Origin of the sequence: Streptomyces sp. XY006 (assembly GCF_002237655.1) — a bacterium.
Lineage (GTDB): Bacteria > Actinomycetota > Actinomycetes > Streptomycetales > Streptomycetaceae > Streptomyces > Streptomyces levis.
This window is the reverse complement of sequence record NZ_NOKT01000017.1, coordinates 1-115,343: the sequence shown is the minus strand read 5'-3', so window position 1 is coordinate 115,343 and position 115,343 is coordinate 1. Positions and strand designations below refer to the sequence as shown.

90 protein-coding genes and 1 tRNA gene (1 of these 91 running past the window's edge) are annotated in these 115,343 nt (G+C 73.2%); 44 read left to right on the top strand and 47 right to left on the bottom strand.

The window, feature by feature from the left end; translation table 11 throughout:
• The 3 genes in view from CHR28_RS20915 to CHR28_RS20910 are tightly spaced (at most 4 nt apart) and all read left to right on the top strand, a layout consistent with a single transcriptional unit that may run on beyond the window.
• Nucleotides 1–1,291 carry the 3' portion of a glycosyltransferase gene (locus CHR28_RS20915; protein ID WP_094055195.1) on the top strand. 539 nt of this gene lie to the left of the window's left edge, so the window shows 1,291 of its 1,830 coding nt (coding positions 540–1,830); its start codon lies beyond the left edge, outside the window; the stop codon is at nt 1,289–1,291.
• The gene (locus CHR28_RS37825) at nt 1,288–1,983 is read left to right on the top strand and encodes a hypothetical protein (protein ID WP_179272505.1); all 696 of its coding nucleotides are present in this window, start codon (nt 1,288–1,290) and stop codon (nt 1,981–1,983) included. Before CHR28_RS20915 ends, CHR28_RS37825 begins: the two co-directional genes overlap by 4 nt.
• 4 nt (nt 1,984–1,987) lie before the next feature.
• Nucleotides 1,988–2,812: a glycoside hydrolase family 16 protein gene (locus CHR28_RS20910; RefSeq protein ID WP_179272504.1), complete on the top strand. Its 825-nt coding sequence runs from the start codon at nt 1,988–1,990 to the stop codon at nt 2,810–2,812.
• 27 nt (nt 2,813–2,839) lie between these two features.
• Here the strand turns inward: CHR28_RS20910 and CHR28_RS20905 are convergent, their stop codons facing one another.
• The 5 genes from CHR28_RS20905 to CHR28_RS20885 are packed head-to-tail and all read right to left on the bottom strand — an operon-like array spanning nt 2,840 to nt 8,128.
• Nucleotides 2,840–3,661 carry a polysaccharide deacetylase family protein gene (locus tag CHR28_RS20905; protein WP_094055193.1) on the bottom strand — a complete coding sequence of 274 codons (822 nt, stop codon included), beginning with the start codon at nt 3,659–3,661 and terminating at the stop codon, nt 2,840–2,842.
• Nucleotides 3,658–4,647 (bottom strand): glycosyltransferase family 2 protein, encoded by a 990-nt coding sequence (locus tag CHR28_RS20900; RefSeq protein ID WP_094055192.1) that lies wholly within the window; start codon nt 4,645–4,647, stop codon nt 3,658–3,660. The genes CHR28_RS20905 and CHR28_RS20900 overlap by 4 nt, the downstream gene beginning before the upstream one ends.
• Nucleotides 4,644–6,014: a lipopolysaccharide biosynthesis protein gene (locus CHR28_RS20895; protein WP_094055191.1), complete on the bottom strand. Its 1,371-nt coding sequence runs from the start codon at nt 6,012–6,014 to the stop codon at nt 4,644–4,646. Before CHR28_RS20895 ends, CHR28_RS20900 begins: the two co-directional genes overlap by 4 nt.
• Nucleotides 6,015–6,023: 9 nt before the next feature.
• Nucleotides 6,024–7,304 (bottom strand): glycosyltransferase, encoded by a 1,281-nt coding sequence (locus CHR28_RS20890; RefSeq protein ID WP_094055190.1) that lies wholly within the window; start codon nt 7,302–7,304, stop codon nt 6,024–6,026.
• Nucleotides 7,301–8,128, bottom strand: a complete 828-nt coding sequence (locus CHR28_RS20885; RefSeq protein WP_256984321.1) for a glycosyltransferase family 2 protein — start codon at nt 8,126–8,128, stop codon at nt 7,301–7,303. Before CHR28_RS20885 ends, CHR28_RS20890 begins: the two co-directional genes overlap by 4 nt.
• 200 nt (nt 8,129–8,328) lie before the next feature.
• Between CHR28_RS20885 and CHR28_RS20880 the strand changes: the two genes are divergently transcribed.
• Nucleotides 8,329–10,137 (top strand): glycoside hydrolase family 15 protein, encoded by a 1,809-nt coding sequence (locus CHR28_RS20880; RefSeq protein WP_094055189.1) that lies wholly within the window; start codon nt 8,329–8,331, stop codon nt 10,135–10,137.
• A gap of 36 nt (nt 10,138–10,173) precedes the next feature.
• Here the strand turns inward: CHR28_RS20880 and CHR28_RS20875 are convergent, their stop codons facing one another.
• The 8 genes from CHR28_RS20875 to iolC all read right to left on the bottom strand — a co-directional run bounded on the left by CHR28_RS20875 (nt 10,174) and on the right by iolC (nt 21,769).
• Nucleotides 10,174–13,290 (bottom strand): EAL domain-containing protein, encoded by a 3,117-nt coding sequence (locus CHR28_RS20875; RefSeq protein WP_094055188.1) that lies wholly within the window; start codon nt 13,288–13,290, stop codon nt 10,174–10,176.
• A gap of 175 nt (nt 13,291–13,465) precedes the next feature.
• The gene (gene galE, locus CHR28_RS20870) at nt 13,466–14,566 is read right to left on the bottom strand and encodes a UDP-glucose 4-epimerase GalE (RefSeq protein WP_094055187.1); all 1,101 of its coding nucleotides are present in this window, start codon (nt 14,564–14,566) and stop codon (nt 13,466–13,468) included.
• Nucleotides 14,567–14,649: 83 nt separating this feature from the next.
• Nucleotides 14,650–15,441 carry a GntR family transcriptional regulator gene (locus CHR28_RS20865; protein WP_094055186.1) on the bottom strand — a complete coding sequence of 264 codons (792 nt, stop codon included), beginning with the start codon at nt 15,439–15,441 and terminating at the stop codon, nt 14,650–14,652.
• A gap of 22 nt (nt 15,442–15,463) precedes the next feature.
• Nucleotides 15,464–16,957, bottom strand: a complete 1,494-nt coding sequence (locus tag CHR28_RS20860) for a CoA-acylating methylmalonate-semialdehyde dehydrogenase (protein ID WP_094055185.1) — start codon at nt 16,955–16,957, stop codon at nt 15,464–15,466.
• 69 nt (nt 16,958–17,026) lie between these two features.
• Complete coding sequence (gene iolD, locus CHR28_RS20855; RefSeq protein WP_094055184.1) at nt 17,027–18,898, bottom strand: 3D-(3,5/4)-trihydroxycyclohexane-1,2-dione acylhydrolase (decyclizing); 1,872 nt, start codon at nt 18,896–18,898, stop codon at nt 17,027–17,029.
• Nucleotides 18,895–19,788, bottom strand: coding sequence for a 5-deoxy-glucuronate isomerase (gene iolB, locus CHR28_RS20850; RefSeq protein WP_094055183.1), 894 nt, complete (start codon nt 19,786–19,788; stop codon nt 18,895–18,897). Before iolB ends, iolD begins: the two co-directional genes overlap by 4 nt.
• Nucleotides 19,789–19,802: 14 nt before the next feature.
• Entirely contained in the window at nt 19,803–20,681 is an 879-nt protein-coding gene (locus tag CHR28_RS20845) for a Cgl0159 family (beta/alpha)8-fold protein (protein WP_094055182.1), read from the bottom strand.
• 110 nt (nt 20,682–20,791) lie between these two features.
• Nucleotides 20,792–21,769 carry a 5-dehydro-2-deoxygluconokinase gene (gene iolC, locus CHR28_RS20840; RefSeq protein ID WP_094055181.1) on the bottom strand — a complete coding sequence of 326 codons (978 nt, stop codon included), beginning with the start codon at nt 21,767–21,769 and terminating at the stop codon, nt 20,792–20,794.
• A gap of 322 nt (nt 21,770–22,091) precedes the next feature.
• Here iolC and CHR28_RS20835 point away from each other — a divergent pair, with 322 nt between their 5' ends.
• Genes CHR28_RS20835 through CHR28_RS20815 form a run of 5 tightly spaced genes read left to right on the top strand, consistent with a single transcriptional unit; the run spans nt 22,092 to nt 27,046 of the window.
• Nucleotides 22,092–23,111, top strand: a complete 1,020-nt coding sequence (locus tag CHR28_RS20835) for a sugar ABC transporter substrate-binding protein (RefSeq protein ID WP_094055180.1) — start codon at nt 22,092–22,094, stop codon at nt 23,109–23,111.
• Complete coding sequence (locus tag CHR28_RS20830; protein ID WP_094055179.1) at nt 23,111–24,187, top strand: ABC transporter permease; 1,077 nt, start codon at nt 23,111–23,113, stop codon at nt 24,185–24,187. The genes CHR28_RS20835 and CHR28_RS20830 overlap by 1 nt, the downstream gene beginning before the upstream one ends.
• A gap of 5 nt (nt 24,188–24,192) precedes the next feature.
• Complete coding sequence (locus CHR28_RS20825) at nt 24,193–25,104, top strand: ATP-binding cassette domain-containing protein (RefSeq protein ID WP_094055178.1); 912 nt, start codon at nt 24,193–24,195, stop codon at nt 25,102–25,104.
• A gap of 1 nt (nt 25,105) precedes the next feature.
• Nucleotides 25,106–26,008, top strand: a complete 903-nt coding sequence (locus tag CHR28_RS20820) for a sugar phosphate isomerase/epimerase family protein (protein ID WP_094055177.1) — start codon at nt 25,106–25,108, stop codon at nt 26,006–26,008.
• Between the two features lie 18 nt (nt 26,009–26,026).
• Nucleotides 26,027–27,046: a Gfo/Idh/MocA family protein gene (locus tag CHR28_RS20815; RefSeq protein ID WP_094055176.1), complete on the top strand. Its 1,020-nt coding sequence runs from the start codon at nt 26,027–26,029 to the stop codon at nt 27,044–27,046.
• A gap of 47 nt (nt 27,047–27,093) precedes the next feature.
• Here the strand turns inward: CHR28_RS20815 and CHR28_RS20810 are convergent, their stop codons facing one another.
• Genes CHR28_RS20810 through CHR28_RS20795 form a run of 4 tightly spaced genes read right to left on the bottom strand, consistent with a single transcriptional unit; the run spans nt 27,094 to nt 31,100 of the window.
• Nucleotides 27,094–28,110 carry a Gfo/Idh/MocA family protein gene (locus tag CHR28_RS20810; RefSeq protein WP_094055175.1) on the bottom strand — a complete coding sequence of 339 codons (1,017 nt, stop codon included), beginning with the start codon at nt 28,108–28,110 and terminating at the stop codon, nt 27,094–27,096.
• A complete protein-coding gene (locus CHR28_RS20805; RefSeq protein ID WP_094055174.1) occupies nt 28,107–29,111 on the bottom strand; it encodes a Gfo/Idh/MocA family protein in 1,005 nt (334 codons plus the stop codon). Before CHR28_RS20805 ends, CHR28_RS20810 begins: the two co-directional genes overlap by 4 nt.
• 46 nt (nt 29,112–29,157) lie before the next feature.
• On the bottom strand, nt 29,158–29,934 hold the full coding sequence (locus CHR28_RS20800) for an SDR family oxidoreductase (RefSeq protein ID WP_094055173.1): 777 nt from the start codon (nt 29,932–29,934) through the stop codon (nt 29,158–29,160).
• Between the two features lie 8 nt (nt 29,935–29,942).
• Nucleotides 29,943–31,100 carry a phytanoyl-CoA dioxygenase family protein gene (locus CHR28_RS20795; RefSeq protein ID WP_094055172.1) on the bottom strand — a complete coding sequence of 386 codons (1,158 nt, stop codon included), beginning with the start codon at nt 31,098–31,100 and terminating at the stop codon, nt 29,943–29,945.
• A 109-nt stretch (nt 31,101–31,209) separates the two neighbouring features.
• On the opposite strand from CHR28_RS20795, the gene CHR28_RS20790 reads away from it, so the two are divergent.
• Together CHR28_RS20790 and CHR28_RS20785 are read left to right on the top strand one after the other, a co-directional pair.
• On the top strand, nt 31,210–32,241 hold the full coding sequence (locus CHR28_RS20790) for a LacI family DNA-binding transcriptional regulator (protein ID WP_094055171.1): 1,032 nt from the start codon (nt 31,210–31,212) through the stop codon (nt 32,239–32,241).
• Between the two features lie 63 nt (nt 32,242–32,304).
• Nucleotides 32,305–32,916 carry a TMEM175 family protein gene (locus CHR28_RS20785; protein WP_094055170.1) on the top strand — a complete coding sequence of 204 codons (612 nt, stop codon included), beginning with the start codon at nt 32,305–32,307 and terminating at the stop codon, nt 32,914–32,916.
• A 9-nt stretch (nt 32,917–32,925) separates the two neighbouring features.
• On the opposite strand, the gene CHR28_RS20780 is transcribed toward CHR28_RS20785, so the two are convergent.
• Nucleotides 32,926–34,089 (bottom strand): Gfo/Idh/MocA family protein, encoded by a 1,164-nt coding sequence (locus tag CHR28_RS20780; protein ID WP_094055169.1) that lies wholly within the window; start codon nt 34,087–34,089, stop codon nt 32,926–32,928.
• Between the two features lie 111 nt (nt 34,090–34,200).
• Between CHR28_RS20780 and CHR28_RS20775 the strand changes: the two genes are divergently transcribed.
• From CHR28_RS20775 to CHR28_RS20755, 5 genes are all read left to right on the top strand, one after another.
• A complete protein-coding gene (locus CHR28_RS20775; protein ID WP_094055168.1) occupies nt 34,201–35,217 on the top strand; it encodes a LacI family DNA-binding transcriptional regulator in 1,017 nt (338 codons plus the stop codon).
• Between the two features lie 260 nt (nt 35,218–35,477).
• Nucleotides 35,478–38,102 carry a hypothetical protein gene (locus CHR28_RS20770; RefSeq protein WP_179272503.1) on the top strand — a complete coding sequence of 875 codons (2,625 nt, stop codon included), beginning with the start codon at nt 35,478–35,480 and terminating at the stop codon, nt 38,100–38,102.
• A gap of 11 nt (nt 38,103–38,113) precedes the next feature.
• Nucleotides 38,114–39,061, top strand: coding sequence for a M28 family metallopeptidase (locus tag CHR28_RS20765; RefSeq protein WP_094055167.1), 948 nt, complete (start codon nt 38,114–38,116; stop codon nt 39,059–39,061).
• 388 nt (nt 39,062–39,449) lie between these two features.
• Nucleotides 39,450–39,770, top strand: coding sequence for a hypothetical protein (locus tag CHR28_RS20760; RefSeq protein WP_094055166.1), 321 nt, complete (start codon nt 39,450–39,452; stop codon nt 39,768–39,770).
• Between the two features lie 44 nt (nt 39,771–39,814).
• Nucleotides 39,815–39,888, top strand: a tRNA-Pro gene (locus CHR28_RS20755).
• 283 nt (nt 39,889–40,171) lie between these two features.
• Here CHR28_RS20755 and CHR28_RS20745 read toward each other — a convergent pair.
• Nucleotides 40,172–40,879 (bottom strand): DsbA family oxidoreductase, encoded by a 708-nt coding sequence (locus CHR28_RS20745; RefSeq protein WP_094055164.1) that lies wholly within the window; start codon nt 40,877–40,879, stop codon nt 40,172–40,174.
• Between the two features lie 355 nt (nt 40,880–41,234).
• On the opposite strand from CHR28_RS20745, the gene CHR28_RS20740 reads away from it, so the two are divergent.
• Nucleotides 41,235–42,449, top strand: coding sequence for an IS701 family transposase (locus tag CHR28_RS20740; protein WP_441351039.1), 1,215 nt, complete (start codon nt 41,235–41,237; stop codon nt 42,447–42,449).
• Here the strand turns inward: CHR28_RS20740 and CHR28_RS20735 are convergent.
• The 3 genes from CHR28_RS20735 to CHR28_RS20725 all read right to left on the bottom strand — a co-directional run bounded on the left by CHR28_RS20735 (nt 42,437) and on the right by CHR28_RS20725 (nt 47,235).
• Entirely contained in the window at nt 42,437–44,404 is a 1,968-nt protein-coding gene (locus tag CHR28_RS20735; protein WP_094055162.1) for a helix-turn-helix domain-containing protein, read from the bottom strand. The two genes, CHR28_RS20740 and CHR28_RS20735, sit on opposite strands and share 13 nt — an antisense overlap.
• A gap of 334 nt (nt 44,405–44,738) precedes the next feature.
• Nucleotides 44,739–45,989, bottom strand: coding sequence for an MFS transporter (locus tag CHR28_RS20730; protein WP_094055161.1), 1,251 nt, complete (start codon nt 45,987–45,989; stop codon nt 44,739–44,741).
• Nucleotides 45,990–46,161: 172 nt separating this feature from the next.
• Nucleotides 46,162–47,235: an alkene reductase gene (locus CHR28_RS20725; protein WP_441351038.1), complete on the bottom strand. Its 1,074-nt coding sequence runs from the start codon at nt 47,233–47,235 to the stop codon at nt 46,162–46,164.
• A gap of 146 nt (nt 47,236–47,381) precedes the next feature.
• On the opposite strand from CHR28_RS20725, the gene CHR28_RS20720 reads away from it, so the two are divergent.
• From CHR28_RS20720 to CHR28_RS20670, 11 genes are all read left to right on the top strand, one after another.
• On the top strand, nt 47,382–50,015 hold the full coding sequence (locus CHR28_RS20720) for an ATP-binding protein (RefSeq protein WP_094055159.1): 2,634 nt from the start codon (nt 47,382–47,384) through the stop codon (nt 50,013–50,015).
• Nucleotides 50,016–50,120: 105 nt separating this feature from the next.
• Nucleotides 50,121–51,104, top strand: coding sequence for an NADPH:quinone reductase (locus CHR28_RS20715; RefSeq protein WP_094055274.1), 984 nt, complete (start codon nt 50,121–50,123; stop codon nt 51,102–51,104).
• A 104-nt stretch (nt 51,105–51,208) separates the two neighbouring features.
• Nucleotides 51,209–51,751, top strand: coding sequence for an SRPBCC family protein (locus CHR28_RS20710; RefSeq protein ID WP_094055158.1), 543 nt, complete (start codon nt 51,209–51,211; stop codon nt 51,749–51,751).
• A gap of 89 nt (nt 51,752–51,840) precedes the next feature.
• The gene (locus tag CHR28_RS20705; RefSeq protein ID WP_094055157.1) at nt 51,841–53,409 is read left to right on the top strand and encodes a class I adenylate-forming enzyme family protein; all 1,569 of its coding nucleotides are present in this window, start codon (nt 51,841–51,843) and stop codon (nt 53,407–53,409) included.
• A gap of 137 nt (nt 53,410–53,546) precedes the next feature.
• Complete coding sequence (locus tag CHR28_RS20700) at nt 53,547–54,950, top strand: MFS transporter (RefSeq protein WP_094055156.1); 1,404 nt, start codon at nt 53,547–53,549, stop codon at nt 54,948–54,950.
• A complete protein-coding gene (locus CHR28_RS20695) occupies nt 54,943–57,036 on the top strand; it encodes a molybdopterin oxidoreductase family protein (protein WP_094055155.1) in 2,094 nt (697 codons plus the stop codon). Before CHR28_RS20700 ends, CHR28_RS20695 begins: the two co-directional genes overlap by 8 nt.
• An 8-nt stretch (nt 57,037–57,044) precedes the next feature.
• Entirely contained in the window at nt 57,045–58,436 is a 1,392-nt protein-coding gene (locus CHR28_RS20690; protein WP_094055154.1) for an FAD-dependent oxidoreductase, read from the top strand.
• A complete protein-coding gene (locus tag CHR28_RS20685; protein ID WP_094055153.1) occupies nt 58,433–59,695 on the top strand; it encodes an FAD-dependent oxidoreductase in 1,263 nt (420 codons plus the stop codon). Before CHR28_RS20690 ends, CHR28_RS20685 begins: the two co-directional genes overlap by 4 nt.
• A gap of 121 nt (nt 59,696–59,816) precedes the next feature.
• Nucleotides 59,817–61,382, top strand: coding sequence for a carboxylesterase/lipase family protein (locus CHR28_RS20680; RefSeq protein WP_094055152.1), 1,566 nt, complete (start codon nt 59,817–59,819; stop codon nt 61,380–61,382).
• Nucleotides 61,383–61,430: 48 nt separating this feature from the next.
• Nucleotides 61,431–63,284: an asparagine synthase (glutamine-hydrolyzing) gene (asnB, locus tag CHR28_RS20675; RefSeq protein WP_094055151.1), complete on the top strand. Its 1,854-nt coding sequence runs from the start codon at nt 61,431–61,433 to the stop codon at nt 63,282–63,284.
• A gap of 101 nt (nt 63,285–63,385) precedes the next feature.
• A complete protein-coding gene (locus CHR28_RS20670) occupies nt 63,386–64,288 on the top strand; it encodes an arylamine N-acetyltransferase family protein (RefSeq protein ID WP_256984320.1) in 903 nt (300 codons plus the stop codon).
• 61 nt (nt 64,289–64,349) lie between these two features.
• Here the strand turns inward: CHR28_RS20670 and CHR28_RS20665 are convergent, their stop codons facing one another.
• The 6 genes from CHR28_RS20665 to CHR28_RS20640 form a co-directional block, all read right to left on the bottom strand.
• Nucleotides 64,350–64,871, bottom strand: coding sequence for a shikimate kinase (locus CHR28_RS20665; protein WP_094055150.1), 522 nt, complete (start codon nt 64,869–64,871; stop codon nt 64,350–64,352).
• Entirely contained in the window at nt 64,868–66,052 is a 1,185-nt protein-coding gene (gene aroC, locus CHR28_RS20660) for a chorismate synthase (protein ID WP_094055149.1), read from the bottom strand. Before aroC ends, CHR28_RS20665 begins: the two co-directional genes overlap by 4 nt.
• On the bottom strand, nt 66,021–67,991 hold the full coding sequence (locus CHR28_RS20655; RefSeq protein WP_094055148.1) for an anthranilate synthase family protein: 1,971 nt from the start codon (nt 67,989–67,991) through the stop codon (nt 66,021–66,023). The genes aroC and CHR28_RS20655 overlap by 32 nt, the downstream gene beginning before the upstream one ends.
• On the bottom strand, nt 67,988–68,611 hold the full coding sequence (locus CHR28_RS20650; RefSeq protein WP_094055147.1) for an isochorismatase family protein: 624 nt from the start codon (nt 68,609–68,611) through the stop codon (nt 67,988–67,990). Before CHR28_RS20650 ends, CHR28_RS20655 begins: the two co-directional genes overlap by 4 nt.
• A gap of 43 nt (nt 68,612–68,654) precedes the next feature.
• Complete coding sequence (locus tag CHR28_RS20645) at nt 68,655–69,425, bottom strand: 2,3-dihydro-2,3-dihydroxybenzoate dehydrogenase (protein ID WP_094055146.1); 771 nt, start codon at nt 69,423–69,425, stop codon at nt 68,655–68,657.
• 77 nt (nt 69,426–69,502) lie between these two features.
• Nucleotides 69,503–70,675, bottom strand: a complete 1,173-nt coding sequence (locus tag CHR28_RS20640) for a 3-deoxy-7-phosphoheptulonate synthase (RefSeq protein WP_094055145.1) — start codon at nt 70,673–70,675, stop codon at nt 69,503–69,505.
• Between the two features lie 888 nt (nt 70,676–71,563).
• Here CHR28_RS20640 and tal point away from each other — a divergent pair.
• The gene (gene tal / locus CHR28_RS20635; protein ID WP_094055144.1) at nt 71,564–72,733 is read left to right on the top strand and encodes a transaldolase; all 1,170 of its coding nucleotides are present in this window, start codon (nt 71,564–71,566) and stop codon (nt 72,731–72,733) included.
• Between the two features lie 123 nt (nt 72,734–72,856).
• Here tal and absR1 read toward each other — a convergent pair whose 3' ends face one another.
• Nucleotides 72,857–73,939, bottom strand: a complete 1,083-nt coding sequence (gene absR1, locus CHR28_RS20630; RefSeq protein WP_094055143.1) for a beta-glucuronidase AbsR1 — start codon at nt 73,937–73,939, stop codon at nt 72,857–72,859.
• A gap of 96 nt (nt 73,940–74,035) precedes the next feature.
• Between absR1 and CHR28_RS20625 the strand changes: the two genes are divergently transcribed.
• Nucleotides 74,036–75,760, top strand: coding sequence for a LuxR family transcriptional regulator AbsR2 (locus CHR28_RS20625; protein ID WP_094055142.1), 1,725 nt, complete (start codon nt 74,036–74,038; stop codon nt 75,758–75,760).
• A gap of 366 nt (nt 75,761–76,126) precedes the next feature.
• Here the strand turns inward: CHR28_RS20625 and CHR28_RS20620 are convergent, their stop codons facing one another.
• On the bottom strand, nt 76,127–78,694 hold the full coding sequence (locus CHR28_RS20620; protein WP_094055272.1) for a CHAT domain-containing protein: 2,568 nt from the start codon (nt 78,692–78,694) through the stop codon (nt 76,127–76,129).
• A 178-nt stretch (nt 78,695–78,872) separates the two neighbouring features.
• Here CHR28_RS20620 and CHR28_RS20615 point away from each other — a divergent pair, with 178 nt between their 5' ends.
• The 3 genes from CHR28_RS20615 (at nt 78,873) to CHR28_RS20605 (ending at nt 81,453) form a co-directional block, all read left to right on the top strand.
• Nucleotides 78,873–80,303: a S8/S53 family peptidase gene (locus tag CHR28_RS20615; protein WP_094055141.1), complete on the top strand. Its 1,431-nt coding sequence runs from the start codon at nt 78,873–78,875 to the stop codon at nt 80,301–80,303.
• 62 nt (nt 80,304–80,365) lie between these two features.
• Complete coding sequence (locus tag CHR28_RS20610; RefSeq protein WP_094055140.1) at nt 80,366–80,941, top strand: RNA polymerase sigma factor; 576 nt, start codon at nt 80,366–80,368, stop codon at nt 80,939–80,941.
• 23 nt (nt 80,942–80,964) lie between these two features.
• Nucleotides 80,965–81,453 carry a hypothetical protein gene (locus tag CHR28_RS20605; protein ID WP_094055271.1) on the top strand — a complete coding sequence of 163 codons (489 nt, stop codon included), beginning with the start codon at nt 80,965–80,967 and terminating at the stop codon, nt 81,451–81,453.
• Between the two features lie 21 nt (nt 81,454–81,474).
• Here the strand turns inward: CHR28_RS20605 and CHR28_RS20600 are convergent, their stop codons facing one another.
• Entirely contained in the window at nt 81,475–82,698 is a 1,224-nt protein-coding gene (locus CHR28_RS20600) for a cytochrome P450 (RefSeq protein ID WP_094055139.1), read from the bottom strand.
• Between the two features lie 67 nt (nt 82,699–82,765).
• Nucleotides 82,766–83,554, bottom strand: a complete 789-nt coding sequence (locus CHR28_RS20595; RefSeq protein WP_094055138.1) for an N-formylglutamate amidohydrolase — start codon at nt 83,552–83,554, stop codon at nt 82,766–82,768.
• Between the two features lie 47 nt (nt 83,555–83,601).
• On the opposite strand from CHR28_RS20595, the gene CHR28_RS20590 reads away from it, so the two are divergent.
• Nucleotides 83,602–83,943, top strand: a complete 342-nt coding sequence (locus CHR28_RS20590; RefSeq protein ID WP_094055137.1) for a DUF5713 family protein — start codon at nt 83,602–83,604, stop codon at nt 83,941–83,943.
• A gap of 72 nt (nt 83,944–84,015) precedes the next feature.
• Here the strand turns inward: CHR28_RS20590 and CHR28_RS20585 are convergent, their stop codons facing one another.
• The 4 genes from CHR28_RS20585 to CHR28_RS20570 all read right to left on the bottom strand — a co-directional run bounded on the left by CHR28_RS20585 (nt 84,016) and on the right by CHR28_RS20570 (nt 89,565).
• Nucleotides 84,016–86,235, bottom strand: a complete 2,220-nt coding sequence (locus CHR28_RS20585; RefSeq protein WP_094055136.1) for an NADP-dependent isocitrate dehydrogenase — start codon at nt 86,233–86,235, stop codon at nt 84,016–84,018.
• 200 nt (nt 86,236–86,435) lie between these two features.
• Nucleotides 86,436–87,533: a mechanosensitive ion channel family protein gene (locus CHR28_RS20580; RefSeq protein WP_094055135.1), complete on the bottom strand. Its 1,098-nt coding sequence runs from the start codon at nt 87,531–87,533 to the stop codon at nt 86,436–86,438.
• Between the two features lie 237 nt (nt 87,534–87,770).
• A complete protein-coding gene (locus tag CHR28_RS20575; RefSeq protein ID WP_094055134.1) occupies nt 87,771–88,535 on the bottom strand; it encodes a crotonase/enoyl-CoA hydratase family protein in 765 nt (254 codons plus the stop codon).
• 46 nt (nt 88,536–88,581) lie between these two features.
• Nucleotides 88,582–89,565: a lysylphosphatidylglycerol synthase transmembrane domain-containing protein gene (locus CHR28_RS20570; RefSeq protein WP_373453371.1), complete on the bottom strand. Its 984-nt coding sequence runs from the start codon at nt 89,563–89,565 to the stop codon at nt 88,582–88,584.
• A 216-nt stretch (nt 89,566–89,781) separates the two neighbouring features.
• On the opposite strand from CHR28_RS20570, the gene CHR28_RS20565 reads away from it, so the two are divergent.
• From CHR28_RS20565 to CHR28_RS20550, 4 genes are all read left to right on the top strand, one after another.
• A complete protein-coding gene (locus CHR28_RS20565) occupies nt 89,782–91,662 on the top strand; it encodes an ABC transporter ATP-binding protein (RefSeq protein WP_094055133.1) in 1,881 nt (626 codons plus the stop codon).
• A 110-nt stretch (nt 91,663–91,772) separates the two neighbouring features.
• The gene (locus CHR28_RS20560; protein WP_094055132.1) at nt 91,773–92,264 is read left to right on the top strand and encodes a hypothetical protein; all 492 of its coding nucleotides are present in this window, start codon (nt 91,773–91,775) and stop codon (nt 92,262–92,264) included.
• Nucleotides 92,265–92,374: 110 nt separating this feature from the next.
• The gene (locus CHR28_RS20555) at nt 92,375–94,003 is read left to right on the top strand and encodes a sensor histidine kinase (protein ID WP_094055269.1); all 1,629 of its coding nucleotides are present in this window, start codon (nt 92,375–92,377) and stop codon (nt 94,001–94,003) included.
• Entirely contained in the window at nt 94,000–94,773 is a 774-nt protein-coding gene (locus CHR28_RS20550; protein WP_094055131.1) for a response regulator, read from the top strand. The genes CHR28_RS20555 and CHR28_RS20550 overlap by 4 nt, the downstream gene beginning before the upstream one ends.
• A gap of 131 nt (nt 94,774–94,904) precedes the next feature.
• Here the strand turns inward: CHR28_RS20550 and CHR28_RS20545 are convergent, their stop codons facing one another.
• The 11 genes from CHR28_RS20545 to CHR28_RS20495 all read right to left on the bottom strand — a co-directional run bounded on the left by CHR28_RS20545 (nt 94,905) and on the right by CHR28_RS20495 (nt 104,402).
• Nucleotides 94,905–95,696, bottom strand: coding sequence for an ABC transporter permease (locus CHR28_RS20545; protein WP_094055130.1), 792 nt, complete (start codon nt 95,694–95,696; stop codon nt 94,905–94,907).
• Nucleotides 95,693–96,685 carry an ATP-binding cassette domain-containing protein gene (locus CHR28_RS20540; protein ID WP_094055129.1) on the bottom strand — a complete coding sequence of 331 codons (993 nt, stop codon included), beginning with the start codon at nt 96,683–96,685 and terminating at the stop codon, nt 95,693–95,695. The genes CHR28_RS20545 and CHR28_RS20540 overlap by 4 nt, the downstream gene beginning before the upstream one ends.
• A gap of 56 nt (nt 96,686–96,741) precedes the next feature.
• The gene (locus CHR28_RS20535; RefSeq protein ID WP_094055128.1) at nt 96,742–97,584 is read right to left on the bottom strand and encodes a DUF4097 family beta strand repeat-containing protein; all 843 of its coding nucleotides are present in this window, start codon (nt 97,582–97,584) and stop codon (nt 96,742–96,744) included.
• Nucleotides 97,585–97,667: 83 nt separating this feature from the next.
• Nucleotides 97,668–98,183 carry a toxin-antitoxin system HicB family antitoxin gene (locus CHR28_RS20530; RefSeq protein ID WP_094055127.1) on the bottom strand — a complete coding sequence of 172 codons (516 nt, stop codon included), beginning with the start codon at nt 98,181–98,183 and terminating at the stop codon, nt 97,668–97,670.
• Nucleotides 98,184–98,629: 446 nt separating this feature from the next.
• Nucleotides 98,630–99,790 carry an acyl-CoA dehydrogenase family protein gene (locus CHR28_RS20525; RefSeq protein ID WP_094055126.1) on the bottom strand — a complete coding sequence of 387 codons (1,161 nt, stop codon included), beginning with the start codon at nt 99,788–99,790 and terminating at the stop codon, nt 98,630–98,632.
• Between the two features lie 23 nt (nt 99,791–99,813).
• Entirely contained in the window at nt 99,814–100,944 is a 1,131-nt protein-coding gene (locus CHR28_RS20520; RefSeq protein ID WP_094055125.1) for a zinc-binding dehydrogenase, read from the bottom strand.
• Nucleotides 100,945–101,025: 81 nt separating this feature from the next.
• Nucleotides 101,026–101,964 carry a ketoacyl-ACP synthase III gene (locus CHR28_RS20515; protein ID WP_094055124.1) on the bottom strand — a complete coding sequence of 313 codons (939 nt, stop codon included), beginning with the start codon at nt 101,962–101,964 and terminating at the stop codon, nt 101,026–101,028.
• A complete protein-coding gene (locus tag CHR28_RS20510; RefSeq protein WP_094055123.1) occupies nt 101,961–102,209 on the bottom strand; it encodes a phosphopantetheine-binding protein in 249 nt (82 codons plus the stop codon). The genes CHR28_RS20515 and CHR28_RS20510 overlap by 4 nt, the downstream gene beginning before the upstream one ends.
• A 50-nt stretch (nt 102,210–102,259) precedes the next feature.
• Nucleotides 102,260–102,523, bottom strand: coding sequence for a lipoyl domain-containing protein (locus tag CHR28_RS20505; RefSeq protein ID WP_256984319.1), 264 nt, complete (start codon nt 102,521–102,523; stop codon nt 102,260–102,262).
• Nucleotides 102,520–103,497 (bottom strand): alpha-ketoacid dehydrogenase subunit beta, encoded by a 978-nt coding sequence (locus CHR28_RS20500; RefSeq protein WP_094055122.1) that lies wholly within the window; start codon nt 103,495–103,497, stop codon nt 102,520–102,522. The genes CHR28_RS20505 and CHR28_RS20500 overlap by 4 nt, the downstream gene beginning before the upstream one ends.
• Entirely contained in the window at nt 103,497–104,402 is a 906-nt protein-coding gene (locus CHR28_RS20495) for a thiamine pyrophosphate-dependent dehydrogenase E1 component subunit alpha (RefSeq protein ID WP_256984318.1), read from the bottom strand. Before CHR28_RS20495 ends, CHR28_RS20500 begins: the two co-directional genes overlap by 1 nt.
• Nucleotides 104,403–104,954: 552 nt before the next feature.
• Here CHR28_RS20495 and CHR28_RS20490 point away from each other — a divergent pair.
• The 6 genes from CHR28_RS20490 to CHR28_RS20465 form a co-directional block, all read left to right on the top strand.
• The gene (locus CHR28_RS20490; protein ID WP_094055121.1) at nt 104,955–105,170 is read left to right on the top strand and encodes an MbtH family protein; all 216 of its coding nucleotides are present in this window, start codon (nt 104,955–104,957) and stop codon (nt 105,168–105,170) included.
• A gap of 51 nt (nt 105,171–105,221) precedes the next feature.
• A complete protein-coding gene (locus tag CHR28_RS20485) occupies nt 105,222–106,040 on the top strand; it encodes an LmbU family transcriptional regulator (RefSeq protein WP_306437574.1) in 819 nt (272 codons plus the stop codon).
• Between the two features lie 49 nt (nt 106,041–106,089).
• Entirely contained in the window at nt 106,090–107,676 is a 1,587-nt protein-coding gene (locus CHR28_RS20480) for an amino acid adenylation domain-containing protein (protein ID WP_094055120.1), read from the top strand.
• A 34-nt stretch (nt 107,677–107,710) separates the two neighbouring features.
• Nucleotides 107,711–107,953, top strand: coding sequence for an acyl carrier protein (locus CHR28_RS20475; protein WP_094055119.1), 243 nt, complete (start codon nt 107,711–107,713; stop codon nt 107,951–107,953).
• 60 nt (nt 107,954–108,013) lie between these two features.
• Nucleotides 108,014–109,201 (top strand): NAD(P)/FAD-dependent oxidoreductase, encoded by a 1,188-nt coding sequence (locus CHR28_RS20470; protein ID WP_094055118.1) that lies wholly within the window; start codon nt 108,014–108,016, stop codon nt 109,199–109,201.
• Nucleotides 109,202–109,245: 44 nt separating this feature from the next.
• A partial coding sequence (locus CHR28_RS20465; protein ID WP_107473135.1) for a non-ribosomal peptide synthetase occupies nt 109,246–115,343 on the top strand: 6,098 nt, incomplete at its 3' end.

Here is a 115,343-nt window from a genome sequence, read left to right as displayed (position 1 = left end):
CGGCTACGCCGTGTGGGCCCCGCCCGTCAACAACGTCCTGCTGCTCGCGCCGCTCCTGCTGATCTACCGGGCCGTGACCACCGACCGCAGACTCGTCTGGGGAGCGGTCTGGATCTTCTACTCCTGCTCGTGGGTGGGGCAGGACTACTTCGCCCCCCAGGCGTTCGCGTTCCTGCTCTTCGTCACGCTGATCGCGCTGGTGACGGGGCAGTTGCGGGCCGCGGCGGAGCAGCCGCCGGGCTCGCGGGCCAGGGCGTGGCCCGTCGGCCGGTACCTGGCCGTCGTGCTGATCATGGCGGTGATCGTCTGCTCGCACCCGCTGACCCCGCTGATGATGGTCAGCGCCCTGGTCGCGCTGTCGCTGCCGCGCCGCAACCGGCGGGTGCTGCTGCCGGTCCTGGGCGCCGGGGCGCTGCTCACCCTGGTCTGGGACGCCACGGTGGCCCGTCCGTTCGTCTCCGCCAACCTGAGCGAGTTCGTGGGCGCGCTGCTGAAGCCGGACTCCAACGTGGTCTCGGGGCTGGCGGCACTGGGCACCGCGGCCCCCGGGCAGGTGGTGGTGTCCTGGGTCGACCGGGGTCTGTCCGCCGCGGTGTTCCTGCTGGCGGCCCTGGCGTTCGTCATGCGGCGCTGGACCCGCCGCACCGGCATGGCGTTGCTCGTCCTCGCCCCGATGCCGGTCCTGATCGCGAACTCCTACGGCGGCGAGATGATCTTCCGCGCGTATCTGTTCGCACTGCCCGCCGCCGCCTTCCTCATCTCCGCACTGTTGTTCGAGTTCCGTCGGCGTCCACGGCTGCGGGTGCTCCTGGTCGCCCCCCTGCTGCTGGTGATGCTCGGCGGGCTGCTGTTCGGCTACTACGGCAAGGAGTCGGCCAACCAGTTCACCAAGGACGAGGTGGCCGCGACCCATTTCGTCACGGCCACCACGCCCCCCGGGTCCCTGATCGTCTCCCTCACCTCGGACGTGCCCGGCCTGGAGATGAACTACGACAGACATCCGCGGATCCAGCTCAACGAACAGGAATTCGCGGTACGGCAGCGGCTGGTGAACGACCCGATCGAGGGGATGGAGCCGTTCATCGACGGTGCCACCGTCCGTGAACCCGCCTACATCGTGCTCAGCCGCGCGCAGGCCGCCGAGTGCTACCTCAACGGCACCCTTCCCGCCGACACCATGCGGCGGATGGACACCGCGATGGCGAACACCCCGGGGTTCGTGAAGGTGTTCGGCAACCAGGACGCCGTGGTCTACCGCTACCAGAACCCCGACGCGAAGGAGGCACCATGAGCACGCCTCCCATGGGCGTCCCGGCGCGCTGGAGATGGCCGCTGCGCCTCGCGCTCGCCCTGTCCGGCTGGCTCGCGCTCGCCGCGACCCTGGCCCTGCCGGACGCGGGCGTACCGCGTCTGCTGATCGTGTGCGTGTTCCTGCTGCTGTGCCCGGGGGCCGCCGCCACGCGATGGACCAGGCCGACACCCTGGCACGACCGGGGCTGGCCGTCCGTCGTGGAGACCGTGTTCCTTGCCGTGCTGCTCAGTCTGTGCCTGGCGGTCCTGGCGGTGGAGCCGTACTACCTCAGCGGTTCCTTCACCACCACACGCGTGCTGGTCACGCTGGCGGCCATGACGTCGGTGCTGGCCCTGCTGCCCGCACCGGGCCGCCGCCGGCCCCCGGCAGAACGTGCCGGACCGGACGGCAGGCCGCCGGAACCTCTCGCCCGGCCCGGTCCCACGACGGACACCGGTCACGCTCCGGACGTCACGGCCCGTTCGGCATCGGGCGGACGACCCGGCGCTGCGCACAAGCCGGACCGGCCCGGGGGCCCGCTGTTCTCCGGGTTCGAGTCCTCGACGGCCGGCCTGTGCTTCCCCGCTCTCGCCACGGCCCCCGGACTCGGGCCGCTGTGGCGCTCGCTCTCCGGCATCACTTCCGCCGTCCGCCGCCTCACCGCCGCCCTCGCGGCCGGGAAACGGCGGTAGCCCCGTGCCGGCGCGACGGCTGGCAGCCGCCCTGACCGCTCTGGCGACGACGCTGGTGCTGGCCGCGGGGTGCGGCGCCACCGACGCGGAGCCGCCCCCCAGGCCGCGGCCCGTGCCGCAGGACTGGAACCTCACGTTCAGCGACGAGTTCGACGGCTCCGAACTCGACACGGACCGCTGGGCGACCTGTTACGACTGGAACGACGACGGCTGCACCAACAGCGGCAACGACGAGAAGCAGTGGTACCTGCCCGGTCAGGTCTCCGTCGGCGACGGGCGGCTGCGCCTGAGCGCCGAGCGGCGCTCCACCCGCGGCAGCGACGACCGGACCTACCCGTGGCGGTCCGGCATGATCTCGACGGGCCGGGACGACTGGTACGGCGAACCCCGGCACGTGTTCACGTACGGATACTTCGAGGCGTCCGTCCGCATCCCCGCCCAGGAGGGGATGTTCCCCGCGTTCTGGATGATGCCGGCGTCCAGGTTCACACCGCCCGAGCTGGACATCATGGAGTTCCTCGAGCGCACCGACCGGGTCATGATGTACGTGCACTGGCGCAGTCCGGAGGGCGACCAGCGGGCGCGGGGCATGTTCGGGCCCGTCCCGTTCCCGGAGCGACATCACGTCTTCGCCATGCTTTGGACCTCCGACGAGGTGAGCTGGTACGTCGACGGTGTCCGCAGGTTCCGCGTGACCGAGCCCGAGCGGATCCCGCACGTGCCCATGGAAATTCTGATCAACCTGGCCGTGGGAGTGCCCGGGTCCCCGCCCGCGTCGGTCGACTCCGCCGTGATGACGGTGGACTGGGTGCGCGTCTGGCAGCAGTAGGGCCGGCCCCTGCCGAGGCCGGGCCGGTCAACGGGAGGGCGTCAGCGCCGCATAGGGGTGGTCGAGGCCGGCCCGCAGTCGCCGGTAGCCGCGCCAGGCCCTGGTCCGGGCCCCTTCGGGGAAGGGCGCCACCGGTGCGCCCGTCCCCTGCGCCCAGGCCAGGAAGCGGCCCCGCGAGGTGTCGGCGCGCACCATCAGCCGGGCGATGCGCAGCACTTCGTCCGCGACGGAGCTGAAGCCGTACCGGACGGCGGTCGCCGAGGTCCAGCCCGCTTCCTCCACCAGGTGACGGACCACGCGGTCGCTGTAGCCGTGGGGATAGGCGAAGGCGTCCACGGGGTGCCCGAGGGCGTCCTCCAGCCGGGCCTTGCAGCCCTCGATCTCCTCCCGGGCGGCCCGCCGGGGCAGGGCGTCCAGCTGCGGATGGGTCCGGGTGTGACCGCCGATCTCGACGCACGCGTCCAGCTCCCGCACCTGACGCCAGGTCAGCATCGGGGCGGGCGGGAGGAGACTGCCGTGCTCCGGTGACCGGGACGCTCCGCCCAGCGCGCCCGTGGTGACATACAGGGTCGCGGGCAGGCCCCGGGCGGCGAGCAGCGGCGCCACGGTGGCGTGGAAGTCGGCGAACCCGTCGTCGAAGGTGAGCACGGCCGACCGGGCCGGCAGCGGCGGACCGCCGCGCAGCGCGTCGACCAGGCGCCGCAACGGGACGACGATGAGACCGCGGTCCTCGATGAGGCCGAGCTGCTCGGCGAAGACCCGCGGGCTCACCGTGAACGGGGCGATCCACGAGGGCGGGTCCGCCGACACGGAGTGGTACACGAAGACGGGGACGGGCTGATACGTCATGCCGGGCTCCCCTGCACGGGCCCGAGGGAGGGCGGTTCGGCCGGACGGCGGGGAGAGCGGACGGCGGAGCGCCGGGCGCGCACCGAACCCACGGCGTACCCCAGGAAGGTGGCACCCACGCCGAGAGCCAGGGCGAGGGCGGTACGGGCCGGGGCGGGCCGGCCCGGGTGCAGAGCCTCCCGGAAGGCGCGCGGGAGGGTCGAGGTGAGGTAGACCCGCTCGCTGGACAGGGCGGCGGAGCCGTCGCCGTAGCGGGCCACCAGGGCCTTGGAGAGCCCCTCGGCGTAGCAGCGCGCCCGGAAGTAGGACCAGGTGGCGCGTGCGGCGGGGACCCGGTGCCGGACGGCGGCCGAGGGGTCGTGGAGCAGGACGGCGCCCGGGCGGCGGGAGGTGATGCGCAGGCACAGTTCCGTCTCCTCGCAGCCCAGGGGCCGCGCCCCCACCCGTCCCAGGTCCGTCCGGAAGCCACCGGCCGCGCGGAGCGCGTCCTTGCGGAACGACATGTTCGCCCCGATGAAGTTCCTTACCGGCGCGGGCTCTTCGGGCAGCCCGCGGTACGAGCAGCCGACCACCCAGTCGAACTCCGGGGGGAACCAGGCGGGTCGCTCCGTCTCCCACCACGGGACGACGAGCCCGCCCACCCCGACGACATCGGGGTCGCGGTAGTCGTTCAGCAGGCGTTCCGTCCAGGACGGGTGAGCGGCCGCGTCGTCGTCGAGGAAGGCCACCACGTCCCCGGAGGCCGCCTCGACGCCGGTGTTCCGGGCGCCGGACAGGCCTTTGCGCCGCTGGTTGGGCAGCACCCGGACACCGTGCAGCATGCGGTCGGCCAGCCGCTGCAGTTCGGGGCAGTGGTCGACGACCAGCACGATGTCCTCGGGTGGACGGCGCTGGGACTGGACGGAGACCAGGGCGGCCTGCAGATCCTCCCAGCGGTCGACCGTGTAGGCGCACACGACGACCGAGAGGCTCGGTGCGGAGTTCATGACGTTCTCCCGGAGGTCATGCCCGTGCTCCCGGGGGCGGCGACCAGCCAGCGGGACCGCCGGACGAGCAGGGGCGTGGCGATCAGGCACTCCGCCGCCAGCCAGGCGACACCGGCGCCCGTCACCCCGAGCACCGGCAGCAGCAGCTGGACCAGCCCGAGGACCAGCACGCACAGGGCGATCTGGAGCCCGACCACCAGGCGCATGCGGCGCTGGGCCCGCAGCACGTCCACGGCCACGCTGAACACCAGGTTGGGCAGGGCGGCGAGGGCCAGCAGCCGCAGCGGGGTCGTGCCGTGCTCGGCGTAGCCGGGCCCGAACAGCTCCAGGATCCACGGAGCGCCCGCGACGATCACGGCGACACCGGCGGCCAGCATCATCCCGGAGTGGCGCAGCACCCGCAGCCCGTGCTCCGCCAGCCGTTCGGGGCGGCGCACCACCTCGACCACCAGCGAGCTGCCCATGTTGCGCACCACCAGGAACAGCACGTAGCCGATGATCCAGGCGAGTGAGAAGTAGGCGCTCTGCTCCGCTCCGAGGGCGTTCAGCACCATCAGGGGCACGAGCGTGTACGCGGCCATGCGGAACAGGCTGCCCGTGTAGTCGGCCGCCGCGTAGCTCAGCAGCCGCGGCGGACGCACGGCGTCGGGGTTCTCCCGCTCGTGGCGCGGCACCGCCCGCCGCAGCAGGAGGTAGTTGGCGACGAGGAGGGAGACGAGCAGGGCTCCCGCCCAGGAGAGCAGGATCCCGGTCCGCAGGGCGAGGAAGGCACCGCCCGCCAGGAGCAGGATCTTGACGAAGGCGAAGACCATGTTCTCGGCCACGACCCAGCCGGGCCGGCGCATCGCCGTCAACGCCCCGTCCTGCAGGACGAAGATGGTGTACGCGGCGGTCGCCGCCACGAACCAGACGGCGACCAGGGGGTCCCGCAGGAACGCCAGTTCCGGTGAGATGGCGGGCACGAGGAGCACGAAGACGAGGCAGACCAGGGCGCTCCACGAGGCGGTCACCGCGTAGCAGGTGAGCAGCAGCTTCCGGGTCTGCCGGCCGGAGCAGGGCAGGAACCGGATCAGGAAGTCGTTCAGGTTGAGCTGGCCGATGTTGGCCAGGAGCAGGGACGCGGACAGGGCGGAGTAGCTCACGCCCACGACCTCGTCGTCGTACCAGTGGGTGGCGAACAGCCAGAAGACCGCGCCGACTCCCGCGTTGACCAGCGAACTGATCGCCAGCAGATGGCCGTTGCGCACCAGGGGCTCGCTGGGCAGGACGCGGGCGACGCCGGTGCGCACCACCGTGGTCAGCGACCGTCCCCGAGCGGGCGTACCCGTGTCCTCGGTCCGGTCGACCGGCTCCTGGGCCGTGTACACGCTCACTCCTCAGTGCCGGCTGCCGCGGTTTCGGCGGCGGCTGCGCAGATAGCCGACCGGCCCGTACAGCAGCCCGCGCAGCTCCAGCAGGGCGAGCCGGCGGGACCGCGCGGTGTCCGTCTCCGCCTCGGCCTTGCGGCGCGCCTGGGCCAGGGCGTACCGGATGCCCAGCGGCAGCCTGCGCAGCAGGGCCGGAATCATCCGGGGTTCGTTCACCAGGGCGCCGGTGAGGTACGCGCCGAGCCCGGCTCCGTAGCCGAACGCCTGCGCGCGCAGGGCGTCCTGGGTGCGGCGGTGGCGGTGCCAGACGAGCGCGTCCGGCTGGTAGGCCAGTGCCTGACCCGCGGTCAGCACCCGGAAGAAGGCGAGCAGGTCGTCCCCGCCGCGGGCCGGGGTCCCGGTGCCCGTGGCCGGATCGAAGCCGCCCAGTGCCCGCAGGGTGGCGACCCGGAAGGCCATGTTGGTACCCGAGCCGCAGCGTCCCGTGGTGAAGGGGAACAGCGGGTCCCGCGGCGGGTGGCGCAGCGACCAGACGCGGGGCGTGTACCCCTTGGCGAAGCCGCCGTGCTGTTCCAGGGCCGCCTGGGCCGCCGTCTCCAGTTCGGCCGGGACGATGAGGCCGGTCACGCAGCCGATGCCGGGGTCCCGGGCGAAGCCTTCCGCCAGCGCTGCGAGCCAGCCCGGGTCGACCAGGGTGTCGTCGTCCGTGAAAGCGGCGATCCCGCCGCGGGCGGCGGCCAGTCCCCGGTTGTGCGCGTGCGCCAGGCCCGCCACCGGCTCCCGTACGTAGCGGACCCGTCCGCCGTAGGCGTCCCGGACCAGCCGCTCGGCCGCGTCGTCGCCCGGGGCGTTGTCCACGACGATCACTTCAAAGTCCGGGTACTCCACCCGCAGCAGGGAGTCCAGGCACGCGCCGAGCATCTCGGGCCGGTCGTGCGTCGCGACGACCACGCTGATGGACGGCGAGGCCGGCGCGACCGCCCGGGCGGCGGGGAAGGCGGCACGGGGCAGCGGGAACCGCCGCCGGGCCGTGTCCGCCACCGTCCGCCACAGCTCCTCGGGGGTGGTGCCGTCGGCCGCGCCGACCAGGCCCACGGGCCGGCCGCGCAGTCGCACCAGGGCCAGCACCGGCGCGGTGGGGTGAATCGGCCCCATCCCTCCGGGCGGACGGAACTCGCAGGGCCGCGTCAGGTCCATGTCGACGACCCGGACCGGCGCGTACGCCACCGCCGCAGGGCCGCTGTCCGCCGCCGTGCGAGGGGCGGCCGGGGCCCCGCGGGTGACACTCATGCCGGGCTCCGCCGGGCCGGCGCGGCTGACCGGGCCCCGGGCCGCTCGGAGAGGAGGGTGCGCAGCACCCGTCGGCCGTCGGATATCGCGTGCAGGTTGGAATGCCCGCTGCGCCGCGGCAGTTCGAGGCTCGGGACCTCGGCGATGCGCAGGCCCGAGCGCAGGGCGTGGGCGATCATCTCGGTCTCGATCTCGAAGCCGGACGAGTGCAGGTCGAGGTCGTCGAGGAAGTCGCGGCGGAAGGCGCAGAACCCGTAGCACAGGTCCGTCAGCTTCGCGTCGTAGAGGTGGTTGACGGCGGCCAGGAGCACCAGGTTGCCGAGCCTGCGGATGGGGGTGATGTCGAGCGAGCCGCCGCCGGCGATGAACCTGGAGCCCTTGACGAAGTCGAAGCCGTTGTCGAGGAAGTGCAGGTAGTGCGGAATCTCCCCGGGCAGCATGCTGCCGTCCGCGTCGATCATCACGATGTAGTCGCCGGTCGCGGAGAGGAAGCCGGTGCGCAGAGCGTTCCCCTTGCCCGGGCCGCTCTGCTCGACGTGGCGGACCGTCGGCAGGCACCGGGTCGCCATGTGCACCGTGGAGTCGACGGAGTCCCCGTCGACCAGGATGACCTCGTCGACGCAGTCCGGGATCTGTTCGAAGACCCAGGGGATGTTGCGTGCTTCATTGCGGGCCGGGACGACCAGACTCACCGTCGCCCGGGGCGGGGGGCGGTCCCCGGCCCGGCGCAGGGGATGGGCGGCCCGGCCCGGGGACGCGGAGCCGTCGCCGTCGGTCTGCGTGACGAAGGAGGGGTGCTCGGGCGGGTGATGCTTGATCTTCATGATGCCGGTGTCCTCCGGTGGAGCGTCTCCGGAGAGAAGACGCCATATATTTACGGCGTATACGTACATATTGCCCGATTTGCTCCCCAGGTCAAGAGGTAGGCGTTCTCCGGTGTTCTCCCTGGCCGGGGCCCTGTCTCGAACGCGGTGACCGGCGTAGGCTGGAAGCGGCAAAGTGCACGACGGCGTAGCCCGCGATCATGAATGCACCCATCGAGGATTACGCCCTCATCAGTGATCTGGAGACGGCCGCCATGGTCGGCCGGGACGGGTCGGTCGACTGGCTCTGCTTGCCCCGCTTCGACTCCCCGGCCTGTCTGGCGGCCCTGCTGGGCGGGCAGGACAACGGACGCTGGCGTCTCGCCCCGGTCTCCGGCGGCACCTGCGCGCGCCGCTCCTACCGTGCCGACACGCTGGTCATGGACTCCCTGTGGCGGACCCCCACCGGAACCGCGCGCGTCATCGACTTCATGCCGCCCCGTGCCGACGTGCCCTGCATCGTCCGCCTGGTCGAGGGCGTGTCGGGCACGGTGGACCTGCGCAGTGAACTGCGGCTCCGCTTCCACCAGGGCCGGGTCGTGCCCTGGGTCCGGGACGTCGGCCACTGCACCGTCGCGGTCGCCGGCCCGGACGCTGTCTGGCTCGGCAGCGACGGCCCGGTGCGGGACCGGGGCGACGAGGACGCCACCGTCTGGGAGTTCACCGTCACCGCCGGGCGCCGGCTGGCCCTCACCCTGGGGTGGACGCCCTCCCACCGGCCCGCGCCCCCCTCGCCCCTGTCCGTCCCCGCGGAGACCGCCCTGAAGGAGACCGTCGACTTCTGGCGCCGCTGGGCCGGGAAGTGCCGCTACCAGGGGCCGTGGCGGGAGGCCGTGGTGCGGTCCCTCATCACGCTCAAGGCCCTCACGTACGCCCCGACGGGCGCCATCGTCGCCGCGCCCACCACCTCGCTGCCCGGCACCATCGGCGGCGCGTCCAACTGGGACTCCCGGTTCTGCTGGCTGCGCGACTCCACCCGGACCCTGTCGTGCCTGCTGCGCAGCGGCTACCGGGACGAGGCCACCGCCTGGCTCGACTGGCTCGTGCGCACCGTCGCCGGCGACCCCGCCGACCTGCAGTCCGTCTACGGCGTGAAGGGCCAGCGGCTGCTGCCGGAGACCGAGGCGCCCTGGCTGTCGGGCTACGAGGGCTCCCGGCCCGTGCGGTTCGGCACCTCGGTGGGCTTCTTCCAACTGGACGTGTACGGCGAGGTCATGGACACACTGTGGCTGTCCCTGCGCGCGGGGATCCCGATGCCGGCCCACGTCTGGGAACTGGTCGAGTCGCTCATGGGGTTCCTGCTGCGGCACTGGCGGGAACCGGACCAGGGGCTGTGGCAGGTGAGCGGCCCGCGCCGCCAGTTCGTCCACTCCAAGGTCATGGTGTGGGTGGCCGCCGACCGCGCCGTGCGCATGGGCGAACTGCTCGGACGCAACGGCTCCTCGGGACAGTGGCGGGCGATGCGCGACGAGGTGCACCGGCAGGTGTGCCGGGAGGGCTGGGACACCGCCCAGCGGTCCTTCGTGCAGTCCTACGGCGCCCCCGGCCTGGACTCCTCGGCACTGCTCATCCCCCGGGTCGGCTTCCTGCCGGGCCGAGACGAGCGGGTGCGCGGCACGGTACGGGCCCTGGGCCGGCTCGGGCACGGCGGATTCCTCCGGCGCTACGACGGGGACGGGGGACCGGACCGAGCGGACGGCGCCGAGGGCGCGTTCGTCTCCTGCTCGCTGTGGTACGCCGACGCGCTCGCCGCCACGGGACACAGGCAACAGGCCCGGGACGCCTTCGAACGGGTCCTCGCCGTCCGCAACGACGTCGGGCTGCTGTCCGAGCAGTGGGACCCGCACGCCGGTCGCCAACTGGGCAACGCACCAAAGGCGTTCAGCCATGTCGCCCTGGTGGAGACGGCGTTCGGCCTGTCGTCAGCGTCCGCGTGGAGCCGACGCGGTCCGGAAGCCGCCCGGTGGTGACGCCGCACCGGGCCGGTCGTCCACGGCTCCTCCGGCTCACGTCCCGTCCAGCCGGCCCGCCGTCCCGCGGCCCACGTTGCGCTGCCGCAGCACGGCCTCGGCCTGCTCCAGCGTCATCGGCCGGGCGAACAGGAACCCCTGCCCGTACCGGCACCCGAGGTCCGCCAGCAGCGCGCGCTGCGGCTCCTCCTCGATGCCCTCGGCGATCACCTGCAGGCCCAGTGTGTCGGCGAGATGGACGATGCCCTCGACCAGTGCGACCTGCCGGGAGTCCCGCGGTATGCCGTCGATGAACGACTTGTCGATCTTCAGTACGTCGATCGGGAAGTCGCGGAGATAGCGCAGCGAGGAGAAACCGGTGCCGAAGTCGTCCACCGCGATGCGCACCTGACGGTCCTTCAGCGCCCGTAGCTGCGCGTCGATCTGCCCGGTGCGCCGCATGAGCACCGACTCGGTGAGTTCCAGCTGCAGGGTGCCCGCGGCGAGGCCGGTGGCGTCCAGGGCCGTGTGCACCACGTCAAGGAAGCTGGTGTCCCGCCACTGCCGGGCGGACACGTTGACACTGAGGTACGGCGGGTCGAGCCCCGCCGTGCGCTGCTGGAGCCGGGCGAGGTCGGCCGTCGCCCTGCGCAGCACCCAGGCGCCCAGCGCCGAGATGTGCCCGGTCTCCTCGGCGAGCGGGATGAACTGCCCCGGGGGCACCGGATCGGGGCCGAGTTCCGGCCAGCGCACCAGGGCCTCGAAGCCCACGACCTCGCCGCGCGCGATGTCCACCACCGGCTGATAGCGCACGCCGAACTGCTCCTTGCTGACAGCCCTGTCGAGCCGGACCTGCAGGTCGTGGCGCTCCACCACCCGCATCCGCTGCTGGGGCCGGAACCGGCGCCAGGTGCGCTTGCCGGACGTCTTGGCCGCGTACAGGGCCAGATCGGCGAGCGCCAGCAGACCCCCGGCGTTCGTGCTGTCCTCCACCGTGGCCACGCCCACACTGGCCGAGACGCTCACCGTCTCCACGTCCAGATGGAAGGGCCGGCTCAGCGTCCGGACCACGTGGTCGGCCAGCAGCTCCGCGTCGAGGGGCCGCCGCGCCGCCTCCATCAGCACGGCGAACTCGTCGCCGCCGAGGCGCGCCGCAGTGTCGGTGCGGCTCAACGCCCCCGACAGCCGCTCGGCCACCGCGCACAGCAGCCGGTCGCCGACCGAGTGGCCGAGCGTGTCGTTGACGATCTTGAAGTCGTCCAGGTCGATGAAGAGCAGACAGGTCGTCGTCGACTCCCGGTGGCCCCGGCGCAGCGCCCGTTCGGTCCGCTCCAGCAGCAGGGCCCGGTTGGGCAGGCCGGTCAGGGGGTCGTGGAAGGCTCTGCGGATCAGTTCCCGCTCCAGCTGCCGCTGCTCGGTGACGTCCCGCAGGGTGACGACCAGGCCGCCCACGGTGGGGTCCCGGCGCAGATCGCGGCAGCGCACCTCCACCTCGACGGGGTCAGCGTCCCGGAGTACCCGCCAATTGTCGTGCGCCTCCCGCGGACCGTCGTGCAGCACGGCGTTCAGGGTCGCCTCGACCCGCTCCCGCTCCCGGGGGTCCACCAGGTCCGGCAGCCGCAGGCCGGTGAGCTCGGCGCTGCCGAACACGCTCGGGGCGGACGGACTGGCGTAACGGACGGTGGTGTCGTCGTCGACGATCAGGATGATGTCCGCGGCGTTGTGCACGAGTGTGCGGAAGTACGCCTCGTTCTCCTTGCGGATGACCTCCCGCCGCAGGGCGATGCGCTCCGTGGCGAGCCCGGCGTGGGAGGCGAGCAGTTCCAGGGAACCGCGCATCTCGCTGAGCCGCCGTTCCGAGCCCGCCGCCAGCAGGGCGCCCGGGAGCTCGCTGCTGGCGGGCCGCTCGGGCTGGACCATGGGGCACAGCAGGGCCGTCGGCAGATCGCCGAGCCGGGCGGCGATCTCGGGCCCCAGCGCGTCGACCGGAACCATGACGGTGCGGCCCCGGGCCGCCTCGGCCGACCCGTGGCGCGTGGCGCCGGGACGCTCGGCCCAGGCGGGACAGCGCGCCAGACGCGCGTACAGGTCCCGGGCCTCCGCGGCCGACAGCAGCAGGGTCAGGTGCGGGCCCGGCGGCCTGAACAGGGCGGTGACCGCCTCGTCGCAGACCCGCTCGATCTCCGCCGGCCAGACCGTGCCCACCAGGGACGCCGCCGCGGTGCGCAGGGCCAGCTCCCGCGCCATGGCGCGGCGGTGCGCGACGACCATCAGGGTGAGCCGCAGGATCACCAGCAGGAACAGCACGCCGGAGAACGCGGCCAGCACGGTCGCGTCGTACGCCAGGCCCAGGCTCTCCTCGTGGACCAGGATCGCGGGCGGGATCAGGGTGGCGGCGGCGAGCAGCAGCAGCCGGTGCCGGGGCGGCAGCAACGACGGCGGCCGGGGCTCCCGGACGTCCGGCCGGGCCATGGACGGGTGCAGCGCGGCGAGCCCCCAGGCCGTGTAGAACACGATCCGGCCCGCGTCCGGCAGGGCGCCCGGCTGCCAGGCGCCGTTCAGCTGCAGCAGGCTGTGGGCGATGTCGAAGCCGAGCAGCGCCAGGGTGCCCAGGACGAGCAGTTGCACGGAGCGGCTCGGGCCGGCCGCGCGGTCCCGGAACAGCAGCGGGACCAGCAGGGCCAGCATCAGGACGTCCGCGATCGGATAGGCGATGCTGAGCACGCGCTGCGGCAGGCTCAGCCCCTCGGCCCGGGCCAGCGGCTGCATCAGGTACACCCACACCGGCAGGGCCAGCCCGGCCGTGATGACCACGGTGTCGAGCAGCCCCGGCAGGTCACGGGCCCTCCAGCGGTAGTGCGCCAGCCCCCACAGCCCCACGCCGAACAGGAGGTAGGCCACGGACGAGCAGACGTCCGCCGGGGAGGGGAACGCGCCCGACGCGGGGAAGTGCATCTCCCGGGCGTGGGAGTAGGTCTCGCCCGCGGCGAGGACCGGCATCCCGGCGGCGAGCAGCAGCCACGGCCGCCGGTGCGCGGGCCGGTGGACGCGCACACCGACGACCACGGCGGCCGCTCCCGTCAGCGCGATGACGGCCCACAACGGAGTGCGCAGCACCGGATCGCTCAGGGCGACGGCGGCGAGCACGCCGACCGCCGCGAGATGTGCCCCCATCAGCCGGCGGGCCGGCCACACGGCCGGGCCCGCTGAGCGGGGCGCCGGTACGGCGGGCGCCGCACCGCGTCCAGGTGCGGCGCGCCCGAACGGGGAGAACCGGCGGGGGGCCGGGCCCCTGCGCCGGTCGGGGCGCGCCGCACGGGTGGCGCGGAAGGCCGGGGGCGGCACGGCGCTACCCCTTCGTCTCCGGCCGCCGCGCGGCGTCCACGTACCCCTGCGGGTTGAGCCGCTGGAACCGCCAGGCGTCCCGGCAGACGTCGGTCAGGTTCCGGGTGGGATGCCATCCCCAGGCACGTTCCACGGCCGAGGCGTCGGCGACCAGCTCGGCGACGTCCCCGGGGCGGCGGTCCGCGACGTCGTACGGAATGGGCCTGCCACAGGCCCGGGAGAAGGTGTCGACGACGTCCAGGACCGAGCTGCCCGTGCCCGCACCGAGGTTGTACACCCGCATGCCCGGCCCGTCGGCCAGGTGGTCCAGGGCCATGCGGTGCGCCTCGACGGCGTCCATGACGTGCAGATAGTCCCGGACTCCGGTGCCGTCGCGGGTCGGGTAGTCGCCGCCGTAGACCGAGAGCCTGTCGCGCCGGCCGACGGCCACCTGTGCCAGGTAGGGCAACAGGTTCTCCGGGGTGTCACGCGGGTCCTCACCGAGGAGTCCGCTCGGGTGGGCCCCGGCCGGGACGGGGTAGCGCAGGCACAGCACCCTGTAGTCGGGATGGCGGCGGCACACCTCCGCGAACATCTCCTCGCAGATCCACTTCGAGGACGCGTAGGGCGTGCCGGGCCGGACCGGGGTGGTCTCGTCGTGCGGGCCGCTCCCGGCGTCGCCGTAGACCCAGCAGGAGGAGGCGTAGACCAGCCGGTGCACCCCGTGCTCGTGCATGATCCGCAGCAGGGCGGTGGTGCCGCCGACGTTGGTGTCGTAGTACGTGGCGGGCATCCGTGTCGACAAGCCCCCCGCCTTGTGCGAGGCAAAGTGCACGACGGCGTCCACGGAGTGTCGGTCGAAGACGGCCGAGAGGGCGTGCCGATCACGGATGTCCAGTTCGTAGACGGCGCCGACGAAGCGGCCGGCGATCCGTTCCACCCGGGCGAAGACGTGCGGGGTGCTGTTGGCGTAGTTGTCGACCACGATCACCTCGTAGCCGTGGTCCAGCAGCTCCACGCAGGTGTGACTGCCCATGAAACCGGCGCCGCCGGTGACGAGGACGGTCGAGGGTGCCCAGGGGGAACCGGCTCCTCGAGCGGTCGGCGACTGGTTCCTGCGGGCCATGCCAGACTCCCGCTTCGGATGCGTCCGGGCACCGTATGTTTACGGCGTATATGTACGACTTTGTACCCGAGGCCGGGGTCGGGTCAAGGTCTCACCAGCAACTGGAAGCCGAAGGTGTACCGCGACCCGGGGTAGATGTGCGTTCCGTACTCCACCGCTCGCCCCGTGTCGTCGTACGCCGTCCGCTCCATCGTGAGCAGCGCCGCCCCCTCCCGTTCCTCCAGGCGGGCCGCCTCCTCCCGGGTCGCCGCGCGGGCGCCGACCGTCTGGCGGGCGCTGTGCAGGGTGATGCCCGCCGCGCGCATCATCCGGTACAGGCCCGTCGACTCCAGCCGGGCGTCGTCGAGGGCCAGCAGGGACACCGGCAGGTGATTGCGGAGCAGCGCCACCGGACGCCCGTGGGTGCGGCGCAGGCGCTCCAGGGCGGCGACCTCGGCGCCCTCGGGCACGCCGAGCGCCGCCGCCACCTCGCCGGAGGCCGGGACGACCTCGTTGCGCACGACCTGCGTGGTCGGTCCCTGCCCGGCCGCCTCCAGGTCGTCGTAGAGGCTGCTCAGCTCCAGGGGGCGTCGGACGCGGCTGTGCACCACCTGGGTGCCCACCCCGCGCCGCCGGACCAGCAGCCCCTTGTCGACGAGGGACTGGAGGGCCTGGCGGACGGTGGGGCGGGACAGCCCGAGGCGGACGGAGAGGTCCACCTCGTTGCCCAGCAGGTCGCCCGGGGCGAGGGAGCCGTGCTCGATCGCCGCCTGGAGCTGCTGCGCGAGCTGGTGGTACAGCGGCACGGGACTGCCCCGGTCCAGGGCGAAGTCCAGCGCGGCCAGCGCGGGGGCGGCCGCCGCGCGGGCCCGGGCACGGTCACCGGTCTTCGCCATCGACCGAACCCCCCTTCCGGCGTCAGGAGTTGCTCGGGAAACCGAGGTTGATGCCGCCGTCGGACGGGTCCGGCCAGCGGGTGGTGACGACCTTGCCCTGGGTGTAGAAGGCGATGCCGTCGTTGCCGTAGATGTGCAGGTCGCCGAAGAGGGAGTCCTTCCAGCCGCCGAAGGAGTGGTAGCCGACGGGCACCGGGATCGGCACGTTGACGCCGACCATGCCGGCCTTGACCTCCAGCTGGAAGCGGCGGGCCGCGCCGCCGTCCCGGGTGAAGATCGCGGTGCCGTTGCCCCAGCGGGAGGCGTTGATCAGCCGGATCGCGTCGTCGTAGGTCGCGGCGCGGACCACGCACAGCACCGGGCCGAAGATCTCGTCCCGGTAGGCGTCCGCCGTCAGCGGCACCCGGTCCAGCAGGGACACGCCGAGGAAGAAGCCGTCCTCGTGGCCGTCCACCGTCAGGCCCGTGCCGTCGACGACGACCTCGGCGCCCTGCTCGGCGGCCGACGCCACGTAGGAGGCCACCTTGTCGCGGTGCTCGCGGGTGATCAGCGGGCCCATCTCCGACGCCGGGTCGGTGCCCGGGCCGATCCGCAGGGCCCTGGCCCGTTCGGCGATCTTCGCCACCAGCTCGTCGCCCGTGTCGCCGACCGCGACCACCACCGACACGGCCATGCAGCGCTCGCCCGCCGAGCCGTACGCCGCGTTGATCGCCTGGTCGGCGGCGAGGTCGAGGTCGGCGTCGGGCAGCACCAGCATGTGGTTCTTGGCCCCGCCGAGGGCCTGGACGCGCTTGCCGTGCTCGACGGCCTTGAGCTGGATGTACTTCGCGATGGGGGTCGAACCGACGAAGGAGACCGCTTCGACGTCCGGGTGCTCCAGGATGCGGTCCACGGCCGTCTTGTCGCCCTGCACGATGTTCAGCACACCGTCCGGCAGGCCCGCCTCGGCGGCCAGTTCGGCCAGCCGCAGGGAGGCCGACGGGTCCTTCTCCGAGGGCTTGAGCACGAACGTGTTGCCGCAGGCGATGGCGATGGGGAACATCCACATCGGCACCATCGCCGGGAAGTTGAACGGCGTGATGCCCGCGACCACGCCCAGCGGCTGGCGGATCGAGGCGACGTCGACCCGGGAGGACACCTGGGTGGACAGCTCGCCCTTCAGCTGGACCGAGATGCCACAGGCCAGCTCCACGATCTCCATGCCGCGCGCGACCTCGCCGAGCGCGTCGGAGTGCACCTTGCCGTGCTCGGCGGTGATCAGTGCGGCGATCTCGTCGCGGTGGGCGTCCAGCAGCTCGCGGTACTTGAACAGGACCGCGGTGCGCTTGGCCAGAGAGGACTGGCCCCAGCTGTCGAAGGCGGCCTTGGCGGAGGCGACCGCGGCGTCCACCTCCTCGACGGTCGCGAAGCCGACCTGCTTCTCCTGGGCGCCGGTGGCCGGGTCGTAGACGGGGCCGAAGCGGCCGGAGGTGGACTCGACGGGCTTGCCGTCGATCCAGTGCGTGAGGGTCTTCATGGTGCGTAAGGGCCTTTCGGGGAGCCTGGGTTCAGGGGGAGGAGGGCGAGGAGGGAGAGGAGGGCGGGATCAGAGGTGGCGGCGGCGGCCGGCCACCTGGTGGTCGTAGCGCTCGCGGGCCTCGACGGCGGCCTCGCGGGAGGCGGTCTCGGCGACCGGCACGTCCCACCAGGCCTCGGCCGGGGGAGCGGTCGGGGCCGGGTCGGTCTCGACGTAGACGCAGGTCGGCCGCGTGGAGGCGAGGGCCGCCGCCAGGGCCTCGCGCAGCTCGCCCACCGTCTTGGCGCGCAGCACCTCCATGCCGAGGCTCGCGGCGTTGGCGGCCAGGTCGACGGGGAGCGGTGCGCCGGTGAAGGTGCCGTCGGCCGCCCGGAAGCGGTAGGCCGTGCCGAAGCGCTCGCCGCCGACCGACTCGGACAGGCCGCCGATGGAGGCGTAGCCGTGGTTCTGGATGAGGACGATGTTGAGCGGCAGGCCCTCCTGGACGGCCGTGACGATCTCCGTCGGCATCATCAGATAGGTGCCGTCGCCGACCAGCGCCCACACCGGCGTGCCCGGGGCGGCCTGCTGGACGCCGATGCCGGCCGGGATCTCGTAGCCCATGCAGGAGTAGCCGTACTCCAGGTGGTACTGGCGCGGGCCGCGCGAGCGCCACAGCTTGTGCAGGTCGCCGGGGAGCGAACCGGCCGCGTTGATCACCACGTCGTCGTCGCCCACGACGGCGTCCAGCGCGCCGAGCACCTGTGTCTGGGTCGGGACGGCGCTGTCGTCGCCGGCGCGGTAGGCGGCCTCGACGACCTCGTCCCAGCGGGCCTTGCCCGCCCGGTACCCGGCGACGTACTCCTCGCTCACGCGGTGGCCGGTGAGCGCCTCCCGCAGCAGGTCGAGTCCCGTCCGCGCGTCGCAGACCAGTGTGCGCGCCGCCAGCTTGTGCGCGTCGAAGCCGGTGATGTTGAGGTTGAGGAACCGCACGTCCGGGTGCTGGAAGAGGGTGCCGGAGGCGGTGGTGAAGTCGGTGTAGCGGGTGCCGACGCCGATCACGAGGTCGGCGGTGCGGGCCAGTTCGTCCGCCGGGGCCGTGCCGGTGTGGCCGATGCCGCCGAGGTCGGCGGGGTGGTCGTGGCGCAGGGAGCCCTTGCCCGCCTGCGTGGAGGCGACCGGGATGCCCGTGGCCTCCACGAACGCCCGCAGCGCCGCCTCGGCCTCGCTGTGGTGGACGCCGCCGCCCGCCACGATCAGCGGCCGTTCGGCCGACCGGATCGCCTCGACGGCGGCGGCCAGTTCCACCGGGTCGGGCGCGGGACGCCGTACGGTCCAGACGCGCTCGGCGAAGAACTCCTCCGGCCAGTCGTACGCCTCCGCCTGCACGTCCTGGGGCAGGGCCAGCGTCACCGCTCCCGTCTCGGCCGGGTCGGCCAGGACGCGCATCGCCTGCAGCGCCGAGGGGATCAGCGCCTCGGGGCGGGTGATCCGGTCGAAATAGCGCGAGACCGGGCGCAGGGTGTCGTTGACGGACACGTCGGCCTCGACCGGGTGCTCCAGCTGCTGCAGCAGCGGGTCGGCGGAGTGCGAGGCGAAGTAGTCGCCGGGCAGGAGCAGCACCGGGAGGCGGTTGATGGTCGCGAGCGCGGCGCCGGTGACCAGGTTGGTGGCGCCCGGGCCGATGGATGTCGTCACCGCCTGCGCGGACAGGCGGTTGAGCTGGCGGGCGTAGCCGACCGCCGCGTGCACCATGGACTGCTCGTTGCGGCCCTGGTGGAACGGCATCACGTCGGCGTACTCGACGAGCGCCTGGCCGACTCCGGCGACGTTGCCATGGCCGAAGATGCCCCAGGTCCCGGCGATCAGCCGGCGGCGCACGCCGTCCCGCTCGGTGTACTGGGCGGACAGGAACCGCACCAGGGCCTGGGCGGTCGTGAGGCGGCGGGTGCGGGCGCTCATCGGGAAGTCTCCGGGGCGGTGTAGAGGGGCAGCCGGGGATCGGCCGGCTGGTCCGGCCAGGTGTCGCGGACCCAGGCGTGGTCGGGGTGGTCGCAGATCAGCCAGGCGCGCTCGTCCTCCGGGCCCGCCATGACGTTGAGGTAGTACATGTGGTGGCCGGGCGTGGCCATCGACGGCCCGTGCCAGCCGTCCGGGATGAGGACGACGTCCCCGTCGCGGACCTCGGCCAGCACGTCGGTGTCGCGGCCGGGGCCGGAGGGGGTCACGCGCTGGTAGCCGAGGCCGGGCACGCCGTCGTGGCCGGCGAACTCGAAGTAGTAGATCTCCTCCAGCACGGACTCCTCGCCCGGCCGGTGCTCGTCGTGCTTGTGCGGCGGGAAGGACGACCAGTTGCCGCCCGGGGTGATCACCTCGACCGCGATGAGCTTGTCGCACTCGAAGACCCCGGCCGCGCCGAAGTTGTTGACCTGCCGCGAGCAGTTCCCGGTGCCGCGCAGTTCCACGGGCACCTCGGAGGCCGGGCCGTAGCGGGCGGGCAGGCGGCGCGAGCAGCGCGCGCCGGTGAGCGCGAACCGGCCCCCGGCCGCGGACGTCACGGTCGCGCGGGCGTCGCGCGGCACATAGGCGAAGTCGCTCACCGCGCTGAACACGTCGGGGCGGCCGTGCAGCTCGAAGGTCTCCCGGCCGAAATCGTCGGCGCACGCGACCGTGCAGGCGCCGCTCAGCGGGACGACGATCCACTCGCTGTCACCGGTGTCGAAGCTGTGGGAGCCGCCCGGCGGCAGCTGAAGCACCCGCAGGCTCGAGTGGCTCCAGCCGGCCTTCTCGGGCGTGACGTCGACGGCGTAGGGGCCGTCGAGCGCCTGGCCGGCGGGAAGGTGGTACGTCATGGCATCCTCCGGGATCACAACAGGCCGACGGCCGTGTCCACCGCTTGCTCCACGCTGCCCTGGGCCGGGTAGAGCAGCGACCGTCCGACGACCATGCCCTGGACGGTGGGCAGGCGCAGGGCCTTGCGCCAGCGTTCGTAGGCGCCCTCCTGGTCGTCGCCGACCTCGCCGCCGAGCAGGACGACGGGCAGCGTGGAGGTCTCCAGGACCTCGGCCATGTCGTCGGGGTCGTCGGTGACGGGGAGCTTCAGCCAGGTGTAGGCGGAGGTGCCGCCCAGGCCCGAGGCGATGGCGATCGACTTGGTGACGGCCTCGGCGGACAGGTCGTTGCGCACCCTGCCGTCGACCCGGCGGGACAGGAACGGCTCGACGAACAGCGGCAGCCGCAGGGCCGCCATCGCGTCGATCGCCCGCGCGGTGGACTCCAGCGTGGTCAGCGAGCCCGGGTCGTCGTAGTCGATGCGGACCAGCAGCTTGCCCGCGTCGAAGCGGAGCCGGGCGAGGTCCTCGGCGCGGTGGCCGGTGAAGCGGTCGTCCATCTCGAAGGCGGCCCCGGCGAGGCCGCCGCGGTTCATCGAGCCCATGACGACCTTGTTCTCCAGCACGCCGAGCAGGAGCAGGTCCTCCAGGATGTCGGCGGTGGCGAGCACCCCGTCGACACCGGGCCGTGACAGCGCGGTGCACAGGCGCTCCAGCAGATCGGCGCGGTTGGCCATGGCCAGGCGCCGGTCGCCGACTCCCAGGGCGCCGCGCGCCGGGTGGTCGGCGGCCACGATCATCAGCCGGCCGCTGTCGCCGATCAGCGGGCGGCGCGCCCGGCGGGCGGCCGCCTCGGCGACGGCCTCGGGGTGCCGGGCTCGCACCGTGGGGAGGTCGGGGATGCCGATGTTCAAGGAAGGCTCCGTTTCAGTGGCTCGTGCTCGGCGACGGCGTCTGTGGCTTGTGCTGAGCGACGGCATCTGTGGCTCGTGCGCGCATCTGTGGCTCGTGCGCAGCGACGGCGTCAGTGGCTCGGGCTCGGCGACGGCACCCCGGCGAGCAGGTCCTCGACCTCGGACCCGGTGGGCATCGCCGAGGAGCAGGCGAGGCGGGAGGCGACGAGCGCCCCGGCGGCGTTGGCGTGGCGCATGGTCCGCTCCAGGTCCCAGCCGGCGAGCAGGCCGTGGCAGAGCGAGCCGCCGAAGGCGTCGCCCGCCCCGAGGCCGTTGACCACGTCGACCGGCACCGGCGGCACCTCGGCCCGGGTGCCGTCCCGGTGCACGGCCAGCACGCCCTTGGGGCCCTGCTTGACGACGGCCAGCTCCACGCCCGCCTCCAGCAGGGCGTCCGCGCAGGCCTGCGGCTCGCGCACGCCGGTGGCGATCTCGCACTCGTCGAGGTTGCCGACCGCGACCGTGGCGTGGCGCAGGGCCTCGCGGTAGTACGGGCGGGCCTGCTCGGGGTCGCGCCAGAACATGGGGCGCCAGTCCAGGTCGAAGACGGTGATGCCGGCCCTGCCGCGGGCCTTGAGGGCGGCGAGCGTCGCGGAACGGCTCGGCTCCTCGCTCAGGCCGGTGCCGGTGATCCAGAAGATCCGGGCCCCGCGGATGGCGAAGAAGTCCAGCTCGTCGGTGTGGATCTCCAGGTCGGGCGCCTTGGGGCGCCGGTAGAAGTACAGCGGGAAGTCGTCCGGCGGGAAGATCTCGCAGAAGGTGACGGGCGTCGGGTGGGCGGCGACCGGGGTGACCCAGCGGTCGTCGACGCCGAAGCCCTTCAGTTCCTGGTGCAGGTAGGTGCCGAAGGGGTCGTCGCCGGTGCGTGTGATCACCGCCGTACGGCGTCCGAGCCGGGCGGCGGCGACCGCCACGTTGGCCGCCGAACCTCCCAGGAACTTCCTGAAAGTCTCCACGTCGGCCAGCGGGACGCCCTTCTGCAGGGGATACAGGTCGACTCCGATGCGGCCCATCGTGATCACATCGAAATACTGTGCCGGCCCGGCCATGCGTGACCTCCTGAGGATGCTGGGGATGCGGGCCCCGGGACGCCCTGACACGGTGGGGGCGTGGCGGAACGGGACCTGCCGCCTCCCAGGTGTAGGTCCCGGAGGGCTGCGCTGTCAACACTTTGTACTTACATTCGGACCTGCTTGTGAAATGATGTCTTAACAAAGTATTGACAGCGGGCGCGGCAGGGACTTGTATCCCGTGCCATCGCAACAGTCGGTTTGCGGCATCATGATCCGGACTCCGTAAGGCTCCGGGACCACGGATCCCTTCGTGATCCCTTCCTTTCCCCCGCAGTAGCACAGTGAGGTGCCAGGAAAGATGGACCGCTCTTCTCACCCCCGCTCTCGCAGGTTCGCGCCCGTCGTAGCCGTCGCCGCGGCAGCGGCCCTGACCCTCGCCGGCTGCTCCAGCAGTTCCGGGGGCAAGAAGTCCGAGGAAGGCGGCGCGAACGCCTCGGCCGGCAAGGCCGACACGCCGCGCATGACCGTCGCCCTGGTCACCCACCAGGCGCCCGGTGACACCTTCTGGGACACCGTCCGCAAGGGCGCCGAGGCCGCGGCCGCCAAGGACAACATCAAGCTCATCTACTCCGCCGACCCGAACGCGGGCAACCAGGCCAACCTGGTCCAGAACGCGATCGACCAGAAGGTCGACGGCATCGCGGTCACCCTCGCCAAGCCGGACGCGCTCAAGGGCGTCGTCGGCAAGGCGGAGAAGGCCGGCATACCCGTCGTCGGTCTCAACTCCGGCCTGAGCGACTGGAAGGACCTCAACCTGCTGGAGTTCTTCGGCCAGGACGAGTCCGTCGCGGGCGAGGCCTTCGGCAAGAAGCTGAACGAGGTCGGCGCCAAGAAGGTCCTCTGCGTCATGCAGGAGCAGGGCAACGTCGGTCTGACCCAGCGCTGCGACGGCGTGGCCAAGACCTTCGAGGGCAAGGTCGACCCGCAGAACGTCAACGGCACCGACATGCCGTCCGTGAAGTCGACGATCACCGCCAAGCTCAAGCAGGACCCGTCGATCGACTACGTCGTCACCCTCGGCGCCCCCTTCGCGCTGACCGCGGTGCAGTCGGTCTCCGACGCCGGCAGCAAGGCGAAGGTCGCCACCTTCGACCTCAACAAGGACCTCATCAAGGCCATCAAGAACGACTCCATCCAGTTCGCCGTCGACCAGCAGCCCTACCTCCAGGGCTACCTGGCCGTCGACGGCCTGTGGCTCTACAAGAACAACGGCAACTACAGCGGCGGCGGCGAGCAGCCCGTGCTGACCGGCCCGGCCTTCGTCGACAAGTCCAACGTCGACCGGATCGGGGAGTTCGCCGCGAAGGGCACCCGGTGATGAGCATGACCCAGCAGGCCACGCCGGCGGTGGGCACACCGCCGGCCCCCGGCCCCAAGCAGTCCGACGGCCGGACCCGGCAGCGGCCGCTGGCGCTGCGGCTGCTCGCCCGGCCCGAGGTGGGCGTCTTCCTCGGCGCCGTCGCCGTGCTCGTGTTCTTCCTGTTCGCCGCGCCGCCGGTGCGCGACGGAAGCTCGATGGCGAACATCCTGTACCAGTCGTCGACCATCGGGATCATGGCGCTGCCCGTGGCCCTGCTGATGATCGGCGGCGAGTTCGACCTGTCGGCCGGTGTCGCCGTGATCACCTCGGCGCTGACCGCGTCGATGCTCAGCTACCAGCTGACCATGAACGTCTGGGTCGGCGTGATCGTCGCCCTGCTGGTGTCGCTGGCCATCGGCGCCTTCAACGGCTGGCTGCTGGTGAAGACCGGACTGCCGAGCTTCCTGGTCACCCTGGGCACCTTCCTGATCCTCCAGGGCGTGAACCTGGCGATCACCAAGCTGGTCACGGGCAACGTCGCCACCGACGACATCAGCGACATGGACGGCTTCGCCCAGGCGCAGAAGATCTTCGCCTCGTCCTTCGAGGTCGGCGGCGTCAACGTCAAGATCACCGTCGTGTGGTGGCTGGTCTTCGCGGCGCTGGCGACCTGGGTGCTGCTGCGCACCAAGTACGGCAACTGGATCTTCGCGGTCGGCGGCAACAAGGACTCGGCGCGCGCCGTCGGTGTCCCGGTGACCTTCACCAAGATCTCCCTGTTCATGCTGGTCGGCTTCGGCGCCTGGTTCGTCGGCATGCACCAGCTGTTCTCCTTCAACACCGTGCAGTCCGGCGAGGGCGTGGGCCAGGAGCTCATCTACATCGCCGCGGCCGTCATCGGCGGCTGCCTGCTCACCGGTGGCTACGGCTCCGCGATCGGCCCGGTCTTCGGCGCCTTCATGTTCGGCATGGTGCAGCAGGGCATCGTCTACGCCGGCTGGAACCCCGACTGGTTCAAGGCCTTCCTCGGCGTGATGCTCCTCGGCGCCGTCCTCATCAATCTGTGGGTCCAGCGCACGGCGACCCGGAGGTGACCGCGATGACCAGCAACGAAACCGGCACCCACGGTGCCGTCCTGAAGGACACCCCGCCCGCGGGGGAGCGCCCCCTCGTCGAACTGCGCGGCGCCGGCAAGTCCTACGGCAACATCCGCGCCCTGCACGGCGTCGACCTGGAGGTCCACCCCGGCAAGGTCACCTGCGTCCTGGGCGACAACGGCGCCGGCAAGTCCACCCTCATCAAGATCGTCTCCGGGCTGCACCAGCACACCGAGGGCGAGTTCCTCGTCGACGGCGAGCCGGTGCGCTTCTCCACCCCGCGCGAGGCCCTCGACAAGGGCATCGCCACCGTCTACCAGGACCTCGCGGTCGTCCCGCTGATGCCGGTGTGGCGCAACTTCTTCCTCGGCTCCGAGATGACCAAGGGCCCCTGGCCCGTGCGCCGTCTCGACATCGAGAGGATGAAGCGGACCGCCGACGAGGAACTGCGCAACATGGGCATCGTCCTGGACGACCTGGAGCAGCCCATCGGCACGCTCTCCGGCGGCCAGCGACAGTGCGTCGCCATCGCCCGCGCCGTCTACTTCGGCGCCCGCGTCCTCATCCTGGACGAGCCGACCGCCGCCCTCGGCGTCAAGCAGTCCGGTGTGGTGCTGAAGTACATCGCCGCCGCCCGCGAGAAGGGCCTCGGCGTCATCTTCATCACCCACAACCCGCACCACGCCTACATGGTCGGCGACCACTTCAGCGTGCTGCGCCTCGGCACCATGGAGCTGTCCGCCTCGCGCAGTGACGTCTCCCTCGAAGAGCTGACCAACCACATGGCCGGCGGCGCCGAACTGGCCTCCCTCAAGCACGAGTTGGCGCAGGTCCGCGGCGTCGACGTCGAAGAGCTCCCCGAGGAGGGGGACCTCACCGCTCCCGTAGCCACGTCCTCGGAAGGAAAGTCCTGACATGGCCCTCGCGCTCGACCGCATCCGGGTCGGCTCCGCCCCCGACTCCTGGGGCGTCTGGTTCCCCGACGACCCGCAGCAGGTGCCCTGGGAACGCTTCCTCGACGAGGTCGCCGAGGCCGGCTACTCCTGGATAGAACTCGGCCCCTACGGCTACCTGCCCACCGACCCGGCCCGGCTCACCGACGAGGTGACCCGGCGGAACCTGAAGGTCTCCGCCGGCACGATCTTCTGCGGACTGCACCGCGGCCCCTCCGAGTGGGACTCCACCTGGGAGCAGGTCAGCCGGGTCGCCGCCCTCACGCAGGCCATGGACGCCAGGCACCTGGTGGTCATCCCGTCCTTCTGGCGGGACGACAAGACCGCGGAGATCCTGGAGGCGCCGGAGCTCACCACCGAGCAGTGGCGCAACCTCACCACGGGCATGGAGCGCCTCGGGCGCGAGGTGAAGGACACCTACGGCCTGGACATCGTCGTCCACCCGCACGCCGACACCCACATCGACACCGACGAGCACGTCGAGCGGTTCCTCGACTCGACCGACTCCAAGCATGTCAACCTCTGCCTGGACACCGGGCACTACGCCTACTGCGGCGGCGACAGCGTCAAGCTCATCGAGACCTACGGCGAGCGCATCGGCTATCTGCACCTCAAGCAGGTCGACCCGGAGATCCTCGCCGACGTCGTCAAGAACGAGGTCCCGTTCGGCCCGGCCGTCGCGCGCGGTGTGATGTGCGAACCGCCCGCCGGCGTCCCCGAGCTGGGCCCGGTCCTGGCGGCCGCCCAGAAGCTCGGCGTGGACCTGTTCGCCATCGTCGAGCAGGACATGTACCCCTGCGAGCCGGACAAGCCGCTGCCGATCGCGGTCCGCACCCGCAAGTTCCTGAGGTCCTGCGGCGCCTGACGACCCGAAAGGACGGCCATGACGGAGCGCGCCCCCCTGGGAGTCGCGGTCATCGGTACCGGACGGATGGGCGCCGACCATGTGCGCCGCATCCATGAAGTCACCAGCGGAGCCCGGGTGGTGGCCGTCGCGGACGTCGACGCGGAGCGCGCGAAGGCCGTCGCCGCCCGCGTCGACGGCTGCACCGCCCACACCGACCCGGCCGCCGCGCTGGCGGCCGACGGCGTCGACGCCGTCCTGATCGCCTCCCCGGGCCCGGCCCACGAGGCCACCCTGCTCGCCGCCTTCGAGCGCGATCTGCCCGTGCTGTGCGAGAAGCCGCTCACCCCCGACGCGGCCTCCGCCCTGCGGGTCCTCGAAGCCGAACTGCGCCTCGGCCACCGCCGCGTCCAGGTCGGCTTCATGCGCCGCTACGACCCCGAGTACGCCAGGCTGAAAGCCCTGCTGACGACCGGTCAGCTGGGCCGCCCGCTGATGCTGCACAACCGGCACCGCAACGTCGCCAGCCCGCCCTTCTTCACCAGCTCCATGCTCGTCACCGACTCCGTTGCCCACGAGGCCGACGCGACGCGCTGGCTGCTGGGCCACGAGATCACGGCGGTCACGGTGCTGCGCCCGACCCCCTCCGCCAGCGCCCCGGACGGGCTGCAGGACCCGCAGTTCGTCGTCTTCGAGACCGACGGCGGCGCCCTCAGCGACGTCGAGATCTTCGTCAACTGCGGCTTCGGCTACCAGGTCCAGGCCGAGCTGGTCTGCGAACGCGGCACCGCCCGCATCGGCGACGGCCACGCCCTGGTCACCCACATGGCCGGCCGCTGGGGCGGCACCATCGCCCAGGACTGGACGGAGCGCTTCGAGACGGCCTACGACCGCGAGGTCCAGGCCTGGGTCGACGCCACCCGCCGCGGCGTGGTCACCGGCCCGAGCGCCTGGGACGGCTACGCCGCGGCGGCGGTGTGCGAGGCCGGGGTGCGGGCCCTGGAGGACGGCGGCCGCATCGAGGTCGAACTGGCCGCGAAACCCGCCCTGTACGCGTGAGAGGGGCCCGGGGACGACCCCCGGGCCCCTTTACACGCGGGTGCGCCTCAGACCCGTGTACGCGGCCGGGGCTCGAACCCGGCCCGCCGGTAGCAGGCGTCGATCAGCTCCATCGTCGTCACCGCGTCGTCCGCGTCCAGCGGCAGGGACGCCCCGTCGCGCACCCGGGCGGCGAACGCCTCCAGCTGGTACGTGTACGACGAGCGGGTGCCCAGGTGCTCGGTGCGCTCGCCCTCGGCCGTGCGGACCACGACACGGTCGTCCAGCTGCGGCAGGACGAAATTGGCTGCCGTCGCCTCGCCCCGGGAGCCGACGATCCGGATGCTCATGTCCAGCCCCTCGTACGCCATGTGGCAGCGGGCGGAGCCGGTCGCGCCGCCGGGGAACTCCAGGCCGGCGTCCAGCCACTCGTCGACACCGGGGGCGTCCGCGCGTTCCCCGGCCCGGGACGACGTCAGGCGGGGCGCGCCGCCCGCCCAGGGGGCGAGCATGCGCAGGGCGTGCAGGCTGTAGCAGCCGAGGTCCATCAGGGCGCCCCCGGCCAGCGGCAGCGACCAGCGCGGGTCGCTCCGCGGCGGCGCGGCGATCGCGACCATGGCCTCGGCGTGCCGCAGTTCGCCGAGCTCGCCCGAGGCCAGCAGCTCGTGCAGCCGGCGGGTGACGGGGTGGAAGAGGTAGTGGAAGGCCTCCATGAAGACCGTCCCGGCCCGTCCGGCGGCCGCCCGCACCTCCGCCGCCTCCTCGGCGTTGCTCGCCGACGGCTTCTCCGACAGCACGTGCTTGCCCGCCGCGAGGGCGGCGAGGTTCCACGGGCCGTGCAGGCCGTTGGCGAGCGGGTTGTAGACGACGTCGATCTCCGGATCGGCGACCAGCTCGGCGTAGGAGGACACGACCCGCTCCACGCCGTGCGCGGCGGCGAACGCCTCGGCCCTGCCGCGGTCGCGGGCGGCCACCGCCACCAGGCGGTGGCCGGTCGCCCGGGCCGGGGCGATCAGGGAACGCTCGGTGATCCGCGCGGCTCCCAGCACTCCGATGCGCAGCGGCTCCCGGCCCCGGCCGCTCATGCCTGCCGCACCTCGGCGATGGTCACGGGGCGGTGCTCGTACAGCGACAGGGTGCACGCGTCGGCGATCCAGCCCGCCTCCAGCGCGTCCTCGATCGTGCAGGGGGAGGGGCGGGTGCCGGCCACGACCTCGGTGAACGCGGTGAGTTCGGCGCGGTAGGCCGCGGTGAAGCGGTCCATGAAGAAGTCGTGCGGGGTGCCCGCCGGGAAGGTCACGCCCGGCTCGACCGAGCGCAGCGGCAGCTTGTCCTCCAGGCCGACGGCGATGGAGTCCCGGAAGCCGTGGATCTCCATGCGGACGTCGTACCCCCGGGCGTTGTGGCGGGAGTTGGAGACCACCGCGAGGGTGCCGTCGTCCAGGGTGAGGATCGCGCCGGTGGTGTCGGCGTCGCCGGCCTCCTTGATGTAGTCGGCGCCGCGGTTGCCGCCCACGGCGTAGACCTCGGTCACCTCGCGCCCGGTCACCCAGCGGATGATGTCGAAGTCGTGCACCGAGCAGTCGCGGAAGATGCCACCGGAGGCGGCGATGTACGCGGCGGGCGGCGGCGCCGGGTCCAGCGTGGTCGAGCGGACCGTGTGCAGCGTGCCGAGCTCGCCGCTGCGCACGGCGGCACGGGCGTTGACGAAACCGGTGTCGAAGCGGCGGTTGTAGCCGATCTGGATCGGCACGTCCGTGCCCTGGACGGCCCTGAGCACCTCGACGCCCTCGGCCATGGTCCGGGCGACGGGCTTCTCGCAGAAGACCGGGATCCCGGCCTCGACGCCGGCCAGGATCAGCGCGGGGTGGGCGTCCGTGGCGGCGGCGACGACGATCCCGTCGACGCCGGCGGCCAGCAGCGCCTCCGGCGAGTCCACGACCTCGGCACCGAACCGTTCGGCGGCGGCCTTGGCGGCTTCGGCGAACGGGTCGGTGACGACGAGGGAGTCGACCGCGTCGAGGCCGGAGAGGGTCTCGGCGTGGAAGGCGCCGATGCGGCCGAGGCCGAGGATTCCGATACGCATGGGGTGTTGCTCCTGGAGAGAAGGGGAGGGTGGGTCGAGGGAGGTCTCAGTCGAGTCCGCCGAGCACGTTCTGGTCCCAGTCGATCACCGACCCGGTGACCACACCGGAGCGGTCCGACAGCAGGAAGACCACGAAGTCGGCGATCTCGTCCGGCTGGCCCAGCTTGCCCATGGGCAGTTTCGCGGCGGCTTCCTCGCGCCAGTCGTCCCCGGCCCCGTGGAAGGTCTTCTGCGTGGCGTCCTCGCCCTCGGTCGCCGTCCAGCCGATGTTGAGGCCGTTGATGCGCACCCGGTCCCAGCGGTGGGCGTGCGCGGCGTTGCGCGTCAGGCCGATCAGCCCGGCCTTGGCGGCGACGTACGGCGCCAGGAAGGGCTGCCCGCCGTGCGCCGACGACGTGATGATGTTGACGATCGTGCCGGGTGCCTCGCGTGCCACCATGTCCGCGACCGCCGCCTGCATCGCGAAGAACGGCGCCTTGAGATTGATCGCGATGTGCTGGTCGAACAGCTCCGGCGTGGTGTCGAGCAGCGTGCCCCGGGACGTCAGCCCGGCCGAGTTCACCAGGCAGTCGACCCGGCCGTACGCGTCGACCACCTGAGCCACGGCCGCCTTCGCCTGCCCGGCGTCGGCGAGGTCGGCGCGGACGAACATCGCCTTGGCCCCGGCGGCCGTCACCTCCGCCACCAGCGCCTCGCCCGGCTCCGGACGCCGCCCGGTGACGGCCACGACCGCTCCCTCACGGGCCGCGGCCCGCGCGATCGCCGCGCCCACCCCCTGGCTGCCGCCGTTGACCAGGACGACCTTGTCGTCGAGAAGTCCCATGGAGTTCCTCAGCTCTCTCGTCGTTCGGCGGCGGCCCGCAGCCGGTCCCGCAACGTCTGCGGCGTCCACTCCTCGCGCAGCGCCCGCCGCAGCAGATCCGCCTGGGAGGGCGGGGCCAGGCCGTCGACCGGCGGGTCGCTGTCCAGGTTGGTCGGGAAGGGGTAGCCCTCCGCGCTCGCCGCGATCACGTGGTCGAGCCACGCCTGGTCCGCGCCCTCGGCCTTGCGCTTCAGCAGGACGGGATACACGGCGTTCGCCACGGCCTGCCGGTCCACCGTCTCCATCGCGCGCCCGAAGGCCGACGACACCTGCAGCAGGTTGGCCATGCGGCGGATGTCCGCCGAGCGGTTGGTGCCGGCCGCGTGGAACAGCGCCGGGTTGAAGAACACCGCGTCGCCCTTGGCCAGCGGCAGCTGCACGTACCGCTCCTCGAAGTACGCCCGGAACTGAGGGAGCCGCCAGGCGAGGTAGCCCGGCTCGTACTTCTGCGAGTGCGGCAGGTACATCGTCGGCCCCGACTCCACGGGCATGTCGCAGTGCGCGACCGCGCCCTGGAGGGTGAGCACCGGGGAGAGGCGGTGCACGTGGGCGGGATAGGCGGCGGCGACGTCGTTCGGCAGGAAGCCCAGGTGGTAGTCGCGGTGCACGGTCTGTGCAGCGCCGCCCGGGTTGACCACGTTGAGCTGGGAGGTGACCTGGTAGCCCGGGCCCAGCCAGGCCGTGGAGACCAGGGCGAGGACGTCGTTGGCGTAGTAGTCGGCGAACGCCTCGGCGTCGTAGAGGGCCGCCTTCTCCAGGGCGTTCCACACCCGGTCGTTGGCGCCCGGCTTGGCGAAGTGGTCGCCGGCCGTGGTGCCCGAGGCGCGCTGTTCGGCGATGAGCCCCTCGAACATCGCGGTGGCCCGGTCCACGACCTCCGGGTCGGGGAAGGCACCGCGGAAGACGACGATGCCCGGGCCGTCGGCGAGGGCCCGCACCAGCTCGGCCTGGACCACGCGGTCGCCTTCGAGCAGGGCGCAGTCGTAGACCGGCACGTTCCGCTCGACGGCGGAGGCATGCGGATAGTCGGCGGGGTCGGTGGCCTGTTCGACCAGCGCGCGGAACGCGTCGAGGTCGCAGTCCTGCTCGGACAGCCAGGCGCGGCGGTGTACGGAAGTGAAGGACATCGTCGTCCCTTCGGGAGTCATGGAGCGACGCAGCCCTGTCATTCTTGTCAGTACAAACACCTCGAACAACCAGCAGCGAGCCATCAAAAACCCCTCAAGGAGCCGGCGCATGGGCCACCCCTTCCCGATCCGGGAGATCGCACGTCAGGCGGGTCTGAGCGAGGCCACCGTCGACCGGGTCCTGAACGGCAGGGGAGGCGTGCGGGAGAGCACCGCACGGGAGGTGCACCAGGCCATCGCCGACCTGGACCGGCAGCGCACGCAGGTCCGGCTCGTCGGCCGGACGTTCATGGTGGACCTGGTGATGCAGGCGCCCGAGCGCTTCACCACCGCCATCCGGGCCGCCCTGGAGGCCGAGCTGCCGGCACTGCACCCGGCCGTGCTGCGCTCCCGTTTCCACTTCCGCGAGACCGGCCCGGTCGGTGAGCTGGTGCGGACCCTGGACCGCATCGCCCGGCGCGGCTCGCAGGGCGTGATCCTCAAGGCGCCGGACGTCCCCGAGGTCACCGCCGCGGTCGGCCGGCTGGCGGTCGCCGGCATCCCGGTGGTGACCCTGGTGACCGACCTGCCGTCCAGCGCCCGCCTCGCCTACGTGGGCATCGACGACCGGGCGGCGGGGGCGACGGCCGCGTACCTCATGGGCCAGTGGCTGGGGCAGCGGCCGGGCAACATCCTCACCAGTCTCAGCAGCGGCTTCTTCCGCAACGAGGAGGAGCGCGAGATGGGCTTCCGCAGCGCCATGCGCGCCCGGCACCCGGAGCGCACCCTGGTCGAGATCGCCGAGGGGCAGGGCCTGGACGCCACCCAGTACGACCTGGTGCGGGCCGCCCTGGAACGCGACCCGGACATCCGCGCCGTCTACTCCATCGGCGGCGGCAACATCGCCACGCTGCGGGCCTTCGACGACCTGGGCCGCGACTGCGCCGTGTTCGTCGCGCACGACCTGGACCACGACAACACCAGCCTGCTGCGCGCCCACCGGCTGTCGGCCGTGCTCCACCACGACCTGCGCCAGGACGTGCGCGAGGCCTGCCACACGGTGATGCGCGCCCACGGCGCCCTGCCCCCGGCGGGGCCGACCCTGCCGTCGGCGATCCAGGTGGTGACGCCGTACAACATGCCCCCGCAGGCGGCCGTGTGATCCGGGTGCGGGGCCGGGCGTGGGTCCGGGGGACGGCGCGTGCCGGCCCCTACGGTCAAGCCCATGTGGACCTCGCGCCCGGACGGCGGCCCCGAACGGCTGGTGACCCTGGTCGACGGCGTGTTCGCCATCGCCATCACGCTGCTCGTCCTCGATCTGTCCGTGGCCCGGGACCTCGACCCCGCCGCCTACCGCGCGGCCCTGCGCGAACTGCTCCCGGACCTCGGGGCCTACGCGCTGAGCGTCGCGGTGCTCGGGAGCTTCTGGCGGGACCACCGCAGGATCTTCAAGGACGTCCGGGAGGTCGACGGCCAGGTGATCGGCATCTCCGTCGCCGGTCTCGGCGTCGCGGCCCTGGTCCCGTTCCCGACGCGGCTGCTCGCCGAGTACGGGGACCAGGCCGTGTCCGTCGCCGTCTACGCGGGGGCGGTCGCCGCGCTCGGCGCCTGCCACCTGGCGGTGGCCGCCGTCCTGGCCGGGCGCCCCTGGCTGCGCCGGGAGGGGCCGAGCGAGGCGGCGAGCCGGCTCTACCTCCTCGACAGCGCCGCCGTCGTGGTGGTCTTCGTGGTCACCGTCCCGCTGGTGTTCGCGACCGGCCCCCGGATCATGTGGCTGTGGCTCGTCCTCGTCCCCGTGAAGGTCCACCTGGGCCGGCGGCTCCAGGCCGGGGGCTGACGGCCCGCGTCACCGCGGCCCGTCCGGCTCCGCCCAGGTGCCGCTGAGCGCCGACCGCGCCATCGCGTCCAGCGCGGCCGCGCTGTGCACGGCGTCCGCGAGCGTCGCCCCGTGCGGCGTGCCCTCGGCGACCGAGCGCAGGAAGCGGTACGCCTCGATGACCTTCAGGTCGTCGTACCCCATGGCGTTGGCCGCGCCCGGCTGGAACGCGGCGAACTCGCCGTGCCCCGGGCCGACGTACACCGTGCTGACCGACTGGTCCTGGTACGTCGTGCCGCGGCTGATCCCCAGCTCGTTCATGCGCCGGAAGTCCCAGAAGACCGCGCCCTTGGTGCCGTGCACCTCGAAGCCGTAGTTGTTCTGCTCCCCGACCGAGACCCGGCAGGCCTCCAGCACCCCGCGCGCCCCGGAGGCGAAGCGCAGCAGGCAGCTGACGTAGTCCTCGTTCTCGACCGGGCCGAGCTCACCTCCCGAGGCGCGGCTGTGGCCTGCCGTCGCGCCGGTGGGACGCGCCCGCTCGGGCAGGAAGACCGCCGTGTCGGCGGTGAGGGACGCGATGTCGCCGAGCAGGAACCTGGCCAGGTCGACGCCGTGCGAGGCCAGGTCGCCCAGCACGCCGCTGCCGCCGCGCTTCCGCTCGTAACGCCAGGTCAGAGCGCCCTCGGGATGGGCGGCGTAGTCGCTGAACAGCCGGACGCGCACATGCGTGACGGTGCCGAGCTCGCCGGCGGCGATCAGCTCGCGGGCCGCCTCGACGGCGGGCGCGTTGCGGTAGTTGAAGCCGACCGCGCCCTGCACGCCCGCCCGGGCCACCGCGTCCGCCACCGCGCGGGCGTCGTCGGCGGTCAGGCCGACCGGCTTCTCGATCCAGATGTGCTTGCCCGCCTCGGCCATGGCGACGCCGATCTCGCGGTGCAGGAAGTTCGGCGCGGTGATGCTGACCGCCTTCACCCGGGGATCGGCGGCCACCTCGCGCCAGTCGCGGGTCGTGGAGGCGAACCCGAACTGCGCGGCGGCCTCCTCCGCCCGGCCCGGCACCTCCTCGGCGACCGTCACCAGCTCCGGGACGAGGGGCAGCCGCGGAAAGTGGTGCCGCACCCGCGCGTACGCCTGGGTGTGCACCCGCCCCATCCAGCCGAATCCGACGACGGCGACGCCGAGCGTGTCCACCATGAGAGCCCCTCTTTGGACCGTTCCAGAACCTGTCCAGGCCACCCTGAGCGGGGTTTCCCGACGCTGTCAACCCTTTGACAAGCCCACACCCCGCATGGAACGGTCCAGGTCATGAGACCCCCGACCATCCGCGACGTCGCCGAACGGGCCGGCGTCTCCAAGTCGCTGGTCTCCCTCGTGCTGCGCGGCTCCGACCAGGTCCGCCCCGAGAAACGGGACGCCGTGCTGCGGGCCGTCCGGGAGCTGGGCTACCGGCCCAACGCCGCCGCGCGCAGCCTCAGCGAGCAGCGCACGCGCACCGTCGGCGTCCTCCTGAACGACCTGCGCAACCCCTGGTTCGTGGACCTCCTCGACGGCCTGAACTCCCTGCTGCACGCCCACGGACTGCACATGCTGCTGGCCGACGCCCGCCTGAACCGCCGCACCGGCCAGGACGCGGCCGACCCGCTGCTGGACCTGCGCGTCGACGGCCTGGTCGTGGTCGGCACCCTGCCCGACCCGGCGGGCCTCGGCGCCGTCGCCGAGCGGATGCCGGTCGTCCTGGCCGGGGCCCGCGAACCGGTGCCGCCCGGCGTCGACCAGGTCGCCGGCGACGACGAACGGGGGGCCCGGCTGGTCACCGAGCACCTCATCGGCCTCGGCCACCGCCGCATCGCCCATCTGGCCGGCTTCGGGGCCGTGGGCGAACTGCGCCGCCGCAGCTTCGAGGCGACCATGCGCGCGCACGGCCTGGCGGACGGGGCCGTCGTCGAGGCCGGCGACATGACCGAGGAGGGCGGCTACCGCGCGACGGTCCGCCTGCTGAGCCGCCCCGACCGGCCCACCGCCGTCTTCGCCGTCAACGACATCACCTGCGTGGGCGCCCTCTCCGCCGCGGAGGAACTCGGGATGCGCGTCCCGCGCGACCTCTCCCTCGCCGGCTACGACGACACGAGCCTGTCCCGGCTGCGCCACCTGTGGCTCACCACCGTCGACAACGCCGGCCACGACGTCGGCCGCCGGGCGGCCCGCTTCCTCCTCGACCGGCTGGCCCGGCCCGGGGGAGAGGGCCGGCTCCACCTGGCCGCGCCGACGCTCCGCATCCGGGGGACGACGGGGCCGCCGTCTGACACCGCGTCCGATGGTTGAGCGGGCAACAGCGGCGTATTCAACCAGGTCGATTTCCCGGGCGTGTCCGGCTTTCCCGGCTTTCCGAGGGCCGTCGCAGCATTCGCAGGTCCCGGCACCCGGCGATAGAATTTTTCTGCGAAAGCGTCAATTCCGGGGTTCTCCCGGCGGCTTGGCGGTGCCGGCTCGCCCGCTGCCGCCACACGACGGACACCCAAGGGGTGTTCGACCGCTCGCACCGAGCGCTTCTCCTTCCCTCCGCATCTGCTGGAGGAGGCATCATGAACCCGCAGCACGGAACCAGGCAGACGAACATGCCGGGCCCGGAGACCGACAAACCGCTGAGGATGGTCCCCGGCGCAGGCGAGCACACGGACGCCGACGGCGTCCTGCGGACCTTCACCGATCCCGGCGCCACCGTCGCGCGGGCGCCCACCGCACGCGAGGCCATCGCCCGCTTCCTGACGGCCCGGTCCAGCGACCTCGGCACCGGCCCTCTCGACCTGCGCGAGACCGACACCGCCGAGGGGGCCGCCACCCTGCGCGTGCGGTACCAGCAGTACCACCGCGACCTCCCGGTCCTGGGCGCCACGGTCCAGGCCGTCGCCGACGTGCAGCAGTCCGGTGTCGTCCAGGTCGACCACCGGGCGGAACTCGACGTCTCCCAGGCTCCCGACCCCGCCGCCGCACGCCCCCTGGACGACGTCACCCCGGCCGCACTCGCGCCGTTCCGGGACGGCTTCGAGGCCGCCGTCGTCATCAGGGACGAGCTCGGCTACCTGCGGGACGCGACCAGGCCACCGCTGCCGGAGGCCGACTACCCCACCGCCTCTGTCGCGTTGCTCGGCCAGGGGCGCGCGCCGGACGGCGAGCTCCACCTCGTCCACGACCTGCTCGTCGAGACCATCGGACCCTTCGAGCACTTCCGGGTCGTGGTGGACGCGGTCTCCGGCACGCTGCTGTTCCTCACCCTCGCGAGCAAGTACGTGACGGCACAGCTGCGGGTCTTCGTGCCCGACCCGGTGACCGAGTCCGGCGACGGCAGCCTGCACGGCGGGTCCGGCGTGGCCGCCCTCGACGCCCTCTGCCACGACGTCCAGGCCGAGATCGCACCCGCCGACGGGGGGAGATTCCACCTCGACGGGGACTGGTTCGCGTGCCGCGACTGGGACCCCCCGCCGTTCCCGCAGCCCGAGGAGCCCGTGCCGAGCTTCCGCTACCCGCCCTTCCCCGCCGACCGGGCCTTCCTCAGCGCGAACGCCTACTACTGGCTCGACTCCTTCGCCCGGTACCTGCGCGGCCTGGGCAACGCGACGCTCAACGCCCACATGGTCAAGGTGGAGGTCGACGCCCAGGCCTGGAACGGGCAGGACCAGAGCTCGTGGCACGGCACCCTGACCCCGCCCCGGATCCGCTTCGGCGAGGGCGGCGCCCCCGACGCGGGCGACCTCGGGGTGATCGCCCACGAGTACATGCACGGGGTGTTCGAGTTCCTCGGCGCCCAGCACGGCGGCTCCGTCTCCTACGAACACAGCCTGTGCGACGCCGTCCCGGTCATCTACCGCGACCGGTTCGACCCGCTCGGGCACCGGCGCACCGAGACGTTCCCCTTCGACAACAACCCGACCGACCAGTGGAGCACGGAGCGCCGGCTCGACCGCACCGAGCGGTTCGACGACCTCGGGTTCGACGGTTACGGCTTCAATCTGCGCAACTCGATGCTCGGCTCGGCGCTGTGGCGGTGCTACCTCGGCATGGGCGGCGACTCGCCGGACCCCGCCGTCCGCGACGCTGCCGCCGACGCGATCATCAGGACCGCCCTGGAGATGCTGCTCATCGTGCCCGACGACGACTCCCAGGAAGCCGCCCACGCGGTCAGCATGGCGGAGGGCTGCATCATGGCGGACGCCGCCCTCACCGGTGGCCTCTACGGCAAGGTCATGGACCAGGCCTTCGTCGACCAGGGGCTGTGGCCGCCACGGCCCGTGGACGTCTGGATCGGGGACAGCGACACCGACCTCGGCGCGCTCCCGAGCGGCGAGCCGTCCTGGTCGTCCCCCGACATCTGGGTCCGCCACCACGACCCCGCCGGCGGCGACGACCCGGAGCTGGGCCATGAACCGCCCGTCAACGGACAGCCGAACCACCTCTACGTCCTGGTGCACAACCGGGGCAGCCAGGCGGCCGCCGCCGGCGCGTTCCAGGTCGAGGCGTTCCGGTGCGACCCGGGCACGGGGATGATCTGGCCGACGCACTTCCGCTCCCTGGGCACACTGCTGGTCGGCCAGTCCATCCCGGCGGGCGGGGCCGTCCGGGTGGGGCCGTTCGTGTGGACGCCGCAGACCGCCGGTCAGGAGTGCCTGGTCGCCGTCGTGCACGGCGCCCCCGACCCCGCCGTCACCGCGACGCTCAACGGGCCGGTGCCGCACGGTCGGCTCGTGCGGTTCGACAACAACGTGGGACAGCGCAACGTGGCACCGCAGCAGGCGATGCCGGGCGGCAGGACCCATATGACGATCACCTTGCGCGGCGCTCCGGACGCGACGCGGGGCACCTGGCGCCTGGACGCCTCGGCCCTGCCGGACGACAGCCGGGTCTCCGTCCGCACGCCGAGCCGCCTGACCCGGGACGCCGAGCTCACCGGTCTGACGGTGACCGACGTGGATCCCGAGCGCACCACGGTGGAGATGGCCGGCGGCGGGACGGCCACGATCGACGGGTTCGCACTGGAACCCGACGACCGGGTGACGGCCGACGTCACGATCCACCTCTCCGACCGGGCGGAGCACCTGCGCAGCTACCCGTTCGTGGCCACCCAGTACCAGGACGGCGTGCACGCCGGGCGGTTGACGATCCCGGTCACGGCGGTCGGGGAACCGGACGGCCACGGCCTCCGGTCCGGCTGAAGGGGGCTGTCATGAACCACGACGTGCGTGTGAGCCTGCCCCTCGCGCCCCCCGAGAAGAGGTATCCGCCCGGCGCGGCCGAGCCCTTCGTCCCGACCGCGGGCGGGAAGGCGGCCGGAACCCTGCGGCGGGGTACCGAGTCCGCCGTCGCGTCGGTGTCCGCGGACGCGCTGCGGGACACGGTCCGGACCCTCGCGGCCTTCCCCACCCGGCACACCTTCTCGCCCTTCCTCACCCCCGCCGCCGAGGAGATCGAGCACCGCCTGAGGGCGTCGGGGTACACCGACGTGGCCCGGCACACCTGGGCCAACGCCGGGCACAGCGGCGACAACGTCGTCTGCACCAAGCCCGGCACGGACGCCGACGGCTCCGTCGTCCTCGTGTGCGCCCACTACGACAGCCGCATGGAGGACCCGCACGACGCGCAGGCCAGGGCCCCGGGCGCCGACGACAACGCCGGCGGGGTGGCCGCGGTCCTGGAGATCGCGCGGCTGCTGGAGCCGGTCGCACTCACCTCGACCCTGCGGTTCGTGGCGTTCTCCGGCGAGGAACAAGGGCTGTGGGGATCCACGGCGTACGCCGACGCGCTGCGGGCGGCGGGCGCCGGAGTCCAGCGGGTCGTGAACCTGGACATGGTGGGCAGACCACCGGCGGACGGGTCGGTGACGGTGGAACGCGACCTGGGCAACGCCGTACCGGGCAACGACACCGCCTCGGCGGCCTTCGCCGCGGTGCTGGCCCAGGCGGCCGCGGACCACACCACCCTGCCGGTCCGGCTCGGCCCCATCTACGCCAGCGACTACATGCCCTTCGAGGCCCGGGGCGATGTGACGATCGGCGCGTACGAGGGGGAGGGCAACCCGCACTACCACCGGACGACCGACACCCCCGAGACGCTCGACTACGCCTACCTGGCCGACGTCACACGAGCCACCCTGGCGACCCTCCTCACCACCTGACGCACCTGCCTCACGGACTGCTGGCCACCTCCAGCCCCACGGACTGCCGCTGCCGCACTGGGCGGTTGCCCGCCGCGGACCAGGTGACCAGCGTCTCACGGCTTCCGTGCCGGCGGGCGTGAACTCCACGGTCCTCATCGGCCCGTCCGCGATCCGCCGCGCGCGGCACCCGGCCGGGGACAGCGCGCAGCGGACACGCGTCGGCGCGCGCTGATCGTGTGCGCCGCCGTGAGGGGCGCGTGCGGACACCGGCCGGCGCATCAGCGCGCGGCCGGTGTCCCGACGCCGCGTACGCCCTGGTCAGACGCGCCTCTGGAGCTCGCTTATGGTGTGCGGCATATGCCCGGGAGCGGATGCCCGGGCGTCCTGGAGCGAAGGGGGCCACGGGGTGGACGAGGCGGGGGACCGGCGGGTCCGGCGGGCCGAGGCGGCCGGGGGTGCCGTCACGGCGCTCCTCGCCGTGGCGGCCTGCGCCGGACACGCCACCAAGGCGGAACTGCCCTGGTGGGCCGTCCTCGCGGTCGCCGTGTCGACGGCGGGGCTGGCCGGCTGGACCGGCGCGCGGATGGGCGGCCGACGCGGCCCCCGCGACGAACCCCCGCCGCCGCACGGGCACCTGCCGCCCCGCCCCGGGCCCGAGACCGCCCACCCGGAGCACCTGACCGCCCCGGGGCCCGCGCGGCTGAACCCTCCTTCCCGTATGCGGTAGGGTTGACCTGCGCGATCACGCGGTTCACCCCGCGCGAGGCGCGACGGGACGTGGCGCAGCTTGGTAGCGCACTTGACTGGGGGTCAAGGGGTCGCAGGTTCAAATCCTGTCGTCCCGACGTGCTGAGACAGCAGGTCGAGAGGCCGTACCGGCGGTTGCCGGTACGGCCTTTCCGTTACGTGCGGCCGGAGGCGCCCCTCCGCGGATTCCCGACCCCCAGCGCCACCAGCCGCCGGTCCGATCCCGATCCCGCAGCGGGCCGTCGGGTGTCCTGCCCGGGCCGCTCAGGGGTGGTCCCCTCCGCGATCCGTTCCAGATACGCGCGTACCGACACCCCCTCGGCCTCGGCCGCCGCCGCCAAACGGGCGTACGCGGCCGCCGAGATGGTCACATCCCTCGTCTCAGGCACCGCCGGGCCGCCTCTCCTCGGACAGCAGGTCGAGCAACTCCCCGGCCCATGACGGGTCGTAGCGGTCGAGGCGCGGTACGCCGCCCTCGTCGGGGGACGTCGTCCACTCCACGTGCGCGCCGGGGTTGTGGACCGCGTAGCCCCCGGGTGCGAACAGGTGGGGGCTGCCCTGGACGCCGGGGCCCTGGGCGACGCGGAACTGCTCGTAGATCTCGGCGCGGCCGGCCCCGCGCTCCAGGGCACGGGCCAAAGCCTTCTCGTCGACGTGCTCGCAGTGCGCGGCGACGTCGAGGATCTCCGAGGGGATGCTGACGCAGCGGCTCTCGACGTAGAACGCGTGCCGCAGGCCGGCGTCCAGTTCGTCGCTGCCGCGCAGGCCGCCGACGGACGGGTCCTTCGCGGCCTGGACCGCCTCCATCGCGGGCAGCATCGTCGACGGGTAGTCGTACTCCCGCCCCGCCCACAGGCGCCAGCCGAGGTCGGGCCGGTGCGCCGAGATCACCACGATCTCCGGCTCCACGATGAACTTGGGCGTGGGCTGGTGGTTGAACAGCTCCAGGGGGAACGCCCGGTGGTCGATCAGGAGGTCCTGCCCGCGCTCCCGGGCCGTGGTGCGCAGGGTGTGCAGGGCGAGCGTGGCCCAGGGGCATCCCAGATCCGACCATACGGTGACGGGTCGTGGCTCCGGGGCAGCGCTCATGGTGTCCTCCTCGGTAGCGGGACCACACCAGGGTCCCCGTCGTGTGTGCCGCGGCGCGGAATCCCATGGTGACGCGCCTGCGGCACCCGGCGCCCGCCGTCGGCGCCACTCTGTCAAGTCCCCCTGGAAAAGGCTCGGAAGAGGCCTCGGCGCACCCCGGCGGTGGTCCGGTCACAGCCCGAAGGGAACGTTCCGCATAGGGCCTCGCGGGGCGCGCGAGGCGATGGTGGCCCGACCACCGCCCCCCGTCACCAGTCCTGTGCTCCGTGTACCTGGGACCGCCACGTCCCAGCGCGCACAGTGGACGGGCAGCCCTTCGGATCGTCTTCGTCTACTCCCGATGGAGGGTCCGTTCATGAGTGTGGTCGCGCTGAGCCTTGAACAAGCGCAGAGTCCGACCATGCAAGAGCCGTCGTACGCGTCTCCGTGCCAGGTGTCACTGCCGGAGATGTGTTCACTGCTGTTCGCCTCCCTGCCCCGCAGCGACCAACGTCGCAAGGGCATGGAGTACATACGTGGTTTGCTGGAGGTGAGGGGACGCAAGTCCATACGCAACATCGCCGCGCTTGTCGGGGGACAGGCGACGGAACAGAGCCTGCACCACTTCATCAGCGACTCGAGCTGGGAGTGGGGGCCGGTGCGCCGGGCCCTGGCCCGGTACGTGGTGAGTGTGGCCCCGCCACAGGCGTGGGTGGTGCGGCCCATGGTGATTCCCAAGGCCGGGCGGCACTCCGTCGGAGTGGAGCGGCGCTTCTTCCCCGAGCACGGCCAGATGCTCAACGCCCAGCAGGCCGTGGGCGTCTGGGCGGTCGCCGAGGAGCTGAGCGTGCCGGTCAACTGGCGGCTGCAGCTCTCCCCGTCCTGGTTCGCCGAGGAGCGGCGGCGGCGTGCGTCGATACCGGACGACGCCTCGGCCGAGACGCTCGGTGAATGCGCGCTCCAGGCCTTCCTGGAGGCGGCGGCGTGGCGGCTGCCGTCCCGGCCCGTGGTGATGGACGCCCGCGCCACCGACGTCGCCTCGACCGTGCCGAGGCTCCTGGACCGGGGCATGCCGATGATGCTCCGGGTGGACGACTCGCTGCGGCTGTCGGTGACGGACCCGGCGCTCAAAGGCTTCGACGCCACCCCGCGGCCCGTGCGCCAGATCATGAGCGCGAGCCGGGGCCTGCAGCGGCCGGTGGTGTGGCCGGACGACAGCCTGGGGACCGTCAGGCGCTCCGGGCTCGTCACCGCCGTACGGGTGGCGCCCCCCGGACCTCGGGGCCGGCGGACCGGAACCGGGCCGTGTGACCTGCTCCTGCTCGGGGTGGGGAGCACCGACCGGCGCCGGCCGGGGGAGGTGTGGCTGACGGACCTGTCGTCGGTGCCGCCCGCATTCCTGATGCGGCTGCGGGGGATGGTCCGCCGCGTCGACCAGGATCTGGCCCGGGGAGCCGAGCAGGTGGGCATCCGCGACTTCGCCGGACGCTCCTACCGCGGCTGGCACCGGCACGTCACCCTCGCGTCGGCCGCGCACGCCCTGGCGGCCCTGGGCGACACGGACGACGGTGTACTCGGCTACGCGTCCTGATCGCCGGCGGCGTCCCCGGCCGGCGCCTTGCGCTCCCGCAGCACCCGGCGGATCCGGGACATGCGGAGCGCGAGCTGGATCTCCAGGGCCCGTTCGGGCCGCTGCCAGTCGGGGCCGATCAGGTCACCGATGCGTTCCAGCCGGCGGGCCACGGTGTTGGGGTGCACATGCAGCCTCTCGGCCGCGTACGTGGGACTGCCCCCGGTCTCGAAGTAGGCGTCCAGCGTGCGGACCAGCTCCGTGAGGCGCTGCTCGTCGTAGTCGAGCACGGCACCGATGGTGCTCTGAATGAACCTTTCGGCGTCCACCTGGTCCGACAACAGCAGACCCACGAACCCCATCTCGTGGGTAGAGGCCGGGGTTCCGGTGGCGCCGAGGGCGGTCATCGCGTCCAGGCAGCGTGCCGCTTCCCGGTACCCGTGGAGGACCGCACCCGGGTCCGACACGGGTCCGGCGCCGCTGACCGTGGGCGGACTGCCGGGCAGCGTCGACAGCTCGTCGTGCACCGTCCGGGCGGCGGCGCCCGGGTCGGTGCCCGGCAGCAGCAGCACGATGTCGCCCTCGTGGGTCGTCTGGAGCCCGTTCATCCGGCGCGCGCAGGACGACGCCCGGGTGACCGCATGCCCCTGCGCGTCCCCCTCGGGGCGGGCCACCACGACCACGTGCGGCTGGTCCAGGCCGATGCCCAGCCGGCGGGCGCGCCGCTCCAGCACCTCCCGGGGCCGGGGCACGCTGATCAGCAGATCCCCGAGCAGTTCGTCCCCCAACTGCCCCTCCACGACCGCGCCACCACCCTCCTGGAGGGACAGCAGGACCGCGGCGACCCGGGCCGCGTACCGCAGCAACTGCGCGGTGTCGCCGGCGAGCGCGGGACCGGCCTGGACGTACAGGGCGCCCAGATGATGACTGCCCGCCAGGACCGGCACGGACCAGATGCCGTCGTCCAGGAGGGCGGGGGAGGGATCCAGCAGGGTCCCGGCGTCCTTCGCGACGCGCGTGAACTCCTCGCGGGTGTGCTCGGACAGGTCGCCGGAGGCGGCGATCGCCGTGCCGTGCGGACCGCACAGCAGCACCGGAGCACCCAGTCTGAGCCGGCACTCCTCCACCAGCAGCTGCGCGTCACAGCCGCCGAGCACCAGGTCCAGCAGCGCCCCCTGCGCGGCGGCCAGCCCGCGCACGTCGGCCCGTTCGGACTCCGCGCGGCGCACCCGCTCGCGCAGGGCCGACATCTCCGCGACCGTCTCGTCCAGGTACACGGCCCGGTCCAGCGCCACGCCGCCGATCTCGGCGAGCATGCTCACCTGCGCTATCTCGTCGGCGGAGAAAGGGCGCACGCTGCGGTCCGCCACGTGCAGCGACCCCGCGGTGGCTGCGGCCCGGCTCAACGGCACGGCGAGAACGGCGTGCAGCCCTTCGGCGCTGATCCACTGATCGAGCTCGTCGGCGTGCCGGAAACTGTCGTCCGTCAGGTAGTCGGAGGTCCACAGCGGCGCACGGTGCGCCAGGACGGCGGCCGCCAGTCCGGCTCCCTCCGGTAATCGGAGCCGGGCGTTCAGCATCGTGACGTGCCCGTCGAGCGAGTGCAGCCGGAACCCCGCTTCGTCGTCCCCGGCGGCGGGCAGGGTGACCCAGGCGACGTCGGCGCCGAGCAGCAGCCGCGCCCGGCGCGTGATGATCTTGAGGGTGTCCTCGACCGTGTGCGGACTCGCCAGATCGGAGGCGGTGTCGACGAGCGTGGTGAGGGCGGCGCTCCACTGCTGACGGCGCTCCAGCCGGGCCTGGATGGCCAGGGCCAGCCGCTTGATCTGTTCCACCCGGCGCAGGTCGGCGCCGCTCACGCCCTGCCGGCGGGCCTCCTCGACCACCGCCTCGAAGCGGTTCGCCGGCCCTTCACCCGCCAGGAGGTCCAGCAAGGCCAAAACGGCCGCTATGGATGCGTCCTTCTTCTGCGACACGAGGCCCTCCGGTGTCTCGTTCCCCAACCGCCGGCAGTGACGGTGCACGACGGCCGAGTCGCACGGACCACGGCCCGCCGGCGCGGCGGGAGGACTCCCGCGCGTTCCGCGAGCCGTGCCCGCGCACCGGGAGCCACAGCCTCTCCCCCCACATGGTCACCTGGTGGCCTGCGGACCGGACCGGTGCCGGCCGACGACCGGGCAGGCGCACCGTCCATTCGCGAACCCCTCTGGCGATTATGCCAGTTGGCGCATGTAGAGGCGCTTTGGGAAACGCGGTGTGCGCCGTCACACCCACGCGGTGTGACGGCGCACTCCGGCCGGGCGCCGGAAATCAGAGCGACAGGAGCGAGACGATGGCCGGTCCGAACGCCGCACCCAGGAGATAGGACAGGTTGAACATGCCGATGGCCGGCGGGCGTTGGTCGTCGGGGACGGCCGAGGTGGCGTGCACCGCGAACGCGCCCTGGCCCGAGGCCGCCGCGATCGAGGTCAGGGCCTGAGCGGCCAGCAGGACCGCGGGCGAGGTGCCGACGACCGCCAGCACCGCTCCCAGCACGGCGAGACCGACCAGCGCGCCGATCACCACCCGGCGTCCCGTCCGCGCCGACACCGCCACGACGAACCAGGACAGGGCACCGCCCAGCAGCAGCGGCCACACCATGGCGACGCCGATCTCGCTGGTCGACCACGACGTGTGGTCCTCCAGCCGCTCCGGAATCGCGTACATCATGCCGAAGTTGACCACCGCCAGGCACAGGGCGAGGCCGGCCGAGACCAGGAAGCCCGCGTTGCGCACCAGGACGGCGGGGACGAAGCCCCTCGGCCGCGCGCGCACCCGGGCCGCCAGCAGCCCCGCGGCGACGACGGAGCACACACCCGCCACCAGCGGCTGGTGCGGCACGAACACCAGCGCGGTGACCAGCGCGGTCAGCAGCACCGCGCCCAGCGCGTCGAACGGCTCCCGGGTGACCGGGGCGCCGTGCGCGCACCGGGCCACGGCGAAGGGCACGGCCACCGCGCTGAGCACCGGCAGCGCCAGGGTCGCCTGCCAGGACAGCACGTCGTTGACGAGGGAACCGGCCAGCGGGGCCGTCGACCCCACCACGGCGAGCGAGGCGGTGACCAGGCCCATGGCCCGGGGCGAGCCGGCCAGGCTCATGGCCGTCGCCGTCAGTCCGGCCGTGCCGAGGCCCATCAGGGCGGTACCCAGCACGAGGACCGGCAGGACGGGTATCCCGGCCACCAGGCCCGCCCCCAGCAGGACGAGCAGCCCGCACACGGTGAGCGCTGCGCGCGCCCCCCGGCGGTCCAGCAGCCCGGCCAGCAGGGGCGTGCCGACGGCGATGCCCCAGCCGAACGCGGTCACCGTCCAGGTGGCGGCACCGGTCGAGACGCCGAGGTCCCGCGCGGCGTCGTCCAGGACCAGGGCCGGGCCCGCGATGCCGAACGACAGCGGGCCGGCCATGAGGGCAAGCCAGAGGGCCGCGGCTCCGTGGAACGGGCCGCGGACATCGGTCTCTTGAGGTTTCCTGCCCGGCGCGGCGGGACCCGGGGCGCCGGACTCGGCGAGTGAGTTGCTCATCTGTGCTCCCTGAGCGGTCGGTCGTCGCTGGCCCACCCTGGCCCGGTCCGGCGTGCAGCCCTTCGGGGGAGAAGGCGCCGGCCGGGCCAGGGAGTCGGGGATCGGGGCAGGAGACGGGCGGGGCCGGCCGGGCCGGGCGCCGGCCGCGCACCCCCGCCGCCTGCCCGGTCGGTCAGCCGTCCAGCGTCGGGTAGTCGGTGTAGCCCCGGTGGTCGCCTCCGTAGAAGGTCTCCGGGTCGGGCGAGTTGAACGGGCCGCCGGCCTTGATCCGCTCGGGGAGGTCGGGGTTGGCGAGCCACAGCGAGCCGATGCTCACCGCGTCGCACAGGCCCTCCTCCAGGACCGCCTCGGCGGCCTCGGGCGTCACCGCGGCCTCTTCGCCGGTGGCGTGCGGGTTGAGGATCAGCACGCCCGGCCACTCCTCGCGGATCAGCTTCGTGACGTCACGGCCGCCGAACTCCATCAGGTGGACGTAGGCCAGGTTGAGCGGAGCCAGGGCGCGGATCAGGGCCCGGTACAGCGTGGCCGGGTCGCGCTCCTCGATGCCGTTGGCCGTGTTGCCGGGGGAGAGGCGGATGCCGACCCGCTCGGGGCCGATCGCGTCGCTGACCGCCCGGGCGACCTCGACGGCGAACCGGATGCGGTTGTCGACGCTGCCGCCGTAGGCGTCGGTGCGCAGGTTGGTGTTGTCGGCGAGGAACTGGTGGATCAGGTAGCCGTTGGCGCCGTGCAGCTCCACCCCGTCGAACCCGGCGTCCATCGCGCACTTGGCGGCCGCGATGTGGTCCTCGACCGCCCGGGCGATGTCCTCCAGCTCCATGGCCCGGGGCGTCGGGTGGTCCAGCATGCCCTCCGGCGTGTACATCCGGCCGCCCGAGGCCACCGCCGAGGGCGCCAGGGGCAGCGCGCCGTCCGGGTACAGGCTCGGGTGCCCGATCCGGCCGGAGTGCATCACCTGCACGAAGATCCGGCCCTGCCGCTCGTGCACCGCGTCGGTCACCCGGCGCCATGCCTCCACCTGCTCGGGCGTGTGCACGCCCGGCGTGTCGATGTATCCCTGCCCGATCACGCAGGGCTGCGTGCCCTCGGTGATGATCAGACCCGCTCCGGCGCGCTGCGCGTAGTACTCGGCGGCCAGCGGGGTCTGCACGCCGTCCCTGGCCCGGCTGCGCGTCATCGGCGCCATGACGAGCCGGTTGGGCAGCGTCAGCTTGCCCAGGGGCAGCGGTTCGAAGAAGTTGCTCACGATCTCCTCCATCGGGGAACCGGCTTGTTCCACACCGTAGGAAGGAAGGCAGCGGGGCCGAATCAGTAAGATTTCTGAAACCGGATACGTACGTCGGCACGGCTTGCCTACCGGTGGGCCGCATCACGGGGAGTGGGGGCACCTACGTGCTGTACGGCAGGTCCACCGAGCTGGCGGCGCTAGAGGATCTGGCCGCTCGGGCCCGCGAGGGACGCAGCGGTGCCCTGGTACTGCGGGGCGAGGCGGGCATCGGCAAGACCGCCCTGCTCGACCGGGCGGCGGAGTCGGCGTCGGCCGCCGGCATGCGGGTCCTGCGGGTCACCGGCGTCGAGCCGGAGGCGGACCTCGCCTTCGGCGGGCTGGTGCAGTTGCTGTGGCCGGTGCAGGACCGGCTGGACGGGCTGCCCGCGCCCCAGGCGGAAGCCCTGCGGGCGGTGCTCGGGACGGGCAGCACGCGGACGCAGGACCGGTTCCTGACCGGGCTGGCCGTGCTCACGCTCCTGGCGGACCTGGCCGAGCAGGGCCCGTTGCTCTGCCTCGTGGACGACGCCCAGTGGCTGGATCAGGCCACCTCCGACGCGTTGCTGTTCGCCGCCCGCCGGCTCGCCGCCGAGCAGGTGGCCATGGTGTTCGCGACCCGGGACGAGGGGTTCGCCGCGCCCGGCCTCACCGAGCTGCGGCCCTCGCGGCTGGACACCGGCGACGCGGTGAGCCTCCTGGCCGACCTGGGGCTCGCCCCCGCCCTGCGGGACCAGGTCATCGCCGAGTCCGCCGGGAACCCGCTGGCGCTCATCGAGTTCGGGGCCGCCCGCCGCGACGACCCCGGGCGGTTCACGCCCCTGACGGTCGCCGACCGGGTGCTGTCGTCGTACCGCACCCAGATCGGCGGGCTCCCCGAGAAGACCCGGCTGGCGCTGCTGTTCGCCGCAGCCGAGGGGCGGGGCGACCTGCCGCTGCAGATGAAGGCGGCCCGGACGCTGGGCGTGACGCTGGAGGACCTGGAGGACGCGGAGCGGGCGGGCCTGATCCAGGTGACCGAGAGCACCGTCGTCTTCCGCCACCCGCTGATCGGCACGGCCGCCTACCAGGGAGCCGTACTGGCCCGGCGGATCGCCGTCCACCAGGCGCTGGCCGACGCCGCGGAGGACCCCGACTGCCGGGCCCGGCACCTGCCGCTGGCCACGACCTCACCCGACGACGGGGTCGCGTCCGAACTGGTCGCCGCGGCCGAGCGGGCCGCCGACCGCAGCGCCTACGCCGCCGCCTCGCTCCTGCACCAGCAGGCCGCCCGGCTCACCCCCGACCGCCGCGCGCAGGTCCGGCGGCTCACCGACGCAGCGGCCTGCGCCCTCAACGCCGGACACGCCGGGCAGGCACGGGAGCTGGCCGAGCAGGCCGAGCAGTCGACCGCCGAGGCGGAGGACCTGGCCCGGCTGGCCCCCGTGCGGGCCGCCGTGATGTTCGAATCGGGACAGCAGCGGGAGGCCGCCCGCCTGCTGCTGGGGCGGACGCCCGCCGCCGGTCCCGGCCTGGGCCGGGCCATGCTCCGCACCGGCGCCACGTACGGCTGGTTCGCCGGTGACGCGGACTCGGTGCGCGAGGCCGCCGAGCGGCTGGCGTCCTCGGGGGAGTCCGACCCGATGGTGGAGGGCATGGCCCGGCTCGTCGACGACGACTACGCCGGAGGCCTGCCCCTGCTGGAGCGCGCCGTCGCCGACGGCCGGGACGGCTCCGACGAGGCCCGGAGCCGGGCCCTGCACAGCGCCGTCCTGCTCGGGGACGACACGACGGCCATGGAACTGGCCGCCGCCGAGGTGGCCCGCTGCCGCGCGCAGGGGCTGATCGGCGCCCTGCCGCAGGCCCTGCACCTGCTGGCGGAGCGCCAGGTGCTCGCCGGGGCGCACCGGGACGCCGAGGCGTCGGTGGCCGAGGCCGTGGAGATCGCCCGCGACACCGGGCTGCGCGAGCGCGTCGCCTGGCTCAACGGCGTGCCCGCCCGGATCGCGGCCATCGAGGGCGACGAACAGCGCTGCCGCGGCCTCACGCGGGACGTCCCCGAGGTCGGCAGGGTGGCCGGCGAGAGCGCGCTGAGCCTGCTCGAACTGGCGCAAGGCGACTACGAGGCGGCCCTCGGCCGGCTGGAGACCGCCGTCGGCCCGGGGCCGCAACGCCACACGGCGCTGGCCATGGCCACCGTCGCCGACCAGGTGGAGGCCGCGGTACGGCTCGGGCAGCCCGAGCGGGCCGAGCGGCCGATGCGCGCCTTCGAGGCCTGGGCGGGGGCCGGCCGGCAGCCCTGGGCGCGTGCGGTGGCCCACCGCTGCCGGGCCCTGGTCGAGGGGCGCGAGGAGGACTACCGGCAGGCGCTCCGGCTGCACGAGCAGGGCCGGCGGCCCTTCGAGCGGGCCCGCACCGAGCTGCTGTACGGGGAGTGGCTGCGCAGGGCCCGGCGGCGCAACGAGGCCCGTGCCTCGCTCCGGTCGGCCCTGGAGAACTTCGAACGGCTGCGGGCCGCGCCCTGGGTGGAGCGCGCCCGGGCGGAACTGCGGGCGGCGGGCGACGCGACGACGGGCGCCAAGGCGACCGCGGAGAACGTCCTCGACCGGCTGACCCCGCAGGAACTGCAGGTGGTCCGGCTGGCGGCGGACGGCAACAGCAGCCGGGAGATCGCCGCGCAGCTGTTCCTCAGCCGCAGGACCGTCGAGCACCACCTGTACAAGGCCTATCCCAAGCTCGGCGTCGGCTCCCGGCGCGAACTGGCCCGTCTCAACCTGGTCTGAGGGGGGCGGATCTGACAGAGATGCTTCCGATCTGACAGATCCGCACCGGGGTCCGGGCCGCGCGCGGACGCGGGCCGGGCCTCTGCGCCAGAATCCTTGACCATGATGCGTGCTGCCTACATTGAACAGCTCGGATCTCCGGACGTCATCCGTTACGGTGATCAGCCCACGCCGGAACCGGGGCCGACCGACGTCCTGGTGGACGTCACCGCCGTCTCCGTCAACCACGTCGACACCTTCGTGCGCTCGGGTGCCTGGCGGACCCCGCTGACCTTCCCCTTCGTCATAGGCCGGGACCTCACCGGCACCGTCGCCGCGGTCGGCTCCGGCGTCCACCGGTTCCGGCCCGGCGACCGCGTGTGGTGCAACAGCCTCGGCCACGACGGCCGTCAGGGAGCCGCCGCCGAACGCGTGGTGGTGCCCGTCGACCGGCTGTACCGCCTGCCGGAGGGCGCCGACCCGTACGAGACCGTGGCGCTGGCCCACCCGGCCGCGACCGCCTACCTCGGTCTGTTCACCCACGGGCGGCTGCGCTCCGGCGAGACCGTCGTGGTGCTCGGCGCGGGCGGGAACGTCGGGAGCGCCCTGGTGGTGATGGCCGCCGCCGCGGGCGCCCGGGTGATCGCCGTGGCCTCCGCGCGGGACGCCGAGTACTGCCGCGGCCTCGGCGCCGACCATGTCGTCGACTACCGGGACTCCGACGTGCCCGGGCGCATCCGCGCCGCCGCCCCCGCGGGCGCGGACCTCTACCTCGACGCCTCCGGCACCAACGACCTGGAGACCGCGGTGGACCTGCTCGCCGGGCGGGGGCGGATCGTGCTGCTCGCCGGACTGCGCTCCCGGCCCGTGCTGCCCGTGGGGCCGCTGTATCTGAGGGACCGTTCGATCCACGGCTTCGCCATCTCGCACGCCACCGCCGGGGAACTCGCCGAGGCCGCCAGCGCCATCAACCGGCTCGTCGCCGACGGCCGCCTCAGGCCCCGGGCGACCGAGCGGCTGCACCTGAGCGACGCCGCCGAGGCCCACCGGCGGCTGGAGGAGGGCAAGGTGCACGGCAAAATCGTGCTGAGCGTGGGTGCCGGGGCCTGAGCCGGCCGGAGCACACGGCGCCGGTGAAATGCGGGAATTTCGACCTGACAAATGAGAAAGCCGAGCTTTGACCGGCGCCGGACGGCCTCGACAGAATTCTGCACATGACTCAGTCAATCATCGACACCTCGCCGCTCTTCGAGCTCAAGGCCGACATTCACATTTCCGCGACCCCCCTCGAGGTCTACTCCGTCGTCAGTGATCTGCCGCGCAGTGCCGAATGGAGCCCCGAATGCCGGGGCGGCACGTGGGTCTCCGGCGAACCCTCCACCGTCGGCGCCGTCTTCCGCGGCGAGAACCTGCGCAGCGAGGACGTCGTGGCCTGGGCCCCCCTGGTGCGCGGCGTCTGGCACACCGAGTGCCGCATCACCGCCGCCGAGCCCGGCCGCACCTTCCAGTGGATGATGCTCACCCACGCCCGCGAGGACCAGGAGAGCATCTGGGGCTTCGACATGGCACCCGCCGACGACGGCTGCGTCCTCACCCACCACTTCCGCATGGGCCGGGCGACCGCCGGCATCCACAAGATCGTCGCCGACCTGGACGAGGACGACCGCAAGCGCTTCGTCGCCGACTGGACCGCCAAGCTCGAACAGGACCTCGACGCCACGCTGAACCGCATCAAGGCCGTCATCGAAAAGCAGTGACGATTTCCCGGTGATCCGTACGGGAGCCTGAATTCAAACGGCCCGCCGCACGGCTGAGGAACAGTCACGGCGGAGGAGAGGGTGGGCAGATGTTTCTCCAGCGCATCGGAAACAAGGGAATTCGGCTGGGCACGCTGTTCGACCGGGCCGCGGCCCGGTACCCGGCGAATTCCGTCATTCTCGACCATGATCTCGACGTGGCTCCGGAGCGCGGGCGCCGCATGACGCTGACGGAGGTCGCCGACCTCGTCGACGACCTGGCCTCCCGGCTCTGGGCGGCGGGCGTCCGGCCCGGGGAACGCGTGGTCGTCCACAAGACCAACGGCTTCGACATCACGCTGCTGGCCTGCTCCACGGCCAGGATCGGAGCCGTCCCGGTTCTGCTGTCCCCGAAGCTCGACGGCGCCACCGTGTGCGAGCTGGTGCGCCGCGTGGACCGGCCGTACCTGGTGACCGACCAGGACAAGCTGGAGCACCACCTGCCCGCCGAGATCTTCGGCCTGGCCCGGCAGGTGCTCCTGGCCTCCGGCAGCCACGAGGAGGCCCTCGGCCTCGCCTCGCTGGCCGGCTCCACCCGGGTCGCCCCGGTGACCATGCCCCCGGACCACCCGACGCTGGTCACCCACACCTCCGGCACCACCGGAACGCCCAAGCTGGCGGTGCACACCGGGCGCACCTTCGAGGCGCGCTACCGCCCGCAGGGCACGGTGGCGTCCCTGGTGGGCCGCAGCGAACCGGTGGCCATCCACGTGTCGTTCGTGCACTCGCGGATGTTCACGGCCATGCCCATCACGATCCTCCAGGGGCACCCGATGATCATCCTCCGGGACGACGACCCGGAGGTCGTGGCCGAGGTGTTCCGGCAGGCGCCGCCCGGCCTGATCGAGGCGCACCCGAACACGTTCCTGCGCTGGGAGGTGCTGGTCGACGACCCGCGCCGGCCGCTGGCGAACGTGAAGTACTTCAGCAGCACCTTCGACGCCATCCACCCGCGCACCGTGCACCTGATGCTCACCGCGTCCCGCCGCGAGTCGCCGCAGTTCGTGCAGATGTACGGGCAGAGCGAGGTCGGCCCGATCGCCGGGCGCACCTACTCGAAGAAGCGCGGCGCGGACGCCGACGGCCGCTGCGTGGGCTCCCCGTTCCCCGGCATGACGGGCGTCCGGGTGGTCAGCCGGGACGGCAAGCGCCCCACCAAGTCCAACCCCGGCTACATCGAGGTGCGTTCCGACGGGCGGATCGTCACCTACCTCGGCGAGCACGAGCGCTGGGAGAAGCAGGCCGACGGCGAGTGGTGGCGCATGGGCGACCTGGGCTACCGCACCAAGTGGGGCTGCCTGCACCTGCTCGACCGTGAGGTCGACGAGATCGAGGGCATCGACAGCACCCTGGAGATCGAGGACACCCTCTTCGCCCGGATACCGGAGCTCGTCGAGGTCATCATCGTCCCCGACGAGGACGGCAAGCCGCTGCCCGTGGTGTGCACCCGTGACGACAAGCCGCTCGACCTCGCGGCCTGGAAGCGGGCGGTGGCCGGCCTGCCCGCGATGGCGGACCCCGTCCAGTGGAAGCTCGACGACCTGCCCCAGACCGCCACGACCAAGATCAAGCGGCTGGAGCTGGCCCGGCTGCTGAAGGCGGAGCGGACGGGAGCGTAAGCCCCGGCCCCCCCCGCGCCGCCTCCTCCCCGGGGCGCGGGCCCATCCCCCCCGTGGGCCCGCGCCCCCGTCACCCCCCGCACGGCGGCCCGGCGCCACGCGCCGGGCCGCCGTCCCCAGCCGAGGAGTTGCCCCCGATGACGGCACTGCGCGCCTCCCGACGCCGGATCGAGCACTGGGATCCGGAGGACGAGGAGTTCTGGGAGCGCACCGGCAAGCACGTCGCACGACGCAACCTCGTCCTGTCCGTCCTCTCCGAGCACATCGGGTTCTCGATCTGGAGCATGTGGTCGGTCCTGGTGCTGTTCATGTCCCCGGCCATCGGCCTGGGCTTCGCCCCGAGCGAGAAGTTCCTGCTGGTGGTCACCCCCACCCTGGTGGGCGCGCTGCTGCGCCTGCCGTACAGCCACGCCGTGACCCGGTTCGGCGGGCGCGACTGGACCGTCTTCAGTTCGGCCCTGCTGTTCGTCCCGGCGCTGCTGGCGCTGTACTTCGTCCAGCGGCCCGGCACACCCCTGTGGGTGTTCGTGCTCATCGCCGCGACCGCCGGCGTCGGCGGCGGCAACTTCGCCTCCTCGACCACCAACATCGCCCTCTTCTTCCCCCGGCGGCACCAGGGCTGGGCGCTCGGCCTCAACGCCGGCGGCGGCAACCTGGGCGTCGCCGTCATCCAGCTCGTCGGACTGCTGGTCATCGCCACCGTGGGCGACACCCACCCCGCCTACGTGATCGCCGCCTACCTGCCGCTGATCGCGCTGGCCGCCCTGCTGGCGGCGCTCGGCATGGACAACGTCGCCACCGTCCCCGCCGGATCCGGCGCGCTGCGCGAGACGCTGCGCGAGCGGCACACCTGGTGGATCTCCCTGCTGTACCTCGGCACCTTCGGCTCGTTCATCGGCTACGGCTTCGCCTTCGGGCTCGTCCTGCAGAACCAGTTCGGCGCCACACCGCTCCAGGCGGTCGGCTACACCTTCCTGGGACCGCTGCTCGGGTCCCTGTCCCGGCCGCTCGGCGGTCTGCTCGCCGACCGCTTCGGCGGAGCACGGGTCACCTTCTGGAACTTCCTCGCCATGGGCGCCGGCACCCTCCTGCTGCTGGTGGCCTCGGCACACGACTCCCTCGCGCTGTTCGTCGCCGTGTTCACGGTGCTGTTCGTCCTCAGCGGCCTGGGCAACGGCTCCACGTACAAGCTGATCCCGGTGGTCTTCGCCGGGCAGGCGGAGGCCGCCGTCACCGCCGGCCACGACGCGACCGAGGCCTTCGCCCGCGCCCGGCGCCTGACCGGCGCGGCCATCGGCATCGCCGGCGCCGTCGGCGCGCTCGGCGGCGTGGTCGTCAACCTGGCCTTCCGGGCGTCCTACGGCAGCTGGGGCACGGGCGAGCCCGCCTTCTGGTTCTTCCTCGCCTTCTACGCGGTGTGCGTCACCGTCACCCGCCAGGTCTACCTGCGCACCCCGCACGGCACCCCGCCGGGCGACGCGCGGGAGACGCGGCGGGCCGGGCGCAGGGCCGCCGAGTCGTCGGAGGTCACCCGTGCCTGACACCGTGCCGCGCACCGGCGTGGCCACGCACTGCCCGTACTGCGCCCTGCAGTGCGGCACCCGCCTCGGCCACGACACCCGGGGCACCGTGGTGGAGCCCTCCGACTTCCCCGTCAACGACGGCCGGCTGTGCCAGAAGGGCTGGACCGCGCCCACGCTGCTCGACGTCCCGGACCGGCTGCGCCGGCCGCTGGTGCGCGGCGCCGACGGCCGTCTCGCCCCGGCCGACTGGGACACCGCCCTGGACACGGTCGCCGGGCGGCTGCGGCAGATCCGCGACGCGCACGGCCCGGACGCGCTCGCCGTCTTCGGCGGGGGCGGCCTCACCAACGAGAAGGCCTACCTGCTGGGCAAGTTCGCCCGGCTCGCCCTCGGTACCAGCCAGATCGACTACAACGGCAGGTTCTGCATGTCCTCCGCCGCCGCGGCCGGGAACGCCGCCTTCGGCCTGGACCGCGGACTGCCGTTCCCCGTCGGCGACCTCGACGCGGCGGACACGATCCTGCTCGCCGGCGCCAACCCCGCCGAGACCATGCCCCCGTTGATGCACCACCTGCGCGGCGCGGACCTGATCGTCATCGACCCCCGCCGCACCAGGACCGCCGAACGGGCCGCCCTGCACCTGCAACCGGTGCCCGGCACCGACCTCGCGCTCGCGCTGGGGCTGCTGCACATCGCCGTGAGCGACGGCTGGTGCGACAAGGAGTACGTCCAGGAGCGCACCACCGGTTTCGACGCGGCCTGGCGGCGCGCCGTCACCTGGTGGCCCGAGCGCGTCGAACAGGTCACCGGCGTCCCCGTCGCCGAACAGCGCGCCGCCGTGGAACTGCTGGGCGAGGCGCGCCGGGCCTATGTGCTGACCGGCCGGGGCGCCGAACAGCACAGCAAGGGCGCCGACACCGCCGCGGCCTTCATCAACCTCGCCCTCGCCCTGGGCCTGCCCGGGGTCGCCGGAAGCGGCTACGGCTGCCTGACCGGACAGGGCAACGGACAGGGCGGCCGCGAACACGGGCAGAAGGCCGACCAGCTCCCCGGCTACCGCATGATCACCGACCCGGACGCCCGGGCCCACGTCGCCCGGGTCTGGGGCACCACCCCGGACGCCCTGCCCGGCCCCGGCCGCAGCGCCTACGAACTGCTCGACGCGCTCGGCACCGAGGGCGGCCCGCGCGCCCTGCTGGTGTTCGGCTCCAACCCGCTGGTGTCCGCGCCCCGTTCCGCCCACGTCGCCGAGCGGCTGGCCGCCCTCGACCTGCTGGTGGTGGCCGACTTCGTGCCCTCGGAGACCGCGCGCACGGCCGACGTGGTCCTTCCGGTCGCCCAGTGGGCCGAGGAGGAGGGCACCCTGACCAACCTGGAGGGCAGGGTGCTGCGCCGCCGCCGGCTGCTGCCCCCGCCGCAGGGCGTGCGCACCGACCTGGAGGTCCTGCACGGCCTCGCGGTCCGGCTCGGCGAGCCGGCCCACCGCTACCCGACCTCGCCGCGCCGGGTCTTCGAGGAACTGCGGCGCGCCTCCCGCGGCGGCAAGGCCGACTACTCCGGCATCACCTACGAACGCCTGGACGCGGGGGAGGCCCTGCACTGGCCCTGCCCCGAACGCCCGGACGGGGAACCGCACCCCGGGACGCCCCGCCTCTTCCTCGACGGCTTCGCCACCCCGGACGGGCGTGCCCGGTTCGCCGAGGTCGACCACCGCGACCCCGCCGAGACCCCCGACGCCGACCACCCCCTGTACGCCACCACCGGCCGCGTGCTGGCCCACTACCAGTCCGGCGCGCAGACCCGCCGCGTGCCCGAACTCAACGACGCCGAGCCCGGACCGTTCGTGGAGATCCACCCGGACACCGCCGAACGCGCCGGGCTGCGCGAGGGCGACACCGCCCGTGTCACCTCGGCCCGCGGCACCACCCTCGCGCGGGTCCGGCTGGTCGGCACCCTGCGCACGGACACGGTGTTCCTGCCCTTCCACCACCCCGGCACCGGCCGGGCCAACCTGATCACCAGCACCGCCCTCGACCCCCGCAGCGGGATGCCCGAGTTCAAGGTCTGCGCCGTGCGCGTCGAACCCGGCACCGACGCGTCGTGAGGCCCGCCATGCCCGACTCGCACCCCCTTGTCGTCGTCGGTCACGGCCCCGCCGCGCACCGGCTCGTCGAGCGCCTGTCCCGGCTCGGCCACCCGGGCCCGGTCACCGTCCTCGGCGCCGAGCCGCGCCCGGCCTACCACCGGGTCCTGCTGACCTCCCTCCTCGACCGCACCCTCACCGCCCGGGACCTGGAACTGCCCGCCCCGCCCGACGGCGTGCGCGTGCGGCCCGGCGTCACCGCCACGGCCGTCGACCCCGCCCGCCGTCTGGTCCGCACCGGCACCGGCCGGACGCTCCGCTACGACCGGCTCGTGCTGGCCACCGGCGCCCGGCCACGGATCCCGCGGCTGCCCGGCCTGCTCACCGCCGACGGCCGGCTCACCGAGGGCGCCACCACCCTGCGCACCCCCGACGACGCCCAACGGCTCGCGGACGGGCCCGTGGTGGTGCTCGGCGGCGGTGTCCTCGGCACCGAGACCGCCCTCGCGCTGCTGCGCGCCGGCCGCGACGTCACCCTCGTGCACCCGGGCCCGCACCCCCTGCACGACCGGCTCGACGCCACGGCCGGTGCCCTGCTCGCCGGTCACCTCCGCTCCGCCGGCGCCCGCCTGCGGCTCGGGCGCGCCGCCGTCGAGTACCGGCCGGGCAAGCTGGTCCTCGACGACGGCGAGATCCTGCGGGCCGACGCGCTCGCGCTGTGCACCGGCGCCGTGCCCGAGACCGCGCTCGCCCGGCGGGCCGGACTGGCCGTGCGCACGGGGGTCGTCGTCGACCGGCACCTGCGCACCAGCGATCCGCACATCCACGCCATCGGGGACTGCGCGGAGTTCGACGGCGAGGTCCCCGGACTCGTCACGACCGCCTGGGAACAGGCCGAGACCCTCGCCCGGATCCTCACCGGCCACGACACCCACCACCGCGCCGGCCGGCCCGTGCTGCGGCTGAAGGCGCCCGGCTTCGACCTGGCCTGCCTCGGGCCGCCCGGCCCGCCGCCCGCCGCCCGGCACCTCATCCTGTCCGACCCCGCCCGCGGCCGCTACGCCGCCGTGGCCCTGTCCGGGGAGCGCGTCGCGGGCGCGGTCCTCGTCGGACTGCCGCGCGCCACCGCCGCCCTCGCCCAGCTGTACGCGCGCGACCTGCCGGTGCCGGCCGACCGGTTCGGGCTGCTGCTGGGCACCGCGGCCGGCGAACGGCCCGCCCACGTGGAACTGCCGGACACGGCCGTGCTCTGCCACTGCAACCACGTCACCAAGGCCGGCCTGCTGCGCGCCTGGCACGACGGCGCCCGCGACCTGGCCGCGATCGCCGCCGCGACCCGGGCCACCACCGGCTGCGGGGGCTGCGCGGACGACGTCCGCCTGGTCCTCGCGTCGGCGACCGGAGGAAACAGCGACCCATGAACCGCACCCCGCGCACCCTGGTGGTCGTCGGACACGGCATGACCGGCCACCGCCTGGTCGAGCACCTGCGGGCCCACGACCGGCACGGCACCTGGCGCGTCGTGATCCTGGCCGAGGAGCCCCGCCCCGCCTACAACCGGGTCGCCCTGTCGTCCTACCTGGAGGGCAGGAGCGCCGCCGATCTCACCCTCGCCGGCCCCGGATTCCTCACCGACCCCCTGGTGGAGCTGCGCACGGCCGCCCCGGTGACCGGCATCGACCGGCGGGCCCGCACGGTCACCACGGCCGACGGCACGCTCACCCGCTACGACGCCCTGGTGCTGGCCACCGGATCGCGGCCCTTCGTGCCGCCCGTCCCGGGGCACGGCCTGCCCGGCTGCTTCGTCTACCGCACCTTCGACGACCTCGACGCCCTCCGTGAGGCGGCGCGCGAGGGAGGGCCCGGTGTCGTGGTGGGCGGCGGCCTGCTCGGCCTGGAGGCCGCCAACGCGCTGCGGCTGCTCGGCGTACGTCCCCATGTCGTGGAGCTCGCCCCGCGCCTGATGCCGGTCCAGCTCGACGACGGGGGAGCGCGTGTGCTCACCCGGCTCGTCACCGGGCTGGGCCTGCGGGTGCACTGCGGCACCGCCGTGCGCGAGGTCCACGCCACCGCCGACGGGCGGGCCGGCCGGGTCACCCTCACCGACGGCACCGCGCTCGACACCCGGCTGGTGGTGTTCTCGGCGGGCGTGCGCCCCCGCGACGAACTGGCCGGCCCCGCCGCACTGGCGACGGGCGAACGCGGCGGCTACCTCGTGGACGAGCTGTGCCGCACCGCGGACCCGCGCGTCTGGGCCGTCGGCGAGTGCGCGGCCGTCAGGGGCCGCACCTACGGGCTGGTCGCCCCCGGCTACCGGATGGCCGAACTGGTCGCCGACCAGCTGCTGGGCCGCCCCGCGACCCCCTTCACTGACCCCGACACCGCCACCAAGCTCAAACTCCTCGGCGTCGACGTGGCCAGCTTCGGCGACGCCCACGCCGAGACCGACGGCGCCCTGGAGTACGTCCTGCGCGACGACACCGCCGGCACCTACGCCAAGCTCGTCCTCGACCCCGAGGGGCGCGTCCTGCGCGGCGGCGTGCTCGCCGGCGACGCCTCCGCCTACCGCACCCTGCGCGCCCTGACCGGCCGGGAACTGACCGCCCCGCCCGACCGGTTGCTGTCCGCACCGGGCCCCGGCGGCCCGCCGCGCCGCACCCGCGCGGCGGACGCGGCCTGACTTGACGGAGTAGGGGCCGGCGGTTGGCGGCCGGCCCGGCATTGGAGCGACGATCACTGTGCCCGATGGTGCGCGCCGCGCCGCCCCCGACAACGCCGAGGCGGGAAGTGAGGTTCACCAGATGCCCAGTCGCACAGTGGTCGTCCGGACGACGGCGGGACGAGTGGCGGGGACGCGCTCCGACGGACTCACCGTCTTCCGGGGCGTGCCCTACGCGGCTCCGCCGGTGGGCCCGCTGCGGTTCTCCTCGCCCCGGCCGCCCGAGCCCTGGCAGGGCGTGCGCGACGCCACCGTCTTCGCCGCCCCCTCCCTGCAGGGCGACTACCTGCCCGACAGCAGCGAGGACAGCCTGTACGCCAACGTGTGGACCCCGGACACCGACGGCAGCCTGCCGGTCCTGGTCTACATCCACGGCGGCGGCTGGATGCTCGGCGCGGGCAGCGAGCCCGACTACGACGGGGCCCGCACCGCCGTCCACGGCCGGATGGTCGTCGTCACCTTCAACTACCGTCTCGGCGTGTTCGGCTGGGGACTGCACGAGGAACTCACCGACCCGCACACGGGCTCCTGCGCGAACTGGGGCCTGCAGGACCAGGCGGCGCTGGTGCGCTGGGTCCGCGACAACGCCGCGGCGTTCGGCGGCGACCCCGGCAACATCACCGTCGCCGGCACCTCGGCGGGCGGCTCCAGCACCTGGCAGCTGGCCCTGCTGCCCGAACTGCGCGACACCATCCGGCGGATCGTCCCGATCAGCGTCAAGCACGTGTGGGAGCCCGCCAGTTCCACGACCCCCGAGGAGTCCCGCCGGGTCTACGAGCACCTCGCGCGCCGCTTCGGCACCAGCGTGCCGGGGCTGCGGGCCGTGCCGGCCGCCGAACTGCGGGACGCCTGGGACGAGGTGTACGCGGGCCGCCCCACCGAGCGGTTCGTGGAAGGCGGCCGGGAGTACCGGGGCCCGGTCGTGGACGGCCGGTGGATGCGCGGCTACGACCACGCGCTGCCCAGCCCCGGCATCCCCGTGATGCCGGTCTACTGCCGCACCGAGGGCTCCTTCTTCACCACCGGCCCCGGCTACCCCTACCCCGGCGAGCACCCGGCCGACGAGGCCGGACTGCGCGCGGCCGTCCGCGAGGTCCTGGAGAAGGGTGCCGCCAAGGTCACCGACGAGCAGGTGGAGGAGTGCGTCGCGCACTACCGGCGGGCGTCCGAGGCGGAGGGGCTGCCCGTCGACCCGGTGTCGGTGTGGACGCAGGTGTGGGGTGACGGGCTGTTCCGCTACCTGATCGTCCGGCTCGCCGAACGGCACGCCCGCGAACGCGGCCCCGCCGCCTCGCCGCAGTACCTGATGGAGTTCGCCCACCCGCTCAAGCCGCCGTACGCCGGCACCACCCCCCACGAGGCCGTCGCGAAGTTCCTCTTCGGCACCTTCACCCTGCCGGTCAACGCACCCTTCTACGGGGACGGACCGCTGGAGCGGCGGATCTCGGACACGCTGATCGACCTGGTGGCGTCCTTCGCCCGCGGCAGCACACCGAGCAGCGAACACGCCCCCGCCTGGCCGGAGTTCACCCCGGACCGTCCCAGCGTGATGGTCCTCGGCTGCGAGCGGGTGGCCCGGATCGGCACGGTGTCGGCCCAGGCCCACCTGGCGTACTGGGACCGCGCCGGCTGGGTGCCGCGGCCCTGAACACCCCCGGCCATACACCACCACAGCAACGAAAGGACTGGGACTTCGATGTGCGGACTCGCAGGCTGGGTCGCCTACGACCACGACCTGTCGGCACACGGCGGGACGGCCTCGGCCATGACGGAGACGCTGGCATGCCGGGGACCCGACGACCGCGGCGTGTGGATCTCGCCCCACGCGATCCTCGGCCACCGCCGGCTCTCCATCATCGACCTGGAGGGCGGACGCCAGCCCATGCACGTCACCGGCGAGGGCGACGGCCTCCCCGTCCTCGTCTACACCGGAGAGGTGTACAACTACCGCGAGCTGAAGGAGGAACTCGCCGGCCTCGGCCACGCCTTCCGCACCTCCAGCGACACGGAGGTCGTGCTCCACGCCTACCTGGAGTGGGGCGAGCACTTCGCCGAGCGGCTCAACGGCATGTACGCCCTCGCCCTGTGGGACCCGCGCAGCGAGGAACTGCTGCTGGTGCGCGACCGCATGGGCGTCAAGCCCCTGTTCTACTACCCGACGCCCGACGGCGTGCTGTTCGGCTCCGAGGCCAAGGCCATCCTGGCCCACCCCGACGCCGAGGCCGTCGTCGACGCCGAGGGCCTGGCGGAGATCTTCGCCATCATCAACACCCCCGGCCACGCGATCTTCAAGGGCATGCACGAGGTCGTGCCCGGCACCGTCGTCCGCTTCCACCGCGGCGGCCACACCACCCGCACCTACTGGCAGTTGGAGGCCCATCCGCACACCGACGACCTCGACACCACCGTCACCCGCGTCCGCGAACTCCTCGAGGACATCGTCGAACGCCAGCTCGTCGCCGACGTCAAGGTCGGCACCCTGCTCTCCGGCGGCCTCGACTCCAGCGCCATCACCGCGCTCGCCGCGAAGGTCTTCCGCGACCAGGGCAAGCAGGAGCGCATCAAGGCCTTCTCCATCGACTTCAAGAACAACGAGGAGAACTTCCGCGGCAACGGCATCTGGATGGACCCGGACACGCCGTACGCCATCGACGTCGCCCGCCGCTCCGGTGCCGAGCACGTCATCGTCGAGCTGGAGAACCACCACGTCCTCGACGAGGACGTGCGCATGCGGGTGCTGCGCGCGCAGGACCTGCCCATCTCCACCGGCGACATGGAGCACTCCCTCTACCACCTGTGCAAGGCCCTCAAGGAGCAGGTGACCGTCGCCCTGTCCGGCGAGACCGCGGACGAACTCTTCGGCGGCTACAACTGGTTCTTCGACAAGGAGGCCGTCGAGGGCGACACCTTCCCCTGGTACGACGCCTGGCGCCGGCTCGGCGGCCTGGACACCATGAAGGAGATCGGCCTCTGGGACCGGCTCGGCCTCGACGAGTACGTGGCCAAGCGGTACGCCGAGGCCCTCGCCGAAGTGCCGCGCCTGGAGGGCGAGTCCGCGCACGAGGCACGGATGCGGGAGCTGTCGTACCTCAACATCAGCCGCTGGGAGAACTTCCTGCTGGACCGCAAGGACCGCATCAGCATGGCCGCGAGCCTGGAGGTCCGGGTGCCGTTCACGGACCACCGGCTGGTGGAGTACGTCTTCAACGTGCCGTGGGCCATGAAGACCTTCGACGGCCGGGAGAAGAGCCTGCTGCGCGCCGCCGCGAGTCACGTCCTGCCCGAGTCGGTGCTGGAGCGCAAGAAGAGCCCCTACCCGTCCACCCAGGACGTGGAGTACGTGCGGGCCCTGCGCGCCAAGGTCGAGGCCCTGCTGGACGGTTCCCCCGTGCTCGACCTCGTGCCGGCCGAGGGCATCCGCAAGCTGCTGGACAAGCCCGTCGAGTCCTACGCCGGTCTCGGCGGCCTGTGGGGCATGCGGGCCGTGATGGAGCGCCTGGTCGAGTTCGACGCGTGGGTGAAGGAGTACGACGTCCGCGTGGAGTGGTGACACTCCCACCGGCGCGGCGTGCGGCGTGCGGCGCCCGGGCGGGCCGCGCGCCGCACCGCCGTGCGATCCGATCCCCCTCTCGCACCGGCGGAAGGACGCTCATGGACACCTCGCTCATGGACACCACCCTCATGGACACCACCCTCATCGAACCCTCGGGCCTGCCCCTCGTGGTCGACGACTCCCCGGAGTGGGGCAGCGCACGGCTCGACCTCGACGCCTACCTCGCCCGCGTCGGCTACCGGGGGCCGCGCGAGGCCTCGCTCCCGGCGCTGCGCGCGCTCCACCGCGCCCACCGGGACTCCGTGTGCTTCGAGAACGTCGACATCGCCCTCGGGCGCACGGTCTCCATAGACATCGACGCCGTCCAGCGCAAGATCGTCCGGGCGGGCCGCGGCGGCTACTGCTACGAGACGAACCTGCTGTTCGCCGCCGCCCTGGACCGCTTCGGCTTCCCCGTCACCCGGCTCCTGGTCCGCATCCGCGAGGGCAGCTCCAAGCGCCGGTTCCGCTCCCACACGGCCCTGCTCGTGCGGGCGGACGACACCGTGTGGCTGGCCGACCCCGGCTACGGCTACGCCGCGCTCATCGAACCCCTCGCCCTCCACCCGGGAGCGGAGAGCACCGTCGCCGGCTGGTCGTGGCGGCTGACGACCGAGGACGGCCACTGGATCCTGCAGTACCGGCGGCCCGAAGGCTGGTTCGACATCTACGCCTTCCGCACCGAACCGCAGTACGCCGTCGACTTCGAGGCCGCCCACTTCGTCAGCTCCACCCGCCCCGGCTCGCCCTTCGTGGGACAGCTCGTGGTCCAGCGGGCCGACGACGAGGAGCGCTACCGGCTGAAGAACAACGAGTTCATCACCGAGTACCGCAACGGCGAGCAGCGCCGGCGCGTCCTGCGCCCCCGAGAGGCCGTGGACACCGTGCGCACCACCTTCGGGCTGCCGCTCACCGCCGAGGAGGAACGGCTGCTGCACGACTTCCTCGCCGCCCGACGGTGACGGGCACGCCGCCATACGAGAACTCCCCGCCCGGAAGGCGGGGAGTTCTCGTATGAGGGCCTCAGGCCCGCACCCCTCGCGGGGCCAGCGCCGCCAGCACGGCCTCCACGACACCGCCCGGGGCGCGTCCGCTCGTGTCGACGACCGCCCGGGCGACCTCCCTGTAGAGCGGACGGCGTGCCGCGGCCAGCGCACGCCAGTGCCGCCGCGGATCACCGGCCAGCAGCGGCCGGCCCGCATCCCGGCCGATCCGCCGGACCGCCTCGTCGGCGTCCACGTCGAGGAACACCACCGGCCGCCCGTCCAGCAGCGCCCGGGTCCGCGGATCCAGGACCGCGCCGCCGCCGAGCGCGAGCACGCCGTCGTGCCCGGCGAGGGCGCGGGCCACCGCCCGTGCCTCCACGGCGCGGAAGGCTGCCTCGCCCTCGCCGGCGAAGATCTCGGCGATGGTCCGGCCCTGCTCGGCGACGATGTCGTCGTCGGTGTCCCGGTAGGAGACGCCGAGCCGTTCGGCCAGCAGCCGTCCGACGGTGGACTTGCCCACGCCCATCGGGCCCACCAGCACGACCAGCGGGCCGCTCATCGGATGGCGAGGTGGTCGAGGTAGGAGGTGACGTTGCGGCGGGTCTCGGCCACGCTGTCACCACCGAACTTCTCCGCCACCGCGTCCGCCAGCACCAGCGCCACCATCGCCTCCGCCACGATGCCGGCGGCCGGGACCGCGCACACGTCGGAACGCTGATGGTGGGCCTGCGCGGCCTCACCAGTGCTGACGTCGACGGTCTGCAGGGCGCGCGGCACGGTCGCGATGGGCTTCATCGCGGCACGCACCCGCAGCAGTTCACCCGTGGTCAGACCGCCCTCGGTGCCGCCGGAACGGCCCGACGCCCGTCTGACGCCCTGCTCGGTGGCGACGATCTCGTCGTGCGCCTCCGAGCCCGGCACCCGCGCCAGCTCGAAGCCGTCGCCGATCTCGACGCCCTTGATGGCCTGGATGCCCATGAGCGCGCCCGCGAGCCGGGCGTCGAGCTTGCGGTCCCAGTGCACATGCGAACCCAGACCCACCGGTACGCCGTAGGCCAGGATCTCCACCACGCCGCCGAGGGTGTCGCCGTCCTTGTGGGCCTGGTCGATCTCGGCGACCATCGCCTTCGAGGCGTCCGCGTCCAGACAGCGCACCGGGTCCGCGTCCAGCCGCTCCACATCCGCCGGCGTCGGGTAGACGCCCTTGGGGGCCTTCGCCGCCGCCAGCTCGACGACGTGGGAGACGATCTCGACGCCGGTGGTCTCCTTCAGGTACGACCGGGCCACCGCGCCCAGCGCCACCCGGGCCGCGGTCTCCCGCGCCGAGGCCCGCTCCAGGATCGGCCGGGCCTCGTCGAAGCCGTACTTCTGCATGCCCGCCAGATCGGCGTGGCCCGGACGCGGCCGGGTCAGCGGGGCGTTACGGGCCAGCCCCGCCAGCACCTCCGGGTCGACCGGATCGGCCGCCATGACCTGCTCCCACTTGGGCCACTCCGTGTTGCCCACCATGATCGCCACCGGAGAGCCCAGCGTCAGGCCGTGCCGGACCCCGCCCAGGAAGGTGACCTCGTCCCGCTCGAACTTCATCCGGGCACCGCGGCCGTAGCCCAGCCGCCGCCTCGCGAGATGGTCCGCCACCATGTCCGTGGTGATCGGCACGCCGGCGGGAAGACCCTCCAGCGTCGCGACGAGTGCGGGACCGTGGGACTCACCCGCGGTCAGCCAGCGCAACCTGCTCAACGGTGCCGCGCTCCTTTCCCCTCGTGCCGGGGGAGACCGCCCCGCTGCCGGGGAGGACCTCCTTGATCAGGCCGCCCACGATGCGCACCCCGTCCTGGGTGAGCACCGACTCGGGGTGGAACTGCATCGACGCGAAGTGCGGGCCGCGCAGGGCGTGCACCTCGCCCGTGTCGGGATCGCGGCTGATCTCCACCACGCCGACCCCCTCGCACTCGGCCTTGTCCTCCTCGGCGCGGGCGGCGAACGTGTTGTAGAAGCCGACCCGTTCCCGTGCCCCGAACAGGTCGATCTCCCGCTGCACGCCCTGGTTGGGGACCGCCCGCCGCACCAGCGGGAAGCCGAGCAGGGTGGACAGCGTCTGGTGGCTGAGGCAGACGGCGAGGAACGGGCGCCGTTCGTCCAGCAGAGTGCGCACCGTGGCCCGCAGATGGGCGATCTTGGGGTGCTCGACGTCGCGCGGGTCGCCCGGTCCCGGGCCCATGACGACGAGGTCGTATCCGTCCGGGGAGTACTCCTCGTCGAAGCGGCGGACCGTCACCCGCAGTCCCAGGGACCGCAGTTGGTGGTCGAGCATCGACGTGAAGGTGTCCTCGGCGTCGACGACCAGCACCCGGCGCCCGCTCAGCACCGGATCCGGATCCGGCTCCGCCGCCGCGCCCTTCCCGGCGAGCCAGAAGCCGGCGAGGGTGGAGTTGCGCTGCTCCAGGGCCGCCAGGACCTGCGGGTGGTTGCTGAACCGGGAGGGCCCGTCGCTCTCGATGGCCGCGAGCAGGCCCGCCGCCTTCGCCGCCGTCTCGGCGACCTCGCTCTCGGGGTCGGAGTGCCGCACGAGCGTGGCGCCGACCCCGATCCGCAGCCGTCCGGAGGCGTCGATGTCGGCGGTGCGGATCAGGATGGAGGAGTCCAGCGCCCGGTCCCCGTGTTCGTCGCGGCCGATGAGCGCGACGACGCCGCTGTAGTAGCGGCGGCCCTCGGGCTCGTACCGCTTGATGACCCGGCAGGCGTTCTCCAGCGGGCTGCCGGTGACCGTCGGGGCGAACAGCGTCTCGCGCAGGATGTCGCGCGGGTCCCGCGTGCTGTGCCCCTCGATGAAGTACTCGGTGTGGGCGAGGCGCGCCATCTCCTTGAGGTACGGGCCGACCACCCGGCCGCCCGACTCGCAGATGCGGGCCATCATCTTCAGTTCCTCGTCCACGACCATGTACAGCTCGTCGGCCTCCTTGCGGTCGGCGAGGAAGTCGAGCACCTGCGGCAGGGTCGGGCCCGTGGCCGGGTAGCGGTAGGTGCCGCTGATGGGGTTCATCACCGCCAGGCCCTCGCGCAGGCTGATGTGCCGCTCGGGCGTGGCGCCGACGAGGGTGCGGGAGCCGGTGTGCACCAGGAACGTCCAGTGGGCGCCGCTCTCGCGCTGCAGCAGGCGCCGGAAGACCGCCAGGGCGTGCCGCGGGGTGTAGCCGGTGATGTCGGCGGTGTAGGTGCGCTTGATGACGAAGTTGGCGCCCTCGCCGGTGCCGATCTCGTCCCGGACGACCCGGCGCACGGTGGCGGCGTACTCCTCGTCCGGCACGTCGAAACGGCCGCCGGACAGCTCGACCGGCAGATCGGGGATCCGGGTCAGCACCTCGGCGACGGGGACGGTGGCCTGGTCCGTGACGGCCATCGCGAGCAGCGGTGTGCCGTCGTCGGGGCAGTCGAAGCCGCGCTCCGCGATCTGCCGGTAGGGCACGAGGGCCAGCACCTCGTGGCGGGGGCCGGCGGCGGGCTCCGGGGCGTCGGGCAGGGGCAGTTCGGCGAGGGTGCGCGGCTCGGCCGTCTCGCCGACGACGACGTCCAGCACGCCCGGGCCCGTCGTCTCGGGTCGGTGCAGCAGGGCGTAGGCGGCCGGGGGCCGTTCGCCCAGGATCCGGCCGAGCAGGTCGCCGCTCGGGGTGCCGGTCATGCCAGGACCTCCTTGGTGGTGACGACGACGGCGCAGCGCTGCGCCGCGTACTCCAGGGCCAGCCGGTGGTGGTACTCGGAGAAGTCGGCCGTGGCGTCGGCGACCAGGAACGGCTGGATGTCGTGCGTGAAGGCCTCGACCGCGGTCATCAGCACGCCCACGTGGGCGTACACGCCGCACAGCACCAGCTGGTCCCGGCCCGCGGCGCGCATCCGCTCCAGCAGGTCGGAGCGGAAGAACGCGCTGTAGCGCCACTTGGTGAGCTGCCAGTCGCCGGGAGCCGGGGCCAGTTCGTCGACGACCTGCCGGTCGGCGGGCGCGGTGCGCATGCCCGGGCCCCAGAAGTCCTTGAGCAGGCCCCGCTGTTCGTCGGTCATGCCGCCGGGCTGCGCGGTGTACGCCACCGGCACGCCGAGCGCGGCGCAGTGCTCGCGCACCTGCCGGGCGTTGCGCACGAGTTCCTCGCGCAGGCCCTCGGGGAGGGGCCGCAGGAAGTAGCGTTGCATGTCGTGCACCAGCAGCACGGCGCGGTCCGGGTCGACGGACCACCGGGCGACGTTGCCGGGCAGGTCGCCGGCCGTCGGCATCGGGTAGGGGGAGATCTCGGGTATGCCTGCCATGGACTCTTCTCCTGGTCGCCTGACGTCGGTGGGGAGTGGGGGCCTAGGCGCCGAGCGCGGCGCCGCCGTCGACGGTGAGTTCGTGCAGGGTGATGTGGGAGGCCTCGTCGGACAGCAGGAAGGCGACGGCGCCGGCGACGTCCGAGGGGCGGGCCAGCTTGCCCAGCGGGATGCCGACCCGGAAGGCGTCCAGCCGTCCCTCCACCGTGTGCTTCGGACCCGACTCGTCGTGCCACATGGACGTGAGCATCGGGGTGGTGGTCGAGCCCGGCGCGACCACGTTGCAGCGGATGCCGTCCCGGGCGACCTCCAGGCCCAGGCTCTTGGTGAACATGGTCGCCGCCGCCTTGGACGCGCCGTAGGCGGCCATCTGCACCCGCGGGGTGGCGGCGGCGTTGGACGCCACGGTGACGATCGCGCCGCGCCGGCGCGGCAGCATCCGGTCGACGACGGCCCGCGACATCAGGAACACACCGGTGGCGTTGACGGCGAACGTCGTCGTCCAGTCCTCGGGGGTGAGGTCGCGCACGGTGCCCAGACGCAGCACACCGGCCCCGTTGACCAGGTACTCCAGCGGACCGAGCCGCTGCTCGGCCTCGTCCACGACGGCGTCGACGTCCCGGGCGTCGCTGACGTCGGCGGGCAGGGCGAGCGCCTCCAGGCCGTCCGCGCGCAACTTGTCCACCACGTGCCGCAGCCGGTCGGCGTCGCGGTCCACGGCTGCCACCACCGCGCCGCGTTCGCCGAGGGTGCGGGCCACCGCCTCGCCGATGCCGCCCGCCGCTCCGGTGACGAGTGCGACCTTTCCGTCCATCTTCCGGACCTCCTCATCTGCGTGTGGGCCCGACCGCCGTGCCGCGGCCGGCCGGGCGGGGGAGAGTGGCCGAGCCGTCAGCCGAGCCAGGCCGAGGCCACGGCGACGGCCTGGCTCGGGTTGAGGCGCGGGTCGCAGTAGGACGTGTACTTGTCCGCGACGTGGTCGACGCAGCCGTCGTTGGGGACGCACTCGGTGACGTCGTCCGGGGTGGTCTCCAGGTGCAGCCCGCCGATGATCCCGCCCTCGGAGCGGACGGCCTCCTGGAACTCCTGGATCTCCCGCTCGATCGTCTCCATGTAGCGCGTCTTGAGTCCGCCCGGCAGGGTGACGGTGTTGCCGTGCATGGCGTCGGTCAGCCAGATCACCGGATGCCCGGCCTCACGCGCCGCGGCCACCAGCTTCGGCAGCCGGTCGCCGACCGTGGCGGCCCCCATGCGGGCGATCAGGGTCAGCCGTCCCTTCTCCCGCTCGGGGTCGAGCCGTTCGCACAGCCCGAGCAGTTCGTCGGGCGTCACCTTCGGGCCGATCTTGCAGGCGACCGGATTGACGACCCGGGACAACAGGGCGACGTGGGCGCCGTCGAGCTGCCGGGTGCGCTCCCCGATCCAGGGCCAGTGCGTGGAGGTGAGGACGAGCCGGCCCCGCTCGTCCCGGCGGACCATGGGGAGTTCGTAGTCGAGGATCAGCGCCTCGTGGCTGGTCCACACGCGCGGCTCGATGGTGTGCCGCCGTCCGGTGTCCCGCCAGCCGAGGTGGGTCATGATCTCGCCGGCCGCCGCGTAGCAGTCCAGGATGCGCCGGGGCTCCGGGCGCCGGCTCTGCGGGTCCGGCTCCGGGCCGTTGACCATGTGGCCCCGGTAGGACGGCAGTTCCACCCCGCCCACCAGTTCGGTGGGGCTGGAGCGGGGCTTGCCGAACTGGCCCGCGATACGGCCCACCCGGATCACCGGCTTGTGCGTGATCATCTTCAGGGCGCCGGCCAGCAGGTCCAGCACGGCGGTCTTCCGGGCGACATAGCCGGGCGTGCACTCGGCGGGGTCCTCGGCGCAGTCGCCGGACTGGACGACCAGGGCCTCTCCGGAGGCGACCCGGGCCAGCAGCGAGCGCAGCGTGTCGACGTCCTCGGCGTCGACCAGGGCCGGGCGGCTGGCCAGCGTCTCCGCGACCTGCCGCACCCGGGACGCGTCGCCCCAATCGGGCTGCTGCCGGGCCGGTTTGTCCTTGATGTCGAGCAGAGCGTCGTCCACTGGTGTCTCCTTCGGCGAATGGCATGACTCGGCGCGCCATCGCCGGGGCGGGCGAACCCCGTGACTGCGCAGCCGTGCGGGTCTCGGACGTGGGCCGGCGGGGCCGGGGCGCGCACCGGGGCGCGCCGGGGCCGCCGGTCATCGGACAAGCCGCACGAGCGGCGCCGCCGCGGTCCGTGCGGGTGGTGCCCGTCCGCGCGCCGGGGCGCGACGACCGCCGCTTTGTCCGGCACGCGAAATAGCTCTGGTGGTGGCTACGGTGATGGCTCTGGTCGTGGGATAGGCCGCGGGAACCCCGCGCGTGGGAATTGCTCGCTTTGCGGTGGACCCGGCGCCGGAGCACGCAAAGACGCCTGCCCCGCAAATGCGTTACCGGCCGGGACGAGCCGCTTTCCCGGCCGTCCGGCACCGACGGCGGGCCGGGAAACCGGAACGGCCGTCACCGGCCCGTGCCCGGCCCGGCACGGCCGGGCGCCCAGAGGCCGCCCGTGCGTCCGCCCCGGGAGCCCGGACCGGACGGGACGACGGAAAACAGGTCGTTCGCCCAGGTGGCGAGCGCTCGGCACAGGTCCGCGTACGGGATGCGGACAGGTCCCGTGCAGGGCCGTCGAGGACGGCGGTGTGGTTCACGCACGCGGTGCTCCCTCGGCAGACGGAGTGGCCGAGCCGGGCCTCGGCCGGCTGTTCGGTCCGATCCTGTATCGAAAGCGAAGGACGGCCCAATGGCGTCCGGCGCACTTCGTCAAATAGCCGCTACTTCATCAAGTCGATGTCGGAACCACTTTGCGCCAATGTGCCACGTCACCCGTAGTTCATCTCGCATGCATGCGAATAACCTGACGGAGCCGCTTGAACTCGTGACGTGTCAGCAAGGAGTGACGACCCGCCATGTCGGACCGGCAGAGGCAACCGGGCGTGCTGGAGCTGGACGAACTGGTCGCGGAGGGCGTCTCGCCCTGGCTCGACGGACTCACCCGCGGCCACCTGGCCTCCGGATGCCTGACCCGTCTCATCGCGCGCACGGGAGTCCGGGGCGCGACGTCCGACCCGGCCGTGCTGGCCACGGCGGTCGAGACCGACGACGCCTACCGGGAACAGCTCGCGGGCCTGGCCTCCGACGACATCTGCGCCGCCGACGCCGCGCGCGCGGTGGCGGCGTACGACGTCCGGTGGGCCTGCGACGAACTCCGGCCGGTGTACCAGGCCACGCGCGGCCTGGACGGCATGGTGTCGATGGACCTGGACCCACGCCTCGCCCGCGACGCCGAGTCGGCCGTGGCGGAGGCGGAGCAGGCGCTGCGCGCGGTGAACCGGCCGAACGCGATGGTCAAGCTGCCGGCCACCGCCGAGGGCATCGCTGCGATCAGGGAGTGCGTCGGCGAGGGCTTCCCGGTCCACGTCACCGGGGTCTTCTCCGTGTCCCGCTACCGCGAAGCGCTCGAAGCCTACGGGGAGGGACTGCGGCGCGCGCTGGCCGACGGACGGCGGCTGTCGGCACTGTCCTCGGTCGTCTCGCTGCCGGTGGGCCTGCTGGACGCCGAGGTCGACGCCCGGCTGGAGCAACTGGGCACCCCGGACGCCCTGGCGCTGCGCGGCGAGGCCGCCGTGGCGCGGGCCCGCCACCTCTACCGGCTGTACGACGACTGGTTCGGCGGCGCCGACTGGCGGTCCCTGGCCGCCGCCGGGGGCCACCCGCAGCGGCTGATGTGGACGTCCACCACCGTCACCGACCCGTCCTCGACCCCCACCCGGTACGTGGAGCGGCTCGTCACCTGGGGCACGATCACCTCGATGTCCCTGCCCACCCTGGAGGCGGCCGCCCGCCGCCTCGCCCTGTGCGGCGACACCCTGATGGGACGTCACGGCGCCGCCACCGAGGTGTGGAGACGCCTGGAGCGCCTCGGCATCGACGGCGAGGAGATCGCCCGGAAACTGGAGGCCGAGAGCGCCCGACGGCGGGCGGCGGCGTGGCGCGACCTGTACGCGGCGGTGGACGCGGGGCGGCACACGGCCCACCGGGCGCGGCCGCCCGGGCGGCGGGGGTGCGCGGGTCCGTGACCCGGTCGCCGGGGAGGGAGCGTGGCGTGGTCGAGGACGTCACCCACCCCCATGGGCGACGTCCTCGACCGCTCCCCCGGTGCCGGACTGTGGCTCAGGTGTCCGTGCGGCGGGCGCGTGCCGTCACCAGCACATCACCGCCGTCTCGCCGGCACCCCACGCGGAGTACAGGCGTATCCGGACGATGTAGCGGCGGCCCTTCACGAGCCGGGCGCCGATCGTGGCGTTCCGTGCGGTCCCCCCGTCGTCCCGGCCCGCCAGGTAGCGCGGTTCCCCGTCGCGCTCCTCGAAGACCACCACCACGGCGTCGCCGTCGCCGAAGGTGCCCAGCGTGTACGTGCGGGTCTCCGGCGGGTCGACGACGAAGTCGGCCTGCTCGCCCGGTCCGAGCCCCAGCGGCACCGACCGGAACGGCACCAGCGCGGGCGGCTGTCGGTCCGCCGGCGGATACCAGCGCAGCGCGAACTCCTTGTCGGCCGCCGACAGGGTGCCGGGCGGTTCGATGCCCGCGCGGTACCGCTCCGGCTCCAGGATCCACCCGGACGGGAACGGGAACCCCATGACCGACTGCGGGTCCCAGACGGAGCCGTTGGCCTCGTCCGGGCCGAGCGTGCGCAGGATGTTGCGGTGCGTCCGCTCCCGGCCCCAGTGGTTCGGCGGGCCCGCCAGCTCGGCGTACACGGCCTCGTCGTCCCAGTGGAGGCCGGCGAACGGACTCTGGTGCTCGTGCACCATGCCGAGCGCGTGCCCGATCTCGTGCAGGGCCGTACCGCGCTCCCCGGGCGCGGTCAGGTCCCAGCCGAAGTTCATGGTGCGCTCGTGCCGCCCGGCCAGCAGCGCGTCCCGGCCCACCGCCGACCACGAGCCGTCGCCGAGCTGGAACCCGATGCGCAGTTCGGCCTCCGAGCGGTCGTCGACCTCGGCGAAGGAGATCCCGATGCCGAGGTCCTGCCACTGGCGGAAGCACCCGCGCACCACGTCCCGCTGCGCCTCGGCACCGGCCCACGGCACCCGTCGCGTCATCCCCGTCCCCGGCACGGGGATGACGGACGCGTCGGCGTCGCCGTCGAAGAACCAGTAGTGCAGCACCGTGCCGTTGACCCACATCCGCCGCCCGCCGTGCAGCGCGCTCAGCCGCTCGGCGGCCAGCCCCGGTGCGAAGGCGGGCGCCGGCGCCTGGGCCAGCGAGCAGTAGCGTGCGGTCATGGGCCACAGCCTGCCGTGCGGACCGGCCCGGGCACCTGAGTCGAGGGCTACTCAAGTCGCCCTGTATCAAACGTGAGCAGCCGCGCTCATGTCTGTGTGACGACTTACCAGAGGGACGCGACGACGCTGGAACTGCCCTGGCCGTTCGCCGGGCGGGAGGACGAACTGGAGCTGGTGCGCCGGGCCCTGACCGGCAGCCGCCGCGGCATCGTGGTGACCGGCCCCGCCGGCTGCGGCAAGACCCGCCTGGTCACCGAGGCGGTCCGCGGCACCGACTGCGCCCGGGCGGCCGGCACGCCCGAGAGCCGGGCCATCCCCTTCGCCGCCTTCGCGCACCTGCTGCCCGAACCGGTCACCCTGCACCGCGCCGTCCAGCTCCTGGCCGGCGTACGCACCCTGCTGGTGGACGACGCCCAGCTGCTCGACGACGCCTCCGCCGCCCTGGTCCACCAGCTCGCCGTGGACGGCCGCGTCCGTCTGCTGGTCGTGGCCACGGACGGCGCCCCGGTGCCCGGCGCGATCTCCCGTCTTTGGACCGGCGAACTGCTGCCGCGCCTCCCGCTGGAGCGGCTGCCCGAGGAGGTGACCGCCCAGCTGCTCACGGCCGGCGCGGGCCCCCTCGACCCGCTCACCACCCGGCGACTGCAAGGGCTGGCCCGGGGCGATGTGCGGCTGCTGCGCGAACTGCTCGGCGCGGTCCGCGCCCGGCTGACGCCCGTACCGGGAAGCGGCGAACGGGCCTGGCGGGGCCCGGTGCCGCTCACCCCGGCCGTCCGCGAACGCGCCGCCCACGTCCTCGGCCGCAGCTGCCCGCGCGAGCGCGAGACCCTCGACCGCCTCGCCTTCGCCGAACCCCTGCCGTCCGACCCGGACGGCCTGGACCTCGCGGCCCTCGAAGTCCTGGAGTCCGACGGCCTGGTCCACGTCGACGACACCGGTGCTGTGCGCCTCGCCCACCCCCTGTACGGGCCGGTGCTCCGCGCCGCGGCGGGCCGGCTGCGGGCGCGCCGGCTGGCCCGTGCCCCGCGGGACCACGCCTCGGCCCTCGACGCCGAGCGCGCCGCGCTGGCCCGCCGGATCGAGGAGGACGACGTACGGGCGGTGCCGACACCCGTGGGGGAGTGGCTGGTCGCCGAGGGCGAGCCCCTGCCGGCCCGGTACGCCGCCGTACGAGCCCGGTTCGCCCGGCTGCGCGGAGAGGTGCGGGAGGCCGCGGCCTGGGCGCGGGAGGGCCTGCGCGGCGACGCCCAGGACGCGTCCTGCCGGGCGGAACTCGCCCGGGCCGGCGGTCCGCCGGACAGCGGCGGCGACCTCGACACCGCCCTGGCGGACCTCGCCGATCCCTACGACGCCGTCCGGCTCGGTGCCCCCGAGAAGGTCATCGACCGGCTGAGCGGCGTGTTCGCCCGGCACGCCGACGCGCTCACCCGCGCCGACGGCCCCGCCCTGGACGAGGTGGCCGGGGAGCTGGAACGGCGGGGCTTCACGCTGTTCGCCGCCGAGGCCCACGCCCAGGCCGTCGCAGCCCACCGCGACCCGCGCGCCGCCCGGCACTCCCGGACCCGGGCCGTCGCCCTGGCCCGGCGCTGCGAGGGCGCCCGCACACCGGCCCTGTCCGGGCTGGCCCTCGGGGAACTCACCGCCCGGCAACGGCAGATCGTCACCCTGGCCGCGGCGGGCCTGAGCAACCGCCAGATCGCCGAACGCCTCACCCTGTCGATCCGCACCGTCGGCAACCACCTCTACAGCGCCTACGCCCGCCTGGGCGCCGGCGACCGAGCGTCCCTGCCCCGCCTGACGGACACCCTGGAGGCGGCCTGACGCCCAACAGACGAACGGGCCCCGCGCCCCCGGTGAAACGGTCCCGCGCCCCGGACGGAACGGGTCCTGCCCCGCGCCTCGGGCGGAAGGGGTTTTGCCCCGCGCCTCGGCCGGAACGGCCCCCGCCCCGGCGTCTCCTGTGGAACCGGCCCTGCGCCGCACCCCGGGTGAATCGGGCCCGGCGAACCGGCCCCGCGCCGCGCCCCGGGCGAACGGGTCCTGCCCCGCGCCCCCGGTGAAAGCGGTCCCGCCGCGCGGCCTTGGTGGGACCGGCCCCGCGCCGCGCCTCCGGCGGAACGGGCCCCGTCCTGCGCCCCCGGCAGAACCAGGCGACCTCGCTGACGACCGCCCAGCCGGTTCGTCGGGTCAGGCCGCTCCGAACGCCGAGAACGCCCAGCCCGTCGCCTGGTGCAGGGCGTCGCCCGGGAGGGCGGTCCGGGCGTCGCGCAGGGCCTCCGCCAGGGACAGGCCGGCGCCCAGGCCCTTGTGCAGGGCCAGCATCAGCGGCACCACCGCGGCGTCGTTGACGGGCGCGCTGCACGCCACCACCCCGGCCGTCCCCAGCGGCAGCAGCGCGGTCACCAGGCCGAGCAGCTCGTCGGCGCCCACGGACGCGAAGCGGGCCGTGTCGCAGCAGGACAGGATGATCCGGTACGGGCTGCGGTCCAGCCGCTCGAAGTCGTGCACCACGATCGGCCCGTCGCCCATCCGCAGCGCGGAGAACAACGGACTGTCCGCACGGAACGTGCCGTGCGCGGCGATGTGCGCGAGCGCCGCCCCGTCCAGCTCCCGGAGAACCCGCGGCACACGCGCCCGCGCCTCCTCCAGGACGGTCGCGCCCGGATACCGTCCGGCCAGCTCGGGCACCTCCGCGCCGCCCGTCGCCAGCCCCGGCCCGCGCACCAGCACATGACGGCCGTCCGGCGGCGGCTCCGTCTCCCGGGCGCGCAGCCAGCTGCCCGCCGACGGCGACACGCTGAACACCCGCTCCCGCAGCGACGGCAGCAGCGCCCACGGCACCCGGTGCAGCCGCCCCGGCGGCACGATCACCACCGGCCCGCCACCCAGCCGCGCCGCGGCCGGCCCGAGCAGCAGCTCCTCCAGGCGCCGCCCGGCCGTCTCCACCACCGGCAGCCGGGCCTCCGCCCCCGGGTGCGCCAGCCGCCGCAGCCCGGCCTGCACATGCTCGGCCTCCCGCTCCGCCTCGGCGAGCAGCCCCGCCTCGAACCGGCGCACCCGCCCCCGCCCGCACAGCAGCACCTGCACCCGCCCGTCCAGCACGGCGAGTTCCACCAGCAGCGTCTCGTCGCCGAGGTGCGCCAGCAGCCGGTCCACGTCGAACCGGTCACCGCCTCCTGGCGCCTCGCCCCGCATGTGCAGGGTCCGGGACCGGATCACCCGCTCCAGCCGCCGCTGTTCCCGCTCCAGCGCCAGGACCGGCCGGCCCTCCATCCGCGCGGCCTCCGCACGCGAGGCGATCTCCCGGAAGGCGGTCATGCCGCTCAGCAGCTCCGGGTCGGCGGGCGGCCGTGTCGGCGGCGTCGCCAGCACGGTGGCCCGCCAGCGCTCGCTCCACACCAGCAGCCGCCGCGGCCCGCCCGAGACCAGACTGGCCCGCTGCGCCAACGCCGCCAGCTCCGCGCCCTGTTCGGTGGCGCGGGCCCGCAACTCCGAGGCGCCCAGCGTCATCCGGTGGTCGTCGAGCACGTCCAGGCCCCGCCGGCAGGCCTCCAGCACGCCCCGGGCCGACCCGGCGGCCCGGGCCCGCAGGGCCTGCGCCGACCAGCCCGTCAGCCGCGCCAGCGGCGGACCGCTGCGCCGGCTGCGCGCCGCGACGGCCAGATGCCGCTCGGCGTCCGCCGTCCAGCCCAGATCCAGCGCGATCCGGCCCGCGAGCAGCGACGCCTCCGGCGCGGCCGGAGCGCCGAACGACGCCAGCTTCCCGGCCACCGCGGCGGCGTCCGCCACCAGCCGCCCCGAACCCCGCCCGGCCGCGTGCCGCGCCTCGGCCAGCACCAGCCGGGCGTGCGTCTCCCACCAGGTGCGCCGCTGCCCCGCGAACAGCCGTACCGCGAGGGCGGCCCGGGCGATCGCGGTGTGCGGGTCCCCGGCCAGCCGTGCCGCCCGCGCGGCGACCAGCAGCAGCTCCGCCTTGCGGGTGGACTGCCCGCCGATCCCGTCCAGCTTCCCGATCGCGCCGTCCGCCTCCGCCAGCGCCTCGGGGGCCAGCCCGGCCGCCATCAGGACCTCGCAGCGCCGGATGTTGAGCATGAACGTCGGCGTGCCCAGCCGGGCGTACCGCTTCTCCGCCTCGTCCAGCAGCCGCAGCGCCGCCGGCACGTCCCCGGAGCGGAACGCGGCGAGCCCCCGGCTCTCCACCGCGTCGGCCTTGTCGTGCTCCTGGCCGGTGGTCTCCCACAGCGCCTCGGCCGCGGCGAAATCCGCCTCGGCCCGCTCCACCGCGCCGAGCGCCAGATGCACCGTCGCCCGCAGGGTCAGCGCCCGAGCCGTCCAGATCACGTCCTCCGCCTGCCGCAGCACGGGCACGGCACGCCGTACGTCCTCCAGCGCCTCGCGGTGCCGGCCGAGCACCCACCACACGTACGCCCGCCGGTACAGCACCCGCGCCCGGGTGAGCCCGCCGCCGCGCGCCACACCCCGCTCGAACGCCGCCAGGCCCTCCCGGGTGCGGCCCGCGTGCACCAGCGCCACGCCCGTGGTGGCCAGCACGTCCGCCTCCCGGTCGGCCGAGCCGGCCCGCGCCGCGCACTCCCGGGCCCGCCGCAGATGGTGCAGCGCGAGCCGCAGATCGCCGAAGTCCCGCTGCCAGATGCCGATCACCTGGTGGGCGACGGAGGCGTGCAGCGGCGCGGGGCCGGCGTCCAGCAGCGCCGTGGCCCTCGCGAGAGCCTCGCCCGGGTCGGCGAACACCATCGGCAGCAGTTCCAGCACCGAGTCGCTTCCCGCCGTCACTCCACGGATGGTAGTGGCACCGCACGGCACCCCACAGGTTCGAAGCTGTATCAAAACCCCGCCCGGCGACTCATGCCGACAGAATCGACGACCGCTTCGCGCACCGACCGCCGCCGTCGCACCAACGGGAGGACCCGCCATGGCACCTCAGCGCTTCCACGAGCAGTTCGAGCAGATCCAGCGCTCGATGCCCGGCGTCCCCCTGGCCATGGGGCCCGACGACTCGGCCGAGTTCATGTACGAGAAGGGCGTCGTCCTCGTCCGCGACGGCGAGGAGGCACAGATCGTCGAGGACACCGTACGGGCCCACTTCACCGCGGCGCCCGACCTCGACCAGGAGCAGGTCCGCCGCGCGGGCCCGCCGGCCAACCGCAGCGGCGTCACCCGGATCCGGGTCGGCGACCCCGGCGAGGGGCACCGCGGAGCGGACCGGGCTGTCGCCCACGCGCTGCGGTCCGTGCGCGAGCGCGAGGCGCGCGCGGGCCACCGGATGGTCGCCCGCAACCACGTGGTGCACATCGCGGTCAACGCCTGCCCCGGCGACGAACCGGTGCCCGCCCCGCTCAGCGAGCCGCCCAACCCGGCGCCCGCCGACACGCCACACGACCCGGGCACCGCCGTCGGCGTCCTCGTCGTCGACACCGGTCTCATGCACGACTACCGCTCCTGCGGACTGCTCGCCCACACCGAGGGCGACGCCCAGCTCCAGGAGTGCGACGAACAGGGCATCCTGCAGCAGTACGTCGGCCACGGCACGTTCATCGCCGGGCTCGTCGCCGCCGTCGCGCCCAACACCGACATCACCGTCCGCGGCACCCTCAACGACGCGGGCGCCATCCTGGAGTCGGAGTTCGGCGAGAAGCTCTTCGAGGCCGTCGACGCCGACGGCTGGCCCGACGTCCTCAGCCTGTCCGCCGGCACCTCCAACGGCCGCACCGACGGACTGCTCGGCGTGGAGAACTTCATGCGGGAACTGCGCGCGCAGCGCACCCTGCTGGTCGCCGCCGCCGGCAACAACGCCGCCGCCAGCCCCTTCTGGCCCGCCGCCTACGCCGGCCTGCCCGGCTGGGAGGACTCGGTGCTGTCGGTGGGCGCGCTGCGCAGCGACGGCGAGTACGGCGCCTGCTTCACCAACCACGGCCCCTGGGTGCGGGTGTACGCCCCCGGCGAGCGCCTCACCAGCGTCCTCACCGGCTTCGACACCCCCGTCCCGTACGTCTACCAGCACTCCACCTACGACGCCTGCCGCTACGGCTTCACCTACGACTGCACCTGCCGGCACCCGCGCCACAGCGGCGTCCTGAGCGACGAGGGCAACGCCGCCAAGCCGGACCAGGTGATGTTCGAGGGCTACGCCCAGTGGAGCGGCACCTCCTTCGCCACCCCCGTGACCGCGGGCATGATCGCCGCGCACATGACGGCGCACAAGGAGACCGACCCGCGCGCGGCCCGGCACCGGCTCCTGGCCGCACAGGCGGGGGTGGCCGAAGTGCGCGGGGCGCAGGTGCCGGCGCTGCGACCGCCGACCTGGCGCCCGGTGCCGGTCGTGCGCCAGGCTCCCGGCCTGTGAGGGCCGAAGCCGCCCCCTCCTCGGCGTACGATGACGTGCCGTACACGAGGGGTGGGGCTGCCGTGGACCGTACTGATGCCGGCGCGCTCGTCCAGGCCGCGGCCGACGGCGACGCGGCGGCCTGGAAAGCGCTCGTGGAAGGGCTGAGCCCGCTGGTGTGGTCCGTGGTGCGCGCCCACCGGCTCTCCGACGCGGACGCCCACGAGGTCTACCAGACCGCGTGGTTCCGCTTCGCCCAGCACCTCGGGCGGATCCGCGAGCCCGACAAGGCGGGCGCGTGGCTGGCCAGCACCGCGCGCCACGAGTGCCTGAAGGTGATCAGAAGCGCGCAGCGGCTGACCCTGACCGACGATCCGCGCCTGCTGGACCGGATCAGCGAGGACGGCACACCGGAGCAGTCGCTGCTCGAGTCCGAGGAGGCCGCCGCCCAGAGCGAGCGCGTACGGCGGCTGTGGCAGGAGTTCGAGGAACTGGGCGAGCGCTGCAGGCAGTTGCTGCGGGTGCTGATGGCCACGCCGCCGCCCAGCTACCAGGACGTGTCCGCCGCGCTCGGCATCGCGGTGGGCAGCATCGGGCCGCTGCGCCAGCGCTGCCTGCGCCGGCTGCGGGCCCGGCTAGAGGCACGGGGGGCGATGTGAGCGGCACCCACGACCGGCACGGCATGGACGGCGGCGACGGCGAGGACCTGTTCGGCGCGGAGGACTTCGACGACGGCGAGTTCGACGACGGACTGCTGGAGGAGGAGCTGCGGCGGGCCGCCGCCGTCCTCGACCCGGTCCCTCCGGAGCTCCAGCAACTGGCCGTCGACGCCTACGCGTTGCACGACCTGGACGCCCGGGTCGCCGAGCTGACCTTCGACTCGCTGGTCGACGCCCTCCCGGTGCGCGGCGCCCCCGCCGCCCCCCGGATGCTGACCTTCCGGGCGGGCGAGGTGACGGTCGACGTCGAGGTGACGGAGGACGGCCTGATGGGGCAGGTGCTGCCCCCGCAGCCCGCCCGTATCGAGGTGCTGGGCGGTCCGCGCCCCGGCTCCCCGCTCACGGCGGACGACCTGGGCCGGTTCACCGCCGACACACCCCTGTCCGGCCCGTTCGCCCTGCGGCTGCGCACGGGCGCGGACGTCGTCGTCACGGAGTGGCTGCGGGCCTGACCACCGGCCCGCGCGCTCCCTTCACCAGGTGCAGGGCAGGGTCCGCGGCCCGCGGATCATCGTCCTGCGCCGCCAGGCGACCTGGTCGGCCGGGACGGCGAGGCGCAGGTCCGGCAGGCGCTCCAGCAGGGTGGTGAGCAGCAGCTCGGTCTGGAGGCGGGCCAAAACCGCCCCCGTGCAGTAGTGCGGCCCGTTGCCGAAGGCCAGGTGCGGATTGGGGGCACGGCCCGGGTCGGTCCGGTCCGGCTCGGGGAAGACGTCCGGGTCGCGGTTGGCGGCGAGGTAGGAGACGTACACCGGGTCGCCCGCGCGGATGCGGTGCCCGCACAGGTCGACGTCCTCCAGGGCGATCCGCGCCAGGCCGACGGAGCTGCGGTGCGGGACGTACCGCAGCAGCTCGTCCAGCAGGGCGTCCCGCGCCTCGGGCCGCTCCCGCCACGCCTGCCCCAACTCGGGCCGGGTGAGCAGCAGATAGAGCATCTGCCCGCAGTTGTGGGTGACGGCCTCGCCGCCGATCTGCAGGGGACCGGCGAGGCCGATCGCCTCCGTCTCGCCGAGGTCGCCGCGCGCCACGGCGGCGCCCAGCAGGGCGTACACGTCCTCGCCGGTGGCGCCCGCGCGGGAGCGGATCGTCTCCGTGATCCAGCCGTACAGGCTGTGCTTGGCCCGGTCGGCGGCCTCGGCCCCGCCGGAGGTGGAGATGATCTGCCGGGTCCAGGCGTGCACCCGCTCCCGGTCGGCCTCCGGCACGCCCATGACCTCGCTGACCAGGGCGATCGGGAACGGTTCCAGGACCCGCTCGACCAGGTCGGCGGGCGGCCCGTCCCGCACCACGCCCTCGACCAGCGCGTCGAGCATCCGCTGGGCGCGGGGCCGCAGCCGCTTCATCGCGCTGACGGTGAACGCCCCGGCGACGGCCTTGCGCAGCCGGTTGTGGTCGGGCTGGTCGGCGAAGGCGAGGGAACCGGGCCGCGGCTTGAAGTGCGGTGCCATGCGCGTCACCTGACGCCCGGTCACCTCCGCGCGGCTGAAGCGGGGATCATTGGTGATCAGCTTCACGTCCTCGTGCCGGGTGGCCAGCCATGCCCAGCCCTCGCCGAACGGCAGCCGGATCCGGGTCAGCGGCCCCTCGCGCATCAGTTCGGCGAGGATGGGGTCGAAGTCGGTCCCGTCCAGGTCGAGGGCGGGCCAGTCCCGTACCGGGGGCGGGGCCTGGCCGGTCAGCGTGGTGGTCTCCTCCGTCATGCACCCACCCTCGCCGTGCTCCCGCCCCGTGTCGCGCCGGAGTGCTCCAGCCGGTGACGGCGACGGCTCAGCGGGACACCGCGTCGACGAGACCGGCGAGCGCGCCGGCCAGCCGCTCCAGCCCGGGCCCGGCGGGACCGCCCGGCTCCGTCATGTAGGTGTCCCGGCGGATCTCCACCATGAGCGCCTCGACCCGCGTGTCGAGCCCGTGGAACTCCAGCGGCACGTACGTCCCGCTGAACGGGCTGTCCAGACCCGTCTCCCCGAACGCCTCCAGGGCGGCGTCCAGCAGCCGCGGCGAGGTGTGGAAGGAGTCCGTGCCCAGGCACACCGGCGGCCGGGGCCCGTCCCCGTGCAGCTCGTACGGCAGCCGACGGCTCGGATAGGAGTGCACGTCGACGATCACGGCCCGCCCGGTGGCCGCCAGCCGCTCCGTCACGGCCCGGGTCATCGCCCCCGCGTACGGCAGGAAGTACCGCTCGACGAGCGGACCGGCCTCGAAGCCCTCGGGCCGCAGCGCCGCGCCGTGCGTGGTCCGCGTGTACACCGCGCCCATGCCGACGGCCCGCATCTCCTCCCGCTCGTCCGGGAACCGCTCCGGGTCGACGGCCAGCCGCGACAGCCGGTTCACGAACCGCCACGGCCTCACCGCCGCCCGGCCGGCCGCCGCCTCGGCGAGCCGGTCCGTGTGCGCGTCGGTGATGTGGTCCAGCTCCCGCGCGAGCGCCTCGTCGTCGAGCACGATCCCCGCGCGCACCTCGTCCGGCAGGTCCCGCGCCGCGTGCGGCACGTGCAGGATCACCGGGGAGCGGGCGGCACCGGGCAGCAGCTCGAAGGAGGGTGCGACAGAGGGCATGGGGCGGCTCCGGGGCGGTTGTCAGTGACCTGGTGCATGATCGCATCATGTCCCTCCGCAACCACGAAGTGGCCACACACCCGTTCCTCAAGGCCCTCTACACAGACGACTACTACCCCGACCACGTGCTGGACCGCGGCAGGGAGATCCTGCTGCGGCTGTGCGCGCGGATCGAGGCCGAGCAGCCCGCCGACACGGCGGCGCTGTACCCGCTGACCCACGCTGCCACCGAGGCGTTCAACGACCTCCAGACCGCCTTCGAGGAGGCCGGCAGCGAGATCGAGACGGTGGCGAGGGAGGAGCTGGCGGAGGCCTTCTGGTTCGTCGCCCGGGCCTACGGCTTCGCGGACGCCGACGTGGAGGAGCTCATCGCCCCCCGCGACTGGTGAGACACGCCCGCGCCCCGGCCGGGCGCGATGCCGGCCGGGGCGCGGGTCAACGGGCCGAGGGGGCCCGGGGCGTCAGCTCAGGGACGCCAGGACCTCGTTCCACGTGGCCGACGGGCGCATGGCCTCGGCGGCCTTCGCCGGGTCGGGCTGGTAGTAGCCGCCGATGTCGACCGGCTTGCCCTGCACGGCGATCAGCTCGTCGACGATCTTCTGCTCGTTCGCGGCGAGCGTCTCGGCGAACGGGGCGAAGGCCTTCGCCAGGTCCGCGTCGTCGGTCTGCTGCGCCAGCTCCTGCGCCCAGTACAGGGACAGGTAGAAGTGGCTGCCGCGGTTGTCGATGCCGCCGACGCGACGGGTCGGGGACTTGTCCTCGTTGAGGAAGGTCGCCGTGGCCCGGTCGAGGGTGTCGGCCAGCACCTGGGCGCGGGCGTTGCCCGTCACCTTGGCGTACTGCTCGAAGGACGGCACCAGCGCGAAGAACTCACCGAGGGAGTCCCAGCGCAGGTAGTTCTCCTTGACCAGCTGCTGCACGTGCTTCGGGGCGGAGCCGCCCGCGCCCGTCTCGAACAGACCGCCGCCCGCCATCAGCGGGACGACCGAGAGCATCTTGGCGCTGGTGCCCAGCTCCAGGATCGGGAACAGGTCGGTGAGGTAGTCGCGCAGCACGTTGCCGGTGACGGAGATGGTGTTCTCACCGCGGCGGATGCGCTCCACCGACAGCTTCGTCGCCTCGACCGGGGACAGGATCCGGATGTCCAGGCCCTCGGTGTCGTGCTCCGCCAGGTAGGTCTTCACCTTGGCGATCAGGTTGGCGTCGTGGGCGCGGGTCTCGTCGAGCCAGAACACGGCCGGGTCGCCGGTGGCGCGGGCGCGGGTGACGGCCAGCTTCACCCAGTCCTTGATCGGCGCGTCCTTGGTCTGGCAGGCGCGGAAGATGTCACCGGCCGAGACGCTCTGCTCGATCAGCGCGGTGCCGTTGCCGTCGACCAGGCGGACCGTGCCCGTGGTGGCGATCTCGAAGGTCTTGTCGTGGCTGCCGTACTCCTCGGCCTTCTGCGCCATGAGGCCGACGTTCGGCACCGTGCCCATGGTCGAGGGGTCGAAGGCGCCGTTGGCCTTGCAGTCCTCGATCACGGCCTGGTAGACGCCCGCGTAGGAGGAGTCCGGGATCACCGCGAGGGCGTCGTGCTCCTGGCCGTCCGGGCCCCACATGTGGCCGGAGGTGCGGATCATCGCCGGCATGGAGGCGTCGATGATGACGTCCGAGGGGACGTGCAGGTTGGTGATGCCCTTGTCGGAGTCGACCATCGCCAGCTCCGGGCCCTCGGCGAGCTCGGCGTCGAAGGAGGCCTTGATCTCGGCGCCCTCCGGCAGGGCGTCCAGGCCCTTCCAGATGCCGCCCAGACCGTCGTTCGGCGTCAGACCGGCCGCGGCCAGCTTGTCCCCGTACTGGGCGAAGGTCTTCGGGAAGAAGGCGCGCACCACGTGGCCGAAGACGATCGGGTCGGAGACCTTCATCATCGTGGCCTTCAGGTGCACGGAGAACAGCACGCCCTGGGCCTTGGCCTCGGCGACCTGCGCGGTGAGGAACTCGCGCAGCGCGGCGACGCGCATCACGGAGGCGTCGACGACCTCGCCCTGCTGGACGGGTACCGACTCGCGCAGCACGGTGGTCGTGCCGTCGTCGCCGACGAGCTCGATGCGCAGCACGCCGTCCTCGGCGATCACCACGGACTTCTCGGTGGAGCGGAAGTCGTTCTGGCCCATGGTCGCCACGTTCGTCTTGGACTCGGCGGTCCAGGCGCCCATGCGGTGCGGGTGGGACTTGGCGTAGTTCTTCACCGAGGCGGGGGCGCGGCGGTCCGAGTTGCCCTCACGCAGGACGGGGTTCACGGCGGAGCCCTTGACCTTGTCGTAGCGGGCGCGGATCTCGCGCTCCTCGTCGGTCTTCGGGTCGTCCGGGTAGTCCGGCAGCGCGTAGCCCTGGCCCTGCAGCTCGGCGATGGCGGCCTTGAGCTGCGGGATGGACGCCGAGATGTTCGGCAGCTTGATGATGTTGGCGGCGGGCGTCTTGGCCAGCTCGCCGAGCTCCGCGAGGGCGTCCGCGATGCGCTGGTCCTCGGACAGGTACTCCGGGAACACGGCGATGATGCGCCCGGCCAGCGAGATGTCGCGGGTCTCCACCGGGACACCCGCCTGCGAGGCGTACGCCCGGACCACCGGCAGGAAGGAATACGTCGCCAGGGCGGGGGCCTCGTCAGTGTGCGTATAGATGATGGTCGAGTCAGTCACCGGGTGCTCCGCTCCACGTCTGCAACATTGCTCGACATCAAGATATCTCGTGATCGACCTCGTCTCGACAGGGGTCGGCGACCGGTTTCGGGCAACCGGCCGCCCTGCCGTGACCGGCCGGACACGAGGCGTCGCCGACGGTGATCCGGCGGGGTGGCGCGGATCACCGCCCGCGGATCACCGTCGGCGCCGCCGCGCGGCTAGTCGAACCGGGCGGCGGTCATCTCGCCGGGCTCGATCTCGCCGGTGCGCTGCTGGGGGATGCCGACCCCGCCCTGCTGCAGGGTCACCGTGCGGGCCGGGGCGGGGATGCGGATGCCCTCGGCGCGGTAGCGCTTGTGCAGGCGCTTGATGAACTCGTGCTTGATCCGGTACTGGTCGCTGAACTCGCCGACGCCCAGGATGACGGTGAAGCCGATCCGGGAGTCGCCGAAGGTGTGGAAGCGGATGATCGGCTCGTGGTCGGGCACGGCGCCCTCGACGTCCCGCATCGTCTCGGCGATCACCTCGTTGGTGACCCGCTCCACGTGCTCCAGGTCGCTGTCGTAGGCCACGCCGACCTGGAGCAGGATGGTCAGCTGCTCCTCGGGGCGCATGAAGTTGGTCATGTTCGCCTTCGCGAGCTGACCGTTGGGGATCACCACGAGGTTGTTGGACAGGTTGCGGATCGTCGTCTGCCGCCAGTTGATGTCCTCGACGTAGCCCTCCTCGCCGCTGCTGAGCCGGATGTAGTCGCCCGGCTGGACGGTCTTGGAGGCGAGGATGTGGATGCCCGCGAAGAGGTTGGCGAGGGTGTCCTGCAGCGCCAGCGCGACCGCCAGACCGCCGACGCCGAGGGCGGTGAGCAGCGGCGCTATGGAGATGCCCAGCGTCTGCAGCACCACCAGGAAGCCGATCGCCAGGACCAGGATCCGGGTGATGTTGACGAAGATCGTGGCCGAACCGGCGACGCCCGACCGGGACTGGGTCACCGAGCGCACCAGCCCGGCCACCACCCGCGCCGCCGACACCGTCGCGACGAAGATGAGCAGCACCGTCAGCACCTGGTTGGTGTGGTGCTGCACCGTCCGGGTCAGCGGCAGCACCGCCGCCGCGCCCGCCGCGCCGCCCACCACCGCGGCCCACGGCACCACGGCCCGCAGCGCGTGCACGATGACGTCGTCCCCGCTCCAGCGGGTGCGGTCCGCGTGCCGGCCCAGCCAGCGCAGCAGGATCCGCAGCGCGAACGCCGCCAGCAGGCCCGAGGCCAGCGCGATGCCGGCGAAGAGCAGATCGTCCACGGTGAGCGCCCGGTTCACCGGTCACCTCCGCGGAGAAGAAGCGCGGCGCGGACCGCCGTCGCCGGCGGCCGGATGGGAAGTGTCGTCACGTCGTCCCCTGCTCGTTTCCGGGAAATCTCCGTCGGTGCCCGACCGCCCTGACCCGCGGTCGGCCCGGCCGTTCATCCTGCCGCATCCCGCACGGGGGTTCGTACCGCGGACGGGGGTGAGCGGAGCGTGAATCACCGCACATGACGTACTGTCACGTGGCCTCTCTCACAGGTCCGGGTACGACCCGTGGCGGCCGGCGCCCGCGGCGAACCGGGCGGCGCCCTCCAGGCTCTCGGCGAGCACGCCCGTGCCGTGCCGGAACTCGGCCTCCAGCGCCGCCGGTTCGCCCAGGCCCTCCTGGCCGAGGACGGAGGCCCGGTCGGAGCGCAGGCAGGCCTGCGGGAACCGGGCGATCCCGGCGGCCAGTTCCTCCGCCGCCGCGCGGGCGCGTCCGGGCGGTACGACACGGTTGACCAGCCCCATGTCCAGCGCCTCGGCGGCCGGCACCGGACGGCCGGTCAGGATCAGGTCGAGGGCCCGGCCCGTGCCGATCAGCCGGGGCAGCCGCACCGTGCCGCCGTCGATCAGGGGCACGCCCCAGCGGCGGCAGAACACGCCGAACACGGCGTCCTCCTCGGCCACCCGCAGGTCGCACCAGAGGGCGAGTTCCAGACCGCCGGCCACGGCGTGCCCGGCCACCGCCGCGATCACCGGCTTCGACAGCCGCATCCGGGTCGGCCCCATCGGGCCGTCGCCCTCCGGCTCGACCCGGTTGCCGCGCCCGGTACCGAGCGCCTTGAGGTCGGCACCGGCGCAGAACGTGCCGCCCTCGCCCCACAGCACGGCGGCCCGTGCCTCCTCGTCCGCCTCGAACGCCCGGAAGGCGGCCGCGAGTTCGGCCGCGGCCGGGCCGTCCACGGCGTTGCGCACCTCGGGGCGGGAGAGGACGACCGTGGTCACGGGCCCTCGGCGCTCGACGCGTACCGGCATGGTGAAGTCCCTTCTGCGTGACGGGATCCGCACGCTACCGGGCCGGTCAGATCACCTTCAGCCGCACCAGCGCGCCCAGCGTCAGCGCACCCGGCACCAGCGGCAGCCAGACCGTGACGACCCGGAAGGCCAGGACCACGGCCGTGGCCACCGCGGCCGGGCCGCCGGCCGCGACCAGCGCCACCACCAGCGCCGCCTCCACCGAGCCGATCCCGCCCGGTGTGGGCACCAGCGCCACCGCGCACGTCGCCGCCAGATACGCCACCGCCATGTGCGCCGCCGGCACGTCGAGGCCGAGCGACCGCCCCACCAGCACCAGCACGGACGCCTGCAGCGCCGGGAACGCCAGCGCGCCGCCCCACAGCGCCAGGGCCCGGGCGGGACGGGTGTGCACCTCGCGCGCCTCGCCGAGCGCGGTGCGCAGGAAGGACAGCAGGGCCGTGCGCAACCGCCGGACCAGGACCAGCACGGCCACCGCGATCGCCAGCACCGCGCCGGCCCCGGCCAGCAGCGGGCCGAACGCCGTCTCCGGGACCAGTGCGCCGAGCCGCAGCGCGTCGGGGAACGCCAGGAGCAGGGCGCCCAGCAGGGCGACCCGGCCGACGCTCTCCGCCAGCAGGTACAGCGCGAGGGCGGCCGAGGAGCGGGCGAGCGGCAGCCCGCACACCGTCATGAACCGCAGGTTGACCGCGCTCGCGCCCAGCCCGGTCGGCAGCAGGTGGTTGGCCGCGCCGGCCGCGAACTGCGTGGCCAGCAGCCGCCGTCGGGGCAGCCGCTCGACGACCGCGCCCTGCCGGGTGCAGGCGGCGGCGACCCAGGTCAGGCAGGTCGCGCCGACCGCGGCCAGCAGCCACGGCCACCGGGCCGTGCCGAGATGGGCGAAGCCCTCGGCCAGCACCGAGCGGTGGCGCACCGCGACCACGGTGACGAGCAGGAGCGGGAGCAGACACAGGATCTGCCGGAGGAGGCGGACCGGGACGCGACGGGGGAGTCGTCCCGGGCGGATGTCGGGGAGTTGGACCGCTGTCACATCCGCAGAGGCTTCCCAGGCCGCGCCAACGGCGGGTTGCGGGAGCGCTGCCTGGGGATTGCCTGCGGGAAGCGGCTGTGTGGGAAGCGTCATCGGGGCCTTTGCGCGGACAGTCGGGGGAGAGGGGGATCGGGCCGATTGTGCGGGATGTCGGGGGTGTGACGCGAGCTCCTTGACCTCAACAATGCTTGAGGTTCTACGTTTCCTCGCATGAGTATGGAGACCACGGCATGGACCCAGTTGCACAACGTCGTCAACGCCCAGGAGGAACACCGCCCCTTCGCCCCGGCGACCCTGCGCCGCATCGGCCGGTTCGCCCGCCCGCACCGGCGCCGCATCAGCCTGTTCGTCCTGCTCGGCGTGGCCACCGCGCTGCTCGCCGTGGCCACCCCCGTCCTGGCCGGACGGGTCGTGAACGTGATCGTCTCGGACGGCGACGAGGGCACCGTCGTACGTCTGGCCCTGCTCATCGCGCTGATCGCGGTGGCGGAGGCGGCGCTCGGGATCCTCGGCCGCCGGCTCTCGGCGACCCTGGGCGAGCACCTCATCCTGGATCTGCGCACGGCCGTCTTCGACCATGTGCAGCGCATGCCGGTCGCGTTCTTCACACGCACTCGTACGGGCGCCCTCGTCTCCCGGCTCAACAACGACGTCATCGGCGCCCAGCGCGCGTTCAGCAACACCCTCTCCGGCGTGGTCAGCAACCTCGTCACGCTGCTGCTCACGCTCGCCGTGATGCTCACCCTGTCCTGGCCGATCACCCTGCTCGCGCTGGTGCTGCTGCCGGTGTTCGTGATCCCGGCCCGGCGCATGGGCCGCCGCATGGCCCGGATGCAGCGCGAGGCGGCGACGCTCAACGCGGCCATGGGCACCCGTATGACCGAGCGCTTCTCCGCACCCGGTGCCACCCTGGTCAAACTCTTCGGACGCCCCGAGGAGGAGTCGCGCGAGTTCGCCGAACGCGCCCGCAGGGTCGCCGACATCGGCATCCGCACCGCCACCGCCCAGGCGGCCTTCATCACCGCCCTCACCCTGGTCTCCGCCCTCGCCCTGGCCCTCGTCTACGGCCTCGGCGGCCTGCTCGCCCTGCGCGGCACCCTGGAACCCGGCGCGGTCGTCTCACTGGCCCTGCTGCTGACCCGGCTCTACGCGCCGCTGACCGCGCTCGCCGGCGCGCGGGTCGAGGTGATGAGCGCCCTGGTCAGCTTCGAGCGGGTCTTCGAGGTGCTCGACCTGAAGCCGCTCATCCAGGAGAAGCCGGACGCGCGCCCGGTGCCCGAGGGGCCCGTGGCGGTCGAGTTCGACGACGTCCGCTTCGGCTACCCCGCCGCCGACCGGGTCTCCCTGGCCTCCCTGGAGGAGGTCGCGACCCTGGACGGGCGCGGCGGCGACGAGGTCCTGCACGGCATCTCCTTCCGCGCCGAACCGGGACAGACCGTGGCACTCGTCGGCTCCTCCGGCGCCGGCAAGTCGACGATCGCGCAGCTGCTGCCGCGCCTGTACGACACCGACGCGGGCGCCGTCCGCATCGGCGGCGTCGACGTCCGCGACCTCACCGCCCGCTCCCTGCGGGAGACCCTCGGCATGGTCACCCAGGACGGGCACCTCTTCCACGACACCGTCCGCGCCAACCTCCTCCTCGCCCGCCCCGGGGCCGGCGAGGAGGAGCTGTGGGACGCCCTGCGCCGGGCCCGCCTGGACACCCTCGTACGGACCCTGCCCGACGGACTCGACACCGTCGTCGGCGAACGCGGCTACCGGCTCTCCGGCGGGGAACGCCAGCGCATGACCATCGCCCGGCTGCTGCTGGCCCGTCAGCGCGTCGTGATCCTCGACGAGGCCACCGCCCACCTCGACAACACCTCCGAGGCCGCCGTCCAGGAGGCGCTCGCCGAAGCCCTCGAAGGCCGCACGGCGGTCGTCATCGCCCACCGGCTCTCCACGGTCCGGGCGGCCGACCAGATCCTGGTGGTCGAGGCCGGCCGGATCGTGGAACGCGGCACCCACGAGCAGCTGCTGGCGGCGGGGCAGCGGTACGCGCAGCTGTACCGCACCCAGTTCGGCGAGGCACGCGCCGTCGTGGACAAGGCGGCCTAGCACCCTGAACGCCCTTGTGGACCAGGCCGCCTGGCGCCCTGAACGCCACTCCGGGCCGGCGCGTACTCCCTGCCGAGTACTCCACCGACCACCGCACCCGGAGAGGCGACGTGTCCCAGCAGCGACCGACCGTACGGACCACCCACCGGACCCCGCCCCGCACCCGGCTCCTGCGCGCCGTCGCCGCGGCCGGGGTCCTGGCCGTGCTGCCCCTCGCAGCGGCCTGCGGCGGTGACGGCCACGGCGAGGCGGTGGGGAAGCCGACCGCGTCCGGGGCGCCCGCCGCCGGGGTCGTCGCCCCGGCGAAGGTGGAGGTGATCGCCGGACTGGCCGGCTGCACGGCGAAAATCCGCACCGAGGCGGACGAACTGCGCGAAGGCGTGTGCCACACCCCGAAGGGAGACTTCCTCATCACCACCTTCCCGGAGGAACGGCTGAAGGAGACCTGGCTGGAGTCGGCGAGCGTCTACGGGGGCAGGTACCTGGTCGGCATGCGCTGGGTGGTCAGCGCCAAGCCCGGCATGCTGGAGCCGCTGCGCGCGAAACTGGGCGGCACCATCCGGGAGTTGTCGGGCATCGGCCCCCGCCCGGACAGCTCCTGAGCGCACCGCCCGCGGCACCTCCCTTCCGGTTTCCGCAGGTGGACGTCATGATGGTGCGACCCGGCACATGAGCCGCTCCCCTTGTGTCGCCCTCGCAGATTGAGTTCACCGTGGTCGCCGCCTTCCGTCGCCATTCGCTCGCGGGCGAGATGCTGGTGCTCCAGCTCGCCATCGTCGTGGTGGTGCTGCTGGCGGTCGCCGGCGTCTCCCTCGCCCAGTCGCAGGCCACGTTCGACCGCGTCGAGGGGCGCCGGGTGAGCGCGCTGGCCGAACAGCTGGCCGCCAACCCGCTGGTGCGCAGCCAGCTGGTGCGTCCCGCCCCCGGCGAGGCCCTCGCCCCGCTGGTGCTCTCCACCCAGGCCCAGTCCGGAGTGACCTCGGTGACGGTGGCCGACGCCGCCGGGCGGATCGTCAGCTCGACGAACCCCACGCTGATCGGCGGGCGCATGCCGCTGGAGCCGGGCACCGACCGGGGCCGCGGCTGGTCCGGGCAGCTGACCCTGGACGGCAGCCGGGAACTGACCGCCCAGGTCCCCGTCCTCGGCGCGACCGAGGAGAACCTCGGCCGGATCCTCGGCACGGTGATGATCGGCGAGGCCGACCCGACGGTCTGGCAGCGGCTGAGCGGCGCCTCCTCCTACCTGCTCGCCTACCTGGGCGTCGCCAGCGGCCTCGGCGTCGCCGGCTCGTGGCTGCTCGCGCGGCGGGTCAAGCGGCAGACCCTCGGCCTGGAGCCGCGCGAGATCGCCGGACTCGCCGAGCACCGGGAGGCCATGCTGTACGGGATCGCCGAGGGCGTGGTCGCCCTGGACCCGCAGGACCGGCTCACCCTCGTCAACGACATGGGCCGCCGCCTGCTCGACCTGCCCGAGGACTGCGTCGGCCAGAGCCTGGACGGCCTGGGCATCGACGGACGGCTGCGCGACGTGCTGGCCGGGACCGCCGCCGGCACCCGGGACGAGGTCGTGGTGCGCCACGGCCGGGTCCTGGTGATGAACCGGATGACCGTCACCAAGGACGGCCGGCCGCTCGGCTCGGTCACCACCCTGCGCGACCGGACCGAACTCGCCCGGCTGGAGCGGGAGATCGGCTCCTTCCGCAGTTCCTCGGAGCTGCTGCGCGCGCAGGCGCACGAGTTCGCCAACCAGTTGCACACCATCTCCGGGCTCATCCAGATCGGCGAACAGGACGAAGTGGTCCGGTACATCAGGGCGGTGAACCAGCGCCGCCAGTCCCTGGACGTCACCCTCAGCCGCCGCGTCCGGGACACGGCGGTGGCCGCGCTGCTGATGGCGAAGGCGTCCCTCGCGGCCGAGCGGAAGGTCAGCCTGCGGATCTCCGACGACACCGCGCTGGAGCGGCTGGCCCCGGAGGACGCCGCCGACGTGGCGACCGTCGTGGGCAACCTGGTCGACAACGCCGTCGACGCCGCCGGTCAGGACGAGGAGGCATGGGTGGAGGTGGCGCTGCGGCAGGACGCCTCCAGCGTGGAGATCGTGGTCCGCGACTCCGGCCCCGGAGTGGCTCCCGAACTGGCCCACGAGGTGTTCTCCCACGGCTTCACCACCAAGGCCGCCCGGGAGGGCGAGCGCGGTATCGGACTGGCCCTGACCAAGCTGGTCTGCGAACGGCACGGGGGCGAGATATCGGTGTCCAACACCCCCGACGGGGCCGTGTTCACCGCACGCATGACCGTCGGTCACGTCCCCGGAACGGCGGCGGAAGGAGTGGCCCCATGACCGCGGCACAGGATCCGGCCCGCGACGCGGCACGGAACCCGGCACGTCCTGCGGACCGGGACACGGCACGGAACCCGGCACGGGACGCGGCGGACACGATCGACGTGCTCGTGGTCGACGACGACTTCATGGTGGCCAGGGTCCACCGCGCCTTCGTCGAACGCGTCGAACCGTTCCGCGTCGTCGGCGTCGCCAACACCGGCGCCCAGGCGATCGAGGCCGCCGACGCGCTCCGCCCCGACCTCATCCTGCTCGACCTGTACCTGCCCGACATCTTCGGCCTGGACGTGATCCCCCGGCTGCGCAGCGCCGGCCACGACTGCGACGTCATGGTGATCAGCGCCGCGCAGGAGGCCGACACCGTGCGCGGCGCGGTCCGCCACGGGGTGGCCGACTACCTCCTCAAACCCTTCGACTTCCAGGACCTGCGCACCCGCCTGGAGCGCTACGCCGCCCAGCGGGGGCGGCTGCTGACCGCCGTCGTCCGCGGCCAGGCCGACGTGGACCGCGTCCTGGCGGGCGCGTTCGCCCCGGCGGCCGTGCACACCCTGCCCAAGGGCATGAGCGTGGAGACCGCCGAACTCGTCGAACGCGCCCTGCGCGAGGCGGACGGCACCCTCTCCGCCACCGAGTGCGCGGCCCTGACCGGCGTGTCCCGCGTGAGCGCCCGCCGCTACCTGGAGTACTTCCACAGCACCGGCAACGCGGAGGTCTCCCTGCGCTACGGCGCCGCCGGACGCCCGGAACGCCGGTACGCCTGGCGGACGTGACGCCCGACGACGAAGGGGAACGGGCCGTCGTCCCGCGGGAACGCCGGGAGGGCGGCGGGCGCCGAGGTGGTCTCGGCGCCCGCCGCCCTCCGTCCGGGAGCGGGTCGTGCTCGGCCGCGGGTGCGGCCCGGTTACCGCGGGTCGCGGTTGAACAGAGACTTCGACCAGAAGTAGCCGAGGGCGGACAGGCCCACGCACCAGGCGATGGCGAGCCACCCGTTGTTGCCGATCTCGGTGCCGAGGAGCAGGCCGCGCAGGGTCTCGATGGCCGGGGTGAAGGGCTGGTACTCGGCGATCGGCTGGAACCAGCCCGGCATGGTGTCGGCCGGGATGAAGGCGCTGGAGATGAGCGGCAACAGGATCAGCGGCATGGCCATGTTGCTGGCCGCCTCGGCGTTCGGACTGGCCAGGCCCATGCCGACCGCGATCCAGGTGAGCGCCAGGGCGAACAGTGCGAGCAGTCCGAAGGCCGCCAGCCACTCCAGCGCGGTGGCGTCGGTGGACCGGAAGCCGATGAGCGCGGCGACGGCGCCGACGAGGATCAGGCTGAAGAGCACCTGCAGCACGCTGCCGACCACGTGCCCGATGAGCACCGAGCCGCGGTGGATCGCCATCGTGCGGAAGCGGGCGATGATGCCCTCGGACATGTCCGTGGAGACCGACACGGCGGCCCCGATCACGGTGCTGCCGATGGTCATCAGCAGGATGCCGGGGACGATGTAGGCGATGTACTCGGAGCGGTCCGCGCCGCCGCCGCCGATGCCCGCGCTCAGCACGTCGCCGAAGATGTAGACGAAGAGCAGCAGCATCATGACCGGGGTGAGCAACAGGTTCAGCGTGAGGGACGGATAGCGCCGGGCGTGCAGCAGGTTGCGGCGCAGCATCGTGTTCGAGTCGCGGACGACGAGGGAGAGGGCGCTCATCGGGCAGCCTCCTTGTGCTGGTCGGTGTCGCCGGTCAGAGCGAAGAAGACGTCGTCGAGGTCGGGGGTGTGCACGGACAGCTCGTCCGCCTCGACACCGACCGAGTCCAGCCAGTCGAGGAGGGAGCGCAGTTCGCGCTGGCTGCCGTCGCTGGGGATGCGCAGGGCCAGCGCCTCGTCGTCGCGGTTGGCGACGCTCAGCGTGGCGACGGCGGTCTGGTAGGCCGCCGGGTCGGTGAAGCGCAGGCGGATGTGCCCGCCCGGGATGAGCCGCTTCAGCTCCTCGGCGCTTCCCTCGGCGGCGATCTTGCCGTTGTTCAGGACGGCGATGCGGTCGGCGAGTTCGTCGGCCTCCTCGAGGTACTGGGTGGTGAGGAAGACCGTGACGCCGTCGGCGAGCAGCTCGCGGATGATCTGCCACATGTTGTGCCGGGAGCGCGGGTCGAGCCCGGTGGTGGGCTCGTCCAGGAAGATGATCCGCGGGTCGCCCACCAGGGTCATGGCCAGGTCCAGCCGGCGCTTCATGCCGCCGGAGTAGGTCGAGGCGGGCTTCTTCGCCGCGTCGGTGAGGTCGAAGCGCTCCAGCAGTTCGGCAGCGACCCGCCGGCCCTCCTGCTTGGGCAGGTGCTGCAGGTCCGCCATGAGGAGCATGTTCTCCTCACCCGTGATCAGGCCGTCGACCGCGGAGAACTGGCCGGTGACGCCGATCGCCGCGCGTACGGCCTGCGGCTCGGCGGCGACGTCGTGGCCACCGACGCGCAGTTCACCGGCGTCGGCCGTGATGAGCGTGGAGAGGATCTTGACGGCGGTGGTCTTGCCCGCGCCGTTCGGACCGAGCAGGGCGAACACGGACCCGGTCGGGATGTGCAGGTCGATGCCGTCCAGAACGGTCTTGTCGCCGAAGGACTTGCGCAGCCCGACAGCCGAGATCGCGGCCGGGGGTGGCGCGCTCTCACCCTTCCTGGACGTGGGCATGACAGGAGAAGACATGGAGCACTCCCTTTCGGAGGCTGAAGTGACGGGGATGAGCGGCGGGCTGTTGGTGCTCAGGCCCGGGCGCGGCGGATGTCGATGTTGCCCCAGTTGGATCGTGCGTGGACCCGGACGGTCTCCTCGGTCTCCTCCGGCGCCTCGGACGCCGCAAGCGTGTTGCGCACCTGCCCCCGCTTGGAGCTGACGTCAAGCCAGGCGGCGGTGCCCTCGCGCACGCCGACCTCGATCGGGCCGTTGGAGGTCTCCAGGTGAACGGTGCCGCGGGCGACGTCGCCGACGCGCAGGTGACCGTTGGTGGTGGTGCCGGTGACCGAGGACTCGACCCGCGCGATGTCGACACCACCGTTGACGCCGTTCACGCGCAGTTCGCCGGTCACGGCGTCCACGGTGGTGCTGCCGTGGGAGTTCTTCAGGACAGCGGGCCCGTTCACGACTCCGACGCGCAGATTGCCGGAGTTGGTGGTGATCTCGGCCATGCCCTCGACCCGGTCCACGGTGATCGAGCCGTGCGAGGCGGACAGGTGGAGCGGTCCGGTCGTGTCGAGCCGGACGTCGCCGGCCGAGGTCTTGAGGCGGACCTCGCCCAGCCGCCCCTCGCCGAGCAGCTCGGCACTGGCGCCGGAGACGTCGATGTGCGAGCCCGTGGGCAGTTCCACCGTCACGTCGACGGTGCCGGAGCGCCCGACGAGGTTGGCCTTGGGGGTCCGGATGGTCAGAGTGCCGTTGGCGAAGGAGATCTCGGTCTGCTCCACCACTCGCGTGTCCTGGTCGCGCTTGGGGTCGCGGGGCTCCACCGAGACGACGGTGTCCGTGCGGTCGCCGGCGGTGAACCGGATGGATCCGGAGTAGACGTGGGCCGTGACCGAGATGGGCTCGGGCGTGTCGAAAGAAGGCATGGCGGTACTGTCCTCGTGGGTCGTCGGGCCGCCCCCGCTGGTGGGACGTGGTGTGGTGTGGCGCGGTGCGGACGCGGGCGGGGCTAGCGCACCCAGCCCGTCAGGCTCTGTCCGACCGTGCGGGTCTTCTCCGTGGCGCGCGCCGGGGTGCCGCCCTCGACCGCGGCGGCCACCGCCCGGACCAGCCAGGCGTTGACCGAGAGGCCCTCGCGGTTCGCCGCCTCCTCGGCGCGGGCCTTGAGGTGGGCGGGCAGACGCAGGTTGATGCGGGCCGGGCCGCCGCCCTCACTGTCGGCCGGCACCTGCGCCACGGGTGGTTCGACGGTCTTGACCGGTTCGGGGGTGGTGTCGTCGGCGGGCGGGGGCGTCACGACGAAGTCGGGCTCCAGACCGCGCAGCCGTACATCGACCGAGCCGGGGGCGAGCTCACGCGTGATCTCGTCCATGGCGGCGGACAGGACGTTGAGCAGGGTCAGGCGGGTCGCCGACTCCAGCGGGGCGGTAAGGCGCTCGGCGAGCTCGCGAGCTTCCTCCCCTCCGGCTTCGGCGGCCACCGCGAGTTCACGGCGGAGTGTGTCGACATACGGGCTGAGGTCCATGCCGTCAGCATGGCACCACAATGGCGCCGCGCGCAAGCCTGTATGGCGCTATGTGGGTGACAGTTTCCGGACGAGTGCCCTTTCCGGGGCGAGAACCGGCGCACGGAGCCCTCTTGGCGCTGCTGGGTGACACGGGCGCTCCCGCGTGGGTGAACACGCCGGATGGCGCCGGATGGTGCCGCATGGTGCCATCCATGCCGCCCCGTGATGTCAGGGCCGCACCGCGCATCGACCGGACCCAGTGGCCTACCGCGGTGATCAGGCGGAAGCAGCGACGCCCCGGCCGCGGACGGTGCCCGGCACGGTCGGCACGGCGGCCGGCAGGCGGCGACCCGGGCCGGCCGGGGACGGGGGCCGAAGAGGCGACGGACCGGTGCGATCGCGGGTCAGCGCGATCGCACCGGTCCGGGGTGCTCAAGGCGACGGATGCCGTCCGGGCCCGCCGCTCACCGCCGCTTGCGGGCAGGAACCACATAGCGGGCGTAGACGAGGTCTCGCATGATGTCCTCGCCGCCCTCGACGATGGCCACGTACCGCATGTCGCGGACGAGCTTGCCCACCGGATGGTCCTGCGTGTAGCCGAGACCGCCGAACAGCTCCGAGCCGGTCGACACCACCTCCCAGCCCGCCTGGCCGCAGAAGAGCTTGGCGGCCAGCGCGGAACGCAGCGTGCCCACCCGGTGCAGGCCGGCTCCTCCGCTCGCGGCCGCTTCGAGACGGTCGTCGAACTCCGCCGCGGCCGCCCGGCACTGGTTGCGCATCACGTCGATGAGCGTCTCCATCTGCCCGAGCTTCCCGGCGAACACGGCGTTCTCGGTGAGCGGGGCGCCCCGGAGCGTCTTACCGGCCGCGTAGTCCATTGCCAGGTCCCGCACGCGCCTGGCGATGCCCACCGCGCAGGCGGCGATCAGGATGCGGCTCGCGTTCAGGCTCGCCTCGAGGATGCGCAGCCCGCTGCCGTGGAGGCGGTGCGTGGCGGGAACGGCGCAATCGTCCAGACGGACCCGGTAGGTTCCGGCACCCCGGACGCCGAGCAGGTCCCAGCGCTTGACGATCTCGACCCCGGGCGTGTCGCGCGGTACCGCGACGATCGCGAAGTCCGCGGCGTCGTCGGCGGACCGGGCGAGGACCAGTAGCAGCCCGGCCGCGTCGGTGTTGGTCGAGAAGTACTTGTCGCCGCTGAGCACCAGCCGGTCACCTTCCACGCGGAAGGTGGTGGTGATCCTGACCAGCTCGCTGCCGGCCTCCTCCTCACTGCCGAGCACGGCGATCCGGCCGCCCTCGGTCACCAGGGACTCCAGGGCCGGGCGGGCCAGTTCCTCGCCGCCGAAGTGCTGGAGCATCACTCCGCCCAGGACCGGCAGAAAGGCACCGAAGGCGAACCCGGCGTCACCGTAGGCGAGTTCCGACACCACGTCGACGCTGTCCGTCACGGACAGGCCCAGCCCTCCGTACTGCGGGGGCACCCACCAGTTGGCCAGGCCGAGGTCGTGCAGCCGGGCCGCCTCGAGGGTGGGCTGCTCCGGCAGGGCGTCGAAGTGCTCGTCCTTCCCGGTCAGCTCGGTCGCGACGAAGTCCCGCACCCGGGCGAGCAGTTCCGCTGTCATGGCACCTTCTCCCTTCGGGCCCGTCAGACCGGGTTCACGTGGTACATCGGGAAGTACGAGGCGATCCGGCCCTGGGCGTAGTCGTCGGCCAGCTCCGGCACCCGGTCGAAGTCGTAGACGACCTCCGAGCCCTTCGGCGCGATCCAGCCCTCGGCCTCCTGGAAGTCGCGGATGGCGGGAGATTCCTGCAACTGCCACACGTGGGTGTTCACGAGGATGTGGCGGCTGATGGACTCGGCGCCCCGCAGATGCGTCAAGCGCATCCCCGCCTTCCAGCCGCAGGTGGTGACGACCCCCGCGCGCGCCAGCGAGGCCAGGGTGATGTCGTACAGGGGCTGGCCGATGTTGTCCACGAAGATCGCGACCCCGTGGCCGTCGCTCAGCTCGTCGATCAGCTCCCCGAACCTGCGCACCGAGTCCCGGCGCCGCTGGTGGCGTTCGCGGTCCGTGCGCTGCTCCCGGGTGGGCAGCGAGAGGTCGGGGAACAGACGGCGGTCCACCGGGGTGATCCCGTTCTCGCGCAGGAAGGCGACCCGCTCGTCGGAGCCCGCCGTCATCGCCACCCGGAATCCGGCACGCTTGGCCAGCAGCAGTTCGGCGAAGGCCACTCCGCCGCCCCAGCCGAACACCAGGTGGTTCGCCGGGTCGTCGGTGACCTGGGTGCGCCAGCAGCCATAGGCCTTGTGCCAGTTGTCCCAGGCCGTGTAGTAGCGCCCGTACGTGGCCCACTGGGCCAGCGAGTACGGGGTGCCGTCGGGGATGGGCAGCAGCACCCGCACGTCCATCTTCGACTGCTTGGCCAGCAGGCCGATGGTGTGCGGGGCGTCGTAGGCGTAGGCGAGTTCGGCGTAGCCGAAGCGGTCGAGCTTCCCGAACGGCATCAGCATGCACAGGTCTCCCTCGCGGACCCGGGTGTCCCGGCCGCCCGCGTTCACCTGAAGCACGCGTACCACTCCCATGTTGCCGACGACCACCACGTCCTCGCCGCGGCTGCTGCACACGTCGATCGGTGAACGGGCCAGCGCGTGGTCGACGTTGGCCTCCCAGGAGCCGAGGATCGGCTCCACCAGGGCCTCGCCCTCCTCCAGCGGGCCGAAGGTGAACACGTCGCGCCGGAGCGCGCTGCCGGGACTGCCGTCGTGAGGGCCGGTCATCGCGCCGGAGCGCAGGACCCAGGCATCGGGCGAGTAGATGACAACCTCCAGAGTTCGAGTGCGGGTCCGGGACGGGCGCGGTCAGCGGGCCGCGGTGCCCGGCACCCGGTAGTCCACCGCGACCCCGCCCCACGCCTCGCCGGCGCCGTACGCGACGGCTCCGAGCCGCCCCGAGGCGGGCAGGGAGCCGGAGTCCAGCTCCTCGGCGAAGGCCAGGGGGATGGAGGCGGACGACGTGTTGCCGGAATGCTCGATCCGGTTCACGAAGGGCACGCCGAGATGGGTGGTGAAGCCGCGGACCTGCTCCAGGATGCGGCCGTTGGCCTGATGGCCGACCAGGACGGTCGGCGCGGGGCCGTGATCGAAGAGGTACTGCGCGGACTCCGACATGCGGCGCACGGCCCGGTCGTACACCTGCATGCCGTCCAGGTGGATACCGCCCTCACCGGTCTCCCGCATGAGCGCTTCCTGCGAGCCGTCGCAGCCGGCGACCTGCCGGAAGGGCGCGAACGGCGCGCGGTCCTCCAGCAGGACGGCCGCGGCGCCGTCGGCGAAGATGCACGCCGTCTGCCGGTCCGTGCGGTCCACCAGCCGGGACATGGCCTCCACCGAACACACCAGAACCGAGCGCGCCTGTCCCGACTCGCACAGCGAGAGCCCGGCGACCAGTCCGTAGACGAAGCCGCAGCAGGCGGCGTTCATGTCGAAGGCCAGCACCGCGGAGTCCAGGCCGGCCTGTCGCGCCACCTGCTGCGCGATGCCCGGGACGCGTTGGCGCACCGATGTGCTGACGACGACCAGAGCGCCGATCGAGGACGGGTCCGGCAACCGTGTCACGATCGGCGCACACGCCTCCGCGGCGACGTCCGTCAGCGGCATGCCGTCCGGCAGCCACGAGCGGGACGCGATACCGCTGCGGCGCCGGATCCACTCGTCGGTGAGGCCGATCGACGCGAAGTCGTCGTTGGTGACCGTCCGCCCGGGTTTGGCCGTGGCGACATCGACGATGCCGGCGCTCACTGCCCGTTCGCCAGCTTCACGAAATAGCTGCTGAAGTCGTCCAGGAAGGCGAAGGCCGCGGTCTCCTGCAGGTCGCCCTTGACCTGGAGTTCACGCTCCAGCTGCTGGTGCAGCTCGACCAGGTCGAGGGAGTCGAGGTCGAGGTCGGCGACCGGCCGGGTGAGGTCCTCGGGCCCCAGGGCCGGGTCGCGCTCGCGCAGCTTGGCCAGCATCGTGTCCGTGATACGGCTCTCGATGTCACTCATGCTCGTTCTCCGTTCGGGAAATGGCTCACAGGGCCGGGGTGTCGGGCATCTCATGCGGGGCCGGGCTGCCCGGCCGCCAGCCGGTACAGGGGCTCACCGGACTTCAGGACCGTGCCGACCGTCGCGGAATGGGCCGTGACCCGTCCCGGGACCTCCGCCACGATCTCCGTGCTGGCCTTGTCGGTCTCCACGACCGCGATGACGTCCCCCCGCTCGACCAGGTCGCCGACGGCGGCGACCCACTCGATGAGCAGGGCCTCGCCGAGGCCGTGGCCGAAGCTGGGAACGTACATGTCCACCGGGGAGTCGGTCACTCCGTCATCACCTGCACCTCGTCCGTGATCTGCTGCACACCGATCAGGTAGTCCTTCTCGAAATCCGCCGGGGGATAGGCCCGGCGGGCGGGAGCCAGCCGGCGGACCGGGGCGCGCAGAACACCGAATCCGTGCTCGGCCACGAACGCGGCGATCTCGGAGCCGATGCCGACGTCCTTGGTCCCCTCGTGCACGATCAGCAGCCGCCCGGTGCCGGCGACGGACTCCATCACCGTGTCCATGTCGAGCGGGGCCACCCAGCGCAGGTCCACCACCTCGACGTCCACAGCGGGGGCGAGGGCGTGCGCCGCCTGCAGCACCTCATGGGTGACCGCGCCATAGGTGACGATCGTCAGGTCCGTGCCGCGCCGCACCACCCGGGCCGCGGTCGGCGACTTCGCGGGCCGGGCATCCCGGACGGGTGTGTTCCGCCGCCAGTACAGGCGGATCGGTTCGTACATCACCACGGGGGAACCGAGCCGTACCGCGTACCGCAGGATCTGGTCGGCGTCCTCGCCCGTGGACGGGCACGCCACGGACAGCCCCGGAACGCGGGCGAACAGCGCCTCGTTGGACTCGCTGTGGTGCTCGACGCCCCGGACGCCGCCGCCGCTCGGGATGCGCACCACCAGGTTCGGGCTGACCTGGCCGTTCCACCGATCGCCGATCCGGGCCGCCTGGGTCACCAGCTGGTTCACCGCCGGATAGGTGAACCCGTCGAACTGGATCTCACAGACCGGGACCAGCCCGCTCATCGCGAGGCCGACCGCCTGGCCGACGATCGTGGACTCGGCGAGGAGCGAGTCGCGCACCCGGTCCGCTCCGAAGCGGTCCCGCAGGCCCCGGGTCACCCGGAAGACGCCCCCGAGCCGGCCGATGTCCTCGCCGAGCAGCAGCAGTGCGGGATCCTGGTCGAGCAGGTCGGCGAGGGTCGTGTTGATCGACTCCGCCAGGGGCACGGACGCGGTGCTCATCACGTGTACTCCTTCATCAACTGCTCGCGCAGCACCCGGACTTCCGCCTCGACGCCGTCGAACCACGCGGCGTCCACCAGGCCCGAGGCCCGCAGCCGGGCCGCATAGGCGGTCACCGGGTCCGCCGCTCGGGCCTGTGCGATGTCCTCGCCGGTGCGGTAGATCTCCTGGGCGTCGGAGGTCGAGTGGCCGTGCATGCGTGCCACCTCGATCTCGACGAGCCGGGGTGAGCGTTCCGCGCGGATGTGGGCGGCGGCCCGCGAGCAGGCGGAGAAGACGGTCTCCGGATCCCCGCCCGGGATCCGCTCGGCCTCGATCCCGAAGCCCCGGGCACGCTCGGCCAGCGAGGTGCGCATCTGCTCCCGGGCCGGCTTCGAGATGGCCCAGCCGTTGTTCTGGCAGACGAACAGCACGGAAGCCGACTCGACGGCGGCGAGGTTCATCGCCTCCGACATGTCGCCCTCGCTGGTGGCGCCGTCCCCGATGTACACGACGACGAAGTCCTCGCGGCCCTGCAGCCGTCGCCCGATCGAGTAGCCGACGCCGTGCAGCGTCTGCGCGGCCAGCACCAGGGTGTAGGGGAAGAAGCGGAGACCGAGCGGGTCCCAGCCGCAGAAGGTCCGGCCGCCCCACTGCGCGACCAGTTCGGCGGGCGTCACGCCGCGCAGGAGGGCGACGGCGTGTTCGCGGTAGCTGGGGAAGACGGTCGGGTCCGGGCCGACGGCGAGCGCGGAGCCCACCTGAGCGGCCTCCTGCCCCTGGCAGGACAACCAGAGGTCCAGCGCTCCCTGCTTCTGCAGCTGCCGGGCCTCCTCGTCGATGCCCCTCGCCACCAGCATGTGGCGCAACAGCGACCGCCGCATGTCGTCGTCTGGGTCTGTCGTGTACTCGGATTCTGACGTCAAGTCCGATCACCAGTCGTAGGTCCGTCGAGGGGCTTTCTGCCGTCATGCGTGCGGAACACACCGAAAGGCTTCCCGCGGAAAGGGAAACCGCATGGCGCGGGCCGGACGCGGAATACCGGTGAAAAGGAGAAACCGGTGCTCGCGCGCAGGTGGGGCATGCGTCGGTGCGTATCCACCCTGGTAGTCGTCCGGTGCGGAACGGTGAAGAAGAGAAACCTTCGACCGACCTTTTGCAGGACGGTCCCGGCCCGAGGTGGGAAATGGGCCGGCCCGAATACGGGTGTGCCCGCCCCGGGCCGCTGATCGGTCATGGTGGCACAAGAATCCCGGCGGATACAGATTGCGGCAGGCGGCAGGGGGGCCGGTGTTCTTCCGCCTTGTGAGGTCGGCGGCCGAGACCTAAGTTGGCGTTGGCATTCCAGGGGCGCTGCGGATGCCGGGATGTCCCGTCGACGGGACGACGCCGATCGGTGAACCCGCCCCTGACCCTTTCCCGAACTCGGCCTGGCGCTTATTCCTGCCGAGTCTCCCGCGACGTTCGAGGACGGTGGCATGAGCACGAACCCTTTCGATGACGAAGACGGTCGCTTCCATGTGCTGGTCAACGACGAGGACCAGCACTCCCTGTGGCCGGTGTTCGTCGACACGCCTGCGGGCTGGCGGGTGGTTTTCGGTGAGGCGTCCCGGGCCGAGTGCCTGGAGTACGTCGAGCGGAACTGGACGGACCTGCGCCCGAGGAGCCTGCGCGAGGCGATGGCGGAGGGCTGAACTCCGGCCGTACGGACCGCGGTGGGGAGACGACGGTGGGGAGGGCAACCTGTGACGACGGTGAGCCGCTGCACGACGACCGGGGCGGGAGCCGGCGGAGGAGGCACGCCGCGTGAGGCGGTGCTGTCCTTCGTCGGGGGACAGGCCACGGTGGGCTCGTCGGGGATGACCTTCCCGCAGGGCCTGCCGGAGCGGTCCTGGGAGCGGATCGGGAGCGGCCTGCGCGAGCTCACGAACTCCTCGGCGTGGTGGCTCGGCGACTGGTTGATCTACGGGGAGACCACCTACGGGGCGCGGCGCTACCGGGAGGCCGTCGAGCGGACCGGCCTCGACTACCAGACGCTGCGCAACTACGCGTGGGTGGCCCGCCGGTTCGAGCACCACCGCAGGTGGGACAGTCTCAGCTTCGCCCACCACGCGGAGGTCACCAGCCTGCCCCCGGACGAGCAGGACCACTGGCTGCACGAGGCCGACCGGCTCAAGTGGTCGCGCAACGAGCTGCGCAGGGCGCTGCGCGCCGGACCGGCCGAGCGGCACGCGGCGGCCGGATCTGCCCCGGGAGGCGTTCTCCCGGCCGCATCCGTCCCGCGCGCCGTCCCGTCGGCCGGCGGTGCCCCGTTGGCGGGGGACCAGGCCGATGGCGACGACACGCGCCGCACGGCGTCCCGGACCGGCGCCCCGGGTGCCACCACCGGACCGCGCGGAAAGGTCGCCACCCTCACCATCGAACTGTCCGCCGGACAACTGGACCACTACTCGCAGGTGGCGGCCGCACACGGTCTGCCCGTGGAGCAGTGGGTGACGCGGATGCTCGACGCCGCCGACCGGCGTACCTCCCAAGAGCGCCGGCCACGGCCCCTTCCCCGGTGACGTGCGGCCGGCCCGGCCGGCCACACGTCCCTCACATCGGAGTCAGTTGATGATCCTTCAGGGCAAGCGGGTCGACCTGCCCCCGGAGCCCGTCGTCCACCGGCGGTTCGAGGCGCACGCCGAGGCCACCCCCGACGCCGTCGCCGTCTTCTGTGCCGGGCGCCGGATGACGTACGCGGAGCTGAACGCGGAGGCGAACAGGTTCGCCTACGTCCTCCTGGCGCGCGGGCATGGGCGGGGCGCCAAGGTCGGGATCTGCCTCGACTACTCGATCGACATGCTCGTCGCCGTCCTCGGCACGCTGAAGGCCGGGGCGGCCTATGTGCCGCTCGACCCGGCCTACCCGGCGGCGAGGCTGCGGCTGCTGCTCGGCCAGATACCGGATCTCGCCCTGATCGTGGCGTCCCCGGCGACGGCCCCGCTGGTCGCGTCGTCCTCCGCCGAGGTCGTCGACCTCGGCCGGCTGCCCGGTCCTTCGGCCGGCCACCCCGACACCGGCCCCGACGTCCGGGTCACCGGGGACGACGTCTGCTACGCGGTCTTCACCTCCGGCTCGACCGGGACACCGAAGCTCACCGCCATCCGGCACGAGGGCTGGTTCAACCTGCTGAACTGGCTGACGGACGAGTACGGGCTGCACCGCGGCTCGCACCACCTGGTCGTCAGCGCCTTCGGGTTCGACCTGTCCCAGCGCAGCCTGATGGCTCCGCTCTTCTGCGGCGCCACCCAGCATCTGATGGCGAGCCGGAACGTCGACGTGATGATGGCCTACCGCATGCTGACCGACCACGACATCCGCGTGGTGCACTGCGCCTCCAGCACGCTGTACCTGCTGGTGGACCGGGAGACCGCGCGGGGCGGAGACGCACTCGCCCGGCTGGACTACCTGCTGTTCGGCGGCGAGCCGCTGAAGAGCGAACGGATCGCGGACTGGGCGGCGCGCGAGGGCACCACGTGCACCCTCCTGCACCAGTACGGTGTCGCCGAGTGCACGGACGTCGCGACCTCTTACGACCTCGCCGGGCAACGGCCGGGCGACGGGCAGGCGGCTCCGGTGGGCCGGCCCGCGTACAACACGGACATCCTCCTCCTCGACGAGCAGTTGCGCGGTGTCGCGCCGGGGGAGAGGGGCGAGATCTGCATCGCCGGGACCGGTGTCGGCGCGGGCTATCTCAACGGCTCGGGTCCCGAGTCCGAGCGGTTCACTTCGGTCGAGGTCGACGGCGTGCCCCGCCGGCTGTACCGCACGGGCGACCGCGGCTACGTGACGGAGGCCGGGGACCTGGTCGTCCTGGGCAGGATCGACGCGCAGGTGAAGATCCGGGGCATGCGCATCGATCCCGCGGACGTCGAGCGGGCGCTCGGCCGTCTGGCAGGGGTGCGGGAGGCCGCGGTCGTGGTCGCTCCCGCGGAGTCGGGCGAGGCCGAACTGACCGCGTTCGTCGTGCCGGAGGGAGACGTCCTCGCCGAGGACGAGGTGCGTGAGGGCCTCTTGCGGTCCTTGCCGCGGAACATGGTCCCGGCCCGGTTCGTCGGCATCGCGCACATCCCGCTGAGCCCGCACGGCAAGGTCGACCGCGCCGCGCTGCTCGACGCGATCCGCAGCGGCCCCGACAGCAGGGGTACGGCGGCCTGACCCGCGGACCCGCGATGACGACGAGGGGAACCCAATGATCACCGACGACGTGCGCGCCATCTGGTGCCGGGAACTCCGGCGCGACCACATAGCGGACGACCAGAACTTCTTCGCCCTGGGCGGCCAGTCCCTGATCATGGCCAGGATCCAGGGCGCGTTCGCCGACGAGCTGGGTGTCGAGGTGCCGATGGACCGGCTGTTCCTCAACCCGACGATCGCCTCGATCTCCGCCTACATCGGGTCCCTGGACTCGATGGCTCCCCCGCATCGGACGTGAGGGGTGGCCGCGTCACTCCGCGACACTCCGGACAACAGACCACCTGGCAAGAGAGGCGCCATGTACGACGTGATTGTCATAGGTGCCCGTTGCGCGGGAGCGCCGACGGCCATGCTCTTCGCACGCCGGGGTTATCGGGTCCTGCTCCTGGAGAAAGCGCGCTTCCCGCAGGACACCCTGTCCTCGCACTACATCCACCAGCCGGGTGTGGCCCTGCTGAAGCAGTGGGGCCTGCTCGACGAACTGCGCGCGGCGGGCTGCCGCCCGATCGACCACCAGAGCTACGAGGCACCCGGTGTCCGGCTGGACGGCTTCTCCCTGCCGGTCGACGGCCAGCGCACCACCTACGCGCCCCGGCGGTACGTCCTCGACCCGATCCTCGCGCGCGGCGCCGTCGCGGCCGGAGCGGAGTTCCGCGAGTCCTGCGCCGTCACCGATCTGATCTTCGACGGCGACCGGGTCGTCGGCGTGCGGCACACCACACCCGGCGGGTCCACGGCCACGGAGCGGGCCCATCTCGTCGTGGGCGCGGACGGCATGCGGTCGCTGGTGGCCCGCAAGGCCGGCGCGCGCAACGTCGTCGAGCACCCGCGGCAGACCTGCACCTACTACAGCTACTGGGCCGGGGTGCCCGCGCACTTCGAGTCCTACGCCCGCCCCGGGCGCTGGATCGGCGTCATCCCGACCAACGACGACCTCACGCTGCTCATGGCCTACTTCCCGCAGGACGAGTTCTCGGGGGTGCGCAAGGCGGTGGAACCCGCCTACCTCGACGCCTTCCGCACCACGGCGCCCGAGCTGTACGAGCGGATGCGGGCGGGCGAGCGCGTGGAGCAGCTGTACGGCACGGGGCACCAGGAGAACTTCTTCCGCAAGGCCTACGGCCCCGGCTGGGCCCTGGTCGGCGACGCGGTGAACCACAAGGACTCCATCACCGCCCGCGGCATCACCGAGGCCTTCCTCCAGGCCCGGACCCTCACCCGGCACATCGGGGACCGGCTCCACGACCCCAGGGCGCTCGAGGCGGCGCTGGAGCGGTACGAGGAGGACCTCGACGAGGACCACACCAGCTTCTACCAGGCCGCCCTGAACGTGGCCGAGCTCAAGCCCGAGGGGCGCACCGACATGCTCCGGAAACTGGTCGGCCACCAGGACCTGATCGACCGCTACTTCTCGACCCTGTCGGGCGCCTGCTCCATCGACGACTTCTACAACGCCGACCTGCTGACGCTGCTCGACCAGAGCTGAGTGACGGCTCGCTGCGCGGCGGCCCCGCCGATTTTGGAGAAACAATGATCCCGTTGTCGTTCGCGCAGCGTCGGCTGTGGTTCGTGCACCAGTTCGAAGGTCCGTCGTCGACGTACAACGGCGCCTTCGCCCTGCGGCTGACCGGAGACCTCGACGTGGGCGCCTTGCAGTCGGCCCTCCGCGACCTCGTCCACCGGCACGAGGTTCTGCGCACGGTGATCGCCGAGGACGAGGACGGCGTCCCGCACCAGCGCGTGCTGCCACCGGACACGGCGCCCCTCACCCTGCCGGTCGCCGGCGTCGCGCGGGAGGAGGAGCGGGCGGCTGCCGTGCACGACACGGCCACCGCCCCCTTCGACCTGGCCGCCGACGTCCCGCTGCGGGCCCGGCTGCTGCGGTCCGGGCCGCACGAGCACACCCTCGTGCTCGTCGCCCACCACATCGCGGTGGACGGGGAGTCGTTCGGGCCCCTGTTCCGTGACCTCGCCCTCGCCTACGGTGCCCGCCGCGAGGGCCGGGCCCCGGCGTGGGAGCCGCTCGCCGCGCAGTACGCGGACTACACGCTGTGGCAGCGGGACCTGCTCGGCGACGAGTCGGATCCCGCCAGCCTGGCCGCACGCCAACTGGAGTACTGGCGGCGGGCGCTGGCCGATCTGCGGCAGCCGCTGGCCCTGCCCACCGACCGCCCCCGCCCCAAGGCCGTCGGGCCGCACGGCGACGTGGTCCGGTTCACCGTGGAGCCCGAACTGCTCCGGTCCGTGGAGCGGCTGGCCACGCAACAGGGCACCACCGTGTCGATGATCATGCACGCGGCGCTCGCGGTCCTCCTGCACCACCTCGGCTGCGGCGACGACATCCCGATCGGCGCACCGATCGCCGGCCGCACCGACGAGGAACTGCGCGACCTCGTCGGTTTCTTCGTCAACACCTGGGTCCTGCGCGTCGACCTGTCGGGCGACCCGGCCTTCCGCGACCTGCTGGAGCGGGTACGGGACACCTCCCTCGCCGCCTACGACAACCAGGACATGCCGTTCGAGCGGCTCGTGGAACTGCTCAGCCCCGAACGCTCCGCCGCCTACAACCCGTTCTTCCAGGTCATGCTCTCCTGGCAGCCGCCCGTACCGGACCTGGAACTGCCGGGCCTGCGCGTCCGGGCCGAGCGGCTGGAGACGGCGACGGCCAAGTTCGACCTGTTCTTCGACATGCTGCCGGACGGCACCGGCGGGGCGGGGTGCCGCCTGGAGTACGCCACCGACCTGTTCGACCCCACCACGGCGGAGTCCGTCGCACACCGCTTCGTCCGCGTCCTGCGGCGTCTCGTGGCCGACCCGGACCAGCGCGTCGGCGGGCTCGACGTGCTCGATGCGACCGAACGGGACCTGCTGCTGGTCCGGCTCAACGACACGGCGACCGCGACGCCGGAGGTGACCGTCCCAGGCCTGTTCGAGCAGCAAGTGGCCCGCACACCGGACACCCCAGCCGTCGTGTGCGACGACCGGACGCTGACCTACCGGGAACTCGACGACCGGGCCGACGGCATCGCCCGTGAACTCGCCCGGCACGGCGCCGGACCCGAGGACCTGGTGGTCCTGGCCCTGCCGCGCACCGAGGACCTGGTCGCCGGTCTGCTCGGCGTCCTCAAGTCCGGCGCCGGCTACCTGCCGATGGACCCACGGCACCTCGGCGGGCGGGCCGCGACCGTACTGGCCGAAGCGCGCCCCCGGTTCGTCGTCACGGACACCGCGACGGCCGCCGCCCTGCCGCCCCACGCCATGGCGGTCGTCGACCTCGACCGACGCGCGGAGTGGGACGCGTCCGGACCGGCACCCGGCCGGACCGGCACGCCGCACTCGGACAACCTGGCGTACGTGATGTACACCTCCGGCTCCACGGGCACGCCGAAGGGAGCGGCCATCACCCACCGCAGCGTCGTCAACGGCGTGCGGGCCCTGGCCCGTGTGCTCGACGCGCCGCCCGGCTTCCGGATGCTGGCCGGCACCTCGGTCAACTTCGACGTCTCGGTCTTCGAGTTGCTGACCACCCTCACCACTGGCGGCACGGCCGAGCTCGTGCCGGACGTGCTGGCCCTCGTCGAACGCGGCGGCTGGGACGGCCAGGTGATCAGCGCGGTGCCCTCGGTCCTCGCGGAACTGGTCGGCCACCTGGACCGGATGACCGGCGTGCGCACCGTCGTCTTCGCGGGCGACGTCCTGCCCGCCGCCCTCGTCGCCCAGGTGCGCGAGGCGCTGCCCGGCGTACAGGTGGTGAACTCCTACGGCCAGAGCGAGAGCTTCTACGCCACGACGTTCTCCCTCACCGCGTCCGAGCAGGTGCCGCAGGGCGACGTCGCCCCCATCGGCACACCCCTGGACAACATGCGTGCCTACGTCCTCGGCCCAGGGCTCGCCCCGGTGCCACGGGGCGTGACCGGGGAGCTGTACGTGGCGGGGACCTGCCTCGGCCGCGGCTACCACGGCCGCCCGGGCATGACGGCCGAGCGGTACGTGGCCAGTCCGTTCGGCCCGCCGGGCGAGCGGATGTACCGCACGGGCGACCTCGCCCGCTGGAACGCGCGCGGAGAGCTGGAGTGCCTGGGCCGGGCCGACAACCAGGTGAAGGTGCGCGGCTTCCGCATCGAGACCGCCGAGGTCGAGGCCGCGTGCCTGCAGCACCCGGGCATCAGCCAGGCCGTGGTGATCGGCAGGGAAGCGCCGTCGGGCGGGCGGCGGCTCGTCGCGTACGTGGTGCACACCGGCGAGGGAGCCGTCGGCGACGACGGCGCCGGCGGCATCGGCGACGTGGACGTGATGGCCGGGGCCTCACCCGCCGAGCTGCGCCGGTTCGTCGCGGCACGGCTGCCCGACTACATGGTGCCGTCCGCCTTCGTGGCGCTCGGCCGGATGCCGCTCGGCCCGACCGGCAAGCTGGACCGCTCCGCGCTGCCCGAACCGGAGTTCACCGGGGAGGCCTACCGGGAGCCGCGCACCGAGGCCGAGGCCGTCATCACCGCCGCGTACGCCGACGTGCTCGGAGTGGAACGCGTCGGTGCCGACGACGACTTCTTCGCGGTGGGCGGGGACAGCCTGCGGTCCATCCAGGTGGTGGCGCGGGCCCGGGCCCGCGGCCTGGACCTCACCACGCGGGAGATCTTCGAGTGCCGCACGGCGGCCCGCCTCGCCGAGGTGGCCTCCGCCCGCCGGGACCGCACCCCCGCCCTCGCCGAGGACGAGGACGGCGGCATCGGGCCGATGCCCCTGCCACCGGTGGCCCGGCACGTGTTCGAACACGGCGGCGGCATCGACCGGTTCGCCATGGCGATGACGCTCGAACTGCCCGTCGGCATCGACGAGCAGGGGCTCGCCGCGACGCTCGACGCCGTGCTCGACCGGCATGATCTGCTGCGTGCGCGGCTGGTGCGCGGCCCCGAACCCGCCCTCCTGGCACGCCCCGCGGGAACCGTGCGGGCGGCGGACCTGATCCACCGGGTGCCCTGCGACGGCCGCTGGGACGAGCCGGCCGCGCTGCATGCGGCCAGGGCGGAGCTGGACGCGGCGGCCGGGCGCCTCGACCCGGAGGCCGGGATCCTGGTGGACGCCGTCTGGTTCGCCGCCCCGTCGGGAGCGGGCCGGCTGCTGCTCGTCGTGCACCACCTGGTGGTGGACGGCGTCTCCTGGCGCATCCTCATGGCGGACCTCGCCGAGGCGTGGCAGCGCATCCGGGCCGGCCGCAACCCGGACCTGCCCGAGGTGGGCACGTCCGCCCGGCGCTGGGCGGCGGCGCTGCAGGAGGAGGCGTACTCCGAGCAGCGTGAGGCGGAACTCCCGTACTGGCTGGACCTGCTGGAGACGCCCGACCCGCCGCTCGGCACCCGGCCCTTCGACCCGGCGGTGGACGTGATGGCCACCGTCGACACCGTGCGGGTGGAGCTGCCCGCCGAGATCACCGAAGCGGTCCTGACCACCCTGCCCGCGGCCTACCGGGGCACCGCCACCGACGTGCTGCTCGCCGCGCTGGCCCTGGCGGTGGACCACTGGCGTGGCGTGGACCGACCCACGCCGGTCCGGCTGGAGGGACACGGCCGCGAGACGGAACTCGTCCCGGGAGCCGATCTCTCGCGGACCGTCGGATGGTTCACCAGCATGCACCCGGCCCGGATCGACGTACGGGGAGTGGAGTGGGCCGAGGTGCTCGCGGGCGGCCCCGCGGCCGGGGCCGCGATCAAACGGGTCAAGGAGCAACTGCGCGCCGTCCCCGACAAGGGCATGGGATACGGGCTGCTGCGCCACCTCAACGCCGACACGGCCGGGCAGCTCTCCGGATACCCGGCACCGCAGATCGGGTTCAACTACCTCGGCCGGATCTCCGGCACCGACGTGCCCGAGGAGCTGCGCGCGAACGGCTGGGGCCCGTCGCCCTGGTCCACCGAGCTGGTCCCGGCACCCGATCCGGACCTGCCCGCGCTGTCCGTGCTGGAGGTCAACTCGGTCGCCACGGACGGTGCCGACGGCCCGCGGCTGCAGACCGCCTTCATGTTCGCCACGGGCGTGCTGTCCCGGGAGCGGGCCGCCGAACTGGCCCGGCTGTGGGTCGAGGTGCTGCACGGCATGGCCGGGCACGCCACCCGCCCCGAGGCCGGCGGTCTCACCCCCGCCGACGCACCGCTGGTCGCGGTGGGACAGGACGAGATCGAGACCTGGGAACAGCGCTACGGCCGGCTCACCGAGGTCTGGCCGCAGGCCCCGGGACAGTCCGGCATCCAGTTCCAGGCCGCGCTCGCCGACGGCTCCTTCGACGTCTACCACATGCAGTTCGTGCTGCACCTGTCCGGCCGGGCCGACCCGGAGCGCATGCGCGCGGCCGGCCAGGCCCTGCTCGACCGCTATCCGAACCTGCGGTCGGCGTTCCTCACCGCCGCCGGGGGCGACCCCGTGCAGGTCGTGCCCGAACACGTCCGGCTGCCCTGGCGGCACATCGACCTGACCGGCCGGGACGCCGCCGGCACGGACGCGGCGCTCGACAGGGCCCTCGCCGAGGACCGGGCGGACCGCCTCGATCCCGCCCGCCCCCCGCTGTTCCGCCTCGCCCTGCTCACCTACGGGCCGGAGCAGGCCAAGCTGATCATCACCGCCCACCACACCCTGTTCGACGGCTGGTCCTCCCCGGTGGTGATCACGGACCTCATCCGGCTCTACGCCGGCAGCGAGGAGCTCGCCCCGGTCCGCAGCTACGGCGACTACCTGACATGGCTGTCCACCCGGGACCGGGAGGCGGCGGCCGCCGGATGGGCCGCCGCGCTCGACGGATTCGACCAGCCGACCCTCGTCGCCCCGAACGCCCCGCTCCAGCAGGACGTGTCCGCCCTCGGCCGCATCGAGGTGCCCCTGTCCATCGACAAGGGCCGCGGCCTCGCCCGGCGCGCCGCGGAGCTCGGCGTCACCCTCAACACCCTCCTCCAGGGCGCCTGGGGAATCCTGCTGTCCACCCTCACCGGGCAGCAGGACGTGGTGTTCGGAGCCGCCGTCAACGGCCGCCCGGCGGACGTACCGGGCTCGGACGGGATGGTCGGCCTGTTCATCAACACCCTGCCGACCCGGGTGACGATCCGGCCGGACCGCAGCGTGGGCGACCTCGTCACCGACCTCCAGGACCGGCAGACCGCGCTGCTCGACCACCACCACCTCGGCCTCGCCGACATCCAGCGCGGCGCCGGGCTGCCCGCCCTGTTCGACACGATCGTCGTCTTCGAGAACTACCCCGTCGACCGCGAGGGCATCGTCGACGCCAACCTCGCGGCCGGCTTCACCATCGACGCCATCCGCCCCTTCGCAGGCTCCCACTACCCCCTCACCCTCAACGCCTCCGACCCCTACCTGCGGCTCTCCCTCGACCACCAGCACCACCTCTACGACCGCGCGGACGCCGAGGTCATCGCCGCCCGGCTGGTCCGGATCCTCGACCAGCTGCACGACGATCCGACGCAGCCGGTGAGTGCGGTGGAGGTGCTGTCGGCGGAGGAGCGGGAGTGGTTGGTGCGGGGGGTGAACGATACGGCGGTCGCGGTGGAGCCGGGGACGTTGCCGGATGCGTTCGAGGCGCAGGTGGCGCGTGATCCGGACCGGGTGGCGGTGGTCGCGGAGGGGGA

Coding starts and splice junctions, on each gene's coding strand:
- CHR28_RS37825 (WP_179272505.1), top strand. CDS start 1,288: ATGAGCACGCCTCCCATGGGCGTCCCGGCGCGCTGGAGATGGCCGCTG.
- CHR28_RS20905 (WP_094055193.1), bottom strand. CDS start 3,661: ATGACGTATCAGCCCGTCCCCGTCTTCGTGTACCACTCCGTGTCGGCG.
- CHR28_RS20900 (WP_094055192.1), bottom strand. CDS start 4,647: ATGAACTCCGCACCGAGCCTCTCGGTCGTCGTGTGCGCCTACACGGTC.
- CHR28_RS20890 (WP_094055190.1), bottom strand. CDS start 7,304: ATGAGTGTCACCCGCGGGGCCCCGGCCGCCCCTCGCACGGCGGCGGAC.
- CHR28_RS20885 (WP_256984321.1), bottom strand. CDS start 8,128: ATGAAGATCAAGCATCACCCGCCCGAGCACCCCTCCTTCGTCACGCAG.
- CHR28_RS20880 (WP_094055189.1), top strand. CDS start 8,329: ATGAATGCACCCATCGAGGATTACGCCCTCATCAGTGATCTGGAGACG.
- CHR28_RS20875 (WP_094055188.1), bottom strand. CDS start 13,290: ATGGGGGCACATCTCGCGGCGGTCGGCGTGCTCGCCGCCGTCGCCCTG.
- galE (WP_094055187.1), bottom strand. CDS start 14,566: ATGGCCCGCAGGAACCAGTCGCCGACCGCTCGAGGAGCCGGTTCCCCC.
- CHR28_RS20865 (WP_094055186.1), bottom strand. CDS start 15,441: ATGGCGAAGACCGGTGACCGTGCCCGGGCCCGCGCGGCGGCCGCCCCC.
- CHR28_RS20860 (WP_094055185.1), bottom strand. CDS start 16,957: ATGAAGACCCTCACGCACTGGATCGACGGCAAGCCCGTCGAGTCCACC.
- iolD (WP_094055184.1), bottom strand. CDS start 18,898: ATGAGCGCCCGCACCCGCCGCCTCACGACCGCCCAGGCCCTGGTGCGG.
- iolB (WP_094055183.1), bottom strand. CDS start 19,788: ATGACGTACCACCTTCCCGCCGGCCAGGCGCTCGACGGCCCCTACGCC.
- iolC (WP_094055181.1), bottom strand. CDS start 21,769: ATGGCCGGGCCGGCACAGTATTTCGATGTGATCACGATGGGCCGCATC.
- CHR28_RS20835 (WP_094055180.1), top strand. CDS start 22,092: ATGGACCGCTCTTCTCACCCCCGCTCTCGCAGGTTCGCGCCCGTCGTA.
- CHR28_RS20830 (WP_094055179.1), top strand. CDS start 23,111: ATGAGCATGACCCAGCAGGCCACGCCGGCGGTGGGCACACCGCCGGCC.
- CHR28_RS20825 (WP_094055178.1), top strand. CDS start 24,193: ATGACCAGCAACGAAACCGGCACCCACGGTGCCGTCCTGAAGGACACC.
- CHR28_RS20820 (WP_094055177.1), top strand. CDS start 25,106: ATGGCCCTCGCGCTCGACCGCATCCGGGTCGGCTCCGCCCCCGACTCC.
- CHR28_RS20815 (WP_094055176.1), top strand. CDS start 26,027: ATGACGGAGCGCGCCCCCCTGGGAGTCGCGGTCATCGGTACCGGACGG.
- CHR28_RS20810 (WP_094055175.1), bottom strand. CDS start 28,110: ATGAGCGGCCGGGGCCGGGAGCCGCTGCGCATCGGAGTGCTGGGAGCC.
- CHR28_RS20805 (WP_094055174.1), bottom strand. CDS start 29,111: ATGCGTATCGGAATCCTCGGCCTCGGCCGCATCGGCGCCTTCCACGCC.
- CHR28_RS20800 (WP_094055173.1), bottom strand. CDS start 29,934: ATGGGACTTCTCGACGACAAGGTCGTCCTGGTCAACGGCGGCAGCCAG.
- CHR28_RS20795 (WP_094055172.1), bottom strand. CDS start 31,100: ATGTCCTTCACTTCCGTACACCGCCGCGCCTGGCTGTCCGAGCAGGAC.
- CHR28_RS20790 (WP_094055171.1), top strand. CDS start 31,210: ATGGGCCACCCCTTCCCGATCCGGGAGATCGCACGTCAGGCGGGTCTG.
- CHR28_RS20785 (WP_094055170.1), top strand. CDS start 32,305: ATGTGGACCTCGCGCCCGGACGGCGGCCCCGAACGGCTGGTGACCCTG.
- CHR28_RS20780 (WP_094055169.1), bottom strand. CDS start 34,089: ATGGTGGACACGCTCGGCGTCGCCGTCGTCGGATTCGGCTGGATGGGG.
- CHR28_RS20775 (WP_094055168.1), top strand. CDS start 34,201: ATGAGACCCCCGACCATCCGCGACGTCGCCGAACGGGCCGGCGTCTCC.
- CHR28_RS20770 (WP_179272503.1), top strand. CDS start 35,478: ATGAACCCGCAGCACGGAACCAGGCAGACGAACATGCCGGGCCCGGAG.
- CHR28_RS20765 (WP_094055167.1), top strand. CDS start 38,114: ATGAACCACGACGTGCGTGTGAGCCTGCCCCTCGCGCCCCCCGAGAAG.
- CHR28_RS20745 (WP_094055164.1), bottom strand. CDS start 40,879: ATGAGCGCTGCCCCGGAGCCACGACCCGTCACCGTATGGTCGGATCTG.
- CHR28_RS20740 (WP_441351039.1), top strand. CDS start 41,235: ATGAGTGTGGTCGCGCTGAGCCTTGAACAAGCGCAGAGTCCGACCATG.
- CHR28_RS20730 (WP_094055161.1), bottom strand. CDS start 45,989: ATGAGCAACTCACTCGCCGAGTCCGGCGCCCCGGGTCCCGCCGCGCCG.
- CHR28_RS20715 (WP_094055274.1), top strand. CDS start 50,121: ATGCGTGCTGCCTACATTGAACAGCTCGGATCTCCGGACGTCATCCGT.
- CHR28_RS20710 (WP_094055158.1), top strand. CDS start 51,209: ATGACTCAGTCAATCATCGACACCTCGCCGCTCTTCGAGCTCAAGGCC.
- CHR28_RS20705 (WP_094055157.1), top strand. CDS start 51,841: ATGTTTCTCCAGCGCATCGGAAACAAGGGAATTCGGCTGGGCACGCTG.
- CHR28_RS20700 (WP_094055156.1), top strand. CDS start 53,547: ATGACGGCACTGCGCGCCTCCCGACGCCGGATCGAGCACTGGGATCCG.
- CHR28_RS20690 (WP_094055154.1), top strand. CDS start 57,045: ATGCCCGACTCGCACCCCCTTGTCGTCGTCGGTCACGGCCCCGCCGCG.
- CHR28_RS20685 (WP_094055153.1), top strand. CDS start 58,433: ATGAACCGCACCCCGCGCACCCTGGTGGTCGTCGGACACGGCATGACC.
- CHR28_RS20680 (WP_094055152.1), top strand. CDS start 59,817: ATGCCCAGTCGCACAGTGGTCGTCCGGACGACGGCGGGACGAGTGGCG.
- asnB (WP_094055151.1), top strand. CDS start 61,431: ATGTGCGGACTCGCAGGCTGGGTCGCCTACGACCACGACCTGTCGGCA.
- CHR28_RS20670 (WP_256984320.1), top strand. CDS start 63,386: ATGGACACCTCGCTCATGGACACCACCCTCATGGACACCACCCTCATC.
- CHR28_RS20665 (WP_094055150.1), bottom strand. CDS start 64,871: ATGAGCGGCCCGCTGGTCGTGCTGGTGGGCCCGATGGGCGTGGGCAAG.
- CHR28_RS20655 (WP_094055148.1), bottom strand. CDS start 67,991: ATGACCGGCACCCCGAGCGGCGACCTGCTCGGCCGGATCCTGGGCGAA.
- CHR28_RS20650 (WP_094055147.1), bottom strand. CDS start 68,611: ATGGCAGGCATACCCGAGATCTCCCCCTACCCGATGCCGACGGCCGGC.
- CHR28_RS20645 (WP_094055146.1), bottom strand. CDS start 69,425: ATGGACGGAAAGGTCGCACTCGTCACCGGAGCGGCGGGCGGCATCGGC.
- tal (WP_094055144.1), top strand. CDS start 71,564: ATGTCGGACCGGCAGAGGCAACCGGGCGTGCTGGAGCTGGACGAACTG.
- absR1 (WP_094055143.1), bottom strand. CDS start 73,939: ATGACCGCACGCTACTGCTCGCTGGCCCAGGCGCCGGCGCCCGCCTTC.
- CHR28_RS20620 (WP_094055272.1), bottom strand. CDS start 78,694: ATGGTGTTCGCCGACCCGGGCGAGGCTCTCGCGAGGGCCACGGCGCTG.
- CHR28_RS20615 (WP_094055141.1), top strand. CDS start 78,873: ATGGCACCTCAGCGCTTCCACGAGCAGTTCGAGCAGATCCAGCGCTCG.
- CHR28_RS20605 (WP_094055271.1), top strand. CDS start 80,965: ATGGACGGCGGCGACGGCGAGGACCTGTTCGGCGCGGAGGACTTCGAC.
- CHR28_RS20600 (WP_094055139.1), bottom strand. CDS start 82,698: ATGACGGAGGAGACCACCACGCTGACCGGCCAGGCCCCGCCCCCGGTA.
- CHR28_RS20595 (WP_094055138.1), bottom strand. CDS start 83,554: ATGCCCTCTGTCGCACCCTCCTTCGAGCTGCTGCCCGGTGCCGCCCGC.
- CHR28_RS20590 (WP_094055137.1), top strand. CDS start 83,602: ATGTCCCTCCGCAACCACGAAGTGGCCACACACCCGTTCCTCAAGGCC.
- CHR28_RS20575 (WP_094055134.1), bottom strand. CDS start 88,535: ATGCCGGTACGCGTCGAGCGCCGAGGGCCCGTGACCACGGTCGTCCTC.
- CHR28_RS20565 (WP_094055133.1), top strand. CDS start 89,782: ATGGAGACCACGGCATGGACCCAGTTGCACAACGTCGTCAACGCCCAG.
- CHR28_RS20550 (WP_094055131.1), top strand. CDS start 94,000: ATGACCGCGGCACAGGATCCGGCCCGCGACGCGGCACGGAACCCGGCA.
- CHR28_RS20545 (WP_094055130.1), bottom strand. CDS start 95,696: ATGAGCGCCCTCTCCCTCGTCGTCCGCGACTCGAACACGATGCTGCGC.
- CHR28_RS20540 (WP_094055129.1), bottom strand. CDS start 96,685: ATGTCTTCTCCTGTCATGCCCACGTCCAGGAAGGGTGAGAGCGCGCCA.
- CHR28_RS20535 (WP_094055128.1), bottom strand. CDS start 97,584: ATGCCTTCTTTCGACACGCCCGAGCCCATCTCGGTCACGGCCCACGTC.
- CHR28_RS20530 (WP_094055127.1), bottom strand. CDS start 98,183: ATGGACCTCAGCCCGTATGTCGACACACTCCGCCGTGAACTCGCGGTG.
- CHR28_RS20525 (WP_094055126.1), bottom strand. CDS start 99,790: ATGACAGCGGAACTGCTCGCCCGGGTGCGGGACTTCGTCGCGACCGAG.
- CHR28_RS20520 (WP_094055125.1), bottom strand. CDS start 100,944: ATGACCGGCCCTCACGACGGCAGTCCCGGCAGCGCGCTCCGGCGCGAC.
- CHR28_RS20510 (WP_094055123.1), bottom strand. CDS start 102,209: ATGAGTGACATCGAGAGCCGTATCACGGACACGATGCTGGCCAAGCTG.
- CHR28_RS20500 (WP_094055122.1), bottom strand. CDS start 103,497: ATGAGCACCGCGTCCGTGCCCCTGGCGGAGTCGATCAACACGACCCTC.
- CHR28_RS20490 (WP_094055121.1), top strand. CDS start 104,955: ATGAGCACGAACCCTTTCGATGACGAAGACGGTCGCTTCCATGTGCTG.
- CHR28_RS20480 (WP_094055120.1), top strand. CDS start 106,090: ATGATCCTTCAGGGCAAGCGGGTCGACCTGCCCCCGGAGCCCGTCGTC.
- CHR28_RS20475 (WP_094055119.1), top strand. CDS start 107,711: ATGATCACCGACGACGTGCGCGCCATCTGGTGCCGGGAACTCCGGCGC.
- CHR28_RS20470 (WP_094055118.1), top strand. CDS start 108,014: ATGTACGACGTGATTGTCATAGGTGCCCGTTGCGCGGGAGCGCCGACG.